Source organism: Butyricimonas muris (assembly GCF_046365375.1).
GTDB lineage: Bacteria > Bacteroidota > Bacteroidia > Bacteroidales > Marinifilaceae > Butyricimonas > Butyricimonas muris.
In genome coordinates this window covers 575,726-691,068 of the sequence record NZ_JBKEIT010000001.1, presented here as the reverse complement: position 1 = coordinate 691,068, position 115,343 = coordinate 575,726, and the positions used below count along the sequence as shown (strand labels likewise).

The window sequence follows — 115,343 nt, the reverse complement described above, 5'->3', positions numbered from 1 at the left end:
CAATCTTTCCTTTCCCGAAAAGTATTTTTACCGGATTGTAATAATTGAAATTTTCCATGCTTTAAATTCGTTTATATCTGTTCCATTATTTTAGTTTCATCTTTTATCCGCTTGTCGAGAGTTGCGATATAATCCATGATATACACGGACAATTTATTATCAACGTTAGCTTTCTGCAGCGTCTTTGCTGCAGCTTCCAACAAGGCCTTTGCCCCGGAAAAATTCCCGTCTTTCTCGTAAAGCCAAGCAAGATTGACCGCGGCTTGTGCCGCCACGTTCGGTTTCAACGCCAACGCCGCCTCCCATATCCGGCGTGCCTCCGGTATGTTCTCTTCTTGGAATAACTGATACCCCAAACTTAACAAACGATTGCCCGTGTATATCCGGCGTTTCTCCGGTGTCCACATCGGAGTCAGTCGCTCGGCATAACTCCATCCCTTGTCATAGAAAAAGTTACAAATCGTGGCGTAATCATCCTCACCCTCGTACACGCTATGCTTCACTTCCATTTTCTTGCTATTCATCGAATCCACCACTTGTCCGTTAGCATCATACAAACGAACGAGTATATTATCATCCAATAGCAAACGACCTGAAAAATCAAGATTAAATTTACAATATTCCACGGCAAGCACGTGCGTCAACCGGGAATTTTTCCCCAACGCCCGAATTTCTTCCGGGGTTACAGGCTCCGGTTCGAAACCATCAGGCACGTATAACGGCGTCAACCCTAACCCTCTTACCAGCAACACGGGACGCAACCCGTTACGCAAGCCGTCACGAAGCCCGTCATAGAAGCAATTCACCAGATTATCCCGCCTCAACCGCAAGGAAGTATATAATTGCTGTGCCGAGAGAGAATCCGACACGTGAACGATCTTCCGGTCTATAAACATTACCTGTGCATCACCACTCCCCAGATTAATTCCCCCCGGTTTCAACACATCAATATCCAATACTTTGTAACTGCCACACGACACGAGACAACCCAATAACAGACACGCCCCTATTGTTCGCCAAGCGGTCCTTAAACTATATCTTACACTATTTCCCATGAGGTTATTCCTTTAATTCAATATTCAAACTTGCAAAAACCAGACCATAATTCGTCATTGACATCCGAAGATGGTGGTATTACGATGTTTTAAAATTAGACATATTCCGGAAAATAACCAAGACTAGCGTGACAAAGTTTTATTTTTCACTGTATTTAACGAAAACACCCGAATTCTCAGGATAGAATAATCATGACAAATCATACCTTGAAAAGAGTATTATCCGTGTTTCACGGCGGCTAACTCCTGACTAGGTTCTGACTAAGTCCTGACTAACTCCTGTATAGACAGGACTTGGTCAGAATTTAGTCAATGCGTGATCAATAGGTAAGCGCCATGAAACACGGAGAAATAACAAATTCTCTAGTGTTATCACACGTTTTACAGTCCTATTTGAGTTATTCTTTTGAGAACATCATTTTCAAAGTACAATTTATCTGAACCGTAATTCCATATTTCCAATGTGTGTTCAACAGATTGATCTCTATACTCGTAAAGAGGTTTTCCCCATGCTTCTCGGCACATCTCTTTATCCATCCCTATTGCCACATTGCCATTAGCGATCAAAGTTCCACGTTCTTCGCCGTACTTGCTTATACAACGAGCCAAGTGTTGCTGACGTTTTTGTGTTTGTTCCATTTTAAATTTTTGGATTCTTTCTGCAATAGTTTTGTCTTTATTTTTCTCTAATTGTTTTTTGAAATCATATTCACTTCTCAAAATAAAAGCGTTTCCAAATGTCGCCCGTGGAAAATCATTCCCATAAAAACTATAATCGTTACTTTTGTTATTCCATACATTTAGCTTATCCCCGATGTTTTGCAAAAACTTGGATCGTGCGTTCCTCTCAGAATTTTGTTCTTCAATGACAGCCACAATATCATACGTGTATGATTGACCTCGAAGTCCGACTTTGCCTACCGATACTTCGGTACACGAGTAAGGATGTACATTTATATTCTTTTTGTAATTCTCAAAAGAAGTGGGTAATAGTTCTATTTCTTCTTTGGTGTATAAATCCCTGTCCTGCGGAAAATTACGCGGTAAGACTAAAAATTCTTTTTTTTCAAGCAATTGTTTCGTCTTTTCAAAATACCCGACAGAGATTCCCTGCCTGATATGCGTGACATACAAAGTATCTCCCGTACTACTCAATAATTCAAATAACTGGAAACCACCACCTCCCAATAGGTCTCTTAAATATTGAAAATACTTACGCACATCATTATTTGCAGGTGATAATTGCTTATAATATGAATTTTTGACTTTTTCCAAATGCGCTCTTAAAGTATCAAATATTTCATATTCAGTGTTAAATTTTCTCCCCTTGGATAATCTTTTATCCACGTTAGTAAGCGTGTAATAGCCCGGAAGTAATTTATGCACACCTTGACTATCCATTTTGAAAGCATATCTTAAGGTATCCGGGAAATAAATTCGTTGCCCGATATAAACAAAAAGATCATTTTCTTCGCCATTGAAATTAAGATTACCCTGCTTATCGACACGAGGCAGGTATCTGCAAAAATTGTAAGTACTATCAAAAGGCATTCCTATGTTCTCTTTTTGTAGCGTTTTTATGTTTGACTCGAAATCCTTTTCGAGCATTGTGATTTGCGCACTTAAATTACCGGCAACGATCGCAAATAATAGGACAAAAACGTGTTTCATGATTTTTCTATATTTAAATACGATAATATATTAATCATTTTCTAGGACGATACAATCTTATATGACTTCTTTTGTTTTTGTGGTCAAATAATACCGTTATTTTAGTATCAAATACTCTATCGGGGTCACTTTCTTTACTAATTTCCCAAATTTGATAATTTGCATTATCGTCATTAATTAATTCTACATAGTCGATAGTTGGCGCATTCAGTTTATCGAAATATTGCATTATTTTCTCTTCTGCCGCTCTATCATATACCGGTCTGTCTGTTATTTCGATCAATTTATAACGTCCAAAATCATTATTTTTATGCAATATGCTTGAATTGCATTTGCGATACAAGAAATATTCAAGTTTCGGGCGCAGGTTTTTATACCATTCTTGATATGTAGATATTACATTCTGCCATTCTTTAGCCTCTTTATATGTAATATTCGGACTATTACGAGCGTTATAGTAATTATAGTTTATAAGTTCATTCGCGACATATTTAACTTCTCTAATAAATTCGGGTTCCGCGTCAGGCAAGAAGGAACCATATAAATACTCGTCTAAAGATTTATCGTAAGTGTAATCTCTAAAAAATGCATTCAGACAATTTTCAACTTTCACCAGCTCCCGGCAGGCTTCTTCATCCATATACGGGTCATAATTATCCCTGTCAAGCAAGAAAGGTAAGATTACCTTTTTTTCTACGATATTATACACCCCGCAGACAAGCCAGATGCCCAAAATAATGAATAAAATTAATTTCCATTTCTTTCTTTTTCCAGTCTTCATAGTTTCGATTTATTACCTACCAATATTCCCCGAATGGTAAATTTATAAAAATGGAAAGCGTGGGAATTTTCAGTTTATTCGTTTTGAGGTATCGCCAAACACCTGACCCAAAATAAACAGCTACCCCACGCTAAACCATATATAGAGAAATTTCTATATGGCAAGCATGAACGTTTGTACTGTTTATCCTCTGGGTTTAAAATTGGCGATTTTCAAAACAAGGATAAAACTAAACGCTTCAAATATTTCACATTTTCGTTACCCGGGAGTTATCCCGAATAATTACACAAATGTAATTAATTTTCAGAATCCGTCAAACGCTCATCGGGGTAGCCGTGTAACAAAAGTAGTGATTTATTGCAAACACTCTGTCCTAGATGAATTTTCCGGTACTGTTTATAACATTTCTAAATGGAAGGATATAAAGAGAGCGTGAAACTGTTAACACTTTCGATACTGCAAGGTTCTGGTAAACCCATCATCATAAAAGCAAAACAGTCCACGCCCGAACGGGTGTGGAACGTGATTCGGCTTATTATTCATGATGATTAAAATTTACCAGATTTTACAGTATAGAATAATATCCTGTCCGTTCAACAATATTTTAGTTCAAAATGTCTGTTTCTTCCTTCTTGACGTTTTAGTTTGACTTATTAATTAGTGATACAATATTAGAAAAAATCCGGGATATACCCAAATCAATCACGTGTATATTTTTCGAGGAAAACTTATCACACTACAGCATTGTTGAAGACTGTGATTTAACACTTTGACCTGCCACAAGGAAAATCAGAAGATTTTTTCTCAGAAAAAAAATCACCATAGTTTGTTTATATCATTATTTTTATAGACATTTGCAATATGAAAGTTCTTTTTAAAACGAGTACTCAAAATTGGAAAAAGGACATTTTAAAACTATAACTCTGAGAGCGAATTTACAGCTCGACAAATTAGTTTCAAACTAGTTTGTATATTTCAAAAACTATAACTCTGGGAATGAATTTACTGCTCGACAAAATGGTATTAAGCTATTTTGTACATTTCTAAAACTACAACTCTGAGAGCAAAATTCAAACAATCCACTAATGGCGTACACTATTTTCGTGAGAATAGTTTGCACATTTTAAAAGAAAACAAATATCACGAGTTACGGAAGCGAGGGGGATTTATGGTTTAATGAATAAATTGTATAGTAAAAAACAGAAAGTGTATTGATTAAAGAGTAGAAAGCAAATATACAGTTTGCTACAATAAAAAACAGTATTCAATGATTTGATTCACAAACACATCAAATCACTAAATTATAATATAAAAATCAAAATAAATAAATTATGGCAAGGATAATACCAGACCTCGCAGGAGGTTTTATAGGTTCCGTAGGAGGAACAACATATTATTTTCTGAATAGTGATAATATCGCTAGAAAAAAAGGTATTCCGGGGAAAATTTCAAATTCTCCGGAAGCAGTTAACCAACGTAAAAAATTCGCGATGCTTAGTATGCTTTCATTAATCCTACAACCCGCTATTGAGTTGGGGTATCCTCAACGGAAGAGAGGATGGTCAGCGGCAAATGCGTTTCATTCATCTAACAAAACAATTTGCACGGTGGAGGATAAAAACGTGGTCGTGAATTACGAACAGTTATCGTGCGCCAAAGGACCTATGGTTATTCCCAACGTGACTGCTAGCTACCAAACCGCAAATAGCAAACTTGCCTTCGTGCAAACAGCCATGGAGGAAGAGGTGAATTGCAACGCAGATGACCTCGTGTATGGCGTGTTACTGGAGAAAGAAAAAGGCTTTTGCCGATTGGTGCAGCTTCGCGTTCGAGGTGAAGGAGGTTCCACTTCTGCAGCGTTACCGCAAGGGTGGAAGAAAGAAAACCTGATCGTGTACACGTTCGCGCTGAGTGCAAACAAAAAGAAAGCTTCCAAGTCACAGTTTTTAGAATTGGAGGAAGAAGCATGACGAATGTTGAAAAGGGAGTTCCGGAAACGGGACTCCCCTTCTCGTTCACGAATGCACTCCGGCAATCGGACGAGGATACGGTTATGGCTGACTACAAACGCCTGCTTCGCACGAATGGAACATTAGCAGTTCCGAATGTGACGCTTAGCTACAACAGCATGACAAACAAGCTTGTTTTCACGCAAACAGGAATGGAAGACGAGAAAAATGCTTACGCAGATGATTTAGTGTACGGCGTGTTGTTGGAAAAAGAATCAGGTGATAGGCAATTAATACAGCTTCGTAACCGGGAAGAATACGGTTCTGTGTTCATGACGCTACAATATGGGGTGAAGCGAGAAGACTTAGTCGTGTACACGTTCGCAACGAAGGCGGATAAAACGGAAGTTTCTCAAGCACAGTACTTGGAACCGGAGGAGGAAATATGAAGACAACTAACAAAATCAAGTATCTTATTATGAAAATATTCGATTTTTTTAACGGCAAAATCCGTGGCAGAAGAGGCAACATGATTTATTACACGTGGAATGGCGAAACGCACGTCAAACGATATGCCATTCCCGGGAAAAAAAGGAAATGGGAAGTGGAAGGGCACACGCCCAAGCAACGGGAGATAATCACCCGTTTCAAGGCAGTACAACTGTTTTACAAGGAATACATGAAACAGGTATCCCCTACTGTGTGGCGTACTGCCGCCAAGGCACAAGGGAAAATAGCCCCCAATTTGTTCAACTCGACCAATTTCCGTTGTTTTGACGGAACGGGCGAAATCACGGACTTCGAGGGATTCGTGTTCACCATGGGGAAACTGGCATTACCCCGTGATTTACAAATAAAGCGGGAAGGTAATCGTTTCCTCGTGACATGGGAAGAAGAAAGAGAGTGGAAAACCGCGGCGGCAACGGACAAAATGCAAGTTGGCGTCTTGTACGACAACTTGACACGCTCCCCCCGATTAGCCCCGGAAGTGAATGGCTGCCGGGGAGATTTGCAAGGGGAATTCACTCTTGACGAATCTATCGGCTGCACGGCACACGTGTATATCTTTTTTGCCGGGGAAAATCAACTTGATTTTTCCGGTAGTTGGTACACGCACGTGGAGTAATTCGGTGATTTTACCACACTCGTTTACATTATAAATAAAGTCGCTGAATATCAGCGATTTTATTCTAGTTAGCTATATTCTTGTAAATTTATCGACTTAAATTGAGCTGACTTTATCAAATTTTACTTGCATTTGAGCCGAAAAGATTATCAATACTGATAACAGAACTATAATTAAGCACAAAAGCAATGAATGATATGTTCGTTCTTGAAAACGTTCCCTGATAACAATCACAAGATAATTAGCTTACTAACAAATTGCTCAATCAGAAAGTTTGCAAACTTTTCCCTCTCCCCATCGCTTTCAGCACATTCTTTCGAACAGTTCGCATAGATGGTAATGTATCAACTTCCATTATCGTAAGTGCCATTTTTAATTCTCGCATCAATTCAGGAATTGAAAGACATAATTCATAAGCCAATTTCATACAAAGCGATCTTACCCCCGGTAATTCCTGACACGACATCATTTTTTCCAAACAGAAATCAAGAAAATCCACCCTTGGCGGATTTGTTAGTGGCATCTGATAGAGCAAACAAAGAATTACCCTCCGTTTTCCCCCATGTTTACAAGCTAATACTTCATCTATCAATTCATCCTGTTTCCCGTACAACCACTTTCTGTTTTCCGGTGAAAAATGAGTAAAAACCCACGCCGCGTGATAACCGATAACCCCATCATCACCGATAATTAAATCATACAATTTCTGCTTTTGACTGTCATCACTCTCGACAAGAAAAAGAATCTCACGAATATCATCCATTCCGACACGCCGAGATAGTTTAGTTTTGAAATCCATTTGAATACCCCTCATTCGGCCTCTTCTTCCAATGCCTCAATCAAAAAACTAACAGGACGAAAACCGTCATTGCACGATATCATGGCTGATTTCTCATTTTTCATCCACCCGTTATAAAAATTACCTCCGCCATGCGCTAAAGTCATTACAAAAGAAGACATGCTCTCCCAAGCACTATCGCACATACCTTCGGGCTTCTTCCAACCATTAGCTATGAAAATTTGTCCTTCTTTCATATCACAAGCATGTTCCATAGGATTCTCATACTTTGCCATCAAATCTTGATAGCAAGCTATTCTCATAACGGTAATTTTACACTTTTTCATAACTGTAATATTTATGGTGATCGTTAATAATACGGGGTTATTTCCCGACGCAGCATTATATATATATATATATATATATTGATTATCAATAGTTTACAATTTAAAAGATAGACACTTCAAAAATTTACTTATTTTTTCGTCAAAAATCAAAGATTTAACGTTTTTAACCTTAGTTTGTCTTCAAACGGAGGGGAAAAGAGAAAAATCGCCCTCTTTTCTCCCTCTGTTAGCATTTGAGTGATAAACAGTATTCACATCGTATTCGCTCTAACTCAGTTTTTAGATCATTTATTGATAAAACTGTTAGATAAACATTATCTAAATCTGTTATTTCATGTATTTGTGATAGTGAATATAATGGCTTTAAAAACTTTTTCACTTTCATTCGTTCTTTTCTTGCAGAATTAGTAGATTCTTTACACTTGGTTTCTCTCAGTAGTTGAGACGTTAAATCTTCGTCAGACCTATTGCCAAAATTGACAATAGCAATTATCTTAATATAATCTTTTGTGTCTTGAATACTTTTACTTGCCTTTATATGTCGAGATGATTCTAACCGTAATTTTCTAGCATCTTCAAGAATTGCATTGATTTGTGCAGCACCAAATTTTTTGTTGTGAATTAGAGAATTACATTTGACTTCTACTAATATTTTTACAGGAGAGTCAATTCTTATATCGAACCCATTCGTGTTTGGCTTTTGGTTATCAATAACATTAAATACCCGCTTTCTATCTTCATTTTTAAATGATAATATGTCTGATATCTTTGTCGCAATAGAACGAGTTGATATTAATGTCATGATGTTATTAATATCAGACAGTATTGATTTTAGTTCTATTAATTTATCTAGTGTAAGATTGTTCTCAATATCCTTGGTGTTAATAGACTTGATAAACTGTGTGTACTTATCTAATAAATTAATTGTTCTATTGTATGTTTTTGATGTTTCCATAATTTGTTTCTTTAGAGGACGAAAATATGAATAAAAGTTCATATATGAAATTTTGTCAGTCTTGTGAGTTGGAATTTCGGATTCTTTTGTAGCCAAAAGAGAAGGCTCAGGTATAGTTCGACTCGGGGTTAGCGAAGCCATCTCTTTCCCTCCCTCTGTTAGGTTTACTTTAATACTCGTACATATGAATATGGAGATAAAGTAAAGTTGCTTTTCATTTGAATAGCCAAACTAATCTTGAATATATGCTGTAAGGAGAAATTGTTTGCGCCCATATAACAAAATAACATATTGTTTGTTATACGGGTATATATGGTACTTACGAATAATATGATAGCTTTTGCATTTATCCAAAGCAAAATCACCTTGTTTTCCGCACTTTTCCAAATGCTTGTTGATTTTAGCCACCTCTTCTAATTTTGAGATTTTCCCTTTTAATACATCATTATGCTTTACAGCTTGACGATGATATTCTGTGGCTGGCAAAAGAAGACAAGTTGGGAAAAGCTTTGCAAGATTTGAGTTTAAAAACAAGGAAAAGAGACTCGAAAAAAGGATAAAACTCATGTTTCCTACACATAAGTCGAGGGCTCTATTAGGATAAAAAACACAGCTTAAAATTTTGTGTTATGCGATAAAAACATTATGTTTGTATTGCATAATAAATAAGATACATGAAATTCGTTGATAGAATAGATGAAGCTGCACGGCTACAAGATGCTCTTGCGCGAGAGAAGTCCTCATTAGTCGTAATGTATGGTCGCAGACGATTGGGTAAGTCAACGCTTATCAAAAGGGTGTTGTCGGACACGGATGTTTATTTCCTTGCCGACCGTTCTGAAGGCCAACTCCAGAGGATATTGCTTGCAAAAGTAATTGCACAAGTGTTTCCGGATTTTGATAAGTTGACATATCCGGATTGGGAATCTATATTTCGTGCGGTCAATTATCGAACAGACAGATGTTTTACTCTATGCTTGGATGAATTTCCGTATCTTGTGGAGCAATCTCCAGAATTGCCGTCTGTATTACAGAAACTTGTTGACGAGAAGCAGTTGAAGTATAACCTTGTGCTTTGTGGTTCGTCGCAAAATATGATGTATGGGCTGTTCCTTGATTCTACTGCACCCCTCTATGGCCGTGCTGATGAGATAATGCGACTTACACCGATACGTTTACCGTATATTCAGGAGGCTTTGAACCTTGATGCGATGAGTGCCATTGAAGAGTATGCCGTATGGGGTGGTGTACCGCGTTATTGGGAACTGAGGGAAAACAGAAACTCGCTTGATGATGCCTTGTGGCACAATATCCTTTCTGTAAATGGAACTCTTTATGAAGAGCCGATAAAACTGTTTCAGGATGACGTTAAAGATATTGTCAAGACTTCAACGATAATGTCTTATATCGGTACTGGTGCAAATCGGCTTTCCGAGATTGCAGCACGATGCAATGAGCCGGCAACTAATCTGTCGCGTCCATTGAAGAAGCTTGTCGATCTCGGATTCTTGAAAAAAGATGTTCCATTCGGTATTGATGAAAAGAATGCGAAAAAGAGCCTCTACAAGATAGCCGATCCGTTTATAGCATTTTACTATCAGTTTGTTGTTCCTAATCGTTCGTTTATTGAGCTTGGCCGTCATTTACCCATAGAACAGGCTTTGACTGCTCATTTCTCTGAGTATGTGAGTATGCAATGGGAAAAACTGTGTCGGGATGCTGTCACAGGAAATCTTGTTAATGGAGTAGTTTATGGCAAGGCAAAACGCTGGTGGGGTTCTGTTCTCAATGAGGATAAAAAGCCGGAACAGGTCGAGTTCGATGTAATGGCCGAATCGCTTGATAAAAAGTATCTGTTAGTTGGCGAATGCAAATGGACAACTCAGGAGAATGGCAAACAGTTAACAGCCGAACTTCTCCGTAAAGCTAATCTGTTACCATTTGCCAAGAATTACACCATCGTTCCAATGCTGTTCCTTAAGAACGCTCCGAAAGATGATGTTGGGGATGCAATGCTTCCTGAAAATGTTGTCGAGTTGATAAGATAAGTTATCTCTGATAAGAGTGTGATATATATGGACAAGAAAGAGTTATTGGATTTGATTGATCAAGATTTGGCTTTCATGAAAGCGTTTCTAGATGAGTATAGACAAGATGGTGTTAATTTTGGTGCAGAAGATCGTTTGATGAACCTATTTGTTGATATGAAACAAAGTGTTGTGGAAGATCAGATACCGGAATCTTTATTTGACCGCTTAGCAAATTTAATACGAACTTTAGAAGTGGAGAAGCTGAGAACGCATCAAAATAAACTTCAGAAATTACACAACTTTGAGAAATACCGTGATTTGGCAGAGAACGTATTCGTTAAGAGCTTTTTTGTGAGTAAAACATTTTATTTACTTAAAGCGATTGGTTTTACAAGTTCTAATGTGGTTCTTATAGGAGCGAATGGCAGTGGAAAGACTACATTTGCAAATTCAATAAGAGAACAATTAGAAAAAACAGATAATGGTATTGTTATTCCAGCTCAAAAATTACTAGTGTTTCCGACATACAATAGTATTCCGACATATAAATCAGCTTTTGCTGATTATGAGAGTCGTCAGAAAGTTTGTTTAGATGATAAGCAAACTTTTAAGGCAGAAAAAAATGATGATTATCCTTATTCTTTATCAAAGCAATATAGTGAAGAACTAAGAATACTTGTTTCTGCATTAATTTCTGAGAGATTAGAAAGAAGAAATAATTTTTGTTCAAATGCGCAAGAAGGAGATATTATACATCTTAATGATTTTAAAAGTAATATAGATGAGGTTATTGAAATTTGGAACCATCTTATAGAACATAGAACTTTATTATGTGATAATTTAGGTAATCTTCAGATAGAGTGTGGAGACGAAAAATATCCTGCATATAAAATGAGCGATGGAGAACGTGTTATTTTTTATGTTGTCGGACGTGTCATGCTTGCTAAAGAATCATCTTTGATTATCGTTGACGAGCCTGAGATGCATTTGCATAAAGCGATACTTAATAAACTGTGGGATATATTGGAGGAAAAGCGTAAAGATTGTATGTTTATATATTTAACCCATGATATAGATTTTGCTTCTACGAGAATAGCTAACAAACGTTGGTTAAAATCCTACAGCAGTAGTACTTCTGGTATTTTTGAAAATTGGGAAATTGAACCAATTTTTGATTCTGAAATACCAGAAGCATTGTTGATGAAAATATTGGGTAGTCGAAAAAAAGTACTATTTTGCGAGGGCAAACAAGGCAGTTTGGATAGGCAAATAATAGAATTGTTGTTTCCGAATTTTACGATAACTCCACTTGCTTCGTGTAAAGATGTAATTAATTATACAAAAGCTTATAATAAAATAAGTAACAAATATGCTGTGGCATACGGTATTATAGATCGAGATTTTAGGACAAAAGAACAGTTAGATAAACTTGCAGCAGAGAATATTTATTCATATGATGTTGCAGAAATAGAAAATCTCTTTCTGATAGAGGATTTTATTAAAGGTTTTGCCGAATATAAACATGAAACCTGCGATATAGATAGCATTAAAACACAAATCTTAGCTTTATTAACTCGAAATAAAGAACAGCAAATTTCTTCGTATCTAATCCAAAGAATTAACTATAACTTTAATGAGTCTCATGTGCGGAATGGAAAAGACAAAACTGAAGTCGAGGTGAATTTTAATGAGTTCGTAAAACAAATCAAAATAGAAGAATGGTATAATATACGATTGCAGGAATTAGATGATGTGATTAAGACCAGCAATTATGCAAAAGTTATTATGCTATACAATAACAAAGGTCTTCATTCTATTATTGAAAAGGTATTAGGTATTTCATCTTATAATTTGAAAGCATTGGAATACTTAAGAAATTCTCAAAATGCTCGTGATGTATTGCATAATGTTTTTCCAAAATTAGAATAGAGCATTAGTTGACAACCTGAAAGTTGTGCTATCTCAATTATTTATAGTACCTTTACCTACCAAATAAGGCAAAGGTATTTTTGATGCATACAATGGCTGAAGAAAAGATAGACAACGCTTTAGGAGAAGGAAAGGAAAGGAAAGGAAAGGAAACGATGGAAAACAAGAAATAGAAAATGCATTAGGTATCAGAATACTGCAAGTTGGAATAAATAAGTAATAATACCATAACAGGGCATATGAATATGTCAATACAGAGCGAAGCGGCATTGGAAGCTGGACTAATAACCACATTTAGGCAAATGGACTACGAGTATGTCCAGATTACCGAAGAAAATAATCTTTATACCTGATTTTGTCAACACATGTAAACCACTGTCAACACACATCAACTAATGCGTCACTGTGACATTCGGGTTAACCGTAAATCTCCGTCGCAGTAGAAATATGATAGAAAAATATGGATAAAATTCGTTACTTCCAAATACGGTTTGGGAAGTGTTAAAATAGAAAAGTCACTGATATACATCTACTTTATTCTAAATGGCAATAGTTGGTTACGAATGTTTCCAAGCCATCATTTTCCGATGCAGAAGTTCTTGAATATATTCCCCAGCACTTCATCCGTTGTAATTTGTCCGGTGATTTCGCCGAGGTAATGGAGGCATTCGCGGATGTCTTGGGAGATAAATTCACCGCTAAGGTGAGAGGCCAGACCGGAAATGACACGTTCGATAGCGGAGCGGGCTCGGGATAGGGCTTCGTAGTGGCGGGCGTTACTGACGATAACGTCGCCGGAGGAAAGGGCGTTGATGTTGACGGCGGCAACAAGCTGTTCCACTAGGTCGGGGATGTTGTACCCTGTCTTCGCGGAGATGGGCAGAATGGGTTCACCGGAAGAGAGGGCGGCAATTTCAGCCACGAGGGAATCCGAGGTTTGGAAACAGTCGATTTTGTTGAGAAGGATCAGCAGGCGGGCATCGGTAGCCAGACGTTCTTTGACACGGGTATAATACGGGTCAAAGTTCGAGATATCTTTGGTCGTATCGACAAGAAGTAGCACTACGCGGGCTTGTTCTATTTTGGAGAAAGTGCGCTCGATTCCCATGGATTCCACTTTATCGTCGGTATGGCGGATACCCGCAGTGTCGATAAAACGGAAGGCGATACCTTGCAGGTTGATCGTGTCCTCGATGACGTCACGGGTGGTTCCTTCGATATCGGAAACAATAGCCCGGTCTTCTCGAAGAAGGGCGTTCAGCAAGGTACTTTTCCCCACGTTAGTGTTCCCGACGATAGCGACCGGGATACCATTCTTGAGCACGTTACCCAAAGAAAAGGAATCACACAAGCGGAAAATCAAGGTATCGATACCTACCGCTATGGAACGTAGTTCAGAGCGGTCGGCAAACTCGACATCCTCTTCCGAAAAATCGAGTTCCAGTTCAAGCAAAGAAGTAACACGCAAAAGTTCCATACGCAATTTCATCAATTCGTCGGAAAAACCACCCCGCATCTGGTTTAGCGCCATTTTATGGGCGGCTGACGAGGACGAGGCAATCAGGTCTGCCACGGCTTCCGCTTGTGACAGATCCATTTTACCATTCAAGAATGCCCGTTGCGTAAATTCCCCGGGAGTGGCCAAACGGGCTCCGGAAGTAATCAGCAACTGCAACAGACGCTGTTGGATATAGACGGAACCATGACAGGATATCTCGATAGAATCTTCACCCGTGAAGGAGTGCGGGGCACGGAAAACAGTAACCAGAACTTCGTCGATCATCTCCTCTCCTTCCATGATTTTGCCGAAATGCACGGTATTCGGGCGTGCTGCCGCCAGTCGTTTCCCTGATGGCGAAACAAACAGCCGCTCACAGAGTTCAATACTACCTTTACCCGAAAGCCGGATCACAGCTAATGCTCCCATGCCGGGGGCGGTTGCTATTGCACATATCACGGATTGATCTATCATAAACGTACCTTTTCCGCGAAGGTAAACTTTTAATCCGGAACAAACAAAACCAATTTTTTCTCGTTACAAGAAAGGATTCCCTCGGCAAAAGAACTAATTAGCGTATGTTAGTGGTGTCGTTATCCAGTCCAAATGTTGCCACGGGTGAATCTTCTGCATGATATCGAAGCTCGATTGCAGGAATTGCCGCACGGCATCAAAGGGATCATCGTAGGCCAAAGCATCTTCCAGTGTCAAGAAAAATTCTTTCTTACCGGGTTTGAAGATTGCCATAGCAGGACGAATCAAATGATCGTTACCTCTCAAATCACTGATAAACGGGTAAGGCAAGCCGTAAAAAGCGGGACGGGGATAATTCGGATCACCCGGCCAGAAGCCGCACTCGAAATAACGTTCGTCGAAAGCATGATCGGAAATGGGTTTGTTCATACCAAAAGGAGCCGATTCGCCACTGTACACGATACCCGTGAGATCCATCGTACCGAAATAGTACGCCGGACCGTCCACTTTCCCCCGGAAACGGGACAGAAAGCCCCGTAATGCCTCGTGAGCGAAAAGGTGGTTCTGATGCCACAAATGTACCGCTTCCCTGTTGTAATGGTGGTGTTTCGTGTCCTTGTCGAAATCTACCGGATCGTAAAATTCCTGCGCTCTCACGTTGATCGTTGTCGGGGAACCGATCTCTTCCAGTGATTTCATAAACTGTTTATAAAATTCAGCCACGGAAAGCCCGTCGTGTAAATCAAAATGCACCGTTTTCCCATTCCCGTTGCGGAAAATAATCATGTGTTTCATGAAGTCAGCCTGTATCTCAAAAGGAGAATCGTCCCCGGGGATAATTCCCGTGGAAAGTCCTTCTATCGAGAGATATAAACGCACATGTGCCCATTCCGGACGTTGATGGCAGCGCACGAGTTTCACTTTACCCAACATTTGCAAGTACATGTGTACCGTGTCGGCTGTCTGTTGCCAATCCGTGTAATTCAAAAATTTCTTATCCATAATCTTCTATTTTATCTTAAAATCACAGGTCATAAATTGTATTATTTCCCTCCCTGTTCTTGTTCCTTTAACGGGGATACCTTAAAATGGTTTTACTTTTCTGCTGTTTGGTTACCTTCACGAGTACTATGCAAACAAAGTATAATTTTAAGCAAACCTAATTCACTTAATTTCCGTTATACACCAAAAACGATAAAAGATGGGTGTAATGAAAAACAAAAAACTCTTACTGATAATATGGATACTGTTTAGTGCGGTTTCACTTCCCGCGCAAGAAAAAGAAAGGGAACTCCCGAAATTCAAATTAGGCGGGGCTTTACGCTTTAACTACAATTTCTGTGACTGGAAAGCAGGACATCGTGACCGGGGCGGGGATTTCGGGTTTGACGTGTTATACCTCAAATTGACGGGTTCTTACCGCGATATTATTTTGAGTGCCGACTATCGCTTTTACAGCAAGGATTTCGGTGGTCCCATGCTGAAATACGGGTGGATCGGTTACCGGTTTAACGCGAATAACCAGATACAAGTCGGTCTGACAGGCGTACCTTTCGGGATACAACCCGTAGCCTCCCATAACTTCTTTTTGCAGATAGCCTATTATGTCGGTCTGGAAGATGATTCGGACATGGGTATCAAATATCTCCATACTGGCGAGCGTTGGGATCTCGCTTTTGCCTTTTTCAAGAATGCCGATGAATTGCTTTTCGGCTCGGACAACGAAACTTCGGACGACCGTTACGGTTATGACGTGGCAGGACGCAACAAGGAGATAAACCAGTTTAACGGGCAGGCATTCTATAAATTCGGGAAAAACTCCCGGCAACGACTGGGAGCTTCGGCAGAGTTCGGTCAACTCTACAACCTCGACAGACGGAAGAACGGCACGCACTACGCTCTCGCTTTGCATTACGAACTGCTATGGCAACAGGTAAGCCTGAAAGCGCAAGTAACGACCTACGCCATGCACCCTAAAAACGCCGTGGACGATGACGATGAGGTCGTATCCATGACCGCCTACGGGGCACCCTACCTCGTTGCCGCAAAAGCGAACATCTACATGTTGAGTGCCGGATACACTTTCCCCATAAACCGCAAGTTTCTAAAGAAAATACAAGTATACAACGACTTCGGGTGCCTGCAAAAACAAAACAACGATTTCAAGGACAGTTTCCAGAATGTCACCGGGGGAATGTTGGACTGTAATCCCGTCATCATATACGTTGATTACGCCATGGGCAAGAATCACGGGTGGCTGGGACCCGATTGGGACGGTTTCGGTGCCGGAGGTGAAAGTAACTCGTGGCACGCACGTTTTAACGTGAACGTGGGTTACTATTTTTAATAACAAAAACAAAACAGGATGATAAAAGAGATTTACACGTTATACGTCGAGCGCTGGCGTTTTTTCTTGAGCCTCACGGGAGAACACCTCCAGATATCACTGGTATCCATCGCGGTTGCCGCCATTATCGGGTTGGGGTTGGGTATATTGAGCAGCCTTTACCGGAAAAGCTCGTCCACGGTACTGGGACTCACGAATTTTATTTACACGATACCGTCGATAGCCCTGTTCGGGTTTCTGATCCCGTTCTCGGGCATCGGCAACACGACAGCCATTATCGCTCTCTCGATATACGCCCTCCTGCCCATGGTACATAACACTTACACGGGCATCACGGGTATTGACCGGGAGATCATCGAGGCGGCACGGGGCATGGGAAGTACCACGTTCCAGATACTTTACAAGATACAGGTACCGTTGGCATTCCCCGTGATTTTGTCGGGGATACGCAACATGGTCGTCATGACGATTGCCCTCACGGGTATTGCCGCTTTTATCGGGGCGGGCGGATTGGGCGTTGCCATCTACCGGGGTATCACCACGAACAATTCCGCCATGACCATTGCCGGAAGTTTGCTCATCGCCCTGCTTGCCTTGTTGGCGGACTGGGGCGTGGGACGCTATGAAAAATACATAAAAAGAAAACGTAAACTAATATGAAAAGATACATGAAATATTATTCACTTGCGGTGATTATCGGGCTCGTGTTACCGTGGGGATGCGGGCAGAAAAAAGATACCATTCATATCGCCACGAAGCCCATGACCGAGCAATTCATTCTCGGGGAAATGCTCTCGCTGCTGATCGAAGAAAATTCCGACCTTCACGTGAAGATTACCAAAGGCGTGGGTGGCGGCACGAGCAATATTCACCCGGCGATAGTCAAGGGAGATTTCGACCTTTACCCGGAATACACGGGTACGGGATGGCTCGTGATTCTGAAAAAAGACACCCTGCTGCCACCGGACGAGCTATACGCCGAGCTGCAAAAAGAATACTCGCGGGAGTACGGGTTGAAATGGGTGGCTCCCTACGGCTTCAACAACGCTTACAGTCTGGCTGTTAGCAATGACGCGGCGGAGAAATATCACTTGAAAACCTTCTCCGATCTGGCACGTTATCCCGATCGGTTTATTTTCGGCGCGGAGTACGACTTTTACGAGATCAACGACGGTTACACCGACCTCTGCGCTTATTATGACATAAAGTTCAAAAAGAATCTGGATATGGATATCGGGTTGAAATACGAGGCTATCAAGTCGGGCAACATCGATGTCATGAACATATTCACCACCGACGGTCAATTGAGTGGAGCCAACCTAACCGTACTGGATGATGACAAACATTTCTTCCCCTCCTATTATTGCGCCACGGTGGTACGGGAAGAAACCCTGAAAGAACATCCCGAACTGGAAGGTATTTTAGAAAAGATGAAAGGTATACTGACCGATTCTGAAATGGCGGGTATGAACCACGAGGTGGACGTGAAACATCGTTCCGAACGGGAAGTTGCCGCCGAATTTCTGCAAAAGAAAGGTCTGCTAAAACAAGATAACCATGGGAAATGATATAGCTATTCGTTTTGAACACGTCACGAAGTCATACGGGGAACGGGAGATTCTGAATGACTTTAACATGGAAATCCGACGAGGTGAATTTCTGACCATTATCGGGAGTTCCGGTTCGGGGAAAACCACGGTTCTGAAATTAATCAACGGGTTGATATCTCCCACTTTCGGGATTATTTACGTGGACGGAAAGGATATCTCGAAAGAAGACCAGACTCTATTACGCCGCAACATCGGTTACGTGATACAGGGCATCGGACTGTTTCCCCACATGACTGTCCGTAAGAATATTGCCTATGTCCCCGGCCTGTTAAATCACCGGGACAAGGAAAAAACACGCCGTGCCGTGGAACGATTGATTGATGTCGTGGGACTTGAACAGGAAATGCTCGACCGATACCCATCGGAACTCTCCGGCGGGCAACGCCAACGGGTGGGCATAGCCCGTGCCCTTGCCGCCAACCCGGACATATTGCTCATGGATGAACCGTTCGGTGCCGTCGATGAAATCACGCGCAAAATGCTTCAGAACGAGATACTTCGAATACACGAGCAACTGGGAGTTACTATCGTATTCATCACTCACGATATAAAAGAGGCGTTAAAACTCGGCACACGGGTTATGGTTATGAACAAGGGACACGTCGAACAATTCGACACGCCCGACAATATTCGAAACCACCCGGCAACGCCTTTCGTGCAAGAACTGGTACAAGGCTGACGATTATTCGTCAGTCTTATTTCCCGTATCACTATTTTTCCGGATATATATCCGTAGAGCCAGATACGCGTTCCAACCCAAGATAATAAACCCGACGAATAGCGCCATATAAATCACGGTAATAAATATTCCGATTAAACCTCCTAGCATCATATTCATATATTTTATTCAACATCAAATCATTATATCTTAACAAAGTTAAGAAATTTAATCCAATCCCACCTCCCGGTCATTATTATTTTTTCAAACAACAAGAAATAATTACATTTGCACGAAACCTAGGTGCTATGAAAAATTACAACCAATGTGAATGTGGACTTGTATATAACGAGTTTTCCATTATATTGATCCAGACCTTTACCTCTCCCGGGATCGAAATTCCCGATTCGGAGAAGCCTGAAGTCAAGTCTTTTATTAAAAAGGACAACGAGGGAAACTTTGACAATCAACTATTTACCAATACCTGCCCGCGCCACCCGTGGGACGAGGGTACACCCCACGATCGAATGCGCACGGGTCCCAAGATCGAACGCTATCGCTTGAAAGGTTTTGATATCTGTATCGATATCGGGGGATTGACACCCGCACGCTTGTGGGGACACGTGCACGTGCGGGCTACCGTCTTTTTCAACAAAACGGTAGAGATATCCTATCGCATTATCGTGACGAAAACGGGAAGAATCAACGGTTCCAAATTCTGTCAAACGGATGTTCCTTTCAACACCGATCAATTGATCGCCGTGGCAGGTATCGTGCAGCACGTGGAACACTGGGTGTACAACAAGAAATTGAAAGGACAGGAAATAGACGGTTCCTTGAAGATAGTCACCATCAGCGATCTACATCTGGACGAACGGTCAAACTTCCACCCGACAACCGTGAGGACAAAGGGAATTACCTTCGAGGAAGTGCAACGACGTTACCGCTATTTCTTTGACAGGCAACCGTGTAAAGACCACGACAAACCTAAGGAAGAGAAAGAATTCGAATACGGTGATCACAATTACATATTCCTCGACATCTGGGAATCCATTGGTCACTCCGGTCGTATCCGTTTCGACAAGATGCGAGAGGATCAGGTCATCGAACACATCGAACAATGTCACAAAGCGGAACTCGTGGGGTTGATGACGCTCTACCCGGAAGAATGGCCGTATCGCATGGACTCCAGTTTCGAGGACGTGTGCGGCAAGAATATCGCCATTGACACGGACGATCTCGTGCTCGCGAACGAAACCATGAGCCTCGTGATCGGCACGTACGGCAACCGGGGCAAAGAGGCTCCCACCGACTGGAAAAAGCATCTCGCCCGCCGGGACCGTTATCACGTCAGTTGGCCGGAATACCTCGTGTTGGTCGAAATCCTGCTGGCAAAGAAACACACGATCAATTACGTCCTCAACAAATACATCTTCAACTCCCGTCAAGCCATCAGAGAAAACAGTAGGACGGACTCCAAAGACGGACAACAGGGCTTCACCATTATCAACGACAAGATTCTGGACATGATCGAGCAAAACGCCCGCTTGAGTATCAGCCTGTCGGATATCATCCTGCAACTTGATTCGGTGCGTTACCTTCGCTACATGTCACACAAGCACATGTACCATGAAACCAGCCGTCGATTGCGTATCGAGGATGACGAACGCCAATTAAAGGAAATTACCGAGCGGGTAGACAAATCCCTCACGAACGCCAACAATATCGCCGACCTCAAAGAAGCGAACAGCACGAAGAACATCCTTCTCTTTATCTCCATCGCCTCGCTTTTCGGCGTGTTGCTGGAAGGGAACGGAGAAGCACCCGTGTTCTCGATGATATCCAAGGAGTTCGGCGTATTTACCGCCGTGCTTCTCGTGATAATCACGTCTATCGGAATCTATTTCAGTATGAAAGTATTGATTCGGGTAATTATCCATTATTTAAGAAAGAAACGTATAAGTAAGAAATCAAGAAACTAAACACATCGTATATGATAAAAACGTACTCCACAGATTACAGGACACGCCTTTGCGAATTTTTTTCCCGCATTATCGAGAATCACAAGGCTTATATCTCACATGGTGAGTTACAAATGGGTATTGCACTCGACAGTAACGAGTTGGCTCCGGATTACAAGGAAATGTGGCTAAAATACCTCGACCGCCAAGTCGCGGATCCCGCCAACACGTTATTACTCTACTTGGAAGATGAAGATATTATCGGTTTTGTCCTCTTCGGTATCACGGACGACGGCGCGTTTCCTTACGGTGTGATTTTCGACCTCAGTGTCGATCCCGCGTACAGGGGAAAACGTATCGGTCAACAACTCCTGCGAGAAGCGACGGAGAACTTTAAAGCGAAAGGCATACGGGATTGCTATCTCGAATCGGGAGTGAATAACCACTCCGCCCACCGCTTTTTCGAGCATCACGGGTTTAAACAAGTTTCCGATATCTTCCGGTTGAAGTTGTAAAATCAAACAAGCGGCTCCTTCCCGAAGTAGAAATCCCACAAGCTCTCCATGCGTTTCCCGATATGGTATGCCAGCAAGGGGGGGACAGCGTTCCCGATGATTTTATACGCCGAAGAGGGGGATAATTTGTATTTACCCCCTCCCCCGTCAGGCACGACGAACTCGTAATCAGGGGGAAAGGTCTGTATCAACGCGCACTCGCGGGGAGTCAATCGGCGCTCTTTCAAACCCGCCATCAACTCAGAGTCAATGATTCCGCCATGCTCTTTCGAGAGTCGGCGGTATTCTATATTTCCATGATGTTCGGAACGGATAGTTGGGGCGATACTCGTGAGATCGACCTCTATCTGTCCTTGACAATGCCTGCCCAAGAATTTTGCCTTGGAGTAGTACATTTGCGACGGATCCGCGCTCGCTTCCGGTTCTTCCAACCCGGCAAATACATTTGCGAGAGTCTGCGGGGGCATCAGCCCCTCTCCCGCGGCACGATAACCGTGACTCGGCAAAGGGTAAGGACAGTATTCTGCCGGAATCACTTCTCCCGACAAAATCTCCCGTGCCTCCGAAGTCAATGCCGATTTACGGATACCGATAAAAATCACGCGTTCGCGGGATTGCGGCACCCCGTAATCGGCGGCATGCAACACCCTCGGTTCCAACACCAAATATCCGTCACCATCCGCCCGCGCGAAATCGCGTTGAATAATCTCTTTAGCGTTCGCGAGGTTTACCAGTCCTTTCACGTTCTCGGCTATAAATATTTTGGGCTTCGTGATCTCGATCACTTCTTTCATCCACATGTACAACTTTCCCCGGGTTTCTTCCGAAGCGATCTCCCCGTTGATAACCTCTCCCCTGTGGTCTTTATGGGAATTGAATCCACCTCGTTTCCCCGCCAGACTGAAATCCTGACAAGGGAATCCTCCCGTGACGACATCCACCTTTTCGGGGAATACCTTTTCCCCCGCGCGGTGGCGTTTCACGAGGTCTACAACACTCTCTTGGCGGTACACTTCCGCGGAATAACCGTATTTGGCAAAATGACGTGTCCACGCCGTCCGGGCTTCCTTCAGTATATCATTGGCGAAAACAATCCGGAAACGGGTTGATTGTAACTTTACCCACCCGTTCCGTCCGTTCTTTTCTATAAAGTCGGGATTCATTTTTTGATTAATACAATCTCTGTGAACTGAAAATCCGCCTTCCAGTCCCAAATCCATTCCCCCGCATCCAGAAAACAGCGATAATACCCGAATCATTTTAGAAGTCATCAATTGTTATTTTATTCATTTTCCGTCCCTACAAAAATAACAATAATCATCGGGTTATCGACACTCTTGTGAAAAATTAAGTACCATGTCTACCGGATCGTGTACCGGTTGTTCCTTGTTTCCCGTCACAAACCGAGTATTCTCACGGTAGTGAAGGACTCGTACGCCAGATGATCAAAATAATGAATGATCTCTGCTATCCCTATCCAAGTGTATACGACGATGCTCGTGATTACAACTAGTAGAAGGGCTACGATTACCATTTGATTCCATTTAGCTTTCATTCCGTCTTCATTTTAAAGTTACTAACTCAAACCAAACTCTCTTCCCTCATCTCTATCATCGTTCACTGTAAATATATAACATTATTTTTCATTTTCCAAACGAATCGTTAGAAAAATCTTAAATTTAACACTTTGTTTGCCGCGGCTCTTCAAAGGTCGAGTTCTCTCCCGCGATGCATAAGGCGATCACGAAGATATTTGATGCTTTTGTTCTTTTGGACTTTCACCGTGTTTACGCTGATACCTAGTTTCTCGGCAATCTCTTTACCGGAAAAACCGCTTATACTCAACTTGATAATCTGTTTTCTCATTCGGGGTAAATCACCGATATGCATATAGAGCAGGCGTACTATTTCTTCCTGTACCGTATCCAGAAGGAAATCCGCGGCAAAATCCTCCTCTTCTTTTTCTTTGTCAATCTTATCCAGTATGGCGGCTCTTTTCTTCTTGTTGCGGATGTATAACAATGAATTGTGATACAGAGATTTGTACAGGTATCCCATTAGTTCTTTCGAGGAAGCGAATTGCACATTGGAATGCCAGAGATTCACCAACAGATCCTGCACGATATCTTTCGCACAATCCATATCCTTGACGATCGATTCGACGTAAACGCACATCGCAGCGTAGCAAGAATTGTAAAGTTGTTCCCAACATCTTTCGTCCTTGCCGTTTATCCCCGGTAAAATAGATTCAAGGTTTACCATCTTTATTCTTGTTAAACTTCTCAGTTTTTCATAAAGTGTAAACAATCAATTGAAGACATAATGACAGTACCGGGGAACTGTCCGGTTGCAAAGCGCCGTACTTATTCCCTGCAAAATCTACCGGATAAATGCCGACAGATATTTTGATTCAGACTCTAATTTTTCCCTTGTCCCGTACTACTCGTTTGTCACAATTTGTTTGTTTATTATAGTTAGCTTCACTCACAATGCCACATCTCACGCTCATCCGTACTATAAATACATGAAACGAGGTTTGGTATTACTCTAAAAGCTTAATTTTTTTATTTTATATAATTTACAATCATAAATCATTAATCACTAATCCCTCCTGTCCCGCCGCCGCGGAAAGTTTCCGACGGCGACGGAGAGGAACAAGGGAAAACTCATCACCTCATGGCTTGCTCCAGTTTATGGAGAAGAAATTTATAATGCTGCTGTGTATCCGCAGAACCGGAAGAGGCTTTTCCCTGCAACAGTTGGCGGGCACGTTTCATTAAATCGTAATAATAGGGAGCCATATCGGCTTGTTTGGGATCTATGTCAACGTAATAGCTGAATCCCTGTCGTTCGGCGAGCGGACGGGACAGATTAGCAAGATCCCCGTAATAGGCTATGCTTTTCGCTTTTACCGCTTCCGGCACATCAATCAGCATACGGAAACCTCCCCGGCTAGCGGATGTTTTCTCCACGTTTGCCCCGCCGATTACACGGGAAAGCAAGGCTAACTGCAACTTTTTCTCGGTTGCCGAGAGCGTGCGTCCCTGTATGGTCGGCGTGAATACGAAATCGTAAATATCATTCATGTACGCGTCCGGCGTGTAAGCCAGTTTCGCCGGGGCTTTATCGGCGTTGTAAGACACGGGAGCCAGACGTCCCAGAACGGCAGCGATGATTTTATCTTCCAATTCGCGGGAAACCATTCCCATGAGAGGCATCTCCTTCTGGAACGCGGGACTATCGAGCCATTGCACTTCTTTCACTTGGTTGAGCAGGAAACGAACGGCACGTTTCTGTTTCTCTCTCGGCACGAAAGCCTGATGAGGCAGTTTGTCCCCCTCGTAACGTTCGTTGAGATAAATGCCGCCGATGTTTGCCGCCACGTGATTCAGGTAACGCACGTACTGGCTGACAATCTCGTTGTACACCCGTTCGCGGAACGAGAAATCCGGATCGTCGTCACGTGTCCAATCATTCAAGTTAGCAAGCAGGTAGCGCAGGTTTTTCACCCCGTAGGTTGCCGATTTCACGGCATCGTCCCCCAAATCCTCTTCAAAGGACGAGGGATCATGATGAGCGTAGAATTGCTGTTTACCGTAACGATAAACCGGATCGCCGGAACGTTCGCTGATCCAGCTATCGAGTACAGGCACCTCGTCACGGGAAGTCACTGCGTCCGGTAGCGGGGTATACAACCAGCGAATAACGTAATAATCGTACAGTCCCAGTTCGGGCGGAGTCATCCGTACCCCGCGGGCAGCATCCCCCGGTTGCGCCACGTAATTAAAGCGGGCGTAATCCATGATCGAATGTGTGGTTCCATGCTTCCGCGTGAACGAGGGCGAGCGTAACGAATCGGTCGGAATAGCCGCCGACGCGGACATATTGTGCATCAAACCGAGGCAATGCCCTATCTCGTGGGCGATCACGTAACGGATACAGTCCCCGAGTGTTTTCTCGTCAAGATTCACACCCCGCACCGACGGGTCGGCGGGAGCCGTCTGTATGAAACGCCAATCCTGCACGAGGCGCACCATATTGTGGTACACGGAAACGTTCGCCTGCAATATCTCCCCGCTCCGGGGATCCGTCCACGACGGTCCCATGGCGTTCGCCACCGGAGAAGGGGAATAACGCACGCAGGAATAAGCGAGGTTCTCCGGGTCGAAAGCCGGATCATCGGCGGGAAAATCCCGTGCCACGATGGCGTTTTTAAAGCCTATTTTCTCGAAGGCAGCCTGCCATTCCTCGATACCCGCCTTCACGTGAGGTTTCCAGCTTTCCGGGAAAGCATCGTCCACGTAGAAAACGATAGGTTGTACCGGCTCCGTGAGGCGTCCTTGTCGGAATGCCGTCAAATCTTTGGGTTCCAGTCGCCAACGATGGGTATAGTAACGTACTTCCACGCCCCTCTCGTCCTCTTCGTACAGGTATTTTCCCCCGAAAAATACCCCGATACGCGGATCTGCCAACCGGGCACGCGCGGGAGTTTCCGGCAACAGCAGGAATGTTCTGGTCATCAAGGCGGTAAAAGGCATCTTGTATATCCAGTACCATTGCTGCGCCTGCACGCTCACGTCATAAGTCAGTGATGTCTGCACGCTGACGTTATTCTCGTACGCCGCGATCCGCCCGATTCGGGTAAACTCCCGTTTAAATTCTTTTTCAAGTTGTCCTTCCTCCCCGCCACCGTATTGCCATAAAATAGGCATCCACGGGGAAAAGGGATCAAGCGCCTCGTTCTCCCCGCCGGACAGGTAATCGGTCATGTCGATGACAATCGCCGTGCTGTCGGGTGACCACGCTTTGATCTCGAAGTTGTTCAACACGGCGGGATAGGCGTTTTTATCCACGTTTTTACGCATCCGCTCGTTGCCCGTGATGTGCAGTGCATTCGCTTCCAGCAGGTTGATTAACGAATCGGTACGGGTAAATACCACGTGCAACGGCTCGTGCGGCTTCTCTCCCACGCTGCCGAAGTAATGGCTGGTAGTTTCCGCTATCGTAGAACCGATCAGCATCTCCCTTCCCAGCAGGTCGAGCGGAATTTCAAAATAGACACGCCCGTCCGTCTTATGAAGCGTCATCAGCCCCTTCACGGTTTCGCGGGCTTTATCCTTGAACAGGTTGTCGTAAGCCGATTCCTTGGGAAGCGCGGGCATCTCGCTATTGACGTCGCGTTTGGTTTTCTTCCCCTTTCTGCCCTGCGCTTCCGCCAGAACCGGTAACAACAAAACAACCAACACTATGATTATCGAGGTTTGTTTCATAATATTCTCTTTTAGATTCATTTTTTACTCAACGCCTTCCCTATCCTGTACAGCAGATACTCGTAATGCTCGCGGGTATCGCCGGATGAAGAGGCGAGGTTCTGTTTCAACAAGTCCCGTACACGCAACAGCATACTGTAAAATTCAGGAGCCGCATTGTAGCCCTTTACCACGGCGTAATGCCCGTCAAAACCGCTGTATGGTGCAGTACCTGACAGGCGGGCTGCCGCCAGACGTTGTTCCTCGCGGTGCAGGGAACGGGTATCGGGCGACCATGACACGAGTTTCGTGTCAGCGATAAAAGGCATCCGGCGTTCGGGTTTCTCGAAAGCCGAAGCGGATTCCGCCACGGCAGAAGTAGCCATGATACCCGCCACGAAAGCCCTTTGCATAAAACGCTCGTCCTCGTCCAACGCCCGTTTCCCGATCGTACCGTCCCAGATATAAGTATAGAGGTCGTCCATCAATTCATCGGGCGTGTAGGCATCATCGGATTTCGCGGCACAAAGCCGTAAATCGCCCATCTTCCCGAGCAATCCGCCCAGTATCGTCAAGTACATCTCTTCACCGGGCAGGTTTCCCATGCCGATATTATAACGTTCCATGTAAGCCACGTCGTCCATCCAGTCGAAACTCTTCGCCAGTTCCAAGGCGTAGCGCACGATAGCACGCTGTTGTTCCCTCGGGACAACGGTATACGCGGGAATGTCCTCGTCGGCGTGTACCTCGTTGATATACACACCGCCCACGTGTGAAAGCATCCGGTTAAGTTCCGCGGATACCGCATCCGTGAGCACGTTACGGAAATTGACACGAGCGGTCATTTCCTTGTCGTCCTCCCACGTGAGGCTCCCGTAATTCTCCATGATATATTTTATATTGTCAAGGCGATAGCGAAACGCCTTCACCGGATCGTCGCCCAAGTCGAAAGCCTGCATTCGCGGATCGTTGACCGGACGGTGCATCCCCCACACGAAACGCCCGAAACGGAAATAAGGATTACTTCTCGATTCCGCCACCCAGCGGTCTAGTACGGCAGTTTCCTCCCGCGGTGTAACCGCCCCGAGAACGGGACGATACAACCACTTCACGAGGAAATAGTCATATCCCCCGATACCATGCTGCACCAGAGCCACCCCCCGCTCCATATCCCCCGGTCGGGCGATATAGTTTGCAGGCACGCGGTCCATAATCGAGGGACTCAAACCGTATTCACGGGTAAAAGAAGGCGAACGCAAGGAATCCACGGGATAAGCGGACGAGGCAAGCTGATTCTCGGCAAATCCCAGACATTTTCCCATCTCCCGCGCCACGTCGTTTCTGATCTGTTCCCCGTAAATCTCCACGGGCAAATACTGTTCCCGCACCCGCGGGTCTGCCGCCAGCGTGTAGGCCTTATATGAAAAGCCGGGATCATACCCCACGGGAATAAAAATGGAAGCCGACAATATCTCACCCGTGCGGGGATCCGAATACATCTGGCTTTTCACCTCGTACATCTTCACCGGGGAAAATAATATCGTGGAATGACTCACGTCGGCAAGGTCAAAACCGGGCTCATCCCGCGGGTAATCCTTCACCTGTATGGCGTCCCGGAACCCGATAGCCTCGAAAGCCTTGTTCCATTCCAGCACTCCCGCCGCCACATGCGGGCGGTACGCCTCGGGGATAAGGGTATCCATGTAGAACACGATCGGTTTCAACGGCCGCACGAGTTCACCCCGGTGATACGCCACGGGATCGGACGGCTCCAAACGCCAACGGTAAGCGAGGTGAATCGGTTTCACCTCTTCCATCGAGGCATTGAGCGCGGAAGCCCGAAGCACTTCCGTACCTACCCGGTAATCGGCAAGACGGGGCATCATCGGTTGTTCCGGCAACAGCATCAGAATCCGGTTCGCCAGCACGGAAACTTTCATATCCTTTGCCATAAGGAACATACCGAAGAAGATATGATCCACATCATACCCCAAGTCACACGTGGCAACCACGTTATTCGCGTACGCTTTCACGCCGTGCAGGGAAGTGCGTTCCTCCTGAAACTTATGGTTCCGCATCACGAACCCGTAGAAAGAGTTTCCGGCATAGTCGGCGAAAGGAGTCGTGTAAATGCTATGCGTCATGAAAAGCGAACTCATATCCACCAGCATCGCCGCACCGTCGGGAGTAAACGCTTCTATCTTGTAATTACCGTACACGCCCGGCATACCGGAGCGTGCGATTGCCGGGTCAACCGACGCATCACCCGACAGGTTCAACAGGTCGCCCAACACCACCAGACGGGCTTGCAGCACGGAGTCTGCGCGGGTGAAACGAACGGGCACACCTTGACCGGAGAACTCCCCCACGGCACTCTCGCCGCTGTCGCTGATTCCCTCTATCGTCGAGGTGAAAAGCATCTCTTTGCCGAGCAGGGCGAGAGGAAATTCCACGTACACTTTATCGTCTATCTTGTGCAAAGTCATCAGCCCGCGGGCGGTCTGCACCTTCTTCCCGTCAAACACCTTCTCGTAGGCAGTAAGCTCTTTTTTCCTCTTGTCTTTCTTTTTCCGTCCGGCGGCAAAGGAATCATTGACACCCGCGGCGAGAGAAAGAAAAAGCAGTATATAGATTATTCTTCTCATAGTATTCAATTTTTACACGTTCAATTATCGAGGATATTCCCGATCTGACGGGCCATAAGTTTATAATACCGTTGCATTTCGGCACTCCCCGTGTTCTGTTTGCTTTTGACAAGAGTGTACACCCGTTGCAACATCTTGAAACATGCCGGTTCCGAGGGATAGGGACGATACCAGAGATTGACTTCGCCAAACCCGGACACCTCTCCCGCCGCGTTTATCGGCAGATACTCTGCGTTCGAGAAAACCCCCAACACGTCATGCCCCAACACGCCGTAACGTTCGCGGCTTTTCGCCTTTATACTCTCCGGCACACGTACCAACACCCCCGAACGGAAACGGAAAGGCTCCGCTCCCATGTCCTTTCTGTTGACCCCGGTTTCCTCGATCAAGCTGTTCACGAACTCCTGCAAAAAGGAACGTTCACTCTTCGTCAGCACCTTATTCTGCATGGTCGGTGCCATGACAAAGGCGTATATATCATTCATGTACTCGTCACGGGTGAAAGGTTTACTATCCGTGGTCAGCTTCTCGTTGATTGCCACCACCGGACCCGCGCGAAGCAATCCCCGCATCATCTCCTCTTGTATCTCCGCTCCCACGTCACGCCCCAGCGGCAAACCGGGCACGTTATCCAACCATGCCACGTCCTTCATCTGTTCCAGCAAGAAGCGCAAAGCCTCTTTCTGCCTTTCGCGGGACACCACACTGTAAGCGGGCAATTCGTCCCCCTCATATATCTCGTTAAAATAGAATCCACCGATATTTCTCAGCACGTGGACGCAATACCTGAAGAACTGGAAACGAGCCTCGTTCAGCATATTGGTACGAAACTTATAGTCTTTATCCTCGTGCGCGACCCACGTGTTGAGATTCGCCAAGAGGTATTTCAAATTTTTCACGCCATAGGTGGCGGACTTCACCGGGTCGTCGCCCAAGTCTTCCTCTATGGAACTGGGGTCTAACACGTTCCAGAACTGTTGCTTGCCATAGCGATAAACGGGATCACCGGAACGTTCCGAAATAAAGCGGTCAAGCACGGGTATCTCGTCTTTCGCCGTGGGAATGTCGAGCAAAGGTTTGTACAACCACTCGATCACGTAATAATCGTAAAGCCCGAGATTAGGCGGCGTCATACGCACTCCCCTCTCGGCATCGCCCGGCTGCGCCACGTAATTGTTACGGGCGTAATCCATAATCGAGTGCGTGGTTCCGTACTTCCGGGTGAAGGACGGTGAACGCAGCGAATCGGTGGGTATTGCCGCCGATGCGGACATATTGTGCATCAAACCGAGGCAGTGTCCCACCTCGTGGGCAATCACGTAACGCATACAATCGCCGAAAGTTTCCTCGTCCAACTTCACCTTGCGCACCGACGGGTCGGCGGGAGCCGTGTGCAGGAAACGCCAGTCCAGTACCATCGCCACCAGATTGTGGTACACATAGACCGAAGCGTTGATAATCTCGCCCGTGCGGGGATCCGTCCACGACGGTCCCATGGCGTTCGCCACCACGGAAGGGGAATAGCGGATACAGGAGTATTTCAAGTTCTCCGGGTCGAAATCCGGATCATCGGACGGGAAATCCCGCACCTGCATCACGTTTTTAAAGCCAATCCTCTCGAAAGCCTCATTCCACGTGAGCACTCCCTGACGTATATAAGGCAACCACCTCGCGGGGAATGCGTCGTCCACGTAGAACACGATCGGTTTCACCGGTTCCACCAACTCGCCCCGACGGTAAGCCTCCTCGTCTTTCGGCTCAAGACGCCAGCGGTTGGCGTGATAGAACACGTCGATATTCTTTCTCGGGTGACCGATATCGTATTTTCCGTCAAAGAATACCCCGATGCGGGGATCGGCATAACGGGGACGAGCCGCATCCTCGGGCAAGAGGATAAAGTTGCGGGTTAGAACATTAGTTATCGGCTTGTTCTTGCAATAAGTTCCCATAAAGGTTTCCGCCGTCACCCGGTAAGCCAGTCGCGACTGCACGCTGACGTTATCTTCAAAGGCTTTTATTTCCAACACCTGCGACCCTTCCTGTATGAAATTCTTGTCAAGCCGTCCTTCCGTCATCGACACCACCGGCGACCACGGGAAGAACGGCGGAAGCATTTCATTGTCGCTCACGAGGAAATCCGTCATGTCAATCACCACTCCCGTGCTGTCCGGCGACCATGCCTGCACCTCGAAATTCTTGATTACCGCAGGCAAATTACCGCGCCGCATCCGTTCCCGGAGATTATCGTCGGTCGTGGTGTACACGGTCTGTATCTCGCCCAAACTCACCTTGTTGGAATCCTTCAGCGTGAACACCACCCGCAACGGGGTATGCGTGCGCTCACCCACCCCGCCCAGCAGATTATCGGTGGAAGCGGCGATCGTCGAACCCAGCAACATCTCCCGTCCCATCACCGCCGTCGGTATCTCGAAATATATCTTTCCTTCCATTTTGTGGAGAGTTATCAGCCCCCGTTTCGTTTCGCGAGCCTTATCCTTGAACAACTGTTCGTAACGGCTCTCCGTTTTCCCGTCCCCCTTCGAGTCCTTCTTTTTCTTTCTGGCGAACCCGGAAGCGGGAAGCAGGAACACGATGATAAACAGGTATACTATCTTGTTTCGTTTCATAATATTCTCGTTAAATGAACTCATTTCTTTTCCAACGACTTCTTGATTTTGTGGAGCAGATACTCGTAATGCAACTTCGTATCGCCCGTGCTCATCACCACCGCTTTATTCAGCAATCCCTGCACGCGAAGCACCATGCCGTAGAACTCGTGGGCATCGGGATTACCGGGGACTCTCACCCACCACGGCAGGTCGAAAGAGGCACTGTAAGATTGGGGATTTCTCGCTTCCGTGATTCCGCGATTAATAAAGTATAAGTTCGCGGGGCTGAAATCAGCAACACCGTCCCGCCGGGCGGACACCTGTAACGCGGAAGCCGATTCCCCCACGGTAGAAGATTGCAATATCATCGCCAGATAAGAAGTCTGGAATCCCATTTCCTCTTTCGTCAAGGAGCGGTTCTTCAGCGTACCTTCCCACACGAAACGGTAGATATCATCCAACAACTCGCTCGGTTTATAGGCATCGTCCGATTTGGCGGCGCACCATTTCAACCGATCGTAGCGGGAGAACAACACGTCCAGCACGGTTGCCCGCATCGCCTCTTTCATGGGCATACGTCCCGGACCCAGTTGCCGGAGCAAATCGAGGTCTTCCAACCAATCGAGGTCACGGGAGAAGTTCAACAGGTATTGCACCATTTCCCGTTGCTGTTTCTTCGGTAGAAACTCGTATTGCCTGATCCCCTCGTCGGCATTCGCCGCGTTCATCACGATACCTCCCACGTAAGTTGCCAACTGCGGCAACCGGTTCGCGCCCAACACGGAGCACAACCCCTCGTATATCCCTTGACGGACAGCCATATCGCGATCGTCTTCCCGGTACCACTCGAAGAAGTTCTTTAAAGAACCCTTCACGTTAGCCACGTGATACTCGAAGGCTTTCACCGGATCATCCCCCAAGTCGTAGACCGCCACCAGAGGATCGAAAGCCCCCCAGTCGTCGAACAAGTGATAACGGCAGGCAGGATTCGCGCGCGACTCCTTGATCCAGCTGTCGAGCGTCGCTTTCTCGTCCGCGGGCACGTTAGCCCCCGCTATCGGCTTGTACAGCCATTGGATGGTAAAGTCGTCGTACGGTCCTACCCCTTTCGCCGTCATCCGCACGCCGCGTTCGGCATCACCCGGTTGAGCGATATAATTGCAGGGTACAACGTCCATAATCGAAGGGCTCAACCCGTGTTCCCGCGTGAACGAAGGGGAACGCAGCGAATCCACCGGGTAAGCCGCAGAAGCGGAAGCGTTCAGGAACAAACCCAAGTTCCACCCCATGCAGTTCGCCATATTCGCGCGAATCAACTCCCCCATCTGTTCCTCGCTCAGCTTCGCCCGCCGCACGGAAGGATCGGCATTCATCGTCATCAACACGCGGTCATTGTACAACATATTCGTGAAGTTGTCCGGTATACAGATTGACATACTCAATATCTCGCCCGTGCGCGGATCCGTGAGTTGATTCGTCATTGCCGAGTACCATAACACGGGAGAATAAAGAATCACGGAATGATTCACGTCAAAAGGATTGAACCCTGCGTCATCCCGCGGGAAATCCCGTACCTGCACCACGTTCCTGAACCCTATTTTCTCGAAAGCAGTATTCCACTCCTCCAGTCCCTCTTTTATATATTTCGCCCACGCGGCGGGCATAAGCGTGTCCATGTAAATAACGATCGGTTTCACGGGTTCCACCGCCTCACCTCTCTCGTGGGCAGCCTTGTCCGTCGGTTCCAGTCGCCACCGCCGCGTGTAGAACACGCGTTCCAGTCCTCGTAGCGGGTCGCTAAAATCCGCCTGCATGAAAGGACGTACCCCCACGCGGTAATCCGCCAAGCGGGGCATCATCGGTTCCTCCGGCAGCAACATCAGAATCTTGTCGCTCGTCACCGTCACTTTCACGTCCTTTGCCATCGGGAATCCCATCATGAAATAATCCACGTTAAACCCTTGCTCGCAAGTAACCGTGACATTATTGTCAAAAGCGGCGACATCCTTCAGCGTCGTCCGCTCCTCGCGGATATCGTGCTTCCGGGAAACGAAACCGAACATGGCGTTCGGCGCGTAAGCGGCAAAAGGAGTCGTGTACGCCGAATAATTCGTGAACAACGACGTCATATCCACCACCACCGCCGTACTGTCCGGCGTCCATGCCTCTATCTTGTACGTCCCGAAGATACCCGGTCGCGAAGCCTTCTCCAAAGCCTTGTCTATCGCCCCGTCACCGCTACTGTTGAACGCCCGCAACGGCGGGTAGTCCACCTGCACCGTAATCCGGGCTTGCAACACCGAATCCCGTCGCGTGAAACGCAAGGCATTATCGCCGCCCACGAACTCGCCCACGGCACCCTCGCCGTTATCGGTAATACCCCGGATAACCGAAGCGTAGAGCATATCTTTATCCAGCAGGCGGAGCGGGAACTCCACGTATATTTTCTTGTCCGCCCGGTGTATCGTCATCAATCCTTTGGCGGTCTTCACCTTCTTACCCTTGAACAATTCGCTGTAAGGAGTCGAGGGTTCGACATTCTCCGGTTCCCCGCCTTTCCTATCCTTTTTCTTTTTACGTCCCGACGCATCGGCTTCCGCGGAAGCGGGCAGCAGCAACGAAAGAAGAAACAGTATATATATTATATTCTTCATAATTACTCGTTTTACATGTTATTGTCCTAGTGCCTGTTCCACCTTGTAAAGCAACAGCGCGTAGTGACGCCGGTTGGCATCCGAGCCTGTATCAGCCTTACTCTTCAACAGCGCGTGAGTCTTCTTCAACGTCGAGAGATAAAGCGGCTCCATGGGATAATTCATGATTGGCAATTCCACCCGCCAACCGAATCCCCGCACCTTGGCGGAAGGACATGTTTCCGCCTGCCGCAGCCAACGGGCACGGGTCATCTCCGTGTCGAACTCTCCCACCAAACCGTACGCGGCGCGACTCTTCTCCGCAATCTCGCGGGGCACCGCTATCCGGTAGGCATCACTGATTCCCACGTTCCCGCCGCCCCCGATCTTACCGCTCTCGACTCCCGAACCGGAAATCAGTTCCGACAGCAGAGCCATTTGCAACTTCTTCTCCGCGCCGGACAATTCTTTGCCCTCCCGCGTGGGAGCGAACACGAACCCGTGTATGTCCTCGAAATACTCCTCGGCGGTATAAGGACTCTCCTCCCCCGTGTATTTCGCACCGAACGCCACGAGAGCCGCCCGGTTGAAAATCGCTTTCAGGGCAATATCCTGCAACACCTGCGCGTACGTTCCCATGATCGGCATACGGGCTTGGAAATCCTTGTCGTCCACCCACTCCGCGTCCCGCGTCTGTTCCAGCATAAAACGCAGCGCCCGCCGCTGTTTCTCCTTCGGCACGATAGAGAAGTAAGGCAGACCGTCGCCGTCGTAACGCTCGTTCACGTGTATCCCGCCCACGTTCACCAACACGTGGTTCATGTAGCGGATATACTGGTACAGTAGCTCGTTATACATATTCCGGCGGAACGAGAAATCCTTGTCGTCCTCTCCCGTCCACTCGTGCAGGTTCGCCAACACGTATTTCAGATTCTTCACCCCGTAAGTGGCAGACTTCACGGCATCGTCCCCCAGATCCTCCTCGAACGACGAGGGATCTAGGTAACCGTAGAACTGTTGCTTACCATAGCGGTACACGGGGTCGCCAGAACGTTCGGAAATCCACTTGTCCAGCACGGGTACTTCCTCCCGCGAACTCTTCGCGTCCAACAGGGGCGTGTACGCCCACCGGATCAGGAAATAGTCATACACCCCCAGCGCGGGCGGGGTCACCCTCACGCCACGCTCCGCGTCACCGGGTTGAGCCACGTAATTATTACGGGCGTAGTCCATGATAGACATCGTCGTGCCATATGTACGGGTATATGAAGGAGAACGAAGCGAATCCGTCGGCACAGCCGCCGAAGCCGCCATATTATGCATGAATCCCAGCGTGTGCCCCACCTCGTGGGAAATCACGTAACGGATACAATCTCCCAGCATCTCCTCGTCCATCTCCACCTTCCGCGCGGCGGGATCGGCAGGCGACGTTTGCAGGAATCGCCAGTCACGCACCAGTTGTATCAGATTATGGTAGACCGAAATATTCGCCTGTATAATCTCCCCGCTCCGGGGATCCGTCCACGAGGGTCCCATGGCGTTCGCCACGGGCGAGGGAGAATAGCGCACGCAGGAATATTTCAGGTTATCGGGATCAAACTCCGGATCATCGGTCGGGAAGTCAACGGCAATAATCGCGTTCTTGAAACCAATGCGCTCGAAAGCCGCCTGCCATTCTTCCACGCCCTTGCGCACGTGCTTTTTCCAGCTCTCGGGGAACGCGTTATCCACGTGAAAAACGATCGGCTTCACGGGTTCCACCAGTTCCCCCCGCCGGTACGCCGCCTCATCCTTGGGTTCCAAGCGCCAGCGGTTGATATGGTAATTAATTCTCGTCTTCTCTCCCTCGTCATAAGCGTATCTGCCGCCGATAAATATCCCGATACGGGGATCGGCAAACCGGGGGCGCATAGGCTCTTCGGGCAGAAGCACGAAACTCCGCGTCATCACTACCGTGAACGGCAACTTGTATAAATAATAAAACCGGTTGTCCCGCACGGACATCTCGTAAGTCAGGGAAGACTGCACGCTGAAATTATCATCAAACGCCTTCGCCGTCCCGATACGGGATTGCTGGTTTTTAAACTGTTTCTCCATCTTCATATCCCGGCTCATCGACAGTATCGGCATCCACGGCGTAAACGGTCCCAGCTCCTCCTTGTCGCTCATCAGGAAACGGGTGACGTCGATCACCACCGCCGTGCTGTCCGGCGAGTAAGCACTAACCTCGAAGCTCTCGATAATTCCGGGCACCGTGCTCTCCTTGATTCGCTGCCGGTACCGCCCCGTGCTTGTCGAGTGAATCGCGTTCACCTGCCGCAAACTCACCTTTGCCGAATCGTCCTGCATGAAAACCACGTGCAGGGGTTCAAAAGGCTTCTCTCCCACACTCCCGAACAGGTTGCTCGTGATCTCCGTGATCGTCGATCCCAACAGCATCTCCCGACCGAACACCCCGAAAGGAATCTCGAAATATACCTTCTCGTCCACCCGGTGAATCGTGATAAGCCCTTTCATCGTTTCGACGGCCTTATCCTTGAAAAGCCGCTCGTAAGGGGTATCCTCCTTCGCTTTCTTGTCCTCCCTCTTCTTCCTCGCCATCCCGACACAAGGCAGCAACAGAACGATAACCAGTAAATAAATCGTTTTGTTTCTCATACTCTTTTAAATAATAAATATCAAAAAATACAGTGATTCCGTGATTCTCAAAACTCCCTCCCGGCTTCGCTGCCAAGTGAGTGCGGCTTCCGGGCTCATTTGGCAGCGAAGCTGACGGAGGAGTTTATCGATTCGGTGATTTAGTGATTAATGAAGCGTTGCCCACGCAACAGCAATCACTGTTAATCCACAATCGATCCTTGACCGCCGAATCGATATTTTATATCGGCAATCCGTCCGAAAACCGGTTCCGTCTTATACGCGTACTCGATCGTTCCACCGGCAAAAATGCTCGTGGTACCCGCCGCGAAGAAATACACTTCACCGGAATCCAACCCGACAACCAGATAACCGCCGGCATTGTTTCTCTGCGAGGCAAGCATAGACACGATTCCTCTTCCTTGGAAATCGTACAACAATTTCGCGTCCCCCCGTCCTCTCGCGTGCTGGTAAGCGTACAATTTATCGTGAGGCGCTCCCGCCACGGACGTCCCGTTGGAAGTAAAGAACAGGAACTCCCGCGAATCCGTCGTCAACTCGAACTTGTTCGTCCCGTCCAGCAAATCCTGATGCGGGAACGGCAATTCATATTGTGGAATCACCTTATACCCGTTCCACTCGTCATAATAGAAGAACTGCATGTAATACACCCCGTCCTCTCTATTCTTGAACACGCACCAGAACTTCCGATCCCCGTCCGTGTACCCGTCACAGAAATACATCTCCACGTTCCCCATGTTATTCAAGGGCGTCACCCCCTCCATCCTCTCCGGGAACACCGGCAGGATAGCCGCCGTGTTCGGGTCTGTCACCCACTCCCCGATCTCGTCGTCATAATACACGTTTCCGTCATTCACGGCCAAGAAACGGTGATTCTTGTTATCGTACACCAGTGTCGAGATACCGCTCCGCGTCTTGCACATCAGCGTCACCTCCAGTCCCTTCTCGTAATACGCTGGGAAATCGGGATACATACCCGAGTAAAATACCTCCTCGTCCGTCTTCCGCCTCACGAAAATATCCCCTGTCTTCGACATCAGAATATCCCCTTTATGGTGATACGCCGCCCCGACAAATACCTGTCCCGCGGGTAGCGCACCCCCCGTGAACTCCTCGCCCAAGAAAATCGTTTTCTTGTAAGAACTACCGTCCACGTACACCGGACCTATTCCCCCCTCCTGCAATATCAACACGTGGCTCGGCGAATCCCAATCCGCGAATACTTCCTGAAGGAAATAAGGCTTCCCGCCCAACCTCTGCCCGTCGTTCTCCAACGTGTAAAGATCCGCGTACACGTCAAGATAAGTGACATACTCTTGTGTCGCTTCATCCAATCTCCTGTCCAAATCCAACATCGCCAGCTCCGCCCCGTTATCCTTCTCGTCCAAAACCAACCACACGCCACTCGGGTAAGCCAGATTATCCATCACGTACTGCCGGGTAAGATCCACGCATTGCAACCCGTTCGTCGTGTCCGTGATTGTCAGCACGAACTGCAACCACCCGGCAGTATCCACCTCCCAGTTCAACACCTTCTCGTGTCCCAACGTCTTGTATTCCTTTTCCGAAGTCCTTAACTCCCAGCGGAACTTCAACGTCGTTATCTCCTCGTCCAAGCTGAATTTCAGTACCGGAGTAATCTCCGCCATATCACCTTTATAAAACCGGGGATCCGCGTTCGTCAAGTATTTCTCCACGGTGATCACGTTTATATCCCCGTAATCGTAATTCCCTTTATCGTCATAACACCCGTACATGAAGATAAAGCAAATCACGGCGTATATCCAATTTTTCGTTCTCATAACATTCCTTTTAAATTAACCTTTTACCGGTACCGACATCTCCGCTTCCCCGTCCATAATCGTGTTCCCGTTATCTTTCTCTCGCTGCAAATGATACTTGAGCTTCAACGAATAATATCTCAATTCACTGGCCGTCTTATTCGACAGATCGCTCACCCCCGTGGCGATAATCAACTGTTGATACTTCGCCTCGCTATAAGCACCCAAGTACTCGTTCACGATACGCTCCGTCCACCACACGGGACGCACCGCCAGCGAAGTAAACACCACGCGGTAAAGAGCGTTCGACAACGGTCCCACCCGGAAATTATCATTCTCCTTTACCCTCAACGCCAACCGCACCACTTGATTGTCAAGTGCCGCCGTTTTATGCAACGTCACTCTCACCGTGTCCCGGTTCCGGTTCGCTTTCCACACCCTTTTCGTTTCCACCGAATAATCCGCCCCGGAGGCAGTCGTCATACCCTCGTCGATCACCAACTCGTACTCAGTGTCCGTCGTGATAGGCCGTCCGGCGAAAGACATCTCGATCGGCACGTCCAATTCCGTCGCCCCGGGATAGAAGAAAAACGAGGTATTCACGCTGTCCTCCGCGTTCTTACCCGAGAAGTATATGTAACGGTCAGCCGTGTACGTGTCCAACGAGTCCGTGGAACAAGCCCCGAACATCACAAACAGAACAATTATAACAATACAATATTTCATAACTTAAAGTATTACGGTTTCACTATCCGGGATAGGCAAATAAACCTTCGTCCCGTAATCAATATTCCCCACGCCGTCATTCAGCGGCAAGCCCAGACGCTTGTACATGTAGAAACACTGTCCCTCGCCGATAAACTCCCTGCGAGCCTCGTTCAATAGCGCGTTCATATATTCGACACTATTCGTGATTGGGATCTCGCGATACTCCCCGCGTGCCTGTTGCACCATACGCAGTATCTCGATCGCCTTGTCCAAACCGCCCGGCGTTTCGCACAAGTATTCACCCATCATGTAACTCAACTCCGTGTGGCGGATGATCGGCAGAAGAAAAGCAGCTATCTGACTTCCCCCCGAATTCAACTTTCCCCGTATATTCTTGATCGACACCTCCGCGCCGCCCTCGATATCCGTGATCAGGTAAACGTAACGGAAATCGTTCGTCATCTCTTTATCCTGAAACAAACTGTTCACGTTGCGTATCGCCAGATTACGATCCAACGTCAGGTAAGGCTCGTACAAATCGGCACACTTCGAGTTGGCGAATCCCATCACCACGTCACTGTACATCTTCACGTCCCGGTTATAAATATCGCCCATCAAATCCCACTCGTCGGTAAACCGGTAAAGACTATTCCAAGCCGGACCGCCCCACTCGTCCGGTTCTTCACCCAGAATCTCCTTCGCCAGATCGTGCGCTTCCTTCTTCTGCCCGTTATACATGTAAGCGCGGGCTTGTATCGCCATCACCGCATGCATATTCATGCGTACCCGCCGGGCTTGAAAGAACTTGGGCAACCCGGAACCGCGGGCTTGGAAATTCCAGTTATCCCTGTCGCCATTCAACTCCATGGAGTCCGATACCGCCACCAACCGGCGCGCCTCGTCCAGATCGGCAAGGATACGTTCCATCGTTTCCTTCACCGTCAGCGGGGTATTCGTCACCGACTCGGAACTCGTCACGTAAGGAATCCACTTGCCGCTCTCGTTTGCCGCGGGAGCCGGGGCGAACAATCGCAACAGGTCGAGATGCATGAAAGCGCGTAATCCCAACGCTTCACCATGAATCAGCTTTCTCTCCCGGTCGCCCAACTCGAAGCGCGAGGAATCCTCCTTCACGACATGCTCTATCAGATTATTGGCATCCGCGATGGCGTGATACATATCATTCCATATCGTTTCTATCGTCGACTTCACCCCGGAAGTACCGTAAAGCAAATCATTCGCGTCCTGATACTTCTGCGGCATCTTCGACTTGCTGTAATACTGCCCTACCGCGTCCAGAAATCCCCACGACAACTCCTGCCCGTACAAATCCGCCTTCGACAACGTCATGTAAATACCGTTCAATTGCATCCGGTACCCGTTTCCCGTCGAGTACAGGATATCGCTGCTCAACTCCTCCTTCGGTTGCACGTCAAACCAATCCTCGCATGCCGAGAGCGTCACCGCGAGTAAACCCAATATATATATTATCCTTTTCATTTTTTCCTGTTTTAATAACATTAGAATTGCAGCTTCAACGAGAAATTAACGGTACGGGCAAACGGGTAAGACGTACCGCGTTCCGTCTTGATCGTCGAGAAACGCACCAGATCATTCGCCCCCACTTCAAGGCGCGCCAACCTCAGTCCCATCTTCTTCCTCGCCCGCGTGAACTCGTACCCTACGTTCACCGAATTCCACGTCAACGTGTTATTCCGTTGCATAAAACGCGAGGTCGGCTGAGTCGTCACGTTACGATCCTTGATATCCTTCAGCGTGGTAATATCCCCCGGTTGGTACCAGCGTTGCGTCACCGCGCGTTTGTCCACGTTGCGTGCCATATCGGCATTTTCAACCTCGTTCACGAGAGTCGAATTATACATATCACCCCCGAACTCGTACATGAAACTCGTGAACAGCGTGAAATTACGGTAGCGCAAATTCACCCCGAACGAACCTTGTGCTTTCGGCGTCTCGTCACCGATTTTCACCATCTCCGCGGCAGCCCAGTCGTAACTCACCGTCCCGTCGCGATAAATAAACAATTCCTTCCCGTTAGCGGGATCTATCCCGAGGGATTTCATCCCGTACTTGGCGGTCATGGACACCCCCTCCTCGTACTTCGTCAACACGCGGTCCAAATCATTATTCGCGTCATTATAATAATCGTTCACCCGCTCGTTGTACTCCTTCAACGCGTCCGACACCTTTTTCAACGTGTTCCTGTTGCCCGCCATATTACCGTAAACCGCCACGTACCAATCCTTATCCTGATACAACGTGCTTCTCAACTGGATAGAGAACCCCTCGTTCAACACCTCGCCCATGTTCGTCTTGTAAGTCTTGAACCCGGTCGACGCCTGCAACGTCACGTCCGTGATAGCCCCCTTCGTCACCTCGTAATAATAATTCCCCTCCACGTAAAGCAAACTGTTGAAAATATCAAATTCCAGACTGACATCCAACTTATCCGTGGTTTCCCACTTCAAATTCCGGTTCCCGCGCGTGTTCACCAGCGAGGCACCCGCCCCGGTCACGTACCACTCCTCGATATTAATCTCGTGCGTGGGTATCGCCTCGTAAGACTGGAAACCGGTCTTTCCCGTTCTCCCGTAAGACCCTCTCACCTTCAGCAACTGCACCCAACCCAAATCGGCGAAAATACTGTACTTGTGCAGGTTCACACCCACCCCGAACCCCCACATGGGAGCCCAACGCTTGTTAGACCCGAATTGCGACGACCCGTCATACCTGAACAGCACGTCCAGCAAATACGTGTTCTTGTACGAGTAGTTTCCCACTCCCAGTATCCCGAACAAACGCTTCCGGCTCTCCCTTTCGGTAGGTTTCTCCACGATCTCCTTGGCGAAATTCACGGACACGAAGTCGCCGCCCGTCGGGAACCCCCGGTACCGCGCGTTCGCGCTATTATCCCGCGAAGTCACCATATTGACACCACCCGTGAAATTCACGTCGTGATCCCCCATCGACTGGCTGTACGAGTACGTCAGTTTCGCCTCCCACGACGTCGCTTTCCGCGTAGATTTCCCCAACGTCCCGGCATACAGGTTATCCTCGTTCATCTCCGTCCCCTTCTGCGTCTCGGAATCGGGATGCACGTACACCTCCCGTTCTTCCGTCGTGTGAGTCACGCCAACCTCCCCCTTCGCGTACATGTGCGGGGTAATATACCAGTTCAAGTTAAAATTATCCGTTAAATCCGTCATGTGCGTCCGGTCATAACTCCCGAGATTAGCCTCGTACAAGGGATTTACCAGACTCTCGCGTCCCGTCCAGTACGGCAACTCCTTCAAGTACTTCCCGTCCTCGTCCTTGTAAGTGTCATAAGGCAATAGCTTCGTGTACTGGCTGAAATCCCCGTAAGGCGACTCCTTCGCCCTCGTTTCCCCGTAAGACACGTAATTACGCACTTCAATCTTACCGCCCGTGTACATGAACAGGAAACCGCCGCCGATACGGTCGCGGTACGATCCCTTCATCACCCCGTTGTCATTGTTGTATTGCAAGTCCAACGCGTAACGCATCACTTCCGTTCCCCCCTCGAACGAGAGGCTGTGCTTGTGATTGAATATCGAGCGTACCGGCTTCCCGATCCAGTACGTGTCCACCCCTCTCAGCACGTTCAACAACTTCCGGTTATACTCCTGATCCATATCGTGGCGCGTATCGTTATTCCCGACGGGAAGAAAAATCCCAGCCGGGATCTCCGCCGCCAACTTCCCGGCAGCGTGCATCAGGTTATAATCCGACAAATCGGGCATCGTCACGCTCCCCACGATCGTGTAATCGATCAACACCTCTCCCACCTTCGGGGCTACCGTCGTCACCACCACCACGCCGTTCGCCGCCCGCGAACCGTACAGAGCCGTGGCTGCCGCGTCTTTCAAGATATACATCGTCTCGATCCGGTTGGGGTCCATATCATAAATCTTGTTGATGGCAACCTCGAAACCGTCGAGTATAAAAATCGGCAGGTTAGGGTTATTCTCCAGCGCCGACTTGGACAACGTGTTCTTGTCCAGATCCTTGATACCTATACTGGACTGCCCCCGTATCTGTATCTCGGGCAGCGCATTCGGGTCAGACCCCCATTGATTGTTCGTCTTGACGCGGAAGGACGGGTCGTACACCTCCAGTGCCTTAATAACGTTCGTCTTCGACACTTGCAACAACTCCTCCCGCGTCACCACCACGGCGTTTCCCGTGAAGCTCGATTTCTTCACCGTCCCGAAACCCGTCACGATCACCTCCTCCATCTCGCGCGTGTCCGGCTGCATACGCACCACGATCTCCTTGTCAAACGTCGTCACCGCCACCTTGTTCGGTTGCATACCCATGAAAGTCACCACGAGATAGATCGTATCCATCCGCGGCAGATTCAACGTGAACGTACCCTCTTCCCCGGCACTCACCCCGAGCGTGGTTCCTTCCACCACCACCGAGGCACCCGGCAACGCGTCGCCCCGCTCGTCCAGCACCTTACCGCGTATCGTCACGGGAGTCACCGTCCGCTGCCGCTTCTGTATCACGATCATGTTCTGGTAGAAACTGAACGTGTACTCCGTCCCCTCCAGACAAGCCCGCAGCACGTCCGACAACGGCACCGACTTGAAACTGTGCGTCACCGCGGGAATCCGCTTCATCTCCTCGTTATTGTACAGGGGTTCGTACTTCGTGTGACGCTTGATGTAATCCAGCACCCCCGTGAAAGGAGTCTCTTTAAACTCCACGGTCAACCTCGGTTCGTCCGCCGATTGGGCGCGACAAACCCCGGTGTTAAAAGATTGAAGAAAGAGAACCAACATCAACACGATGCCCGTCTTCTTCTTCATCATCAATAGATTAGACTTCTTCTTTTTCATGTAGATTAGTTTTAGATTTCATAAAAGATGAAAACCCGCGCTCGCTCTCGTGTCCCATCACCTCGCTCGCGCGGGCTCCACCATCGTTTGTATGTCAGATTTGTAGAATAAGCATAGCATGCCCCCTTGGCCATTCATCGAATGCCATAACCTGTAACTTGCCGCCCCGCGGCAAATGCAACCTGTAACTTGTAACCCGCCGCTCACGGCGTATGTAACTTACCGCTCGCGGCAACAACGATCACCCCGTCACTCAACGTGAATCGCATATCCGTCGTCGTGCTCAGCCACTCGAGAAACATCTCCAACGGGACATCGTACATCATCATCCCCGTGAAACGCCGTTCCCTCATGGCGGGCGTCTCGTAAAGCACCCGCACGTCGTACCATCGACACAATTTCCTCATCACCGCGTCCAACCTCTCCGCGTCGAAATTAATCTTTTTATCCACCCACGCCACGACAGCCTCCGCGTCCACCTCGCTCACCCGCGTATCGTGATCGGGCGTGATGGACACTTGCTCTCCCGGCTTCAATATCACCGTCCTGTCGCCCGACGACGCCCTGACCTTCCCTTCAAGCAGCGTCACCAGCGACACCGGTTCCTCGTCGTAACTCATCACGTTGAACACCGTCCCCAGCACGTCCACCTGAAAATCCTTGCCCGAAACCACGAAAGACCTCCCGCCATCCCTAGCCACCTCGAACTTCGCCTCGCCCTCCACGTACACCTCCCGCGTCGAATCCGGGAACACGACCGGGTACTTCAGCATGGACATGGCATTCACCACCACGCGCGAACCGTCGGAAAGAATCACGGACTGCATCTCCCCCCGCGGCACGATCAACGTGTGGTAGACCACAGTGTCCGTCAAAAGCTCTTTTTTCAACCGCGTGTAGTCCAGCGTCGGCACACCCGCCGACCGCGAAACCCCGATCGAATCCAGACGCGAGATAGGGATAATCTCCGTCTTCTTCGACAAAGTGATTACTTGATTATCGGACAGCACCAGACGCACGCTGTTCCGGTCGGCGACTTGCCGCTCCACCACGCTCTCCGCCATGAACCCGGGTACCGCCTCTTCACCCGCCTCCCGCGACCACCACCATCCCGCAGCAACGCAAATAGCGGCGCAAGCCGCGCTAGCGATCACCCGCCGCCACCACGTGTTCGCGTGTCGCGACTTCTCCCTTCTCCTGACCTGTTTCAGGAAAATCGAGAAATCCGCCGCGGAATTATATTTCCCGTATTCCTTGAACCTCGCCATTATAAAACGGTCACTCTCCAGATTTCTTTTCAACCGCGCCCATCTCGGCTCCGCCAACAACGCCCCCAGCTCCTCCTCTTCCGCCCGATTCAGAGTCCCGTTCCAAGATTTAAGAAATAAATCCAATACTATATATATTCTATCTTTATCCATAACACCATAAGAATACCCGAACTATTCTTTGGTATTACTTTTTCATGAAAAAAATTTACCGGAAGCAGTTAAGCCGACGCGAAGGGAGAGATTTTTGATTTTAGATTTCAAATTTTAGATTGAAAAGTTTCCCGAAGCAAGGCGGTATTCCAGCTCTCCCTCTGTTTATAGAGGGAGTACGGCGAAGCCGGGAGGGAGTTTTTTGATTCCGTGATTCAATGATTGCCGATTCCGTGATTAACGAAGCGTTGCTAGTGCAGCTGGAATCATTCAATCTAAAATCACTCGATCACTTAATTAATAAACTCCTCCGTCGGCTACGCCGCCACCTCCTCTATAAACAGAGGAGGAGCTGAGTTACTCACCGTCTTCGGGAAACTTTTCAATCTAAAATTTAAAATCTAAAATCAATTAGTTCGCTTCCTTCGCCGCGCTCCTCCCGTCAGCCGTCACGGCGATGGCGAAGGAGAAACGGAAGCGGGGGTTCGATCCTTCCGCGACGGCGAGCGTGGCGGGTGTCTTAGCGTCGGCGGCGTGCATCGGCACGAGGTCGAGGCAGCGCGAGGAGGCGTCGAAGACGGCGGTGTACAGGTGCTCGACGGGGACGCCGGTGTCAATGCCCGCCGCGGCGAGGATCGACAGGTCGGTCACCTCCTCGCCATCGACCACGCGGATGGCGGGAGCCGGTTCCGGCGTGTCGTCAACGGCGAAGGCGAGCGACCCGGCGGCGGCGGTGACGGCGACGCGGGGAACGGCGAAATTACCCGCGGCGTTGAGGCACACGGGCGCGGACGCCCGCTTGTAGTCGTGCTCCACGACGAACGCGTAGAGGTACACGTGCATCGGGTCCCAGTCCTTGTCGATGGTCAGCTTCACCACCTTCTTGCGCTCGCGGGTACCCAGCGGCACGCACCGGTAGCGACCGGTGGAATCGTCCAGCAGGATAGCGTACACGCGGTCGCGGGGATGCGTGCATGGAGTGTGCCGCCGCTGCGCCCACTTGGTCAACTCGACGGTCACCTCCACGCGGGCGGGAACAGGGTTCCCCTTCCCGTCGGTCGTCGCGGCGATGTCCTCTTCCATCGCCTCGGCGGTCACCAGCGCGTCGTTCAGCGCGTTGCCCGCGGGGTAAAGGCACACGGACTTCGACGACTTCTTGTCGTAGGCACTCGTGGTGAAAGCGTAAATAAACAGGTTCGACTTGTCCCACCCCGCCGGTATGGCGAACGAGGTCGAGCCGCTTTCCGACCGCTCGCGCAACCCCACCAGCTCCGCTTCCTCGTTCGTGCCGTCCAGCACCAGCGCGTGCGCCATGTCTTTCGGGCCCCTCGACGCCCCGGAGGGGGACTCTTCACCCGCCTGCTCGAACACGATCTTCCCCGTGTCGGGCGTCACGGAGGCGGTCACGGCGATAGGTCTGGTGCTACCGGCGGAAACCACCATCTCCTTGAAATCGTACACCCGTACAAGGGCTCCCTGTTCGTCGCGCACCGCGTCGCAAAGCGTCTTCGCGTTCGCTTTCATGAAATAGTTGCCCACCTGCTCCCAGTTCTCGCGGTCGCGGAAGCCTAGCACGAGGGCGTCCTTCACCACGGGGATAATATGCCCCGCCCCGCCGAAACCGGCGATACGCGTGTCGCGGGCTTCCTTCACTTCCGGGTCGGAAAAAGTCTGCGTGGAGGGTGACTGACTGACGATTGTCTTCCCGTTCGGCATCTTGCGGAAAATTTTGTCTTGAATCTTGCCACTCAACGAGAGGGCAAGCACGGATCTTAAATCTGCCATTGTAGAAAATTTTTATTGTTTTATTCCTTCTCGATTCATCCCGGGGACATTCGTCCGGGGGAAGTTAGTGCCATCCTCGCGGCGGGATAACCCTGCCGTTGATTTTGTAATAATACAACATTATAAAATATATTCCAAGAGAAAAATGAAATATTTTTATAATAATTTCACATTGAATTGTAATTATTACCATGTATAATGTTAAATATAGCTTCACAATAAGAAGTAAAAAGGGCAAAAAATGGGAAAAACACGGGTAGACGTTCTCATCGTAGTTAATAAAAGTTAATAAACTACAAACTCTAAACAATTATAACACAACGCATTAACAAGGGAACACGAGGGGTGTTCCGGTATTGTGTACCGGTAGTGTTCCGGTGGTGTACCGGTAGTTAACGGTATATACCGGTACACTACCAGTTTATGACGATTTAAACACTCGTTAACAACACAAGGATTCCCCTGACGTTCCCGTGGAATAATCCAATCACTCTATTACGGGAAGGTGGTAAAGTATCGTTAATTCACGCTTAATGATACAATAACTTCATAAATAGTGATGTTATCTGACAATTTTACAACCACTCGATTACTAATATTGAAAATAATGTAATATAATTTTTTATTTCTCGTAAATTATTTTATCTTTACATTTTACAATCCGAAACTCGCCACGGGCGAACTAATATTAACAATCATGGAAGCACGATTCGCGGCATTTCTTGCCGGAAAAATATCAAAAATAACCATAGACGGCATCACGTTCTACTGGTGGTGCGGGAAAATATGCACGTGCAAGGCGAAGCGTCCCGAGTGTTCGGGAAAAAACTACAAGTGGACCCCGGGACGGGTGGAGAACACCGGCAATTTCCAAGGCAAACAACGGCACGCCCAACACGTGGTGCGGGACGTGTACGACGTGTTGCCCGTGTGGGAATGCGCGTGGCGCGACCGCGGCAACAAGGGAATGACGTACGATAACTACCGCCATCAGGCGACCGCGGAATGCGTGGGAGCGAACGGGGTGGTGAAAGACTTCCGGCACTTCAAGGCTAGCGAGGGGCGGTTGTCCCTGCCCGCCGGTATGACCGCGACGAGGGGAAAGGAAGTCGTGTGGTTGTGGTGGAACGACACCCGGGATAAACCCGCGGCATGCCCCGATGACGTCCTGCACGTGCTGTTCTTCCGCGAGTCAGTGCCGGACGCCCTGCAATTCGCCGAGGTTTCCGCCTCTACCCGTGCCGACGGGTGGGCAACGTTCGCTATCTCCCTCGAGGAGAACGACACGCTGCACCTCTACCCCTTCTTCGGCACCGCCGACAATGACGGCTTTTCGCCGAATGAATATTTTAATTTTAGATTTTAGATTTTAAATTTTAGATTGTATGATTGAAAAACTTCCCGAAGACGGTGAGTAACTCAACACCTCCTCTGTTTATAGAGGAGGTGGCGGCGTAGCCGACGGAGGAGTTCAATCTAAAATCTAAAATCTAAAATTTAAAATCTAAAATTAAAATTACTTCTTATCTTTGTCTTATGGAAAAAATAAACTTGAACAAAATATACAAGCGGAAAAAGAGCGACCGTGACATCTTTCAAGAGCTCATGCCTTTCAAGGTAAAGGAAATTCTGCTCATCGCCAACTACTACGACTCGTACACCATCGAGCGCGAGGGACAATTCTCCGACAAGATATTCGGCGAATACCTGCAACTGAACCTCTACACCGCCCCCCGTTTCACCTCCGTGGCGAACGAGGAAGCGGCACTGCGCGCGTTGGCGAACAAGCATTTCGAGCTCATCATCATCATGGCGGGAATCGACAAGACGACACCCGTCGCCACGAGCCGCTCCATCAAACGCCTGTATCCCGACATCCACCAGTTGATGCTCGTGAACAACAACGCCGACCTCGCCCACTTCCGGCGCGTGGAAGCGGAAACCCGGGAATCCATCGAACGCGTGTTCGTGTGGAACGGGTCGACGAAAGTATTTCTCGCCATGGCGAAATACCTTGAAGACAAAATCAACCTCGACGTCGACACCCGCCTCGCCGACACGCGGGTGATTCTCGTGGTCGAGGACTCCGTCAAATACTACTCGCGCTACCTGCCGCTGCTCTACACCGAGGTCATGACGCAAACGCAGGCGATCATCAACGAGGAACCCTCGAACGACGAGATGGGCGTGATACTCAAGATGCGGGTACGCCCGAAAGTGATACTCGTCAGCACGTTCGAGGAAGCCGTCGACATCATAGACCGGTACCGGGACAACATCATCGGCGTTATCTCCGACGTCCGTTACCCCCGCGGCGGCGTGGAGGACGAGAACGCGGGAATCGAACTGATCCGCCACGTGCGCGCGTTCGATACCCACGTTCCCTGCCTGCTGCAAAGCCACGAACGCGAAAACCTACGCCGGGCCCAAGAAACAAAAGCCAATTTCATAGTCAAAAACTCCCCGACCCTTTCGAGGGATATACGCAACTTCATCAAAGGGGAGCTTGGGTTCGGCGATTTTATTTTCCGCGACGCCAACGGTCTACCCATAGATCGGGCAGCGAGCGTCGAGGAATTCCGGCGCAAACTGATGACCGTGCCGGACGAGTCGCTGGAATACCACGCCAAGCGCAACGGCATCTCCACGTGGCTCATGGCGCGGGCGGAAATCAACCTCGCCAAAAAACTGCGCCGTTACAGTTTCAGCTATTTCAAAAACGCAGAGGAAACGCGCCGCTTCATCGCCAACGTCTTCGAGGCGTCGGAACTGAAAAAATTGCGGGGACGCATCATCAACTTCAACCCGTTGCTGGTAGACTCCAACCGCTACATCACCCGCCTCGGCAAAGGCTCGCTCGGCGGCAAGGGACGCGGGCTGGCGTTCCTCTCCAACTTCATCGAGAACGTGTACCTTAAAAAACTCATTCCCGACCTGCAAGTGATGATACCCAAAACGGCGGTGATCGGCGTCGATGAATTTGACAACTTTATCGAGGAGAACGACCTTTACGACGTCCTCTACGCCGACAAGCAATACGACCACATCATCGACGCCTTCCGGACGGCACGATTGCCGGAGAAACTGCGGGCAAAACTGCGGGAATACCTCCGCGTGATGACCAAACCGCTGGCGGTACGCTCCTCCGGGTTGTTCGAGGACTCGCTCAACCAACCCTTTGCCGGCGTGTACTCCACCTACCTCCTGCCCAACAATCACCCGGACTTCGAGCGACGGGCGCGGGACGCGGAAGACGCTATCAAGCTGGTGTACGCCTCCATCTTCTCGCCCGAGTCGCGGGCGTACTTCAACGCCATCGACTACATGATAGAGGAAGAGAAAATGGCGGTAATCCTGCAGGAAGTAGTCGGCAACGAGCATAACGGGCGCTATTACCCGGAAATCAGCGGCGTGGCACAGTCGTACAACTTCTATCCCTTCTCCTACATCAAGCCGGAAGACGGGTTCGCCGTTACCGCCGTCGGGTTGGGTGCCTACGTGGTGGGCGGCGAGAAAACCCACCGCTTCAGCCCCGCGTACCCGAAACTGCAACTCGCCTCCACGCGAGATAAAATAAAGGCATCGCAACGCTATTTCTACGCTATCGACCTCGAACGGCGGGAATACGACCTGTACCGCGACGGGGAAAACGCCGCCATAAAAGCGTATGACATACCGGAGGCGGAACGGGACGGGACTCTGGAATACACGGCGTCCGTCTACGACTTCATGAATGACCAAATCACGTACGACTTCTCCACGAGAGGTCCCCGTGTCATCGACTTCTCGAAGATACTGCAATACGACTATTTCCCGCTGGCACCCGCCCTGCAAATCCTGCTCGACATCTTCTCGCAGGCGATGGGTTCGCCCGTGGAAATCGAATTTTGCGTCAACTTCGAGGGCGGGAAACCCGTGTTCTACCTCTTGCAAATCAAACCGCTGATTAAAAACGAGTATAACATCGACATAGAAAACGACGCCATCGACGCCGAACACGTCCTGCTGCGTGCCGACAAGGGCATGGGCAACGGGAAGTTGCAATATATACGGGACGTGGTGTACGTCGACCCGGAGAAATTCGACCGCCTGCGGACGGAAGAGATCGCCGAGGAAATCAAACGCCATAACGCCGACATCGCCCGCGAAGGCGAGAAATACCTGCTTATCGGTCCCGGTCGCTGGGGCACGCGCGACCCGCTGACGGGCATCCCCGTGCAATGGTCGGATATCGCCAACGCCAAAGTCATCGTCGAACAGGGACTCCCCGACTTCCCGCTCGACGCGTCGCTCGGCTCCCACTTCTTCCACAACGTCACCTCGATGAACGTGGGCTACTTCGCCATCCCCTTCCAAGACGCGAACGCCTTCATCAACTTCGACGTGCTGGCACAACAGGAAGTGGTCGAGGAATTCAAATACTCCCGCCACGTCCGCTTCAAAGCCCCCCTCACCGTGTGGATGGACGGGAAGAAACAGACGTCGGTGGTGACGTATTAGTTTATAAAGTTTGTAAAGTTCATAAGGTTTATAAGGTTCATAAAGTAACGGGTGTCCTTCGGACGATATTATCGGCAGCTCAAGCTGCCGTGAACAAAGCGCCCCGCAGGGGTCCAAGAACTTTATAAACTTTATGAACTTTATAAACCTTATAAACTTATTCCTTATCTTTGCCCCCGTGCAAAACCAACTAAAACATATTAACATGACTATTAAAGAGTACATCGATGCCGGATTACAGCATCTACACGTCTATTCGGAAGGATTCTCAGACCTGCTTTACTTTCTCGCGCTGGTTATTATCATGGGTATCATCACGTGGATTGTCCATATACTTACCCGGCAATGGCTGGCGCGTATCGTGATGAAACTGACCAAACGGACATCGACCAACTGGGACGACCTGATGTTCGACCAACGATTCTTCAACCGCTTGGGACTGCTAATCTCCCCGATTGTTACCCTAGTCGTTTTCAGGGCGTACGACTGGACGGGAATCAATATATTGATGATTTGTATCAATATCTGGATTACCATCTCTTTCCTGCTCATTATATCGAGCGTACTGGACGGTATCAACCGCATATACGAGAGTTACCCCGTGGCGAAAAACAGACCGATTAAGGTATTTATCCAAGTCATCAAGATATTCTTCTACTGTGCCACCACGATTATTATCATCAGTATCCTGCTCGACAAGAATCCCGCGACACTGCTCGCCGGACTAGGTGCCTTGTCCGCCGTGCTGATGTTGGTATTCAAGGATGCCATCCTCGGGTTCGTGGCGGGAATACAATTGATTTCCAACCGCATGGTGAATATCGGCGACTGGATAGTGATGCCCGGCAGCAACGCCGACGGTGACGTGATAGAGATTAACCTCACCACCGTGAAAGTGCAGAACTGGGACAAAACCATCTCCACCATACCGACTTACAAACTGGTGTCCGAATCGTTCACCAACTGGCGGGGAATGCAGGAAGCCGGGGGACGACGCATCAAACGTTCGGTAAACATCGACATCTACTCCGTGCATTACCTCTCAGACGAAGATTTGGAAAACCTGAAACAATCGTCCCTGCTGAAAAACTATATCGAGAATAAACAACGAGAAATCAACGAATACAACGCCCGAGTGGTCAACCCGCTGGATAAACGCCGCCTGACAAACCTAGGCACCTTCCGCGAATACATGGAAGCGTGGCTTACCGCCAACCCCGATATCAACCTGAACATGACACACATGGTTCGCCAATTGCAACCCACGGCGACAGGTATCCCCTTGGAAATCTACTGCTTCACGGCAAGCACGCAATGGCTCGTCTACGAGAGAGCGCAAGCCGACGTGTTCGACCACCTGTTCGCCATCCTCCCGCTGTTCAAACTGAAAGTATTCCAATACCCGACAAACATGGAATGGATGGAAGGGAAAGGGGCGTAAAGTCCATAAGGTCCATAAGGTCTATAAGGTCCATAAAGTCCGTAAAGTCTATAAGGTCAGTAAAATCCATAAGGTAACGAGTGTCCTTCGGACAGAGTTAAAACGGCAGTTTGAGCTGCCGTTGATATAACGCCCCGCAGGGGTCTACTGACCTTATGGACCTTATAGACCTTACGGACCTTATGGACCTTATAGACTTTATAAACTCAATAGCAATCCCAATTATACAACACCCCGCTGAAATCCCGCTTCGCCAGATCATCCGGGCGGATAAAGAAGTTGCACACGCCATTGTCGCCCCACGCGATGCCGTTGTCACTGTCTGAATCCAGTTGGAAAAGCAGGACGGTATGCTCTTGGATACGCTCGTCATACTCTCTAGGGTCGAGCTGCGTGAAAGAAGGATAGCCGCCGACACGGTGTCCCCCCGCCTCCAGTTGGGCGTACACCTCGTCGAAAACGGACTCGTCCACCCGGTCTAAAGTAGGCACGGTAGCGTCCGGGTGAGTTTGATTGTAAACCTCCAGTAACAATTTCTCGAAACGGAAATCCCATGAAGTCATAGCCATAGACGCTTTCCGGAAGTTCAACTTTCTCTCTCCCGACAACGGGAAAGCATCCTCCATACCGGTCGTCGGCACCTCGGCGAGCAAACGGGAAGTATCCTCCGTCACCCGCTCGTGATAAATCACCCGAAAGCCCTTCTGGTCTGTCCGGTTCTCGAAGTTCAACCCGAGGGAATCCTCCCCGCTGATATAGAACTGCAATATTCCCTCCCGCGGGAACCCCTCCAACGCGGGCATCTCGGCAAAGTTCAACTGCCCGAGGAAACGCAACGGCTTCTTCTCCCGTTCGGCGGGTTCGGCAACCTCCGCTAGCGCCGTGTCCCCCGCGATAATCTCCGGGTTCTCCACCCGCGGTTGTCCGGTACCTCCCAGAAGAACATCCGAGGGAGCCGTTCGCGGCTGTGGGGCGACGCTTCCCTCCGCCTGTACCGTGTAATCCGTTTCGTCACACGGGTACACGAACCCCTCCGGCATATAAGGGATACCCCCTATCTTACTGTTCCACGGCATGGTCTGCTCGTCCGCGGGAACAAGCTCCGCGTAGTCCATTGTCGTCCTCTCGCGAATAATCTTCAACATCCTATCCGCCGAACTCTCTTTCTTCTCCCCGCCATTACCGCCACCACCGAATATTTTACCTAAAAATCCCATAGTATACTGTTATTTAGTTTGCAAATTGTCATTCGCGAGTTACAGGTCGCGCATGACAAATATAGTAAAAGTTTGCAAATTACCATTTGCAACGTCACGTGTTCACACGTGACAAAATAATGAAAATATCTTTCCTGTTACCGTGATTTATACTATCTTTGTCATAGTCCGACACAATGAAATAAACAAGCCATGAAAAAACTATATCCTATCGGTATTCAGAATTTCGAGAGTCTACGCAATGATGATTATCTTTATATTGATAAAACAGCATTGGTTTATGAACTAGTATCGTCCGGACGTTATTATTTCCTAAGCCGTCCTCGCCGTTTTGGTAAGAGTCTGTTGATTTCAACACTGGAAGCATATTTCCAAGGGAGAAAAGAGCTTTTCACTGGGCTTGCCATGGAAAAACTGGAAAAGGAATGGAAAAGATATCCTATCCTGCACTTGGATTTGAATGCGCAAAAGTACGACAAACCCGATAGTCTGGATAACATATTAAACGACAGGTTAGCCGAATGGGAAGAATTGTACGGGAGCAGACCAACGGAGGTCAGTCCCTCGCTGCGTTTTAAAGGTATTATTCGCAGGGCTCGTGAAAAAGAGGGACAGGATGTAGTTATCCTGATTGACGAATACGACAAACCTATGCTGCAAGCGATTGGCAACGAGGAATTGCAGAATGCGTACCGTAACACGATGAAAGCCTTTTACGGTGTACTTAAAAGCATGGACGGGTATATCAAGTTTGCCTTACTGACAGGAGTGACGAAATTCGGCAAAGTGAGCGTGTTCAGTGACTTGAATAACCTCGAAGATATATCTATGGACAGGAAATACGTGAGCTTGTGCGGAATCACGGACAACGAACTGCATACCGGTTTCGAGGAAGACTTGCACGAGTTGGCAGCCACGCAAGGCATGAGCTACGAGGAAACCTGCAAAGAGATGAAGGAACGTTACGACGGTTATCATTTCACGGCAAACTCGGAAGGTATCTATAACCCGTTCAGCCTGCTGAATACATTCAAAAAGATGCAATTCGGCAACTATTGGTTCGAAACGGGAACTCCCACGTATCTGGTGGAACTACTGAAACAGAATCGTTATAATCTGGAAAAGATAGAAAACGTGGAAACCAGTGCCGACGTGCTGAACAGTATTTACAACGACGGGAGTGCTATCCCGGTGATATACCAGAGCGGTTACTTAACCATCAAAGGATACGACAAGGTGTTCGGGCTCTACTCGTTAGGATTTCCCAACCGAGAGGTAGAAGAGGGGTTCATTCAATTCCTGCTTCCTTTCTACGCTAACACGAACGCGGTAGATTCACCTTTTGCCATCCGACAGTTTGTCGGCGAGATTTGCACGGGTAATTACGACGCGTTCTTCCGACGCTTGCAAAGTTTCTTTGCCGACACACCTTATGAATTGGCGAAAGATGTTGAATTACACTACCAAAACATACTTTTCATTGTCTTCAAATTGATAGGTTTCTATGTCAAAGCGGAATATCATACCGGTGAAGGACGTATCGAGCTGGTTTTGCAGACAGACAAATATATCTACGTGATGGAATTTAAACTGGAAGGATCGGCGGAAGAGGCATTAAAGCAAATCAATGAAAAGCACTACGCCCTACCCTTTGAGGCTGATTCCCGCGAGTTATTTAAAATAGGAATCAACTTCTCCAAAAAGACGAGAAATATTGAAAAGTGGTTGGTAGAATAGAAACCTATTCTACCGTATTTTCCGCTTGAGGTAGACCATGTCGACACATTGCCTGCCGTCCTCGATGATTGGTTCGGGGTAATTGTCCGTGAAGAAATTCTTTACCACGTGGTCGCACTCGAAACCGTATTGCTCGTAATACACCGTGCCGTAATCACTGGTACCTACCCATAAATAATCGAAACGGTCTTTGTAGTGTTCAGCCAGTGCGGCCAGTATGTACCTACCGAAATACTGCCTCTGGTAGTCGGGATCGACGGCGAGGTTCTTTATTTCGCCCGCGGCATCCACTACCGCCTCACCGATTACCCGTCCGTCCCGTTCGAGAATGAACATCTCGCCGTCGGGCAGGTAACGATCGACCATTTCCTCCGAGGGATCGGCAAGCAAGAACAAGGAAAGATAGGCTTTCTTGTCGCCCGTCACTTTTACCAATCGTTGGCGGGGATTCTTCAAGCGCATGTGCAAGAGCGGATAAGGAAAGCCGAACCCGTCGAGGGCGCTGCGGCTTTGCACCTCGAAACCCAGTTTCAGGTAAAAACCGAGGGCTTGCTCGTTCTGCTCGTTGACGGTAAGCGTTTCGGCGTGGTATTCGTCTACCGCCCTCTGTACCAGTTTTCGCCCGATACCCTTTCCCCGGTAATCGGGATGCACGAACAGCATATCTATATACGTGGAATCCAAACCGAGGAACGCCACCACCTCGTCCCCCTCGTGATGCAACAAAAGGGGTAGATTGTCGCAATTCTGCCGCACGTAAGGACGGTAGAAGACGATATCGCTTTCCTTCACGAAATGGTGGGTTGCCCGTACCGCAGCCTCCCATATCTCCGCGCAACGCTCGATGAGCTCTATACTTTTCTTACCTTTAATCATCATGTGTTTTTTGATAACCATATACTTATATCTTGTTTCGCTAAAGCGGTCGCCATTAAATCCGGGAATTTATCCGGCGTACAGGTAAAAGCGGGAACTCCCAATTCGGCTAGGAATTGGGCATTTTCTTTATCGTAGAAAGGCGCCCCGTCGTCGTTCAATGCCAGCAAAACGATGAGTTGTACCCCGCTCTGCACGAGGGAAATCATCTTCTCGCGCATCTCTTTCTCGTTCCCGCCCTCGTAAAGGTCGGTAACCAAGACCAGCACCGTGTCGGAGGGACGGGTAATAACCGTTTGACAGTACCCCAAAGCACGGTCGATATCCGTACCCCCGCCCAATTGTACACCGAACAACAAATCCACGGGGTCTTGCAAGTCATCGGTCAGATCGACCACGGACGTGTCAAAGACAACCATGCGGGTTTGCACCGCGGGAATGGAAGCCAACACGGAACCGAATATTCCCGAATAAACGACCGAGGCACCCATGGAGCCACTCTGGTCGAGGCAAAGCACGATGTCTTTCAGCGCCCGCCGTTTCCGCCCGTAGCCGATACGCACCTCCGGGATAATCGTCTTGTACTCCGGTTGGTAGTTGCGCAGGTTCTTTTCTATCGTGGTTTTCCAGTCGATTTCGTTATAGCGGGGATTGCGACGCCTGCTGGAACGATTCAGCGCACCCGTCACCGCTTGCTGCATCGGCGCGGAGAGTTTCTTCATCAACTCGTCGACGACCTTACGCACCACGTCACGGGCTATCGCCTTGTTCTTCTCGGGGATTACCCGACTCAGGGACATAAGCGTCGCCACCAGATGCACGTCCGGCACAATGGACTGGAGCATCTCTTTCTCGGTAAGTAAAGAGGTGAGGTTTAACCGCTTGATAGCGTCTTTCTGTATCACCTGTACTACCGATTGCGGGAAGAATTCCCGGATATCACCCAACCAACGACTCACTTTAGGGGCAGAACCACCCAAACCTCCCCGCCGATCACTGTCGTACAAGGCGTGCAAAGCATCGTCCACGCGGGACTCTTCGGGACTTAACGAGATTCCCGTGCCGTCCGCCGCATCACCCCCGAGTATCAACCGCCATCTTTTTAAAAGGGTTTCTTCCATAATATTTACTTTAATAATTGAAAATACAGGTTACTTTATTCCCATTAGCTGCCACACCACAGGAATTACCTTTCTAGCGTCTTCCGCGTTAAAAGCTTCGTCCTGCATGTTTACACGCTTCACGCCGGAAGTTCCTTTGGCCTTCTCCCCCAGTTTCCGGCGTTCCGGTACGCTATACTCGCTGAACGTCCTCCGCAATATGGGCAACAATTCCATGAAGGTTTCGTCACCAAGGGAAGCCAGCCAACCATTCACGAGATCCCACAATTGCTCGTCCAATAAAAGGATAGTTCCCGATGATTTCAGGAATCCCTCGAACCAGAAAGCCGTTTCGGAAGCGGCATTCCCGCGGGAAGTATAGTATTGCAAGGTCTGTGCCGTTTCCTCGTATCCCAACACGTTTTTATCACGCAATAAACGGGTGGTATAACCGGACAACAAGGGATGACTGCTACGCGCCTCCCGAACCTTTTGCACGAGTTCCATCCACATAGACGTTAATTCCGGTTGGTTTGCCGTGGCAACGGCATAATCCACGGCGACAAACTTATCCATAAGGTCGGACGCCGCATCCTCGTCTATATTGGCACACGCCAGTACTCCTCCCGCCAATACTCTGGCCATCATGGCGTAGAGCATATCGTTCACCTTACCGTAATCCAGATTCCGCACGCTACCATAACGCACCACCGTGACCATGCCGGGAATGGCTTTCATCATCTCGACGACATCCGTCACGGAAGCCGCCAGTACGTCCAGACGTCGCGTCATTTCCTCCACCAAATCGGGCAGGTCGGCGGGAATAACCCGTTGCAAGAGGTCTACCAATTCGGAAATGGAAGAGATATCTTTCGACAAGTGCACGTTATACGACACCACCGCTTCCGCCAGTGTATTCCCCCAAACGGCCTTCTCGATAATAGCCAATGTCTGTTCCGGTTCGTAATAAACAGACCAAGACTCTTTAAAAGTCCCTTTCCCGTCGGTCGCTATCGGTCGGGCTAAACGTATTCCCAACAAGTTCAAACGGTGGAAAACGATACTCCGCTCCAAATCGTTCGGCTTGCGCAAATCCAAGTTGTACTCCTTAATCTCCGTGCTTAAAGGTAAACGTAAACGCTTCAACAATTTCTCCACGTCCACGAGTAGAGGCACTTTAGGAACATCGTCGGGTACATTTCCCATGCGATTGCTGATTACCAAAGCCTCCCGGATGATTTGCAGGACGATAGGATCGCCAAAACCCATTACCGTGGTAACGGCATCGTTGTACTCCTCCAACGACGGACGGGATAAACCGCGTAAAGCCGCCATGACTTGCGCCAAACGTACCGTTTCAATCACGTGGGCAACGGAAATATCCATTCCCCTTGACCGAAACAAGGATGCCACTTTACTCATCCAGCGGGTTCCATCGTCATCGGGGTAATCCCACACGTGGTCGTACCAACCGGGAGAAACAATCCCCGCGCCGTAACCACTACGGTAAGACAAACGATCGTATGTCCACGGGATCCACGTGCATTCGACTTTTACCTTGGGCAAACCTTTCAGTATCTCGTTATCCTCTTTCTGCTTCGGCATATTCTCCAACCCGGGCACGTGCCACGCTCCACAGATGACAGCTACGCGCTTGTATCCCTCCTTCTGTACCGCCCGAATCATCTTCCGCATCCATGCCTCCCGCAACGACGTTTCCCGGTCTATTTTCGGGAAAGCCTCCCGCAAGACGGTCACTGCCTCTTTGACGGCAAGGAAGATTTCTTCATTGTTCCGACGGTTCTCGAAATTCACTTCCCACCACAATTCCGGATCATCGTACCCTGCCGCTTTTGCCAAAGCCGCGAAAGGATCGACATGTATCATTTCTTCGGCGGCAGACTCTTCCTTTATCTCTGTTTCCTCCGTCAAAGGCAACGTGTCCCCCGTGTTATCCGTTTCCTCTTGCTCTTCGCTCGTTTCTAGGGCTTCAGCTCGCTCTTCCCGCTCTTTCCATAACGCTAAATGATATATCAAAGGCAAGTCGAAAAACCGAAGGGGTATTTCCCTCTTCATGGCAAACCGCATCGTCTGCCACTCCGGGGAAAACTCGGCAAAAGGATAGAAAACCGCACGCCTCGGTTCGTCGGGCTGGTAAGCCAACAAAGCCACAGGTGGCTGCATCTGCTCGCGGAGCACCCCCGGAAGCAAAGCCTCCGCCTCGGGCGGTCCCTCCAGTAATATCATATCCGGTTCCAATTCTTCCAGATACGCCCTCACGTTTTTGGCAGAACCGGGACCATGATGCCGTATACCTAAAAAATGTATTCCATCAATCATTGTATAAACTAAAAGATAATTACAGCATTTCGCGAGAAGCACGGTAGATGTCTTTCCATCCGTCGCGTCCCTTCACTACTGTTTCCAAGTACTCCTGCCATATCACCTTGTCCTGAACCGGGTCTTTCACGACAGCACCGATAATACCGGACACGAGGTCGATAGCATTCAGGCGACCGTCACCGAAATAACCGGACATAGCCAACCCATTGTTCACCACGGATATAGCCTCGGCAGTACTTAACGTACCACTCGGTGTCTTCAATTTTGTTTTACCGTCCTCGGTAGCCCCGCCCCGCAATTCGCGGAAAATGGTTACCACCCGGCGAATCTCTTCCAAAGCCGGTTTCTCGGCAGGTATATCCATCACGCCGGAGAAGCTCTCTACCCGACGACGGACAATATCAATCTCCTCGTCAATCGTATCGGGCAAAGGAAGAATTACCGTGTTAAAACGACGCTTCAAGGCACTCGACAATTCATTCACTCCCTTGTCACGGTTGTTGGCAGTAGCGATCACGTTGAACCCCCGTATAGCTTGAATCTCTCTGTCCAGTTCAGGAATAGGCATAGCTTTTTCCGAGAGAATCGTGATTAACGTGTCCTGCACATCCGATCCCACGCGGGTCAATTCCTCGATACGAGCCAGTTTCCCGTCTTTCATCGCCCGCATCACGGGAGTTTGCACCAAAGCCCCTTCGCTGGGACCTTCCGCCAGTAACTTGGCATAATTCCAACCGTAGCGAATGGCTTCTTCTCCCGTCCCGGCGGTACCCTGCACTATCAGCGTCGAATCACCCGATACGGCTGCCGCCAAATGCTCGCTCACCCAACTCTTTGCCGTTCCGGGCAGACCGTACAACAGCAAAGCCCTGTCCGTAACCAGTGTTGCCACGGCAATCTCTATCAACCGCCGATTTCCAATATATTTAGGACTCACTTCAAACCCGTTTTTCAATGTACCTCCCATAAGATAGGTCACAACGGATTGCGGAGATAGTTGCCAGTTCTCCGGAACCTTATTTGTTTCATTCTTCTTTAACTCGTGTAGTTCTTCCTCGAACTGCTGTTCCGCGTGTCGTCTTAATAATAAACCCATATTTCAAGTTATAAAAAAGTTAATATCAAAAAACGTCAGCCCCGTGCGGCTGGAATTATTCAATCTAAAATCTAAAATTAATCAAGCTTTCTTCTATATCCTTCTTGATTTGCAGTAGTTGCTGCATACGAACGGTAAATTCCCAATGGCTGTTGCTATTCTCTTTCGTCGCGCCCAGTTCCCCGATATAGCCTAACAATGAAGCGGGTATACGCAGAGCCAGTTGCTCGCAAGTCGGACGGTCGTAATAGCAATATGTCATGGAATAGAGTATTCTCAATACCCCTCGGGAAAACTTCACTCCCCACTCCTCGTCCGTATCGTCCAACCATTGCGTCACGTAAAAGTTCTGCTGTACTTTTCCCTCCAGATTCAATTCTTCCCGTTGCCCGACAGGCAAAAGAGGTACTAATGATGTCAACTCCGGGGATTGCAATACCCGTTCTCCTTTCAACCAATAGTAAGCCCATTGTCGGTCATGGAAATTGAAAATAGCGTTCTCCAAACAAATATACTTGGAGAAAGGCGGGGACTTACGCAACCGCTGTGCCGCAGTTTCAGCGTCACATTCCAACAGTTCGCACCAAAACGAGAGAGGCACATTTTCAGCCATTTGCCTTAATATGTAATCACTGTCACTCTCGCCCTTGTTACTACTAAGTTCGCTGATACCCGCTTTTTTCAACTCCCCGGAATACGCAATCGGTTCAACAGCCCAGCCGAGCAAACGACGGTAACGCAAATGCTGCTTCAATGTCCGGGAATACAACTCCACTATATTAGAATCGGGTATTTGCCGCAACAAATCTAAGGCACAGTCCTTTACCGTGCTACTACGATCTCCGGCACGTACGCTTTCCAGAAATTCTTCATCCGATTTCGACAAACCGATTTCCAAACAAGCCAATAATTCCGCACGATGTTGTGCCGACTCGTTCTTCCATTCCGCCCGCAATAATTCAAGACCTTGGGCGGGATTGTCCTTCCTCACGCGGGACAAAATCAGCTTCCGGTCAGCATGAGTCGCCGTTTCCCAATCTTCATTTCCTTCCTCCTGCAAAGGCGGATAGTTCATCAACGGCAATAACCACCGTCCCCGGTTACCAATCAGGGAAGGCAAGAATTGTTTCTCGCGCTTTGCCGTCTGGCTACCGGGCAAGAATACCCTTCCCAATACTCCCGGCAAATACTCCGCCGGAATCAGATAACCGTGCTTTGCTGCCGTCTTGTACCATAACAGTAACATGTAGGAGTATTTCTCCCCCAATAACATTCCTAAAAGAGCCGCCGCTTTCTTCCCGGCGTATGGCATTGTTTCCGGCTCCGCTTCCATGACCGGAACCGGCTCCTTCAACTTCAAGGGTTCCAAACCGGAACGATAATAAGCAAACAAAACGGCAGCCGTCTTGTAAAAAACTTCTTCCCCGTCCGCGGCACTCTCTTTTACCTTCAACAAAGTATCGCTCAAATCTTCCGGCAATTCCCCCTCCGTCAACTCCCGGTTTGCCGTACCCAATAGGGCTGTATTTATTATATTATCCGTTATACTCATTATTCAACGTGTAATATTTATCATCTATCCATAACGATAACACTCTCCACCTACGCTCCCCCGCCATGAAGAAACCCGTAAATTCACGACCTCCCGTCACGGCAAGCCCTTTCAAGCGTCCGGCTTCTCCCACGCTCAAGGCGAGCAAACGGGCGTCGCTATCCTGCAACCAAAGTTGTCCCTCGTGTACCACGAAGCGCACCCCGCTCACGATCATCGGCACCTCGTAAGTAAAAGGGTTTACCGTCAGCACTTCCCGGAATCTCCGCGTCGCTTCCGTCAGGTTCATATACCCCGCGTTTCCGTCCGTAAGGCGGAATAACTCCCCGCTTCCCCGTTGTTCACGTACCAGCACCCGAGTAGGATTCACTCCCCGGTAAAAGGTGACATCGGCACGAACGACCGTACCGGGTAATAATGCCACTTCCGGCAACGAGCCCGCCATGATGAACTGTAAAAGCAGCGCATATCTTTTACTCTGTCGTCCGTACAACCAATTATACTCTACCGTCAGGCGGTCTTGTTCGAGCGACTCGGTACCCACGACATACCAATCATCCGTTACCGTTTCCCCCTTTGCCAGCACCTCCTCTTTAGCCTGCGGGTATCCCACGAGAGTACGAATCTCGTCCTTCCAATCATCGGGCAATTCGTCCAAATGCTTGTAACTCTCCGCCACAAGGTATGCCTTGCTTAATAGAGCGGTCAATTCATACTTCCAATCCTCCCCGAAATAATTGATTTCCTGCAACTGCCGCATCATCCCCGCCAATCCCGGAGCCTGTGAATCGACCATGCGCTTCGCTATCCCCTCGAACAGCGCCTGCGCACGTTCCGGCACGCTCAACAAACCGTTCCGCACCAAATCCTTTAGCCAACCCTGCAAATCCTCGACACCTCCCAGTACTTTCCGATGCCTCGCTTCCTGACGCTTTGCCTGTGCCGCCGCATCCACCGGTTTATCGCTCTTCTCTTTTTTCTCCGCCACCTTGTTCTCCCGCTTATTCAACCACTCCGCCACCCACGCGGGTTCCTCTCCGGTCGAAAACAAGTTTGGCTGTGAGGCATACAGAAACAGTAATCCCAAACTATGTTTACAAGGAAATTTATGACTTGGGCAAGAACATTTGAAAGCTATATTCTGCAAATCCACCTGTGTCTGGTAAGGATTCGCCCCGCTTCCCTGACAATGTCCCCACAACGCCCGTTCACTAGCCCCCCGCAACACCCACTTCGCCGCCGAAGCCAAACCCTTCCCGGCTTTCACGGATGCCGCATCAGGAGCTAACTTAATAATCTGCTCTTCTGATAATTGCATGTATCCACATTTTCAATATTCAATGTTGACAAATTTAACGTTAAATACGAAAAATGAAACAGCTTTCAAAAGATAATTCCGAAAATATCCGTATATTTTAATATTAGGTACTGCTTATTACCCGATTTATAATAAAACGTCCATCAACATTAATCTTGTTGATGGACGCAATTCTGCAATCTTAAAAATTACTCCACGCAAACCAGATCGAGCAAAGAATTCAATGCTTTCATTCCCGGTCTGTAAGCAAAAGCCATACGTATTTTAAAATTCTTATCAATCAATATGAAACGCGGAATACCGCTAATCTTGTACGCTTCCTGAAACTTTTTATTGCCGGAATGCAATTCCAGAACATTTTCCACTCGCGGATGTCCGTTTAAATAATTCATCCAAGGAGCGGCCTTCTTGTCAATAGATACTGAAATGAATTTAATATTCTTTTCTTTGTATTCCCGAGCCAACCCGTGAAACACGGGAGCCAAGGCTTTACAAGGATTACACCATGTTGCCCACACGTCTATAAAAATGGGCATTCCCTTGTAATCCGACAACTTACACGCGTTGCCGTCCATGTCTTTAAACTCAAAATCCATCGCTTCCACCCCTGTCAAAAGATCACGTTTGTCTTTAATATGTTCATTTACAATATCCAAAATAACAGAATCTTTTACTTTCCCCGGGAAATCCAAAAGCTCAGGACTATATAGACGAGTCACATCATTCAGTACCTGCATCAAAGCGTATTCTTCCTCGAATAGTGAATAACCGATTTGTCCGGCAAAACCGGGTTCGATATTATGAACAACATTCATTAACGCCTGACTCGTTTGCCAATATTGCAATACCTCCTGTTCTTTGTAAAGCTTACATATATGACGAGCCTTTTTCAAAAAGACTTTTGAAAAAGCAAGTTTGAAATCCCTGTTCCAAGATTCAAAATCTGCGGCGGATAATTCCCGTTGCATACTTTGAGCCGAGAACTGATAGTAATTCAACAAGGTGCTGATAACCATAAAATCAATCCGGCATTGACAGTCCTCCACGAACTTTTTCGAGAGAAAAATACTTTTTACAACTCGCTTTAACGAATCGGCATTGGAAAACACCCGTCGTTCATACTCCTTGTAAGTAGTTTGAGGTGTAAGCAACTTCGGGTACAGCATTTGATAACTCAAAAACCAAGATTGGTTTAGCCACGCATTTTCCGCGGCCAAATCACCCGAGAATTTCGTCTTCGTCCGCTCTCGGTCATTGTAATCAATGACGATGGTGCTACCCGGTTTCACGAACACATTCAATGCTCCCCAATCGTACAATCTGTAATATTCCCCTTCCGGATCGGTCACCCGCAATAAAAAAGTAATAGAATCTCCCGGAGCTACCCGTTCGGAACGAACCATATTATATCGGGTTTCTTTAATCAATTCTGCCGGATAACGTTGAAATACAGGATGCGACTTAAAAACGACCTTCGCATCCTGTGCAACAGAAATCAACGCACACAATACTCCGACAATTCCCAAAAGAATCGGTTTCATGCATTTCTCCATTACAAATCACTTTAATTCAAAGCCTATTGATTCCATCACGCCACGCATAATCAGGAATTTCTCCAACACCATCGGGTACTCGGCATACATTCCCTCGAACTCCGCCTTACTATACGAAACCACCGCCATGATATAGTCCTCGATATCCTCATCTTCCTTTACAATCCTGTAACGCCATTTCGTTATATCGGGATCGGTCACATACGGATAATTGTCCCGGGAATAATCCAAGAAACCGTACACTTCCCAACGGGCAGGTGCAAGACACGACTCTCCCGGATAATTAGGAGTACGCACATTCATCCCGTAATAACTTCTTTGTGTCGCTGGATCATAACTCACCTTTTTAAAGGTCTCAATCTCGGACGAAGGATTCTTTGCCAGATACTTAATAGCCAAATAGGTGATAATCTCATTCGCCCGCTCTATTTTCTCCGCTTGCGACATATTCGCGATGACAGGAATATCGGCTACAGCCAACGTCTCCATGGCTTGATGCACCGCTTTCATGCTCTTCGCCCCTCCCACGTATTGCTGTTCATATATCGAGTCCAACAAAAGAATCGACTGAATATAAAATATCTCGGGAACATTAGGCAACAGCACCTCATCCACGAACTTTATTCCCGCCAACTTGTCCGCTTCATCCCGTATCAACGAAATATGTTTGGCGTTAATACTAAATGCGTTAGTCGGGTTATTTAGATTATAATTCAAATCCAACACTTTATAATACACGATCGGGTTTCCATTGTGATCCAAACCCCGTTCCTGACTTCCGATCGTATCATTACAGAAGACCGGTATCCCCCAAGTGGAATACACCCCGTAAGCGGCATGTTGCACCGCATCATCAAGATTATCTTGCAGCACAAACCACTCCACGTCCGAGTACGAGGGTTGCAAATCATCCTCTTCACTACATCCCGTAGCAAAGAACACCATCACCAGAAGTAATATATGATATTTCATTGGAATTAAAATTAAAAGCGTTTAAACATTTCTCTTTGAGGACGAGCGGCATTATCCACCATGTTCCCCTTGTTGAATTCGATCACCGACCGCGGGATCGGAATCACGTAAGCGGGCTCCGAAGCGTACTCGTTCAACTGGTAACTGCCCAAATACTCGCGCATCCAAGTCGTATTATTATAAAAATACTGATCATGAATAATCGGTTTGGAATAAGGATACTTGGAATGAACAGCATAACGACGCAAATCAAACCAACGGTGTCCCTCGAAGCAAAGTTCCCGACGGCGTTCGTCACGGATTAATTCCATCAACTTCTCGCCCGTCCGCTTGTCCAAAGCGACGTGAGTACCTTGTTTCATACGTTTACTTCTCAACTCTTCAATTATATTCTGCGCCTCATCCTCACGGGAAAGCATAGCCAAAGCTTCCGCTTTATTCAACAAAACCTCGGACAAACGCAACAGACACTCAGAAGAAACCAGTCCATCCTGACTATCTACTAATTTCTTTACAAGATACACGGGATTTCCCCAAGCATCTTTGTAAATCCCCAACCAAGAATCAATACGCAAATCATTACCCGGTTCTTGACGGAACATTTCAACCAAAGCATCCGACACATCAAAATTACTCATGCTCGTCATATCACAATCTGCAAAACAATTCCCCCCTTGCGAAAAGATTGTTTCAGGCGAATCTTTAAACGTGATACTGGCACCGTTAATTGTTCCCCACTTGTCCGGTACCACCAACGCCAACCGCTCGTTGTAGTCCAACAAAGCGTATCCTCCCTGCAACACGGTATCGGCAGACGCGAGTGCTTTCTCGTAATCTTCCATGTACAAATGCACCCTGCTCAAAAAAGCATGCACGGCATAAAAGCCTGCCCGATAAATCGTTTTATGCTCTTTGCCTTTCAATAAACGGGCAGCCAACGTCAAATCCTCCGTGATGCGGGTATAGGTTTCTTCCAATGTATTCCGCTTGAAATAAATATCCTCCACGTATTCGGTAGTCTTAATCGGCACACCTAAATCTATCGCGGCAGAAGCCTTCACGTAAGGCTTGGCATAGATATTAGCAAGATAAAAATAGTACACCCCGCGCAAGAAATAACACTCGCCTTTAATCCGCTCTATGGCTTCCGGCCGATCATTTATCTCCTCCGTTTTAGACAGTATCACATTCACAGAACTGATGTGCTTATACAAGCGTTTCCAATCCGTATCGCTCACCTCCTCGCCTTCCCGCATATAAGGATATTCCGACCACGTGTAAAAATTTGCAAAATCAATAAACTGCGAAGCATCAGCATTCCCTCCCGGACCAAACTGCTTTATATCATCATCCATCACGTGAATCCAAGGGAAATAATAACCGTCATCACCCCCCAAGGAAACAATAACCTGCCTACTTGGCACCTTCATATACCCGTCCCCTATCAATATCTCGTCCAAATCCGCCGCCGTCTTCGCGTATGTCATATCCTGTGAATACTCTTCCAAGAAATCATTACACGAGCTTAAAAAGAAAAGAATCGGGATTAAATAACTTATATAACTTTTCATAGCCTCAATTAATTAAAACGTGATACCTAAATTAACGGAATACGAGGGGCGAATCGACAAATTCAATTTATCGGTTGTCCCCGATTGTGAAGGATCTTGCCCTTTCAGTTTCGAACTGCAAATGGTAAACAAATTACTTCCCGAAACCCCGACATATGCCGACTTCAACAACAACTTCTTGCAGAACTCCTCCGGCAAAGTATAATTAAACACAAAAGACTGCAACTTCAAATAATTCCCGCTCACAGTCCGGATATCGGAATTATCATACATCTGCCAGATATTATCGGCAAAGTTAATCGAGTTATTGTTCCCGGACTTCCACCACGGCTGCAAAGTCCTGCTATACTCGGCATTCGGTAATAATCCCGGGATACTCGTGTGCCGCTCGTCACCCGGACGTTGCCAGCGTTTCACGAACTCCCGACGCACGTTTCTTTCCGGCAGAGGAGCAACCGTCGTTCCGTTTTTATTCGTCCCGTACAACTGCATCAACCGAATTTTAGAACCGAACGAGTACGAGAAATTAAAACTCAATGACATCCGTTTATACGAGAAGGTATTCGACACACCACCCTGCAAAACCGGCACCCGCGTACCGGACACCTTCATCACCCGGCGAAACACATCCTCCCGTTCCATCTTCAAATATTCATCTTTAAGCTCTTCCTCCACGTCATAAAACATCGGGCGTCCGTCCTCGGGCGAAAGCCCTTGAAATTTATATGAAAAGAAGGTATTCAGAGGCTCCCCTTCAATCAACGCCGACCCATCCAGATAATTCGTGTAAAATATCTCATCCTGATCTTTCTCGAAGTTATCATTATTAACCGCTTTCGTCAACAAGGTATTCAACACTTGCCCTATTTGCGGATCAATATCCCAACGGAAACCACCGATTTCACCACCCGCTTTAAAAGGAGTAAAATTGAAACTCATCTCGAAACCCTTGTTTTCCACTGTCCCGGAATTAATCACGTAGGTTTCCACGCCATTGATATCCGCTACCGTCTTACTCAGGAAAGCATCTTTAGTCTTCTTGTAGAAATACGAGAACGTACCCCGGATACGATTATTGAACAAGGCAAAGTCCACGGAACCATTGAAGGCTCCCGTCTTCTCCCACCGCAAATCAGGATTCGGATAATGTTGTATATTCGACTCGTACTCCCCGAAATAATCGTTCATATTCCCTTTCTTGATAATGAGTTCCGGAGTCTGATTACTCAACATATTTCCTTGATACCCGAAAGAACCTCTCACGGATAACCCGTTAACCCAATTAACATCCCGTAATATATTTGCCTTCATATCCCAACTCGCGGAAACCGACCATACCGGCAATATCTTTTCGTTACTGCGATCCCCAAACTTGTTGGAAGCATCCGCACGGGTGTTAAAATTAAATGAATAAGCGTTATTCAACGTGTAGGTCAACGTCAAATAAGCAGACATCTCGTTCTGGATATTATCCGATATCACCCCTCTTGCATCCTCCTCTTCCATTTGCCATTTGGTAAAAGAAGGGTACACGTCGGGAGCCAATGTCGCGATCATCTTTCCCCGCTCGGGCAGATATCCCCGATGTACTTGATGTTTTCCGTCATATTTTGAAGACGCCAACTCGAAACCCACGGCGGCATTGATCAAATGTTTTTGCCCGCTATCCAAGAACCTTGTGAAATCAAATTGCAGACGGGTAGTATAATTATCGTTCCGGGTAACATCCTCACGATACTCTCCCCCCACGGGTAATAAACTAATCGATTTCTGATCCGGCGTCAACTCCACCCCGTAATTCACACCCCGAAGATTTGACGCGTAGAAAGAATTTTCACCGATAAACGTTTCCTGCATCGTGTTATTAATACTGTATGAAAATATGAATTGGGTTTTCAGCCAATCATTGAAACGATAATTCAAATTCATATTCAAGGTAATCCCGGAACTATTATACTCGTCCCGGTAATTTTCCATCTCATGCAAAGCATTAAATGCCAACTGACTATTAGAACTGGCATTAGAAGAACCTTTCACGTCATAAAAATAAAGACTCCCGTCTTCGTTAAATGCCGGAATAGCCCTCGAAGTATTATAAGCGTAATCCAGAATATTCACCTCACTATTCACGTATTCCCGCACCCCTTTATTAGCCAGCATCCCGAACGAGAACGAGAATTTATTGAAACTCCCGTTGATGTTCATACTCGTGGAATAACGATCATTCTTTTCACCTTTGATCACCCCTTTCTCGTTAGAATATCCCAAGGAAGCATAATAACGGATATTCGTGCTACCACCCGACAAACTCAACGTGTGGCTGTTAGAAAACACATCTTCCGTGATTAGATCGAACCAATCGGTATTCACGGTTTCCAATCTTGATACTTCATCCGTGAACTGTTGATAAGTATAGATTCCATTGTTATACTTATCAAGAGCCCCTTCATACCCGACCCAATTATTGATAGTCGGGTACGACAACCCCTTCTCGACAATCTCTCGGGAATACGCAATACGTTCTTTCGAGTTCATCAAATAAATATTCTTGTCCGAATAACGGGGTCTTGCCGTGAACTTGCCATTCAAACTGTACGTCACGGAAGGCGGTCCCGTCTTCCCTTTCTTCGTGGTAATATTAATTACCCCATTTGCCGCCTTTGCCCCGTATAATGCCGTGGCGGAAGCATCCTTCAAAATATCAATACGTTCAATATCTTCAGGGTTAATGCCGGAAATAGCGTTTCCAACCAAATTCACGAAATCCAGATTATTAATCAAAGTCGGACTCACGTTCACGGGATCACGTAACACGATACCATCCAACACCCACACGGGTTCTTGGTTGCCAAGTATCGTGGAAGTACCCCGGATACGTAATTTCGGTGCTGCCCCCACTTGTCCCGAATTCTGCATAAAGATCATCCCCGGCACGTGTGATTCAAGCAACTGATCTATAGTTTGTACCCCGGGAACCTTGATTTTGTCCATCTCAATAGACTGAATGGCACTCGTGTTTTTTCGGCGATCGATAGTCTGGTATCCGGTAACAACAACTTCGGACAGCTCGGACTGTTCTTCCTTCATCACCACGTTAATCGTATCCTGTCCGGTACATTTCACTTCCGCCGTTTCCATTCCGATAAAGGAAAAGATCAAAGCCATATTCTCCATCGCAGGTAATGTCAATGCATATCTACCGTTTACGTCAGTGGCAGTTCCGATCGTCAATCCTTTCACGACCACGGTCACACCGGGCAACGGAATCTTGTGTTGATCCGTAACCAGCCCCGTGATACGGACATTTTTCTGCCTTGTATCTTCCATTTTTTTATCCGTGATCACAATCTGTTCACCCACGACTTGAAACGTGTAGGCAGAATTTTCAAATACCCGTTTCAACACGTTTTCAACGGTTTCGTCCGTCACGGAAACTGTAACCTTCCCGATATTCTTCTCTTGTGTATCATTATAGAAGAATTTGTAAGAAGTCTGTTTTTTAATCTCGTTAAACAGCACGGAAAGTGACACCCCTTTCAATTTCAAAGTCACCTTTCGGGGTTGTCCGACATCAGCACCCCGAACCGGACTGCAACAAATACCACCCCATATCAACGTCAGTAAAACTACTCTTTTGAGAAATAATACTGACAACGACAAAAAATGTTGTTTTTTTTCCATAGATTTGTCATGTAAGTTTTAAATGATTATATAAAGCTTAATTTAAAAGGAGTATCCCAAGTGTTGGTCGCACGGCTCGGAACTCCTTTTTTATTTTTGTAAAATAATACTGTCTTCATTCATTCTGTATTGAATACCCAGATTCACGCATATCGTTTCAATAGCCGCCCGAACATCCTCCCTGTCAAATTCTCCGCTAAAAAGCTGGGAGAATGATTTTCCTGTCTCGTTAATAATAGTCACACCATACCAACGCTCCAGTTTCCAGACAACATCATCAAACCGCTCGTTATCTATCACGAGTACTCCATCTTTCCATCTTACCATATTAGCAGCATCCACCTTTTTTACTTCCACGTCCCCGCTCTTCGTGTTGAACACGATTTGCTCATCGGGCTTCATAACGACAGCATGTTTCCCCGCTTGAACCCTCACTTTTCCTTCCACCAAAGTAGCACTGGCCTCATTCCGATCCCCGTACAGGTTCACTTCAAAAGAAGTACCCAGTACTTCAGTCACCAACTCCCTCCCCGCAACAACAAATGGACAAGCTGTATCCCGTGTCACTTCAAAATAAACGTTTCCCCGTACCTCCACTTCCCGTCTCTCTTTACCGAAACGTATCGGGTAACGCAACGAACTCTCCGAGTTTATCCAAACCTTTGTCCCGTCCGACAATCGAAGAGAGAAACGCTCTCCCGCGGGGACAATAATTTCATTATATGCCAATTCAAAATCCCCAGCCCCCGCCAATGAATCATTCAGTTCATAAGCAATCTCCCGGTTGTTGATCTTACTTATCTTGATATCATCTTCCATTCCGTCGGACAAAGCCAAAGAATCGGAAAGAACATTTACTTTCCTGCCATCGGAAAGAGTCAACAATATTCCTTTACTATAAATAATTTCCTTCCCCTCGGGGACAATTTGTTTTTCCGGTTCATACAAACGCAGCAAAGCAAAAACACCAATCATCACCACGGCTACAGCCGAGAGCATTCTCCATACACGCTTCATGTTGTGTTTCGGACTTAAAGACCGATGCATAAACCGTCTATAATCTTCCAGTCCCACCTCAACCATTTCCCGGTCTGCATGTCTTCCAGAGGAAAGATTCCACACTTTTCTAAACTTCTCGAAATAAAGTCGATTCCGCTCATCCTTCATCCATTCTGAAAAATATACAATTTCCTCTTGTTCTGCCTGATGCGACAAAACACGAATCAGTAATTCATCTATATTGAAAGTTTCTGTTTCCATCTTTCCTGCCTTTTATACACTAAAGACAGACAAAACATGTTTTACCCCCAATGAGAAACCGAAAAAAATAAAATAATTTGCAGCAACCAATCCAATTCCTCACGCAACTTACTCAAAGCTATCGTCATATGCCGTTCTACCGTTTTCTCGGAAATATTCAATTTTTCAGCAATCTCCCTATTTTTCAACCCCTCTACCTTACTTAAAACAAATACCTCTCTACACTTTTCCGGCAACAAAGCTATTGCCTCGTCCAACGCTTTGGCTACATCAGCCTGCCACAATTCCATTTCAGCCTCCGGCGATTGAATAACATTAGAAAAATAAAGGTCTGCCAATTGTTCCCGCTCATACTTTTGAATATTCTTTTTATGAGCCAGAGTATTCAAACATGCGTGATAAACCGATTTAAAAAGATATGCTTTTACAGAAAGAGAAATATTCAGTACTTCACGCCCTTCCCATATTTTATAATACATTTGTTGGACAACATCCCGGGCGGTTTCCAAATCATTTAATAAACGGTCGGCATAATTCAACAAAGAATCATAGTATGTGGTATAGATATACTCGAAAGCTGATATCTTGCCACATTTCAATACTTCTAATAATTCTTTATCATCTGAATAATCCACGAGCATCAACATTAATAACCATGCAAATATAATGTTACTAATCTAATTTACACGTCTATTGTTCGACAAAGTTATCTATATTCTTTCAAAATAAAGAAGCGGAACCATGACAGGATTCCGCTTCTTACACACAATTAAAACAATCACACACTAAAATATCATTTTTTCTTTCGTGTCGGTTTCTGTGCCAGATTCTTCGGACGCATACTGTATTCTTTGGCTCCGACTTCCGGTTTATCCATAATAGATGCGGGAAAAACTTTTTCAGCCCCCGGGGTCTTACGAATCAGACGTTCCAGCAATGCCGCGTACTCTTGATGGATGTACGGATCCTGTCGGTTGTCGCTATTATAAGCGATATACTGCAAATAAGAGGCACACCTGCTCAACCACTCCACCGGGGTTTCCGGGTCCCAATAACTGCCGCGCACGGTAAACCGGAACTGTTCGATAAAATCCTGCTGGTTAATGGAGGTATCCGCCATAGCACGCCGAATCAACACATCAGCCTTATCATACTCTTTATTTCTTACCAAAGCATTGATTTGTACCAGATACTTGTTCAAATCTTTACCCTTAAATTCCGGCAACCGATTTAATTCCTCCAAAGAAGCATTCCGGGTTTCCATGTACAACTTGTTGTCTACTATATCCTTTCCCAACACGCTTACGAACTTGTCATACCCCTGTACAACTTCTTGAAAATAAGGATTATTCACCCCCGTGATATTGGCTTTAAATATCTTCCAAACGTCCGGTTCCGTCAACTTCGCCCCCTTCTTCATCAGCATATCAAATGCTTTCTGCACGTTCTCCCGTTCATAGATAGAAGCATTGTAATTGATATAATTCTTTAGAAATTCCCGGTCATCACGTCCTTTAGCAAATTCCTCAGTCAAATAACCGGAACGCAATTCCGGTACCAAAGCACTTTTTCCCGTGGCAAGAAACTGCTCGGCAGACTGACGGGATTTACTCCGGTGTACCACCTCCTCGCTTGCCGGATCAACAAACACGTAAGTCGGGTAAGAATTAACGCTATAGCGTTTGGCAAGTTCCACTCCCTCCCCGTTCTCGGCATCAATCTTCATGTTCACGAACTTCGTGTTATAAAAATCCCCGATAAAGGGGAGAGTGAACACACTCTCCGCCATATTTAAACAAGGACCACACCATTGAGTGTAGAAATCCACGAATATCAATTTGTTCTCCGCCTTAGCTTTCTCTATTCCCTCTTTCCATGTTCCATGATAAAACTGAATACCATAGTTCGGTTCCATTTGGGCGAAAATATTCACACTCCATAAAAGAAGTACTATATACACGATATGTTTCATAATCTTTACTTTTAATATCCGGGATTTTGTTCACAAATAGAATTTGCATTAATCTCTCCGGTAGGGATATTATAAATCTTTCTGGTTTCCAACTTTTGCATGAAAGCCTCCACGAAACTAGCTGTATTATTTTCCTCGTCTTTCTCTTGTTCATCTTCCAACTGCTCAGCCAAACTTTGATTCATTTCCAACAAACGATCAAAACGTTGCACGGCAAACCATTCATGCCAATTCTCGAAAGCCATTTCGATCCACCACTCTTTGAATATTTCATCCATTAACTCGTCACGAGTTGCCGGCTCTGTTAAATTCGTACTTCCCACACGCCCGCGTAATTCTTTGATCGGAGCCCAAGCATCAGCAATAGAACTATTACTACGAGCCAACGCCTCTGCCTTAATCAAGTACAATTCAGCTGTACGCAAGAATATTACCGGCACACCATCATTCGGACGATAAATCTTTTTTACCGTATTTACATTGTAGGTCACTCCGTTATAAGTAACATTTTTATTTTCAGTAACCAATGTTTTCCGAGGATCCCCTTCAATCAAATTCATATAACTTTCGGTCGGTCCCCACAACCCGGAAGCCCCGGAAGCCTTCTCCATAAGATAAGATACATCGGATGCCTCATCCGTGCTAAATGCCCGGCAGAAAATAACTTCTTTCGACGTTTCCGTATTCGTGAACACATTAGAATAACTTGGGTCTAAAGGATTCACCGACGTGATAGCTTCATCGGCAGCAACGGCCGCTTCACTATATTTCCCTTGGTAAAACAGCACAACCGCTTTCAGCGCTTTTGCCGCCTGTACGGATGCCCGAGTGGGAGTCGTGTATGCGGGAGCTTGAGCCAAAGCTATTTCCAAATGATTAAAAATTTCCTCGTAACTTTTAGCTACCGTGGTACGTGCCTTCACGGCATTGGCAACCGATGGTATTTCATCCCGAACAAGTACCCCGTAATTACTGCTTTCATCCCAATATTCGCCAAATTGACGCAATAACCTGAAATAAGCCAGAGCCACTAGAAAATGACACTCTCCGACAATCTCCTCTTTTCTTCCCTTTTCAAATTCACTATCATTAATCCCCTCCAATGATGTCAACAAATAATTGACATTCTTGATTATATTATAATCATCACTCCACTCTCCATCCCCGAAAGAACTATAAGACAAAGTATTCAAATATCTCTCGGAATAATAGATAGCATTCCCCGAGGTAACAAAATCTTGCCGTAACATAGCCCCGGACATAAAACTACCACTTAACGCGGCAAACAAATAATTCGTGCTAGTGGACGGCAAATAGGAATACGCGCCGTTTAAAGCTAATTCTGCCATTTTCGGCGAGGTTATCGCGTTCTCCAGATCCAACTCGTACATCGGATCTTGTTCCAACACGTCTACCAATTGACAATTGGTAAAACCTATTATAATCGAAAATACAATCAGTATTTTTTTCATACTCACAATTTTTAGAAATTAAGTTTAACACCAAAAGAGAATGTACGTGAAGACGGATAATTCCAATTCTCGTAGTTCGCACCATAATTCGAACTTGCCGAACCTATTGTACTGGGGTCTTGTCCCGGGTATTTCGTGATCACGAAAAGATTACTTGCCGTGAAATAAAGCTCTCCGGAATTCAAATACTTACCTCTCCATAACTTCGGAATATCGTAAGATAAACGAAGTTCTTGCAAACGAAGATTGGAAGTGCTAAACAACGATAAAGACGTATTGGGTGCAACAGCATCACCTATATACATGGCTGGCAATTTTGCATTCCGGTTCTCATCGCTCCAACGATTATGCAAATTGTAATCAACCAACCCGGTCAATTGATTCGGCAAATTCTGTAACGTCTTATTATACAACTTCTCTCCTCCTATTTGGAAACCGAAATGCATGTATAAACTCAATCGCTTGTAAGTCAGAGTCGAAGTTATACCCCCAATCAAATCTGCCTCCGGAGAACCTATAATCATACGATCTTTATTATCAATATAACCGTTTCCATCCACATCCCGAAGTAACAAATGCCCCGGACGTAAACCGGATCCATTATAGTAAGCCGTGCTACCTTTAGCCTCTGTAGCTTTCGCGTTCAACTTATCTATAGTAGCTTGATTCTGGATAATCCCATCATATTGATAACCGAAGAATGACCCCATCGCATGTCCTTCTGCCAATACTTGGTTTCCGGAACCTTGTACGGTTATACCCATTCCATTATCACTTCCTCCCTGCTCAACCAATTCTAATACCCTATTCCGATTATGAGAGGCATTCAAACCTAATTCCAAACTCCAATCTTTTTTCCCTCGCAATAAATTAGCACGAAGAGATATCTCGATACCCTGATTCCGCACGGAACCCACGTTTGTCGGTATCGGATCCACGGCCAAACTTGAAGGCGGAGTGTAAGTCCAAATCAAATCATCCGTATTCTTGCGATAATATGCGATACTACCGCTCACAAGAGAGCGCAAGATAGAGAAATCAATACCCAAATCATATTGCATCGTGGTTTCCCATTTAATATTATGATTTCCCAACTGGCTATGATATATAGAAGGATTATTCAAATAATCTCCGGTAGAATACAAATCTTTATTCGCGTAACTTCCCCGGTCAAAATTCTGGACGCCCGTTTTACCGACACTAAATTTAATTTTCAAATCATCCAAGAACTTCAGTCCCCTCATAAAACTCTCGTCACTGATACGCCACGCAATAGCTCCCGACGGGAAGAACCCGTAACGATTATTCGTTCCGAAGGAAGAAGAACCGTCATAACGTGCAGTAAACGTGAACAAATACTTATCCAGCAAACGATAATTGATACGGGCAAAAGAAGACTGTAATCCATACACGGTACCACCTCCGCTTTTACTTACAATCTCACTGGCATTCGTGATACCCGTCAAAATCTCATCCATCGGGTAATTTTTAGCTCTCACCCCGAAACTACGTGTTTTAGTACGTTCAAATGAAATACCGACCACGGCATCCAAAGCATGAGCATCATTAATACGCCCGTTCCAAGATAATGTGTTATCAAATACCGTGGTAAACGAACGACTCGTCGATTCCGAACCGGCACCTTTCTCATCCGCAGTCAAATAGGTCGGCGTGTAACTTTCCGAATAAGACATATTCTGGTTTATAGACAAGGAAGTCTTCAATTTCAAGCCCCTCCATATACTTAATTCCAAGAAAGAAGCGGATAAGATACTATAATTATCCTTATAACTTTTGGCATTATTCGATGCTACCGGGTTATAAGAAGTTCCTTCTTTATAATAAGACCCGTCCTCGTTATATATCGGAAAATCGGGACGGAATCCGACAGCCGTGTACAACGAAGTACCCGGGGAACTCACATCCGTGTATCCTAACGTGGTAGACGTTCCGAATTTCAAGAAATCGGTAATATCGTAATCCAGATTGATACGTCCCGTGTAACGGGTAAAATCATCGTGCTCGACCATCCCTTGATAATCCAATACCCCTAAAGAAATATAGTAATTTGAACGTTCTCCCCCGCCTCGAACGGATAAATTCAAATCATGGCGATGAGAAGGACGTTTCAATTCTTTGTACCAATCTGTGTTTCCATCTTTCAATACTGTACTTCCCTCGGCAAGTATACTCTTTGCAGTCGTGTTGGAAGCATCCACTTTTAACGTTTGTTCGGCAATATAGCGCACGAATTCACGAAATTCATCCCCGTTTAACGTGGAAAAATTATTGATCCTCGAATCTACACTAAAAGCATAACTCACATTCAAATCCGGCTTACCGCTTTTACCTCGTTTGGTTGTCACGATAACCACTCCGTTAGCCCCCCGTGAACCGTAAATAGCAGCGGCAGAAGCATCTTTCAACACATCCATCGATTGAATATCCTGCGGAGAAATAGCACTCATCACGTCGGAAGTTACGGGTATACCATCTACCACGTACAACGGTTCATTCTCCCCCGTCAAAGAAGCCTCTCCGCGTACCCTAACCCGAATTTTTTCATTCGGATTAGAAGATGCCAAGGAAACAACTACTCCGGCTGCCGCATTCTGCAACATCGTTTCAACATTCGTCGCATTTTTCTTACTCAATTGTTCCTCGTTCAAAGAAGCCACTTGTCCTGTCAAATCCTTAGAAGCCGTAACTCCATACCCGACAACAACCACTTCGTTCATGCCGACAGCCTCTTCTTCCATCACAATCTTTAAAGGCGCAGGATTAGACATCCCGTTCACTTTCACGATTTGCTTCTTCATACCCACGAAAGAGAACTCTAGTTCCACGTTCTGCGCTTGGGGAACCGTCAATTTAAACTTTCCGTCCATGTCGGTAGCGACTCCCAAGCTCGTTCCCTTTACAACTACTGTCGCCCCGATAACCGGAAGAGAATCCCTGCCGTCTACGACCACCCCCTCGATCGTGATCTCCTTCTTTTCCTGTTGAGCGGGTTCTGGAACGGCCTCGTGTATCACGATAATATCTCCCTCGAATTTGTAAGTCAAACCGGTATCAGCCAATATCCTGTTCAACACACTCTCCACCGTTTCCTGTCTGGCTTTCACCGTGAAATGCCCTAAATTCCGGGTCAACTCCACGTTATACACGAAAGACAAATTAGTCTGTTTTTGTATCTCTCCGCACACCGTCCGGATCGACACATCCTTCAAATTCAAATCCACCCTCTCCTGTTGTGCATTCGTGTTCGCGACGAGGGTAAACGAAAACACGCACATCAATAATACTGTCAATCTCATAATCAATCCAGTTTTTTGTCCTCCATCTCGTGAAAAAAAGGACATAATTGATTTTTTTTTCATAACTTTGAGCATTATAAATTTTACTTTATTGATAAGAGATGCTCCAACATCGACTTATCAGGGTTATTAAACACGTACCGGCAAGTGCTCCAACACCTGCCGGTGTTTTTTATTTAGAAATACTAATTGTTCTGTCCTGTACCGAGAACGTGACTCCAATCGCGCTCTCGATAGCTTTCAAAATATTATCTATCTTCTCGTACCGTTTCACGTGACCTGTAAAATGCAATTTCTTCAATTGCTCATTCGCGTAAATAACATCAACATCGTACCACAAGGAAAGCGTATTCATGATCTGCTCCATACTCAGGTTCTCGAACACGAAGAAACCGTTTTTCCACGCGATATAAGGCTCTATATCTACCGTCCTCACGTCAATAGATGCATCTGTCCGACGAAACTCGCCCAACTGCGAAGGCTTCATCCGGTATTCCTGCCCACCATTCTCCGCCTTCAACCCGATCGCACCCTCCACGAGAACCGTTCGCACGCGCTCCTTGTCATGCGTATTCACGTTAAACGAAGTACCGTATACCCGAATCCGGACTCCGTCCGCGATCACGTAGAAAGGACATTCCGAATCCTTCGCCACTTCAAAAAACGCCTCCCCCGACAAATACACCTCTCTCTTCTCCGAATCAAACGTTACAGGGAATTTCAATTGGGTCGCGGAATTCAACTGTACAATCGAACCGTCCGACAATGTAATTTTATACTCACCTCCCCGGGGAGTCCGAAGTGTGTTATATTGCAAATTCCCCATCCCTTTTCCCCTGCCGGAATACACGATACCGTTACCGGAATTTGTCACGTTCACTCCATCACCGACCGTAATATCACGTGCCGTATCATGTTGTAACGATACTGATTTCCCGTCAGCCAGAATCAACATGGCCTTTGCTTCTCCCGGTAATATATCTGCCACGGTCACAACCTCGGGAGTTTCCTGCCGATTCGTTCTCAACATAACAAAGATCACGCCTAGCGGAAGAAGTAATATAGCGGCATACTTCAGGCACAAGCGAAATATTCTTCTCTTTATACCTACCCGTTTCTCGAAACGCCCGTACGCGGCTTTATGATCCACCTTCTTATGCATTTTATACCTGTATACAATATCTTTTCCGGCACGAACTTTATCAAACATTCGCTTGTTTTCAGGTGCGGCATCCAACCACTCCTGTAACTCCCGCGTCTCCTCGTCCGTTATCACCCCGGACAAATAAAGATGCATCAGTTCAACCATTCTAAATTTACAATCATCCATTCCTTTTATTCTTTTCTACACTTAAAACAACAAGGCACTTAAAAAGAGGTACAAAAAAAATGATTTTTTTTACAGGAACGCCTTTAACAAATAACAAAAAACACCTTATTTGCCTAATTATCAAATCACAATATTAGCAAAAACCTTGGAAAATTAATACCGAAAAATTCAAATCATCCCCAAAGAAAGTAACAAAAAATACGCGGTCCCCAAACATTCCCGAATAAACTGCATCGCCCGCTTTTTCTGGGTTTTCACGGTCAATACGGATAATTTCAAAAGAAGCGCGATCTCCTCGTTCCCTTTACCCTCCAAGTGCAACAAAAATATATTCCTGCATTTCTCCGGCAACTCGTCTATCGTGTCGAACAACAAGCGGTACAACTCCTCTTCCATAATCTTCAAGTCCGCATCATCCTCGTCCACTTCCCCGCCCAAAGAAGCCAGATACTTTTCCTCCACGCTTTTATGCTTCAAGTGATTCAAGCTCCCGTTTCGCACCGAATTATAAAGAAAACTCCGAAAAGCATTATAGGTTGGATATCGCGTGTCTTTTTCCCACACGGAAACAAATACCTCCTGCACGATATCTTCCGCCACATCTTGTTGTCCCACGTAATTCATAGAAAACTCTACCAGTGTACTATAAAATACACGGAACAATTCCTTGAAAGCCTCCGCCTCCTTGGTATTTATCTGTTGCAAGAATCGTTCTCTTCTATTCTGCATGTATATAACATTTACGAGTTATAACCATACACCCGTTATGCCCATTCCTATAATGTCCTTCACAAAATTATACCTTTTTATTAACAATGCAAATAAAAAAGAACTACTTCCCGATTTTCAATCGCATAAATACTAAATCCCACGGATCGTATCGTTTTCTGTGTATCCTTCTTGAACGAAGATATAGATGCCGGTAATAATCTTTTACAGTTTTCTCTCGCCTAAAACCCAAACATTTAAAATAAGGAACTTGCTCCCCGCTCACTGCTATTCTTAACCAATGAAAACGTTTACAATAACGTTCTAATAAAAAAGTTATTACCCAAACATCAAAACATTTCTTTCGATACTCCTCCAATATAGCAAAATTCATTATCCGGCACTCTTGATTCACGACAACAACCCCTATAGGCACCCCATCAAGTTCAAGTCCAAACATCTCGCAATCCTGCAAATAATACCACCTCTTTTCCAACGAATAATTCCCGCACCTCAAAAACTCATCATATTGGTCCCTACTCGGGTCAATTTCCACCATCTTTAGCGCAGGATTCTCCATTCGCATATATAAAACCGGGCAAGGCTCGTCTTCTTCACCCGCTTCCATTCTCCTTTCAACCACAAACCCTCTTCTCTTATACATTTCCAACGCACGTGTATTTTGCTCAAGAACACACAATGTGTCCGCCCGAAATTCATTCAAAGCGATATCCAACAATTCTCTTCCATACCCCATGCTAAAATAATCCGGATGTACATACAACATATCAATATACCTACCAATTAAAGACACGAACCCAACGATATTCCCATTCTCCTTATCTATGCAAAAATAATGACAAGGACATGATAATGAATTTCTAACCATCGACAAATGACGTTCGATATCTTCTTCTGTATAAAAATCATGTGTCGCACGAACAGATGCCTCAAAAATCTCAAGCATTCGTTCAAACATTTCTTCTTCCGTCATTTCATTGAATTTTTTCATAACCTTCCGTATTAAATTACTACCAACGAGCCGCCTCTTGCCTAAAATGCATTATTACAAATTTACAAAATATTTACTAAATAGAAGAAGAAACAAACCTCTTTCCTAACAAAACATATTTTTCCAAATTTTATTCGCTATCTCTAAATAATTTATTAGCCTTACCTAAATAAAAAAAACTTATCACCCAAACCCAACCTTTATCGGGGGAACGGATGGAATTTCTTTTGAAGAATTTCACTCTTCCGACCCGTCCGAATTGTTCAATGTCTGAAATATATTTACCTTTGTCGTGTAAATTGACAAGAGAAGAAAATCATGAAGAAAGCGCTTGTTTTATTATCCGGGGGACTGGATTCGTCGACGGCCTTGTATGTCGCAAAAGAGCAGGGATTTGATGAATTGTATGCCATTACTTTCGAGTACGGGCAAAAACATGACAAGGAGATTGAAGCCTCCAAAGCCATGGCGAAAGCGGCAGGGGTAAAAGAACATAAATTCGTGCAATTGATGCTGAACCAGTGGGACGGTTGTTCCCTCACGGACGAGAAAATGGATATCGGCGACGGGAATATCAACCGTACAACCATTCCCGATACCTACGTCCCGGCACGTAACATGGTATTTCTTTCCGTGGCGGCATCTTACGCTGATGCCTTGGATATTGCCGATATCTTTATCGGCGTCAGTGAGGTGGACTACTCCGGGTACGTGGATTGTCGGGAAGAATTCATCCGTTCCATGGAACAGACCATCAATCTGGGAACTGTTCTCGGGGCAGAGAAAAAACAAAAAATCACCCTCCACGCGCCTTTCATGCACATGACCAAAGCCGACGAAGTTCGCTGGGGCACCCGTCTTGGAGTAGACTACGGTCTTACATGGACTTGCTACCGGGGCGGTGAAAAACCATGCGGCAAATGCGACAGTTGCCTCCTCCGTGCCAAAGCATTCGAGGAAGCAGGGATAAAAGACCCGCTTACAATTGAAAATTGAAAATGAAAAATTGAAAATAAGAGGAGGTGCCCGAAGGGCGGAGGAGTTCAATCTAAAATCTAAAATCATTACATGCTTATCAGAAAGTTATTCAAATTCGAGGGAGCGCACATTGTTCGGAACTGTTCATCACATCGGTGTCGGGAGAATATTCACGGGCATTCGTATATCGTGGAAGTATTTATCACGTCCGATAAGTTGGACAGAGGCTATATGGTAATGGACTTCGTGCTGCTCGACAAGGTAAAAGAACTCGTGGACAGTTTCGACCATACCTATTCACTGTGGCGGGAAGAATCCGAAGAACTGAAATCATTCGTGTACAAATACAACCGCCGGGTAGCGGAAATTCCCGTTTCGCCGTCAGCCGAAGGGTACGCTTTGCTTTTATTCTATTTGATAGACAAGATTCTCCAGAACACGGCACACGAGAATGGCGAGGGCAACGTGCAACTCTCTTCCGTTCGGGTACATGAAACGGCAACCGGATACGCCGAAGCATTCCGCGAGGACATGAAATTAGTCGATTTTGACATTCACGACATACGCTTCTCCGAGGCTATTCGGGAAGAGTGGAAAAATGATGCATGGTGGAAACAATTAGTAAAATGAATCTGCATCTTGCCAAAGACGGTATATTCCCCGTCACGAGAGATAAAGAAGGTGAATTATTGAAAGAATTGCCTGCTTCGGGATTACTTGTACCCGGAACCATTCAAGGCGAGGGGAAATTAAACGGCATACCCTCTCTTTTCGTACGCTTGGCAGGTTGCAATCTTCATTGCACGTGGCGCACGCCCGCAGGTGGCACGTGTGAATGTGACACGGCTTACGCGGCGTATCGTGTCGAGAACGGATTCACTTTAGCGATAGAAGAAGCCGTACGCGTCATTGGTCATAACCGGGGAAACATCGACCATATCGTCATCACGGGCGGCGAACCGTTCCTGCAAGCGGAAGCAGTCAGAGAGTTATGCCGTCAACTAAAGTCCATGACTCCATTCCATATTACCGTGGAAACGAACGCCACGATTTTTGACGAAGCCTGTGCCCGTGAACTCGATTTCTTTAGCATGTCGCCCAAATTATCCGGCTCTGTCCCTCCTCCCCCTCACGCCGAACGACATAACACGATACGCCTAAACCCGGAAGCGATACAATCTTTTATCACGCACGCCCGAAAACACGGGAAAGACTTCCAACTTAAATTCGTTTACTCCAACGAGTCCGACATCACGGAAATCAAACAATTGCTTGCCCGGCTAAAAGACTGGAAAAAAGAAGACATACTGCTTATGCCCATGGGTGCCACTCCCGAAGAACTAAAACTAACCATCCCAAAAACATTGGAACATTGCATCCGGAATGGCTGGCGCTACTGCGACCGATTACATATCTCTCTTTTCGGGAACAAACAAGGAGTTTGAAAATAACCATTTCCTATGGAGAACCCACTGTAATCCTACCCAAATAATACCGTAATCATACCCCTCCTTCGTTCTTCCTCCGTTTATCCTGTGGAGATCCTATTATCTCCATTATAGAATCACGGGACTTAAAACAGAACAGCACCGCCCCTATGTACTTATTACCCTAGGTCTTCGATAGGATTACATAGGGTTCTCTATAGGAACACGTCCTGTATCATAAATACCCAAATACAAGACACCCTTGAAAAAGACTATTTTAAATGCTTTTTCAAGGGTGTGATAGTAGACATTAATCATCCTATTGAATAGCCTTAGCGTATTCTTGATCATCCATCAAAGTTCCCAACTGATCTCTTTTTAATTCACATTTATAAACCCATACTTGATTAGGTGCCATTTGCGAAGGATTTTCAATATGCGGGTTTATACCTATCACTTTACCATCACAAGGTGCTCGAAGTTCGTGATTTCCAGCAATACCCTCTATTTCAGCCAATAAATCCCCTTTTACAAAAGTTTCATCCACCATTTTTACAGGAGAAATAAAAGTAACACTATTTCCCATTGCCTCTACAAGAAAATATGACATTCCTACTTGAATATGCCCACTTCCATTCTTTAACCAATGATGATCTTTCGTGTAACAATTTCCACCTTTGGAAAGTTGGTTATAATAAGGCTGATCCACTGCTTGCACCGGAAGCGAAGGAACATCTCTTCTATTGGTATCGATCTCGTTGCTTCCGGTAGAAACAAAAATAGTCAGAATCAATATCTGAACAAGCAATAACATTCTTTTCATGCACCTATTTTTTAATTAATATTAATATACCGCATTTACACGTGCGTAGCAAAGTTAAGAATTGTATTTAATATCCAATGTCTATCACTCGAATATTTTTTCTACACTCGTTTTTTATATATCACACGCAACGGTTTATCTGCTATGTTGGGATAAGTTTTAACCAAATTATAATCTTTAGCGTCATAAATGTAAAGACTCCCTTTTAAAGCATGGACTGAGTTTTCCTCGTACAAACCCACGTACAACAAATTTTCATCAGCACTCATCGACAAAGCAGTTATTTCCATTCCATCCGGCAGGGTAACAATAGGTTCGGTCGGCAATTCCTTTGTCACATTCCAACAATACACGGCATTATCATAAGTATAAAATATACAATTCAAAGCACTGCATCCCACGCAAATAGATTCCCGATCTATCTTAATCGCTTCGAGAGACGGATAGAACTTTACAGTACTTAAGGAACTGAATGTAGCATTTGTCAATGCCAAAAAAACCTGCGTCGGCATTGTTTTCATGGTATTCACCATGTACAAGTTAGAGCCGACAAAACAAACAGCATGAATATCAAAAGCAAGAAATCTCTCTCCGGATTCATTAAGCCCACCACTTCGAGGAGAATACAAAACAGACTTCTCGTAATTGACAAACACGGGCTTCTCTCCCATACAAAAAGCATCCGCTACCACGTCTTCAAAATAACGGGTTAGTATCAGTTCATCCACCACATAATCATACACGTAAGCACTCTCGTCATCCGAATATATATACATATTATTTTGTGCCGATATCCCTGCAAAACCGCGAAAAGAACAAGTCGGATAAGTTCCCCGGAAAGAAGTCATGCCATTCACATCAAAAGTACGAACATCCATATTATAAATCCGTGCCGTGTTATCGGAAGAAACCAACAATCTTTCATTCGCTTGTACCATGTCGGTTACATCCTCCATTTCTATTCCGGGATTGATGGTTTCCATGATATCCGTTCGGAAGAACGGTTCCACCCCGGCGTCGATTTCCTCTTTCGTGAGCGTTTTCATAAAAGATAACCGTCCTTTTCCCGCCTCATCACGACTTAAAACAGTTATTCCCTCCGAAAACTCCGTATCAATATGTAAAACGAAATATTTAAAGCGAATAGACTCCCCGTTCTCGACTTTCAAACTCAACCCGAATGTTCCCAATTCCCGAAAGGTATAACGAAGTTGCGGATCGTGCGAGATAACACGCAAAGAATCCCGAATCGGGTATTCCGCTATTTCATTCCCGTTCATTTTCAAATTACCATATCCCCACTCGTAAGACAAGGGCAACTCTTCGCCGGATTGTTCCACGTTCAAATGATCGAGAATAAACTCTTCACCAAAGTAAGCAACCAATGTATCATGTTCCGCGGTTATTGTGATTTCCGACAATTCCTTATCCCCAACGGAAGTATGATCATCCAGACAACCATATATCCCAAACTGTAACAAAAGCCAGATACCTATACAAATTCTCGTTTTCATAAACACTTTTCCTCCTTGTAAATTCATTACCTAACGAATAAAACGATCGGGATTAACCATGGTAAAACCGTCATACATGTTTTCCGGCTCACTGTAAAACTCGTAAGCAGGTTTAAACACGTACTTGATCCACACGATATTATTCGGTCGTTGAAAAAATCCAGCAGGTGCTTTCTCCAAGTATCTCCCGTATTCTTTCACGGTTTCGGCATAAAACACGGGTTTCAACTCTTCCAATTCCCAGTAATATTCCAGTATTTTTCGGTAAAGTTTATAATTATCATTGGCATACACACCGAAATATTCACTTATCCACCATCCCGGAGCAACCAAAACCCCATCCACCACAGACAACCGATAACATTCATTCTCCATCGGCACAAAATTCTCATCCTCCCGCAATCTCATATAAATCATCACGGGATGTTTCTGTATATCTTCCGTCCGTTTCAAACGTAGCGACAATATTCCCTCTACCTCTCCTTCGGGAAACGCAATCTTCCCCATATCATAATGCTTTCCCGCCTCCGCCGTGGTAGAGTCGGCAACAACTTCCACCTCACACTCGACCTCCTCCTCTACCGGCATCCCGATGAATTTCACCGGAATATCATAACGGTATTCCGATTCTTCCAATGCCGCAAAACTAAATTCTATCGTATCCGGAACGACACCTGAAGCATATCTATTAACATCCTTGTAAAAATAGATACTTCTTTTCTGTTCCGGATTATAGATTATGGTCTTATCACTACAAGCCCATCCACAAACCAGCATTGACAATATCAACCAGATTACACGTTTATCTTTCATCATCATTGACTTTTGAAATTATTCGTCACGGTATTCAAATTCATCGGCAGGTATCGGCAAGGTATATATTTTATCACTTCCCGCAATGACCGAATTTCTTTCATGTACGAAAATATCCTTGTTCTCCCGTTTCAAGCAATACCACCATATCCCCTCCCCGTAAAATTCCTTACGCCATTCGTCCATAATATCATCTATCGTTATATCTCGAACAAAATCACGGTCGGCAAACTTTACCAGTCCCCGGGCTGCCACCACGGAATCCAGATAAACCCTTGCTTCTTCGGCTTCCCCTTCCGCCAACAAAGCCTCCGCCATAATATAATACATCTCCGGAATCCGAATCATGCTGAATCCCAAATATCCGCCACCCGTGTATGGAGAAGCATCATTGTTTTCATCCATAATCTTGACACAAACTTCTTTAACACCTCCTTCAAATTCTTTTGTCACAAACCATTTTTTAAGACGCGGATCATCCTCTTCATAAATACTTGCCCAATTTGACGGAAGTTTTAGCACGTTACTTTTCATTTGTTTATCATACAGGTAAGCACTGATATTCGTCGTGTAAAGTCCCCAAATTGTTTCCGACAAAGAAACCCGTCTTGTCATAAAAGTTCCCAGCGTACTTTTAATGGCAAAAGTGAATTTACCGGATTGAATCACTTTATCGGCATATTTCTTCGCATTCTCCAAATCCCCCTTCATCCAATATACCCGTGCCAGCATGGCTTGAGCCGCATAATAATTAAAATGCAATTCTCTGGCTCCCGTAAAACCGGACTCACTTCCTTTCCGTACAGTAGGCATCAAAGATTTATCTTCAACTAAACAAACCTCAGCTTCTTTCAAATCAGCAATAATTTTATCATATACTTCTTCAACAGAAGAGAAAGGAGTAACTTTAAAAGTATATTTCGTTACATAAGGAATTGCTCCTTTCTTTGCATTTTCATCTGTTGAATTTAAATGCACTGCAAACAAGCGTAATATATCAAAATGAATTGCTGCCCTCAATCCCAAGGCTTCTCCATGATATAATTTGTAATACGGAAAATCCTTTTCACTCTTACGTTCCAAATTTTCTATAATATTATTCAAATAACTAATTACCGAATAACTCGTTTGCCAAACACTTTTTATTGTATAAAGAAGAGGTTTCTTTTCATAATTCAAACATGACATATCATAATAAGATAAATCTCCTGTCGTGAAATTTTGCGCCAAAATCTCCGGTATCAACACCGACATCTTCCCACCATACATATCCTCCTTTACCATTGACATATACACGCCATACAAAGCATCCTCCACTCCCTCCGGGGTACTAAACATATCATCGTTCACCACCTCCGAATCAGGATTTATATTCAGGAAGTTCTCACAACCGAAGAACGGGAACGACATACACAACAGTAACCATATTTTTCTCATACTTTCTTCATTTAAAAGGTTGTTCTCAACGTAAAATTAAACCCTCGCTGAAACGGGTATTCCGTTCCTCGTTCTTGTTTCACGGATGAAATCCGGGCAATGTCCGACATGCCGAATCCCACGTTCATCCTTCTGATACCGACTTTCTTCAACCACTCCGCTTGCCACTCGTAATTCAGCATCACACTCGTGATTGCCAACAAATTATCCCGTTCCACGAAGCGTTCGGAATATCGTTTAACAACCGTTTCGTTTTCGGGAATCCCCAGAAAACGCACTAGATCACCCGGTCTTTTCCATCTCTCCGTAAAAGCCCGTCTATCCACGTTACCCAAAGGATCAATATTCTCCACTTTATTCGCTAACGTCGTGTTATACAGGTCACCGCCAAAACGATAAGCTGCCGACACATTCACCGAAAATCCCTTATACCCGAAACCGGTAAACAAACTCCCTTCCAACGTGGGATTCGTGTTCCCCACCTCTACCCGCTCTTCCGAATCATAAGTAAACGTGTATTTTCCGTTCTTCTTGATATACACCTCCTGCCCGGAAGCAGGATCAATCCCTGCCGAACGCATGGCATATATCCCGAATTGCGAACCACCCTCCACGAACATGGGTTGCGGTTTCACCCCGTAATAAGCAGCCAGATTCTGAGCCCGGAGCGCATCCGAAATCCGTGTCAATTTATCTATCACGCGTGAACCGTTCACAGTCACGAGCCACGACATATCTCTCGTTTTCAATATCTCGGCAGAAATTGAGAACTCGTAACCGGAATTTCGCAATTTACCCATGTTCACGTGTACCTCGGATACTCCCACGGACGAGGGTAAAGAAAGAGGCATAAGTACATCCTTCGTCCTCTCGATATAGTAACTCGCCGCCACGTTTATTCTTTCATTCCATAAAGCAGTCGTCAATCCCCAATTATACTTGTTCGTGATCTGCCACTTCATATCGGGATTTCCCATTGTAATCGGCACGGCACCAAGCCCACCGTAATGAAGCAAATCATTCCCGTACAAGTAAGTCGTCATGGCTTGGTACGGGGAGAACGTCACGTTAGCCGTGGAACCCACGCTAAAGCGCAAACGTAACACGTTCAACCAATCGAAATCCATAAAATCCTCCTCGTGTATATTCCACCCGATACCCGCCGACCACACCGGCGCGAAACGATGATTGCTCCCGAACTTCGAGGAACCCGACGTTTTGTATGAACCGTTCACGAAATAACGTCCCAACAAATCGAAACTGCCGTTCACGAAGAATCCGACTTCCGCCGATTCCTGCTCACCACCTGTCGGCTTGGTGTTCACGTACTGCGCGGCAAACTTCAAATCGGTCATTTTATCTTTCAGAAAGCCCTCCGCTTTCAACTGCGAAGCGGACGATTTATATTTCCCGATATCTGTTCCTGCACTCAAAGAAACCACAGTCGTTCCCGCCTCGTTTAATACCAAACGATAGTTCAGCGCCATCTTGGCACTCCAATCCGTACTCTCGCCATGGGTTTCCGTGTAAGTTCCTTTCTTGTTGGCAAGCACCTCGGAATCGAAGCGGGAATCCTCCGGTGAAACATACACTTTATTCCGGCTATCCCGTTGACTCACGCTCAAATCACCAGAAACGAACAAAGACTTGAACACATCCCAACGCACAGATAAATAATTCGTTATATTCTTGCCCCGGTTCTTCGAGAAACTGGATAGCGAAGCGTTGTACAACGGGTTCTGTTGAACGTTTCCCTTCTCGCCGAGCGGGTAAAAATCGTAGTTCCGGATATATTTACCGGACTCGTCATACACCGGATTGTAAGGATTCATCAAAGTATATTGCGCGAAACTCCCGTAAGGACTATTCTTACTATCGGTCATCGTGTAAGCGAAACGATAGGTAATCAATAACTTCTTACGCAGGCGATATCCCAACGAGAAGTTGACACCGTAATTCTTTCGGGAATCACCTTTCATCACGCCATACATATCGGTAAAGCGACCGGCAACCTTGTACTCTATATTCCCGCCCCGTCCGGTAAGGGATGCCGAATGCCCGTGAGTAAAAGCTGTACGCAACGGTTTGGAAGCCCAATCCGTATCGACACCCCGACGCACGTTTTCAAGTTTATAAGCATAAGACGGGTAAAGGCTCCCGTCCGCCTTGTCATAAAGTCCTGCCAAACGCTCCAACTCGAGTTTCTGTTCCGCGTTGCAAAGACGCAAGGAATTTAAATCGGGAAAACTAAAGATAGGGGTAAAATTATAGCTGAGCCTCGGTCGATTTCCTTTCACCCGTGTACGCTCGATCAGAATCACCCCGTTAGCAGCTTTCTCGCCGTATAGCACGGCGGCAGAAGCATCTTTCAAAATATCCACCCGTTCCACGTCATAAATATCCAAATCATACAACTCTTCAATCGTTATCTTTACCCCGTCCAGAATAATCAAAGGCGTGTTCACTCCCGACTGATCATTCAACACTAACGAACTAGCACCCCGAATCAGTATCTCGGGAACGGCATTCGGGTTAGACCCTTGTTCATTATTCTCGATAACCCGCAATCCCGGAACCAACGTTGCCAGCGCTTGAATGATATTGTTCGGGGAAACCCGTAACAAGTCTTCACCTCTCAACGTGGTGATCTCTCCGGTAAAAGCATTCTTCGGCAAGGTGTAATACGCCGTAACAATCACATCGTCCAATTCTTTCGTATCTTTAGACAACACCACTTCAAGCACGCGGGTTTTCGGTACCCGCATCTCCAGAGTCTTCATCCCGACATACTTGAATTCGAGTATGACATCATCTTTATCCGGCACGTCCAGTTTAAACTTTCCATCCTTGTCCGTGACACATCCCCATGAGGTTCCTTTCACCACAACCGTGACTCCCGGTAACGACTCGCCCTCCTCTCCTTTCACCTCTCCGGTAACTACAACTTTCCCCGAACGTGTATCACCGAATCCCGGAAAACGGAACAGACACACGCAACAAATGATCAGAAGCATCGAACAAAAAATTCTAGACATTTTATTTAAACCCTATAATAAAGTTTCCTTTCGTTTACTATTTTATAAATTCTTGTATCTAATATACACTTCTACCATAACTAAAAACTTCCGATAAACCGCTAAGGTATATCCAATACCTTAAAAATCAACCCAAATACATCTAAATATATAGTAAAACAATATGCATCACCATGTGTCAACATTCAAAACACATGCAAATGTACCACAAAAATATACCATCATTTCCCGTAATTTACATTTTAACACGTGTATTTTACAACATAGCGAACAAAAGTAATAGAATAATTAAGAACCGTCAATTCCCCTGACAAATTATTTCATTGACTTACTGCATCAGGAAAAGACGGCAAAAGAAATTGCAATTTCACCAACAAAAAGAAGGCAAAAAATTATTTATTGAGGAAAACTAAGGGTAGGGAAACTTTTTTCGTAATTTGCTACCCGGACATAGCAAAAAGACTAGAAAAAACAGCGCAAACACCATTGATAGGGGCCCATATTCTTACGAAGTTGCTTTAAAGCTTCCCCCTTTTTATTTTTAATCGTCTGCTCGGAAAGATTCAATTCTTCGGATATCTCTTTCGTGGAATACCCTTCCAGACTCATGGCCATAATATCACGATAATCACCGGATAATCTGGCTATCTCCGCCCAAATAATCCGTTTCACTTCATTTTCAATAATCTCATTTTCAATATCACAAACAGAAGCTTGCTGTAATAATGCTTTGTTTTTTATATCCAAATGCCGCAACTCGTTCAAACAAGCGTTTCGGACACAAGTATACAAAAACCCGATAATCGCCTGAAAAGAAGTAAACTGCCCGCGTTTCTCCCAAGTTTTTATAAAACTCTCGTGCACGACATCCACACACATATCCTCTTCACGCAAGAAACGACTCGCGTAAACCCCCAACGTGGCAAAATATTGATCATACAATATCTCCAAGGCTTTCTCGTCACCTTTCACAAAACCATCATACAACGCTTTTTGTTTCATCAACATACAAATTTACTTATGTATTAATAAACGTTCGATTATTGATATCCAAATATAGTAAAAATCCAAATCTTTTTCAAATAACTAAAGAGATATTTAATAGTTTACAATCAATATTTTAACACTGTATATTGTTTTAGTCGTGTTAGTTTTTTTGCACTCTCTTTTAACGAAGGTTTAATGATTCGCTCACACGGCTTCTTTTCAACATGTACTCCTTGTCATTAGAAAATATTCCAACCCCTCCTCAACAAACAGAGAAAGAGCCGGAATACTTAAATCAGATTACAGGAATCTTAAATCTAAAATCATTAAATCCAAAATCTCCTACACTCTCTCTTTATAAATCACAGTCACGGGTTCATCCCCTATATTCTTGTGCATTTCCACCAAGCGACTATTTTCCGTGTCATAAATATAAAGACTGCCTTTCAAGGTTTCAGTACTATTTTTCTCGTACACACCGACATAAAGATAACCGTGGTCAGGATCCAAAGAAAGAGTCTTTATTTCCATTCCATCCGGCACCGTTATAACAGGTTGCGTGGGTAACTCCTCGTAAGGTTTATATCTATAAATCGCATTCTTATACGTGTAATATACACAAGTATGGGGTTTTACTCCTACCAATATGGAATTACGATCCATACATATCTCTCCCATAGCCGTGTATTCTTTCATATTGGCAGCCGTTGGTTTACCAAAACTACTTGAAGTTGTACGACCGATATATACCTTGGAAGGATCATCTTTCCGTGTGGCAAATATATACAAGTTCGTACCGATAAAGCAAGTCTGTATAATATCCAAATCCGCAAAATTACTTCCACTCGTTACAATATACTTTGATGTACTAGCTATGTAATACGTCGAATTCTCATAATTCACGAACACAGGTTTATTATAGGGAATCCCCGCATCAACATCCAAATCCGCAAAAGCATCCAACACGAGTAATTCATCCAGCATCGTTTCATAAACATAAGCCCTTCCGTCGGAAGAATACACGTGCATATTATCCTGACTCGAAATTCCAATAAATTGCTGAAGAGCGGCATTCGGGAATCTTGCGGCAAAGGAACTTGCCATCTCGATACCGAAAGTTCTGGAATCCATATTATATATTCTCGCATCACTACCGGAACTAATCATCAAGCGTCCGTCATGCTGTATCATGTCGGTCACGTTCTTTAATTCCATATCCGGGTTACAAACCTCCATAATATCATCTTGGAAATAAGGCTCCTTCCCCGCGCTAATCTCCTCTCTTGTCAAGGTTTTCATGAACGAAAGCCGACCTTTTCCCTCGCTATTCTTACTAAGCATCGTGATCCCCTCGGCATATTCCGTGTCAATCTGTAACACGAAATACTTAAATTCGGTTGTTTCACCGTTATCCACTTTCAACCTTAAACCGAACGTACCCAATTTCCGGAAAGCATAATTCAATTCCAACTCTGTCGACACAACATGAAGCGTGTCTTTGATCGGATAAGGCTTTAAAGCTCCACTCGACATATTCAACTCCCCGTATGCCCATTCGTAAGTCAACGGCAACTCCTCTCCCGACTGTTCCACCTTCACGTGATTTACCACTAACTCTTCCCCGAAATAAGTGGTAAGCGTGTCGTAAGCCGCCGAAATAGAAACCTTCGATACATTATTCCTCCCCAAAGTTGAGTCGTCATCATAACAGGAATACATTCCTGCCATGATACAGAATAACAGAACTATATAAGATTTTGTTTTCATAACATATTCTTTTTAATTTCTTTACTACCGAATAAACCTATCCGGATTTACCATAGCAAACCCCTCGTAAGTATTCGCCGGATCACTATAAAAATCATAAGCCGGTTTGAACACGTAATTGATCCAGATTATATTACCCGCCCTTTGGTAAAATCCGGCTGGAGCATCCTCCAAGTAAAGCCCGTATTCCTTCACCGCATCTGCATAGAAAACCGGTTTCAACTCCTCCAACTGCCAGAAATATTCCAGCATCTTCCGGTACAACCTGTCGTTATTCTGCGCGTAAACACCTAAATAATTGGCAGCCCACCACTGGGGAGCAGGCAATGCCCCGTCCACAACAGCCAATCGATAAAAATTCTTGGCTATCGGTTGGAAGTTTTCGTTTTCCTTAAACCGCAAGTAAATATACACAGGACTATCCATGATATCATCCGTACGTTCCAACACGAGCGACAATTCCCCATCCACTTCATTCTTGGGGATAACCAACTTGCCAAATTTAAAGTGCTTATCCAACACGGCCGTCGAAGAGTCCGCCACCATTTCCACCTCGTACTCCTGTTCCTCGTTCATCGGCATCCCGATCACCTTTACCGGAATCTTGTACTCGATTTCCGACTCGTTGTACAAGGCAAAACTGAAAAACACTGTATCATTAGCCGTCTTCTCGACTGCATGCAATCTATCCCACGTGAAATAAATCGACCTTTTCTGGTTTGCGTCATAATAAACAGCATCGTTACTGCAAGCCCATATTCCCGAGAAAAGGACTATTCCGATATATATCAAATATTTATTTTTCATAACGACTCACTTTAATAGTTATTCATTAGGGCGATAATCTTCTTCCTCTGTCGGTAACGGCAAAGCATAAATTTTATCGCTACCGGGAATCACGGCCGAAGAAGTCGCCAATCTTACCGAACTGTTCAATCGTTTCAAGCAGAACCACCATTGTCCTTCCCCGAACAACTCTTTTCTTCTTTCCGCCATGATATCATCCAACGTGATCTCAACAGCAGGTGTACGATTCTCGAACTTCACCATTCCGCGGGCGCTGAGCACCGTATCCAAATACCACGTTGCACCCGTTACATCCCCCTCGTCCAACAAAGCCTCTGCCATAATATAATACATTTCGGGGATTCTCACCATACTGGTTCCCAAGTAAGGCCCACCGCCATAACTCGTGGTTGTAGAAGTCGTATCGGATACCCGTCCCATCATTTTCACGCATATATCCCTACTAACCCCACTCTTCTCGTAAGTTTCGAACCAAGCCGAATAGCGGTAATCGCTCCCCGGCGCGGGACCCGCATCTTTATAAATATCCGCGAAACCGTCACACAACTCTCCCAATCCTTGCCGATTGATATGTTGCGTGTACCAGTCGGAATATATTTCAGCATTATACAATCCCCAAATCGTTTCGTCCAAAGAAATTGTTTTCTGCATGAAGCTACTCAAGTTCGTCTTATTGGCAAAACGGAATTTATTGGAACGAATCACCTTATCGGCATACGTTTTGGCTTTTGCCAAATCACCTTTCATCCAGTACACCCGAGCCAACATAGCCTGTGCCGCGTAAAGATTAAAATGCAATACCCGTGCCCCGGTAAAACCTTTCTCGCTCCCGACCCTATTGGCAGGCATATACGTTTCGTCATCCGCCAACAAAGTTTCCGCCTTCTCCAAATCGGCAATAATCTTCCCGTAAACATCCGCCACGGAAGAATAAGGCGTTACTTTGAAATCATATTCCGTTACATACGGGATAGCTTTCGCTTTCGCCGACTCGTTCGAGGAATTGATATGCACGGCAAAGAACCGCAACAAATCGAAATGAATAGCAGCCCTCAATCCCAAAGCCTCGCCCATGTATAAATCATAATAACGGAAATCCTTCTCGCTCTTTCCTTCCAGATTCTCGATAATATTATTCAAGTAGCTAATCGTCAAGTATCCCGTTTTCCAAATACTCTTGTACATTCCCCGAGTTTCACTCCGGTCATACTCCAAACGCCCCAGATAAGGCAGATACGAATAGGTGGAAACGAAATTCTGTCCCAATATCTCCGGTATCATATTCGACATCAACCGACCGTACATATCCTTGGTTACCATCGTCATGTACACACCGTAGAGAGCATCTTCAACCCCGTCTGCCGAGTTGAACATATCGCCATTAATCACTTCCGAATCCGGATTCACATCCAGAAAACTGTCACAACAGCAGAAGGAAAACGATATACACAGTAGAATTATTATCTTTTTCATACTCTTTTCTATTTACAGTTTGCTAAAAAGTCGGTCTAAACGTGATATTAAAACTCCTCTCGAAAGGATAGGAAGTTCCTCTTTCCAACTTCATGGAAGAGAAACGCGCGATATCGCTCATCCCGAAACCCACGTTCAAACGCTTGACACCGATCCGCTTCAACCATTCCGGTTTAAACTCGTAAGTAAGAGAAATACTCTTGATCTCGAATAAATTATCACGTTCCACGAAACGTGCCGAATAACGTTGAGCATCACTTTTGCTTTCCGGAATTCCCAAAAAACGTTTCAAATCACCCGGTTCCTTCCACCTGTCGGTAAAAGCCCGGCGATCCACATTCTCCCAAGGGTTAATATTTTCCACCTTATCGGCAAGCGTACTATTATAGGCATCTCCCCCGAACTTGTACCCCGTCGTGATATTCAACGTGAACCCCTTGTAAGTAAGGCTGGTAAATATACTTCCCTCGAGAATAGGATTCGTGTTGCCCACTTCTACCCGTTCATCCGTATCATAATCCAAAGTATATTCCCCGTTTTTGGTGATAAAAACTTCTTTTCCGGAAGCCGGATCAATACCTGCCGACCGCATGGCATAGATAGCGAATTGTGAACCTCCCTCTTCAAATCTCAGAGAAGGACGTGCCCCCAAAGACTGGGTTACCTCGTAAGCCTTCAATGCCGTGGACACGTTTGTCAATTTATCCATCGTGTGCGAACCGTTCACGGTAACCATCCAATACAAATCCTTTTGTCTTATGATTTGTCCCGATATTGAAAACTCGTATCCAGAATTTTCCAGCTTACCCATATTTACCTGCACCGAAGACACACCCACCGACCACGGTAAAGAGATCGGCATCAAAGCATCCTTCGTCTTGTTCTTGTAGTAACTGGCATCAATATTCACACGCTCGTTCAACAACGTCGCACTCAAACCCCAATTATATTTCGTCGTGAGCTGCCAATTCAAATTCGGGTTTCCCATCGTGATAGGCACGGCACCGATTCCCGCGTAATGTATCAAATCGGTCTTATACTCGTAAGTCGTCATCGCTTGATAGGGCGAGAAGGTCACGTTAGCCGTGGAACCCACGCTGAAACGTAAACGTAGCATATTCAACCAACTGACATTACTCATGAAATTCTCTTTATCCACGTTCCAACCGATACCCGCCGTCCATACCGGGGCAAAACGATGTTCGCTTCCGAACTTTGATGAGCCGGCAGACTTATAAGAACCGTTCAAAAAATAACGTCCCAACAACTCGAAACTACCATTCACGAAAAAACCTACCTCCGTGGATTTCTTATCACCTCCCGAGGGACGAGTACTGGCATACTGCGATGCAAATTTAATATCCGTCATCCCGTCTTTCAGAAATCCTTCCGCTTTCGTCGTGATTGATGAAGAATTGTTAATACCGATATCAGCACCCGCGTTCAAAGATAACACCGTGTTACCGTCTTTATTCAAGGGCAAACGATAATTCAACACGAACTTGCCCGCCCAACTGGTTCCCTCGTTATTCGTGAAAGAATAGGTTCCCCGCTTGTTCAAGGTAGCCCCCTCGAATGAAGAATCATCCGGCGACACGTACACTTTGCTCCACGACTCCGTCATCTTCACATTCATATCTCCCGTGATAAAGAAAGACTTGAAAATATCCCAACGCATACTCAAATAATTCGTGAACGACTTACTTCTCCCCTTGTTAAAACTGGATAGAGTTGCGTTATACAACGGATTGCCTTGATTCTTAGAATCTGAAGAACTACCGGACAACGGATCAAAATAATAAAGTTTGATATATTCCCCGTCCTCATCATATACCGGGTTATACGGGTTCAATTTCGTGTACGTGGAGAAATCCCCGTAAGGACTCGCTTTACTATCCGTCATCGAAAAAGCGAAACGATACGTGAAAGTCAACTTATCGCTCAAATGATAAGCGAAAGTGAAATTCAACCCGTATCTTCTACGGTTATCCCCTTTCATCACACCGTAAGAATCTCCGAAACTCCCGTTCGCCTTGTACTCGATCCCGTTGCCCCTACCGGACAGATTCACCGAATGATTGTGCGAGAAAGCCCAGCGCAAAGGTTTGGAAGGCCAATCCGTGTCTACCCCCCGCCGCACGTTATCCAATTTATAATAATAAGCCGGATCAAGACTACCATCCACGTTATCGTACAACCCGGCAAGGCGTTCCAATTCCAACTTCTGTGTTGCATTAGTCAATCGCAAGGAAGTTAAATCGGGATAACTGAAATTGGGTGTAAAATTATAACTGAACCGGGGCTTCGTTCCTTTTACCCGTGAACGCTCTACCAGAATCACACCGTTGGATGCCTTCTCCCCGTACAATACCGCGGCAGAAGCATCCTTCAACACGTCTATTCTCTCTATATCATGAATATCCAAGTCATACAACTCTTCTATCGAGATTTCCACCCCATCGAGCATTATCAAAGGGGTATTCACGTCCGCTTGATTCTCCGTCATGATAGAATTGGCACCCCGAATCAAGATCTCGGGGATAGCATTCGGGTTTGAGCCTTGCTCGTTATTCTCCATGATTCTCAACCCCGGAGTCAAGGCAGCCAAAGCCTGTATCACGTTGGTTGAAGACACTTTCAACAAATCCTCCCCCTTCACGGTCGTGATTTCACCGGTATACGCGTTCTTCGACTGCGTGTAATACCCCGTGACTACCACGTCTTCCAACACCTTCGTGTCCTCTTTCATCACCACGTTCAACTCTTGTGATTTCGTGATCGTGAAAGTCTGGCTCGACATACCGATAAAATTGAAAATCAACACCATTTCTTTCTGAACGGGGATTTCCAACTTGTACTTTCCATCCACATCGGTAGCCACCCCCAAAGTCGTACCTTTCAACAGTACCGTGGCTCCGGCGAGCGGGGTTCCTTCCTCGTCTTTTACCTCTCCCGTGATCGTGATCTTTTCCACGGTTTTGGTTTCCTGACGCTTTTTGATCACCACCACGTCATTGACAAATGAATAGGTGTATGGTGTATCTTTCAAACAATAATCAAGAACTTCCCGGATAGTGGCATTTTTAAATTCTCTTGTGATCAAAGGGATTCCCTTAATTTCCTCGTGGTTGTAAACAAAATCCAACGAGGTTTCCTTCTTCAACGTATTCAGCACCTGCAACATCGTGGCTTTCTCGAATTTCAGATTCAGAGGTGTCTTCTCGTCGTATTTCCGGGACAACGAATCACAGAAACCGGAAAAACTGAATAGAAGAATGCAACAAAGCGACAGGCAAACCTTAAACATTCGCCGCAGCTTGTCACCGGATTTCAAAGACAGATTCATTTTCATATTCAACATATTTAGGTTGTTAATTGGTCCATAAGGTCCGTAAAGTCCATAAGGTCGAAAGTTCATGGACCCCCGCGGGGCGCTTTGTTCACGGCAGCTTTGCTGCCGATTAATCTGGTCCGAAGGACACCCGTGACCTTATAGACCTTATGGACCTTACGGACCTTATAGACTCATTTCTCATTCAACGCTTTCAACGCCTCATCCAACGTGTAAAGCATCGCTTGGTAGTGTGCCTTCGTTTCGGTATCTGCCGAAGACAATTTACTGTTCAACAGATTCTTCACCCGAATAGCGTAAGCGTGGAAACGGGTTTTGGAATCATCGATAGTGCGGGTATTCACGCGGTATTGCCACCCGTAGCCGTACTTGAAAGAATTAAGAGCCATTTGTTTCGCCACGAAGCCGCGTCCCCGTTCGCGTTCTATCTCCCGCAATTCATCCCGGAACACGCTCACCAAACCGGATTCGTCCAGACCGTAAGTGACAATTTCATCCACGGAAGGCATATACGCCTCGTTCCCCACGGCAGGCACATCCTCATCAGTCAACACTTTCACCAATTTTGACTTCTTCGTGATCACGTCGGCAGACTGGTCTATCGACAAACGTTGCAAGATCTTCTCCCCTTCGGTCGGCTTCCGGTTCTTAATAGCACTTTCCCAAACTTGGGTGTACATATCGTCAAAATAATCTTTCATCGTGTAGGGATTCTTGGATACATGGGCGGAAAGCATCACGTTCTTGTAACATCCCAACAACTCGGTTCCAGTGTAATAGCGCACGATCGGGGGCAAGGCAACCCGCAACGAGAACTGGTCGGTCAACGTTTCGTTGTGCAGCCAATCACTATTCTTCAATTGATTCAACACCCACAAGAAAGATTTCCGTTGCACCTCTCTCGGCACGGATTGGTACGTCTTACCCGGTGTTCCCGCCTTCACTTCCGACAGGTAAATACCACCCACGTTATACATCACATTGCGCAAATAACGATAATACTGGTTCCCCAACTCGTTATACATCTGCTCCTTGTAAGCGCCGTCCGCATCATCCTGAATCCACTCGTTCAAGTGTAACAAAATATATTTCAGATTCCGTATCCCGTACTCCCCCGCCTTAATCGGGTCATTCCCCAAATCTTCCTCGATAGCACTCGGGTCATAACGCTCTATCACCTGCTGTTTCCCATAGCGGTACAACGGATCGCCCGCTTTCTCGTCTATCCAACTCTCCAACACGGCTGCCTCCTCTTTCGGGCTAAGTCCCGGTAGTGGCGTGTACAACCATTTAATCACGTACTCGTCATACACTCCTAGATCGGGCGGAGTCAATTTCACCCCTTTATCTCCCGGCTGCGCCACGTAATTAAAGCGGGCGTAGTCCATGATAGAGGGAGTCGTGCCATACTTTCGAGTGAAAGTTGCCGACCGCAACGAGTCCACGGGATAGGCGGCCGAAGCAGCCATATTATGCATCAAACCAAGCGTATGCCCAATCTCGTGAGCGATAATATACTCCAAAGATTCCGCCAACACGTTATCCGGTAGCTTCTTCCCTCTCACGGATTCATCCACTTGTGAAGTCTGCAAAAAACGCCATTGGTTCACGAGCTTCGCCACGTCATTGAAAATAATCACGGACGCGTTGATAATTTCCCCGGTTCTCGGGTCTGTCCACGAGGGTCCCATGGCATTGGATATTGCTGCCGGCACGTAACGGATGCAGGAATACTTCAAGTTATCAGGATCGAAATTCGGGTCGTCCTTCGGGAAATCCAACACTTGTACCGCGTTCTTGAACCCGATCTTCTCGAAAGCCTTATTCCAACGCAAAGTACCCCGACGCATCGGCTCCTTCCACGCTTCCGGGAAAGCATCGTCCAGATAATACACGATCGGTTTCACGGGTTCCACCAACTCGCCTCGTTTGTAGGCTTCCATATCCTTGGGTTCCAACTTCCAACGGGTAGCCAGAGTATAGGCCTGAATCTTATCCTGATCGGTCGAGATATGCTGTTTCGCATTCGTCAGGAACACCCCCACGCGGGAATCGCTGACACGGGGATGCATCTTCTCCTCCGGCAACAACAACAGCGTGCGCGTAGCCTTCACCGTCAACGGCTCGTTCCTTTTCAATAAAAGTATACCCAACATCTTCGCCGTCACGGAATAAGAAAGGTATGATTTCACCGTCACGTTATCGTCAAACGCTTTAATATCATCCAGAATAGACCCGGAACTATTAAACGCCGCCGTGATCTCCACCGTTCCCCCCGAATTGGCTATCGGCGCCAACTTCTCCACGTTCCCCGTGAACAGGGAGGTCATATCGACCAGAAAAGCAGAACTATCGTTCGTGTAGCAATAAATCTTGAACGAGTTGATAATCGGGTCCATGAAACTCCGCTCCATCACGGTTTTCATGTGTCCCTCGTTCTCGTTACAGGTGGCAGTCACGTTCACCTCTCTCATGAATATCGTGCTATCAGTCTTCGTGAACTTGATATGCATAGGCGGTTTCGGTTTGTACCCGATAGCGCACAGGTTATTGTCACTCGCCTCAGAAATCGTCGATGCCAACAACATTTCCCGGTTCAGGTACTTCGCGGGAATCTCGAAATAAAGTTTCCCGTCCACCTTATGCAAGGTAACAAAATTGCCCCGTGCCGTCACGCACAGCTTATTCTTCACCAGCTTGTCATACTTACTCTGCCGCTTCACGGGTTCTTTCTTCACCTCCGTGGTGGCTTTTTTCTTCTTTTTAGCGGAAGCAAAAGTTAGCTCCGGGCATGGCAATACAAATAGCATCACCATACTTAAGGTAATCCATCTTTTCATTTCAAAAATTTAAACCAAACTTATTTTTTCACTCTATACCTTTAGTGTACTTTCTCATGACTATCGTACACCGTAATCTTCTTATCATCACTTGTTTTAAATACCACGTCGGCAGCCTGCTCCATGATTTGCAATACGGCTGTTATATTCTCGTACCGGGGAATAAATCCCGAGAACTTGTATTCTTCGATTTCCGGGTTGTCAAACACGAAATCCACGTCATACCAGCGGGATATCTTTTTCAACAAATCCTTCAATCGTTCCTCGCTAAAACTAAACTGGTCTTTCGTCCACGAGATATACGAATAGACATTCACCTCCCGCGTGGTGATACCCGAACGTGTCACCGAAGCCATCACCCCGGGAATCAGCAACACCCTCGTGTCCCCCCGCTCCACGTTCACCCGTCCCTCGACCAGCGTGGTCATAGACACGTCGTCACTCGTGTAAGCCGAGATATTAAACGTCGTACCCAGTACTCTCACCTTGTAATCGGTACAATGCACGATAAAAGGTTTCTCCGCGTCTTTAGCCACTTGGAAAAATCCCTCCCCGTCAAGGAATACTTCCCGGGTATCGCCGTTAAACGCCTGCGGGAACCTTAACCGCGATTCGGAATTCAACATGACCTTCGTTCCGTCCGCCAATTGCAGGGAATAAGCCCCTCCCCGCGGAATCTCCAAAGTATTATACACGAGAGTATCCGAACCCGAAGTTTCGTGATACACCAACGCCTCCCCGTTATTGCTCACGAAAGGCAATCGCTCGATTAGCGTGTCCTTCATCACCGGTGTAATCTGTAACGTATCGCCCCCGGGCAAAATCAAAGAAGCCTTCTTGCTGAAAGAATACTCGCCGACTGGCAGGACTTTTGCCAACTGCCGGGGGTTCTCCTTCTCGGGAGCGAGCAAGATATAAGAAGCAATACCCAAAACGAGGAACGAAGCGGCAATCGCCACACGATACAAACGATGCACGGAACGTCTTTTCCGAATACCTTTCTCCACGGCAGCCCACTCCCTGCGGGTATCAAATTGCTTGTACAGCGCGTACTCCGCATGTTCCTTGTATTCACGTTCCAAGCGTCGGTACATCTCCTCGTTGGCCTTCGAACAAGATTTCCACGATATAAAAAGTACCTCTTCATCCGGGGTCAATTCCCCCCGAAGACTCCGTACAATCAAACGAATAATATCATCATTCTCTTTTCTCATCTCATCGCTATTTCCCTTATAACACTTCACGAGAAAAAAGGTACCGATGATTCTAAAACTTTTTTTCTTTCACTAAATAAAACTCGAAATATATCTTTAGTTTTATGTTCCCTATATTATTCTCTATCCCTACTTTACCTTAAAAATACTGGTTTAACATACCACAAAGGCAGCATAAACGACGGGTTACGTTCATGATACGTCCATGATACGTTCATGCTACGTTCATGAGGTAGCGAAAGGGTAGCGTAAGGGGTAACGAACCCTTTACCATACACAAGTTACAGGTAAACTTTACCGGCTTATCAATCCAAGAACAGACGGAGTGACATATCGAATCTTCCCTTCATCCAGTAATACCCGAATCCGCTCGACCACCACCTCCGGTGACACACCTATTCCACGGACTAATTCATTTACAGGAACATCCCGCCCCGCGAGCAATTGCAGTATCCGCTCGTCCGTCCCGACAGGTTCCTCCCTTACCGACGCTTTCTTCCGACTGATACACACGTCACATATACCGCAGGCTTCGCTTTCCTTCTGCCCGAAATATTCCATCAACAACAATTGCCGACACGTTTCCTTATCCTCGCAATAGCGCACCATAGCCTCGATTTTGCTCGCATACGCGTGTTTGCGCTCCTCGTAAGCCTCCCGACCGATAGACACGTATGACAGAGGCAAGCGGGGACGGTGGAAAATAACATAAGGTTTCGTGTCCCCCGGCACGTAACGGATAATCTTGCGTTTAGCCAGAGTAACGAAAGCATCATACAACTCTTTCCGCTTTATCCCCAGTTGATCCGCTAAAAAGCCCTCGTCAATATAAGCATCTTGAACAAAAATACCCGCGTAGTTTCTCATTAGAAGTACCAATAACTTCTCCATTAAAGGGTTACCCGTGTCAATATCGTACAAACGATCACGCACGACGATAAACATCACCCGGGAACGAGTATTCAAATCGGTCGTGTAAGTCAGATATCCCGCCACGTCCAATATTTCAATGGCAGACATCGCTTTCGCCAAGTTCAACTTGAAATTTGTCACGAATACATCCGGGTTAAATTCCGACACGAGCCCCTCGCCCTCGCCTTCACCCAATTGATAATAGTTAAACAAAGCCTCGTACACCCGTTTAATATACTCTTTCGACGGGAACGCATCCTCTATACGCCTTTTTAACGCACCCACGGCCGGGGGAGAAGACAACAACACGGCATACGCCCGCTTCCCGTCCCGTCCGGCTCGTCCCGCTTCTTGGAAATATGCCTCGGGACTGTCCGGAATATCGTAATGCACCACTACCCGCACATCCGGTTTGTCAATCCCCATCCCGAAAGCATTGGTAGCCACGATAACGGGTACTTCCCCGTTCTTCCATAATTCCTGACGCCGTGCCCGCTGTAAAGAAGACAAACCGGCATGATAGAAATCGGATTTTATTCCCGATTTATTCAAGAAAGCGGCCACGGACGAGGCTTTCTCCCGTGTACGCACGTACACGATAGCCCCTCCCCGCACCTTGGACAATATGTTATAAAGTTCGAGCGGTTTCGCCTCCGTTTCCCGAATCACGTACGAGATATTCTCTCTACGGAAACTCTTTGACAGGACACGGGGAGTCTCGAAACGAAGTTGTTGCTGGATATCTTTCACCACTGCCGGAGTTGCCGTGGCGGTTAAGGCGAGGATAACCACCCCGGGGAAGTATTCCCGCACATCCGCTATTCGCAAGTACGCGGGGCGAAAATCATATCCCCATTGCGATATGCAGTGAGCCTCGTCCACCGTGATCATGCACACGTTCATCATCCGTAATTTTTCACGGAAACGCTCGGAATACAAACGCTCGGGAGAAACATAAAGGAACTTCACCGTATCGTAAATACACTTATTAATAATAGATGCCACCCGTTCCGTCTTCATCCCGGTATAAATCGCCTCAGCCGAAATTCCTCTCCCTTTCAGATCTTCCACCTGATCTTTCATCAACGCGATCAAAGGAGTCACCACCAGACAGACGCCCTCCATCGCCAATCCCGACACCTGATAAGTAAGGGACTTACCCCCACCCGTCGGCATAAGGGCAAGTGTATCCCTCCCGCTCATCACGGAGCGGATAATATCCTCTTGCAGGGAACGAAACTCATCATATCCCCAGTACGTTTTCAATATATCCTTTATATCGCGGGTCATCATTCGAAATCTTCCACAAAAATACAAAATACACGAAAAAACTGCCACGAATCGATAGAATTAAATCGCTTTTTATTATTTTCGCCCGAATATAATTCAAGCGAGATGATGAAATTACAATATATACTGTTGATAACCCTTTTTCTGGGCGCATGTAAAGAAAATTTCCCCGAAGAGGAAAAGCTCGTTGCCAAAGCATTTGATAAATATTTATTCCTCTCGGAAGTAAATAGTATCATCCCCGCCGGCACCCCCTCGGCAGACAGCACGATCATGGCACAAAGTTACGTGAGAAACTGGATAACCAAGGAACTCCTGCTCCACAAGGCAATCCAGAATCTAAGCGATGAAGAAAAGAATATCCGCAAGCAAGTGGAAGATTACTCCTCGTCCATCCTCATCCATAAATACAAGGAGAAACTCGTGGCTCAAAAACTCGACCGGGGTATCAGCGATGCCGAGATAGCGCAATATTACGACAACAACAAGTTCAACTTCATACTCAACACTCCCGTCGTGCGGGCATTGTTTATCGTGTTGCCGAAATCGGCTATCAATATTGACAACGTACGGAAATGGTTCCGCTCGAAAGATGCCAAAGATCAAGCGGCACTGGAAGAGTATTGCATTACTTCGGCTAAAAAATACGATAACTTCAATGACCAATGGATACCCTTGCGCGATATATTGAACCTGTTGCCCATCACGGGCAGTGATTGGGAAGCCAAATATAAAAACAAAGAGTTGATAGAAACGGAAAATGATGAGAATTACTATTTCCTGAAAATATACGAAACTCGCCAAGAACACGAAACTGCTCCCCTCGGGTACGTGAAAAAAGAAATCGAAATACTATTATTGAACAAACGCAAAATAGCCTTCGAGGAAAACCTAGAGAAAGACATAAACGCGGAAGGAACACGTAAAGATTACGTCAAAATTTATTAACAGGATTTGAAAATTAAAAATAAAAAAGCGAAAACGAACGGATTATTCTTAGATTTGAAGAAAAAGTATTAGTTTAGAGCGTTTTTATTGAGTATAAATTTATTAAAGGATTATGAGATATTTATCACTGCTTATACTTTTATTTTTAGCTAGTTATGCTTCAGCACAAAAGAACGTGATTGACAAGATTATCGCTGTGGTCGGAGAAGAAATCGTGTTGAAATCAGACATCGAGAACGATTTTTTACATGAACAGACGCGAAGCGCAATCGCTAACCAAGCCGATGCCAAAGCTCAAATATTCGAGAACAGACTGGTTCAGAAGCTATTGATGGCGCAAGCCAAAATAGATAGTATTGCTGTTAGCGACACAGAGGTAGAAGCACAATTAAACTCTCAGTTGGAAGAATACGTGAGAAACATCGGTTCACGCGAGAAACTGGAAAGCTATTTCGGTAAATCATACGAGGAAATCAAAAACGAAATGCGTACCCCGATGCGGGAACAAATGATCACCAATCGGATGCAACAGAAAATAGTGGAAAACGTTCGGGTTACCCCTTCGGAAGTACGTTATTTCTACCGCAAATTCAACAAAGACAGTTTACCGGAAGTGGGTGACAGATACGAGATACAACAAATCGTGATTAAACCGAAAATTGCCGACACGGAAAAAGAACGTATCCGGAACCTGCTTAGACAATACCGCGATGACATCCTTGAAGGCAAACAATCATTCAATACGTTGGCAGTACTCTACTCGGAAGACCCGGGAACCGCTGCTAAAGGTGGAGAATTGGGTTATATGTCCAAGAACGAATTGACACCGGAATTTGCCGAAGCGGCATTCAGTTTGAAACCGGGAAAAATATCCAAAATCGTGGAATCGGAATACGGTTTTCACATTATCCAATACATCGACCGCCAAGGAGATAAAGTAAACGTTCGTCATATCTTGTTACGCCCCAGAATTGAAGAAAAAGACCGTGAAGCAGCCCTTCAACGTCTGGACAGTCTGGTGACTACCATCAAAAACGGGGAATGGACATTCGAAGAAGCCGCTTTCTGGGTATCAACCGATAAAAAAACCAGTAAAAATGGCGGACTCCTTTTCAACGCGTACGACGCGGATTCCAAATTACCGAAAGAGTTAATCAAAGGAGATATGGCACGTCAGGTAAACAGCTTGCAAGTAGGTGAAATCTCCGAACCCTTCCTTGACAGAACAGAAATAGGCGACGAGTACAAAATCATCAAAATAAAAGCGTATTACCCCGCTCACACGGCTAATCTTGAAGATGACTGGATGAGCTTCGAGAACGGGCTGAAAAGAAAAAAAGAACAGGAAGTTATCGAGAAATGGATCAAGGAAAGACAAGCGAATACCTATATCCATATCGACGATGAATACAAAAACATCAAATTCCACTACGACGGTTGGATTAAATAATTGATGATCTAAGATTGACTATTTTTCATGGCAAGAGCAGGTATTTGGGTTGGAATGTTATGCGTGTTATGGGGATTATTCCCCGTAAACGGTATGGCACAAGTAAAAAAGTCGAAAGTAAACATTCTGAATTCCGATAATTTCAGCATGGATACCCAGAATAGCCTGCGAAAATTTATCGGGAACGTACACATGAAGCACGATGATGTACTCATGTGGTGCGACAGTCTTTATCAAGTAGAACGACCGGATACCAATTACCTTGAAGCCTTCGGGCATGTGCGGGTCATAAAGAATGACAGTATCCACATGACAGGGGATTACATGTATTATGACTCGAACAAAAAAATGATACAAGTACGCCGGAACGTAACCCTCAAAGACCCGCAAATCACGCTAAAGACCAATTATCTGGATTATGACGGGATTTTCGACATCGGGTACTATTTCAACTGGGGTAACCTGAAAGATGAAGTAAACACGCTGGATAGCAAACAAGGCACCTACTTCACGCAATCCAAGCTCGCCTTTTTCAAGGATAGCGTGAAAGTGGTTTCCCCCGATTATGATATCTATTCCGATACATTGAAATACAACACCGAGACAAAACTGGTGTACATCCTCGGTCCCACCAATATTTACGGCAAAGGCGAAGACAACAACACTCTCTACTCCGAAGATGGATGGTACGACTCCAACTTAGGACATGCCGAGTTGTATAAAAATAACCGCCTCACCCACCTCACTTACACGGGATACGGCGACACCATGATAATTGACAGTATCAGCGGCATGGCAAACTTGTACCGGAACATCACTTTGATAGACTCGGTCAACGACGTGATCGTGAAAGGACATTACGCCCAGATGAACCGAGAAACCAACCAGTCATTCGTCACCGACAGTGCCCTACTTATCCTTTGCAGCAAACAGGATTCCCTGTTCCTGCACGGCGATACCCTGTATATGGAACAAGATTCCGCCAAAAATCAAATACTACGCGCGTTTCATAAGGTCAGATTCTTTAGCCAAGATATACAAGGCGTATGTGACTCTATGGTATACCTGACCGCAGATTCAACCGTAACCTTGTACAATGAACCCGTTACATGGGCATCCGGTTACCAGATGACTGCCGAAAAAATATCACTGCTCACGGGTAACGGGCAAATCAAACAATTCTATTTGAACAACAAAGCCTTCATGGTCGGACGACGATGGGATACCGAAATGTTCGACCAGATCAAAGGAAGAAATATGACCGGGTATTTCAAGGATAACGAGTTATACATGGTATACGTGGACGGGAGTGGCGAAACCATTTACTACCCGGATGACCAAGGTGCTATTATCGGTGTCAATCGTGCCACCAGTTCCAACATCCGTATCATGATAGAGAAACGACGGGTGACAGATATCATTTTCATAAACAAACCCGACGGTGACCTGACTCCCCTCTTCCTTGTCGACCCGAGAGAAGAACGTCTGAAAGATTTCCGCTGGTTGAAATACCTGCAACCCCTCGATAAATACGACATCTTCAACACCCCTCAACCACCTAAACAAGAAGAGGAAGAAGACGAAGCAAGCGATAATTCTTAGAATATTATCAACTTTCCATTATACATATTATATATATTTTCCTACTTTTGCATAAAACGACGTAAAATGCTATTGAAGGAGAATATTAAGACTTACACGCTAGGAACAATTGTTTTCATCTTATCGCTATTATTGTTGTCCTCTACATTCATCACGGGAGGGGAACTGGAAAACCGTATAGCGAAAATCTTTTGGTTCTACTCGATACTTCCTTGGGTTGCAATACCCTGTGTATTGTTGGCATTGATCCGTCCTTTCCGTTTCACGCTCACGGATCTACTTGTATTTCTCTATATAGCGTACAGCCTGCTGAACCTGCACTACTTCGGGCAAGGAATACACGCCCGGGCGGGAATCCTCGTGCTCGTTGGGGTTACCTATTTCCTTTTCAGGATACTCACCTCCTTCTCCTCCGGAAACTTCGTCAATGTCGCCCTTCTGGCTGTCGGATTTATCGAGGCGATGTGGGGCGTGGCACAGCTATACGGGCTCACTCCTTCATTTCACAACCAGTTCGACCTGACAGGTTCATTCTTTAACCCGGGGCCCTATTCCGGCTTTCTGGTCGCTATCTTTCCTCTGGCCTTACACTATGCCCTCACGACACACAAATGGCCTCATATCATTTCTATCGGCGTGGTAATCGCCCTCCTTCTCGTCCTGCCCGCTACCATGAGCCGGAGTGCATGGGTGGCAGCCATCGTCGGGTGTGCAATTGTAGTGGGATACCATTATCACCTGCGTCAGCAATGCATCGCATTCTATCGGGCGCATCCCGTTATTACCCCTATCGCCACGATTGTCATCTTTCTGGTCATTGGCATTTTAATGATCGGTACATACATGATGAAAAAAAGCTCCGCCGACGGACGTCTTTTAATTTGGAAAGTATCCACAACCATCATAACTTCACACCCGGTAACAGGAACCGGTTTCGGAAACTTCGCCGGACCTTACGGGAAAGCGCAGGAAGCCTATTTCACGCAAGACAACTACACGCCACAAGAAGAACTCGTTGCCGATGCCCCGGAATCCGCGTTCAACGAGTTTATTCAAATCACCGTGGAAAACGGTCTTATCGGGCTATTGCTTTTTCTCGGCATCATCGCCTCCGCCATCCGGAATGCCTATCGAGCCCAAATACACAAACAAGCGGGACACGTGGGAGCGTTAATCGCTTTTCTCATCTTCTCCTGTTTCTCCTACCCGTTCAACGTGTTGCCGTTAGCCATCCTGTTCTCGCTACTCACGGCACAATGTACGGCATCGCCTTCCGCCCCGTCCCCCCGATGGATAGTGGGAATATTCTACCTGTTTTTACTTGTTCCCGTGTGGTACTTCACCTCGGGAAAAACAGAACGCGGAGAAGCATTCAAACGCTGGAGAAGCGAACAAATCTATTTTAATATGCAGATATTCAAACGAACCGTGGACAATTACAGGGCGATATACCCCATTCTGAAAGATCATCCAGCCTTTCTGTTCGAGTACGGGCAATGCCTCTCCCGCACGGACAACCCAGACCAAAGTAACCGGGTACTTCGTGAAGCTGCCGTTCTTTCCTCCGACCCGATGATCTACAATATCATGGGAAAAAACTATCAGGCAATGCAACAATACGACTTGGCAGAAGCCACCTTCCTCACGGCATCCCGCATGGTTCCCAACCGAATCTACCCCCTCTACCTTCTCGCTAAAATGTACGCCGAAAGCGGACAAATCGATAAAGCCATCGTCACCGCCAACCTCGTCATCAACAAAAAACCGAAAGTATTCTCCTCCGCCGTCGAGGAAATGCAAAGAGATATGCGTTTACTTATCCGGAACTACTAAGAGGTAACAACCGTTATTATTGACTATTTCAACAGAGGGATCGGCTTTCAATATCTTTCGCAATTGTGATATATATGTTGATAATTCCCCTTTCTTGAGGTCATCGTCGAAATTCCATAATTCCTTGCATAATTCCGTACTCTTGATCTCTTCGTTTCTGCGCGTACAAAATATCAACATGATTTTCCCCTGCATTCCTTTTAATTTTGTCGCCTTACCGTCTATCGTCAAAATATTGGTAACCTTGTCATAAGTCATACGCGAAGACAGACGGAATACCCGTTGTTCACCTCTTTCCGCCCTTCTCATCGCGTCTTTCAAACGCTTGCCCAAACGATCAACCAAAACCTTGACAGACCAATCCTTGCTCACGTAATCATCCGCACCCCCGTCCGCTTCCATAACAGACAATCCCTCTTGGTCGTATCCGGTAAATACCACGATAGGCACCTGAGTATCATTCTCCCGAATCAACCGGATTACTTCCTCCCCGGTTTTTTCCGGCATTTCGATATCCAATAACAATATATCCCATTCATCCTTTTGGTAAGCCTCCCATGCCTCATCCCCATTCGTCACGGCATAAACGTCAAATCCTTGCTCCAATAATATTTCCGTGTACGTAATCCGCATCTCCTTCTCGTCCTCGGCATACAAAAGTTTTATCTTTCTTTCCATAGTTATCTAATTTTATAGTGAACGTGGAACCTTTTCCCAATTCGCTTTCCACGTGAACTTTCCCTTTATGCCTTTTCAC

The 115,343-nt window shown here is 46.4% G+C and carries 81 protein-coding genes and 1 pseudogene (2 of these 82 running past the window's edge); 24 read left to right on the top strand and 58 right to left on the bottom strand.

The window, feature by feature from the left end:
• The 4 genes from ACK8P8_RS02880 to ACK8P8_RS02865 all read right to left on the bottom strand — a co-directional run.
• On the bottom strand, nt 1–58 hold the 5' portion of the coding sequence (locus ACK8P8_RS02880) for an iron-containing alcohol dehydrogenase (protein WP_410025523.1). The gene continues 1,100 nt to the left of window position 1, outside the view; only the first 58 of its 1,158 coding nucleotides appear in the window; its start codon is at nt 56–58; its stop codon lies beyond the left edge, outside the window.
• Between the two features lie 13 nt (nt 59–71).
• A complete protein-coding gene (locus tag ACK8P8_RS02875) occupies nt 72–1,055 on the bottom strand; it encodes a DUF6340 family protein (RefSeq protein WP_227214763.1) in 984 nt (327 codons plus the stop codon).
• Between the two features lie 381 nt (nt 1,056–1,436).
• Nucleotides 1,437–2,726: a hypothetical protein gene (locus ACK8P8_RS02870; RefSeq protein ID WP_369860117.1), complete on the bottom strand. Its 1,290-nt coding sequence runs from the start codon at nt 2,724–2,726 to the stop codon at nt 1,437–1,439.
• Between the two features lie 34 nt (nt 2,727–2,760).
• On the bottom strand, nt 2,761–3,507 hold the full coding sequence (locus tag ACK8P8_RS02865; protein WP_369860116.1) for a hypothetical protein: 747 nt from the start codon (nt 3,505–3,507) through the stop codon (nt 2,761–2,763).
• Nucleotides 3,508–3,918: 411 nt separating this feature from the next.
• Here ACK8P8_RS02865 and ACK8P8_RS02860 point away from each other — a divergent pair, with 411 nt between their 5' ends.
• The 4 genes from ACK8P8_RS02860 (at nt 3,919) to ACK8P8_RS02845 (ending at nt 6,582) form a co-directional block, all read left to right on the top strand.
• The gene (locus ACK8P8_RS02860; RefSeq protein ID WP_369860115.1) at nt 3,919–4,059 is read left to right on the top strand and encodes a hypothetical protein; all 141 of its coding nucleotides are present in this window, start codon (nt 3,919–3,921) and stop codon (nt 4,057–4,059) included.
• A gap of 779 nt (nt 4,060–4,838) precedes the next feature.
• Nucleotides 4,839–5,477, top strand: a complete 639-nt coding sequence (locus ACK8P8_RS02855; RefSeq protein ID WP_369860114.1) for a hypothetical protein — start codon at nt 4,839–4,841, stop codon at nt 5,475–5,477.
• Complete coding sequence (locus ACK8P8_RS02850) at nt 5,474–5,905, top strand: hypothetical protein (RefSeq protein ID WP_369860113.1); 432 nt, start codon at nt 5,474–5,476, stop codon at nt 5,903–5,905. Before ACK8P8_RS02855 ends, ACK8P8_RS02850 begins: the two co-directional genes overlap by 4 nt.
• A 29-nt stretch (nt 5,906–5,934) precedes the next feature.
• Nucleotides 5,935–6,582, top strand: a complete 648-nt coding sequence (locus tag ACK8P8_RS02845; RefSeq protein ID WP_369860112.1) for a hypothetical protein — start codon at nt 5,935–5,937, stop codon at nt 6,580–6,582.
• Between the two features lie 265 nt (nt 6,583–6,847).
• On the opposite strand, the gene ACK8P8_RS02840 is transcribed toward ACK8P8_RS02845, so the two are convergent.
• From ACK8P8_RS02840 to ACK8P8_RS02830, 3 genes are all read right to left on the bottom strand, one after another.
• Nucleotides 6,848–7,381 (bottom strand): HEAT-like fold family protein, encoded by a 534-nt coding sequence (locus ACK8P8_RS02840; RefSeq protein ID WP_227214983.1) that lies wholly within the window; start codon nt 7,379–7,381, stop codon nt 6,848–6,850.
• 11 nt (nt 7,382–7,392) lie between these two features.
• Nucleotides 7,393–7,707: a TIGR04076 family protein gene (locus ACK8P8_RS02835; protein WP_099292564.1), complete on the bottom strand. Its 315-nt coding sequence runs from the start codon at nt 7,705–7,707 to the stop codon at nt 7,393–7,395.
• A gap of 226 nt (nt 7,708–7,933) precedes the next feature.
• On the bottom strand, nt 7,934–8,662 hold the full coding sequence (locus ACK8P8_RS02830; RefSeq protein ID WP_186975450.1) for a hypothetical protein: 729 nt from the start codon (nt 8,660–8,662) through the stop codon (nt 7,934–7,936).
• Between the two features lie 446 nt (nt 8,663–9,108).
• On the opposite strand from ACK8P8_RS02830, the pseudogene ACK8P8_RS02825 reads away from it, so the two are divergent.
• The 3 genes and pseudogenes from ACK8P8_RS02825 to ACK8P8_RS02815 form a co-directional block, all read left to right on the top strand.
• A pseudogene (locus ACK8P8_RS02825) lies at nt 9,109–9,222 on the top strand (transcriptional regulator); the annotation flags it as partial.
• A gap of 114 nt (nt 9,223–9,336) precedes the next feature.
• A complete protein-coding gene (locus ACK8P8_RS02820; protein WP_186975451.1) occupies nt 9,337–10,710 on the top strand; it encodes an ATP-binding protein in 1,374 nt (457 codons plus the stop codon).
• A gap of 27 nt (nt 10,711–10,737) precedes the next feature.
• A complete protein-coding gene (locus ACK8P8_RS02815; protein ID WP_303179869.1) occupies nt 10,738–12,621 on the top strand; it encodes a DUF4435 domain-containing protein in 1,884 nt (627 codons plus the stop codon).
• A gap of 577 nt (nt 12,622–13,198) precedes the next feature.
• On the opposite strand, the gene mnmE is transcribed toward ACK8P8_RS02815, so the two are convergent.
• Both mnmE and ACK8P8_RS02805 read right to left on the bottom strand, forming a co-directional pair.
• On the bottom strand, nt 13,199–14,593 hold the full coding sequence (mnmE, locus tag ACK8P8_RS02810) for a tRNA uridine-5-carboxymethylaminomethyl(34) synthesis GTPase MnmE (RefSeq protein WP_369860111.1): 1,395 nt from the start codon (nt 14,591–14,593) through the stop codon (nt 13,199–13,201).
• A 93-nt stretch (nt 14,594–14,686) separates the two neighbouring features.
• Nucleotides 14,687–15,595: a DUF5996 family protein gene (locus tag ACK8P8_RS02805; protein ID WP_186975552.1), complete on the bottom strand. Its 909-nt coding sequence runs from the start codon at nt 15,593–15,595 to the stop codon at nt 14,687–14,689.
• A 208-nt stretch (nt 15,596–15,803) separates the two neighbouring features.
• Between ACK8P8_RS02805 and ACK8P8_RS02800 the strand changes: the two genes are divergently transcribed.
• The 4 genes from ACK8P8_RS02800 to ACK8P8_RS02785 are packed head-to-tail and all read left to right on the top strand — an operon-like array spanning nt 15,804 to nt 19,229.
• Entirely contained in the window at nt 15,804–16,940 is a 1,137-nt protein-coding gene (locus tag ACK8P8_RS02800; RefSeq protein WP_369860110.1) for a putative porin, read from the top strand.
• A gap of 18 nt (nt 16,941–16,958) precedes the next feature.
• A complete protein-coding gene (locus ACK8P8_RS02795; protein ID WP_369860109.1) occupies nt 16,959–17,600 on the top strand; it encodes an ABC transporter permease in 642 nt (213 codons plus the stop codon).
• The gene (locus tag ACK8P8_RS02790; RefSeq protein WP_369860108.1) at nt 17,597–18,508 is read left to right on the top strand and encodes a glycine betaine ABC transporter substrate-binding protein; all 912 of its coding nucleotides are present in this window, start codon (nt 17,597–17,599) and stop codon (nt 18,506–18,508) included. Before ACK8P8_RS02795 ends, ACK8P8_RS02790 begins: the two co-directional genes overlap by 4 nt.
• Nucleotides 18,498–19,229, top strand: a complete 732-nt coding sequence (locus ACK8P8_RS02785; protein WP_099292584.1) for an ABC transporter ATP-binding protein — start codon at nt 18,498–18,500, stop codon at nt 19,227–19,229. The genes ACK8P8_RS02790 and ACK8P8_RS02785 overlap by 11 nt, the downstream gene beginning before the upstream one ends.
• Before the next feature lie 3 nt (nt 19,230–19,232).
• On the opposite strand, the gene ACK8P8_RS02780 is transcribed toward ACK8P8_RS02785, so the two are convergent.
• Entirely contained in the window at nt 19,233–19,382 is a 150-nt protein-coding gene (locus ACK8P8_RS02780; protein WP_176555077.1) for a hypothetical protein, read from the bottom strand.
• 134 nt (nt 19,383–19,516) lie between these two features.
• On the opposite strand from ACK8P8_RS02780, the gene ACK8P8_RS02775 reads away from it, so the two are divergent.
• Nucleotides 19,517–21,190: a hypothetical protein gene (locus ACK8P8_RS02775; RefSeq protein ID WP_369860107.1), complete on the top strand. Its 1,674-nt coding sequence runs from the start codon at nt 19,517–19,519 to the stop codon at nt 21,188–21,190.
• Nucleotides 21,191–21,201: 11 nt separating this feature from the next.
• Entirely contained in the window at nt 21,202–21,684 is a 483-nt protein-coding gene (locus tag ACK8P8_RS02770) for a GNAT family N-acetyltransferase (RefSeq protein WP_292270345.1), read from the top strand.
• A 2-nt stretch (nt 21,685–21,686) separates the two neighbouring features.
• Here ACK8P8_RS02770 and ACK8P8_RS02765 read toward each other — a convergent pair whose 3' ends face one another.
• The 14 genes from ACK8P8_RS02765 to ACK8P8_RS02700 all read right to left on the bottom strand — a co-directional run bounded on the left by ACK8P8_RS02765 (nt 21,687) and on the right by ACK8P8_RS02700 (nt 48,056).
• Nucleotides 21,687–22,955: a DNA cytosine methyltransferase gene (locus tag ACK8P8_RS02765; RefSeq protein WP_369860106.1), complete on the bottom strand. Its 1,269-nt coding sequence runs from the start codon at nt 22,953–22,955 to the stop codon at nt 21,687–21,689.
• A gap of 125 nt (nt 22,956–23,080) precedes the next feature.
• Nucleotides 23,081–23,239 carry a hypothetical protein gene (locus ACK8P8_RS02760; protein WP_176555078.1) on the bottom strand — a complete coding sequence of 53 codons (159 nt, stop codon included), beginning with the start codon at nt 23,237–23,239 and terminating at the stop codon, nt 23,081–23,083.
• 149 nt (nt 23,240–23,388) lie between these two features.
• Nucleotides 23,389–23,946: a sigma-70 family RNA polymerase sigma factor gene (locus tag ACK8P8_RS02755; protein WP_099292588.1), complete on the bottom strand. Its 558-nt coding sequence runs from the start codon at nt 23,944–23,946 to the stop codon at nt 23,389–23,391.
• A gap of 407 nt (nt 23,947–24,353) precedes the next feature.
• Entirely contained in the window at nt 24,354–26,954 is a 2,601-nt protein-coding gene (locus ACK8P8_RS02750; RefSeq protein WP_369860105.1) for a zinc-dependent metalloprotease, read from the bottom strand.
• Nucleotides 26,955–26,971: 17 nt separating this feature from the next.
• Complete coding sequence (locus tag ACK8P8_RS02745; RefSeq protein WP_369860103.1) at nt 26,972–29,578, bottom strand: zinc-dependent metalloprotease; 2,607 nt, start codon at nt 29,576–29,578, stop codon at nt 26,972–26,974.
• Nucleotides 29,579–29,598: 20 nt separating this feature from the next.
• Nucleotides 29,599–32,205, bottom strand: coding sequence for a zinc-dependent metalloprotease (locus ACK8P8_RS02740; protein WP_369860101.1), 2,607 nt, complete (start codon nt 32,203–32,205; stop codon nt 29,599–29,601).
• 20 nt (nt 32,206–32,225) lie between these two features.
• Nucleotides 32,226–34,841 (bottom strand): zinc-dependent metalloprotease, encoded by a 2,616-nt coding sequence (locus ACK8P8_RS02735; RefSeq protein WP_369860100.1) that lies wholly within the window; start codon nt 34,839–34,841, stop codon nt 32,226–32,228.
• Nucleotides 34,842–34,859: 18 nt separating this feature from the next.
• On the bottom strand, nt 34,860–37,478 hold the full coding sequence (locus ACK8P8_RS02730) for a zinc-dependent metalloprotease (protein WP_369860099.1): 2,619 nt from the start codon (nt 37,476–37,478) through the stop codon (nt 34,860–34,862).
• Between the two features lie 182 nt (nt 37,479–37,660).
• Nucleotides 37,661–39,280, bottom strand: coding sequence for a PKD-like family lipoprotein (locus tag ACK8P8_RS02725; RefSeq protein ID WP_369860098.1), 1,620 nt, complete (start codon nt 39,278–39,280; stop codon nt 37,661–37,663).
• 15 nt (nt 39,281–39,295) lie between these two features.
• Entirely contained in the window at nt 39,296–39,985 is a 690-nt protein-coding gene (locus ACK8P8_RS02720) for a DUF4843 domain-containing protein (RefSeq protein WP_369860097.1), read from the bottom strand.
• 3 nt (nt 39,986–39,988) lie between these two features.
• Nucleotides 39,989–41,467: a RagB/SusD family nutrient uptake outer membrane protein gene (locus ACK8P8_RS02715; protein WP_369860096.1), complete on the bottom strand. Its 1,479-nt coding sequence runs from the start codon at nt 41,465–41,467 to the stop codon at nt 39,989–39,991.
• A 20-nt stretch (nt 41,468–41,487) separates the two neighbouring features.
• Nucleotides 41,488–44,850: a SusC/RagA family TonB-linked outer membrane protein gene (locus tag ACK8P8_RS02710; protein ID WP_369860095.1), complete on the bottom strand. Its 3,363-nt coding sequence runs from the start codon at nt 44,848–44,850 to the stop codon at nt 41,488–41,490.
• A 203-nt stretch (nt 44,851–45,053) separates the two neighbouring features.
• Nucleotides 45,054–46,271, bottom strand: coding sequence for a FecR family protein (locus ACK8P8_RS02705; RefSeq protein WP_369860094.1), 1,218 nt, complete (start codon nt 46,269–46,271; stop codon nt 45,054–45,056).
• A 411-nt stretch (nt 46,272–46,682) separates the two neighbouring features.
• Nucleotides 46,683–48,056 carry a hypothetical protein gene (locus ACK8P8_RS02700; RefSeq protein ID WP_369860093.1) on the bottom strand — a complete coding sequence of 458 codons (1,374 nt, stop codon included), beginning with the start codon at nt 48,054–48,056 and terminating at the stop codon, nt 46,683–46,685.
• 697 nt (nt 48,057–48,753) lie between these two features.
• Here ACK8P8_RS02700 and ACK8P8_RS02695 point away from each other — a divergent pair.
• The 3 genes from ACK8P8_RS02695 (at nt 48,754) to ACK8P8_RS02685 (ending at nt 53,997) form a co-directional block, all read left to right on the top strand.
• Nucleotides 48,754–49,422 carry a hypothetical protein gene (locus tag ACK8P8_RS02695; protein ID WP_369860092.1) on the top strand — a complete coding sequence of 223 codons (669 nt, stop codon included), beginning with the start codon at nt 48,754–48,756 and terminating at the stop codon, nt 49,420–49,422.
• A 170-nt stretch (nt 49,423–49,592) separates the two neighbouring features.
• Nucleotides 49,593–52,556, top strand: coding sequence for a PEP/pyruvate-binding domain-containing protein (locus ACK8P8_RS02690; RefSeq protein WP_369860091.1), 2,964 nt, complete (start codon nt 49,593–49,595; stop codon nt 52,554–52,556).
• Between the two features lie 205 nt (nt 52,557–52,761).
• On the top strand, nt 52,762–53,997 hold the full coding sequence (locus ACK8P8_RS02685; RefSeq protein WP_303179882.1) for a mechanosensitive ion channel family protein: 1,236 nt from the start codon (nt 52,762–52,764) through the stop codon (nt 53,995–53,997).
• Nucleotides 53,998–54,203: 206 nt separating this feature from the next.
• Here the strand turns inward: ACK8P8_RS02685 and ACK8P8_RS02680 are convergent, their stop codons facing one another.
• Complete coding sequence (locus tag ACK8P8_RS02680; RefSeq protein WP_369860090.1) at nt 54,204–55,214, bottom strand: YwqG family protein; 1,011 nt, start codon at nt 55,212–55,214, stop codon at nt 54,204–54,206.
• A 192-nt stretch (nt 55,215–55,406) separates the two neighbouring features.
• Between ACK8P8_RS02680 and ACK8P8_RS02675 the strand changes: the two genes are divergently transcribed.
• Nucleotides 55,407–56,951: a PD-(D/E)XK nuclease domain-containing ATP-binding protein gene (locus ACK8P8_RS02675; protein ID WP_099292601.1), complete on the top strand. Its 1,545-nt coding sequence runs from the start codon at nt 55,407–55,409 to the stop codon at nt 56,949–56,951.
• Nucleotides 56,952–56,960: 9 nt separating this feature from the next.
• On the opposite strand, the gene ACK8P8_RS02670 is transcribed toward ACK8P8_RS02675, so the two are convergent.
• The 18 genes from ACK8P8_RS02670 to ACK8P8_RS02585 form a co-directional block, all read right to left on the bottom strand.
• Entirely contained in the window at nt 56,961–57,830 is an 870-nt protein-coding gene (locus tag ACK8P8_RS02670) for a GNAT family N-acetyltransferase (protein ID WP_369860089.1), read from the bottom strand.
• Nucleotides 57,827–58,948 carry a VWA domain-containing protein gene (locus tag ACK8P8_RS02665; protein WP_369860088.1) on the bottom strand — a complete coding sequence of 374 codons (1,122 nt, stop codon included), beginning with the start codon at nt 58,946–58,948 and terminating at the stop codon, nt 57,827–57,829. The genes ACK8P8_RS02670 and ACK8P8_RS02665 overlap by 4 nt, the downstream gene beginning before the upstream one ends.
• A 30-nt stretch (nt 58,949–58,978) precedes the next feature.
• A complete protein-coding gene (locus tag ACK8P8_RS02660; RefSeq protein ID WP_410025522.1) occupies nt 58,979–61,267 on the bottom strand; it encodes a DUF5682 family protein in 2,289 nt (762 codons plus the stop codon).
• 19 nt (nt 61,268–61,286) lie between these two features.
• Nucleotides 61,287–62,366: an ATP-binding protein gene (locus ACK8P8_RS02655; protein WP_099292604.1), complete on the bottom strand. Its 1,080-nt coding sequence runs from the start codon at nt 62,364–62,366 to the stop codon at nt 61,287–61,289.
• A 64-nt stretch (nt 62,367–62,430) separates the two neighbouring features.
• Nucleotides 62,431–63,918, bottom strand: a complete 1,488-nt coding sequence (locus tag ACK8P8_RS02650) for a DUF5691 domain-containing protein (RefSeq protein WP_410025521.1) — start codon at nt 63,916–63,918, stop codon at nt 62,431–62,433.
• Entirely contained in the window at nt 63,902–65,236 is a 1,335-nt protein-coding gene (locus ACK8P8_RS02645; protein WP_410025520.1) for an SWIM zinc finger family protein, read from the bottom strand. The genes ACK8P8_RS02650 and ACK8P8_RS02645 overlap by 17 nt, the downstream gene beginning before the upstream one ends.
• A gap of 188 nt (nt 65,237–65,424) precedes the next feature.
• Nucleotides 65,425–66,789 carry a TlpA family protein disulfide reductase gene (locus ACK8P8_RS02640; protein ID WP_186975578.1) on the bottom strand — a complete coding sequence of 455 codons (1,365 nt, stop codon included), beginning with the start codon at nt 66,787–66,789 and terminating at the stop codon, nt 65,425–65,427.
• 6 nt (nt 66,790–66,795) lie between these two features.
• The gene (locus ACK8P8_RS02635; RefSeq protein ID WP_186975579.1) at nt 66,796–67,761 is read right to left on the bottom strand and encodes a hypothetical protein; all 966 of its coding nucleotides are present in this window, start codon (nt 67,759–67,761) and stop codon (nt 66,796–66,798) included.
• Between the two features lie 11 nt (nt 67,762–67,772).
• Nucleotides 67,773–69,332, bottom strand: coding sequence for a RagB/SusD family nutrient uptake outer membrane protein (locus ACK8P8_RS02630; protein WP_186975580.1), 1,560 nt, complete (start codon nt 69,330–69,332; stop codon nt 67,773–67,775).
• Between the two features lie 12 nt (nt 69,333–69,344).
• Nucleotides 69,345–73,013, bottom strand: coding sequence for a SusC/RagA family TonB-linked outer membrane protein (locus ACK8P8_RS02625; RefSeq protein WP_186975581.1), 3,669 nt, complete (start codon nt 73,011–73,013; stop codon nt 69,345–69,347).
• 90 nt (nt 73,014–73,103) lie between these two features.
• Nucleotides 73,104–74,273 carry a FecR family protein gene (locus ACK8P8_RS02620; RefSeq protein ID WP_186975582.1) on the bottom strand — a complete coding sequence of 390 codons (1,170 nt, stop codon included), beginning with the start codon at nt 74,271–74,273 and terminating at the stop codon, nt 73,104–73,106.
• Nucleotides 74,274–74,314: 41 nt separating this feature from the next.
• Nucleotides 74,315–74,914 (bottom strand): RNA polymerase sigma-70 factor, encoded by a 600-nt coding sequence (locus tag ACK8P8_RS02615; protein WP_255302108.1) that lies wholly within the window; start codon nt 74,912–74,914, stop codon nt 74,315–74,317.
• 152 nt (nt 74,915–75,066) lie between these two features.
• Nucleotides 75,067–76,245: a thioredoxin family protein gene (locus ACK8P8_RS02610; RefSeq protein WP_222621159.1), complete on the bottom strand. Its 1,179-nt coding sequence runs from the start codon at nt 76,243–76,245 to the stop codon at nt 75,067–75,069.
• Nucleotides 76,246–76,256: 11 nt separating this feature from the next.
• Complete coding sequence (locus ACK8P8_RS02605; RefSeq protein ID WP_186975583.1) at nt 76,257–77,717, bottom strand: RagB/SusD family nutrient uptake outer membrane protein; 1,461 nt, start codon at nt 77,715–77,717, stop codon at nt 76,257–76,259.
• Between the two features lie 11 nt (nt 77,718–77,728).
• Complete coding sequence (locus tag ACK8P8_RS02600; RefSeq protein ID WP_186975584.1) at nt 77,729–81,034, bottom strand: TonB-dependent receptor; 3,306 nt, start codon at nt 81,032–81,034, stop codon at nt 77,729–77,731.
• 172 nt (nt 81,035–81,206) lie between these two features.
• The gene (locus tag ACK8P8_RS02595) at nt 81,207–82,364 is read right to left on the bottom strand and encodes a FecR domain-containing protein (protein WP_186975585.1); all 1,158 of its coding nucleotides are present in this window, start codon (nt 82,362–82,364) and stop codon (nt 81,207–81,209) included.
• A gap of 168 nt (nt 82,365–82,532) precedes the next feature.
• On the bottom strand, nt 82,533–83,093 hold the full coding sequence (locus tag ACK8P8_RS02590; protein WP_186975586.1) for an RNA polymerase sigma-70 factor: 561 nt from the start codon (nt 83,091–83,093) through the stop codon (nt 82,533–82,535).
• A 103-nt stretch (nt 83,094–83,196) separates the two neighbouring features.
• Nucleotides 83,197–84,084 (bottom strand): GNAT family N-acetyltransferase, encoded by an 888-nt coding sequence (locus ACK8P8_RS02585; RefSeq protein WP_186975587.1) that lies wholly within the window; start codon nt 84,082–84,084, stop codon nt 83,197–83,199.
• Between the two features lie 318 nt (nt 84,085–84,402).
• Here ACK8P8_RS02585 and queC point away from each other — a divergent pair, with 318 nt between their 5' ends.
• The 3 genes from queC (at nt 84,403) to ACK8P8_RS02570 (ending at nt 86,507) form a co-directional block, all read left to right on the top strand.
• Nucleotides 84,403–85,080 carry a 7-cyano-7-deazaguanine synthase QueC gene (gene queC / locus ACK8P8_RS02580; protein ID WP_186975588.1) on the top strand — a complete coding sequence of 226 codons (678 nt, stop codon included), beginning with the start codon at nt 84,403–84,405 and terminating at the stop codon, nt 85,078–85,080.
• A gap of 72 nt (nt 85,081–85,152) precedes the next feature.
• Nucleotides 85,153–85,692: a 6-pyruvoyl trahydropterin synthase family protein gene (locus tag ACK8P8_RS02575; RefSeq protein ID WP_186975589.1), complete on the top strand. Its 540-nt coding sequence runs from the start codon at nt 85,153–85,155 to the stop codon at nt 85,690–85,692.
• Nucleotides 85,668–86,507 (top strand): 7-carboxy-7-deazaguanine synthase QueE, encoded by an 840-nt coding sequence (locus tag ACK8P8_RS02570; RefSeq protein WP_410025519.1) that lies wholly within the window; start codon nt 85,668–85,670, stop codon nt 86,505–86,507. The genes ACK8P8_RS02575 and ACK8P8_RS02570 overlap by 25 nt, the downstream gene beginning before the upstream one ends.
• 301 nt (nt 86,508–86,808) lie before the next feature.
• Here the strand turns inward: ACK8P8_RS02570 and ACK8P8_RS02565 are convergent, their stop codons facing one another.
• The 13 genes from ACK8P8_RS02565 to ACK8P8_RS02505 all read right to left on the bottom strand — a co-directional run bounded on the left by ACK8P8_RS02565 (nt 86,809) and on the right by ACK8P8_RS02505 (nt 108,753).
• Nucleotides 86,809–87,312 carry a glycine cleavage system protein H gene (locus ACK8P8_RS02565; RefSeq protein ID WP_186975590.1) on the bottom strand — a complete coding sequence of 168 codons (504 nt, stop codon included), beginning with the start codon at nt 87,310–87,312 and terminating at the stop codon, nt 86,809–86,811.
• A 101-nt stretch (nt 87,313–87,413) separates the two neighbouring features.
• Nucleotides 87,414–88,826 (bottom strand): hypothetical protein, encoded by a 1,413-nt coding sequence (locus tag ACK8P8_RS02560; protein ID WP_186975591.1) that lies wholly within the window; start codon nt 88,824–88,826, stop codon nt 87,414–87,416.
• 30 nt (nt 88,827–88,856) lie between these two features.
• Nucleotides 88,857–89,645: a DUF4843 domain-containing protein gene (locus ACK8P8_RS02555; RefSeq protein WP_186975592.1), complete on the bottom strand. Its 789-nt coding sequence runs from the start codon at nt 89,643–89,645 to the stop codon at nt 88,857–88,859.
• A gap of 12 nt (nt 89,646–89,657) precedes the next feature.
• On the bottom strand, nt 89,658–91,076 hold the full coding sequence (locus ACK8P8_RS02550) for a RagB/SusD family nutrient uptake outer membrane protein (protein ID WP_186975593.1): 1,419 nt from the start codon (nt 91,074–91,076) through the stop codon (nt 89,658–89,660).
• 11 nt (nt 91,077–91,087) lie between these two features.
• Complete coding sequence (locus ACK8P8_RS02545) at nt 91,088–94,090, bottom strand: SusC/RagA family TonB-linked outer membrane protein (protein WP_255469469.1); 3,003 nt, start codon at nt 94,088–94,090, stop codon at nt 91,088–91,090.
• A 483-nt stretch (nt 94,091–94,573) separates the two neighbouring features.
• Nucleotides 94,574–95,113, bottom strand: coding sequence for a sigma-70 family RNA polymerase sigma factor (locus tag ACK8P8_RS02540; protein WP_186975595.1), 540 nt, complete (start codon nt 95,111–95,113; stop codon nt 94,574–94,576).
• Between the two features lie 327 nt (nt 95,114–95,440).
• Entirely contained in the window at nt 95,441–96,865 is a 1,425-nt protein-coding gene (locus ACK8P8_RS02535) for a hypothetical protein (protein ID WP_186975596.1), read from the bottom strand.
• A gap of 24 nt (nt 96,866–96,889) precedes the next feature.
• Entirely contained in the window at nt 96,890–97,672 is a 783-nt protein-coding gene (locus tag ACK8P8_RS02530; protein WP_099292623.1) for a DUF4843 domain-containing protein, read from the bottom strand.
• Nucleotides 97,673–97,690: 18 nt separating this feature from the next.
• Nucleotides 97,691–99,145 (bottom strand): RagB/SusD family nutrient uptake outer membrane protein, encoded by a 1,455-nt coding sequence (locus ACK8P8_RS02525; protein ID WP_099292624.1) that lies wholly within the window; start codon nt 99,143–99,145, stop codon nt 97,691–97,693.
• A 22-nt stretch (nt 99,146–99,167) separates the two neighbouring features.
• Entirely contained in the window at nt 99,168–102,497 is a 3,330-nt protein-coding gene (locus ACK8P8_RS02520) for a SusC/RagA family TonB-linked outer membrane protein (protein ID WP_255469470.1), read from the bottom strand.
• A gap of 173 nt (nt 102,498–102,670) precedes the next feature.
• Nucleotides 102,671–105,337, bottom strand: a complete 2,667-nt coding sequence (locus ACK8P8_RS02515) for a zinc-dependent metalloprotease (protein WP_255469471.1) — start codon at nt 105,335–105,337, stop codon at nt 102,671–102,673.
• A gap of 41 nt (nt 105,338–105,378) precedes the next feature.
• A complete protein-coding gene (locus ACK8P8_RS02510) occupies nt 105,379–106,551 on the bottom strand; it encodes a FecR family protein (RefSeq protein ID WP_410025518.1) in 1,173 nt (390 codons plus the stop codon).
• Nucleotides 106,552–106,845: 294 nt separating this feature from the next.
• On the bottom strand, nt 106,846–108,753 hold the full coding sequence (locus ACK8P8_RS02505) for a RecQ family ATP-dependent DNA helicase (RefSeq protein WP_186975821.1): 1,908 nt from the start codon (nt 108,751–108,753) through the stop codon (nt 106,846–106,848).
• A 105-nt stretch (nt 108,754–108,858) separates the two neighbouring features.
• On the opposite strand from ACK8P8_RS02505, the gene ACK8P8_RS02500 reads away from it, so the two are divergent.
• From ACK8P8_RS02500 to ACK8P8_RS02485, 4 genes are all read left to right on the top strand, one after another.
• Nucleotides 108,859–109,701, top strand: coding sequence for a peptidyl-prolyl cis-trans isomerase (locus ACK8P8_RS02500; RefSeq protein ID WP_255469472.1), 843 nt, complete (start codon nt 108,859–108,861; stop codon nt 109,699–109,701).
• 112 nt (nt 109,702–109,813) lie between these two features.
• Nucleotides 109,814–111,151, top strand: coding sequence for a peptidylprolyl isomerase (locus tag ACK8P8_RS02495; protein ID WP_186975598.1), 1,338 nt, complete (start codon nt 109,814–109,816; stop codon nt 111,149–111,151).
• A 27-nt stretch (nt 111,152–111,178) separates the two neighbouring features.
• Nucleotides 111,179–112,753 carry an OstA-like protein gene (locus ACK8P8_RS02490; RefSeq protein WP_186975599.1) on the top strand — a complete coding sequence of 525 codons (1,575 nt, stop codon included), beginning with the start codon at nt 111,179–111,181 and terminating at the stop codon, nt 112,751–112,753.
• 66 nt (nt 112,754–112,819) lie between these two features.
• On the top strand, nt 112,820–114,586 hold the full coding sequence (locus ACK8P8_RS02485) for an O-antigen ligase family protein (protein WP_186975600.1): 1,767 nt from the start codon (nt 112,820–112,822) through the stop codon (nt 114,584–114,586).
• On the opposite strand, the gene ACK8P8_RS02480 is transcribed toward ACK8P8_RS02485, so the two are convergent.
• Nucleotides 114,566–115,264: a response regulator transcription factor gene (locus tag ACK8P8_RS02480; protein WP_099292631.1), complete on the bottom strand. Its 699-nt coding sequence runs from the start codon at nt 115,262–115,264 to the stop codon at nt 114,566–114,568. The genes ACK8P8_RS02485 and ACK8P8_RS02480 overlap by 21 nt on opposite strands.
• A protein-coding gene (locus ACK8P8_RS02475; protein WP_186975601.1) for a sensor histidine kinase crosses the window boundary here: on the bottom strand, nt 115,176–115,343 show its end. 1,266 nt of this gene lie beyond the right edge of the window; only the last 168 of its 1,434 coding nucleotides appear in the window; the start codon falls outside the window, past its right edge; its stop codon occupies nt 115,176–115,178. Before ACK8P8_RS02475 ends, ACK8P8_RS02480 begins: the two co-directional genes overlap by 89 nt.

Coding starts and splice junctions, on each gene's coding strand:
- ACK8P8_RS02875 (WP_227214763.1), bottom strand. CDS start 1,055: ATGGGAAATAGTGTAAGATATAGTTTAAGGACCGCTTGGCGAACAATA.
- ACK8P8_RS02870 (WP_369860117.1), bottom strand. CDS start 2,726: ATGAAACACGTTTTTGTCCTATTATTTGCGATCGTTGCCGGTAATTTA.
- ACK8P8_RS02865 (WP_369860116.1), bottom strand. CDS start 3,507: ATGAAGACTGGAAAAAGAAAGAAATGGAAATTAATTTTATTCATTATT.
- ACK8P8_RS02860 (WP_369860115.1), top strand. CDS start 3,919: ATGGAAGGATATAAAGAGAGCGTGAAACTGTTAACACTTTCGATACTG.
- ACK8P8_RS02855 (WP_369860114.1), top strand. CDS start 4,839: ATGGCAAGGATAATACCAGACCTCGCAGGAGGTTTTATAGGTTCCGTA.
- ACK8P8_RS02850 (WP_369860113.1), top strand. CDS start 5,474: ATGACGAATGTTGAAAAGGGAGTTCCGGAAACGGGACTCCCCTTCTCG.
- ACK8P8_RS02845 (WP_369860112.1), top strand. CDS start 5,935: ATGAAAATATTCGATTTTTTTAACGGCAAAATCCGTGGCAGAAGAGGC.
- ACK8P8_RS02840 (WP_227214983.1), bottom strand. CDS start 7,381: ATGGATTTCAAAACTAAACTATCTCGGCGTGTCGGAATGGATGATATT.
- ACK8P8_RS02835 (WP_099292564.1), bottom strand. CDS start 7,707: ATGAAAAAGTGTAAAATTACCGTTATGAGAATAGCTTGCTATCAAGAT.
- ACK8P8_RS02830 (WP_186975450.1), bottom strand. CDS start 8,662: ATGGAAACATCAAAAACATACAATAGAACAATTAATTTATTAGATAAG.
- ACK8P8_RS02820 (WP_186975451.1), top strand. CDS start 9,337: ATGAAATTCGTTGATAGAATAGATGAAGCTGCACGGCTACAAGATGCT.
- ACK8P8_RS02815 (WP_303179869.1), top strand. CDS start 10,738: ATGGACAAGAAAGAGTTATTGGATTTGATTGATCAAGATTTGGCTTTC.
- mnmE (WP_369860111.1), bottom strand. CDS start 14,593: ATGATAGATCAATCCGTGATATGTGCAATAGCAACCGCCCCCGGCATG.
- ACK8P8_RS02805 (WP_186975552.1), bottom strand. CDS start 15,595: ATGGATAAGAAATTTTTGAATTACACGGATTGGCAACAGACAGCCGAC.
- ACK8P8_RS02800 (WP_369860110.1), top strand. CDS start 15,804: ATGAAAAACAAAAAACTCTTACTGATAATATGGATACTGTTTAGTGCG.
- ACK8P8_RS02795 (WP_369860109.1), top strand. CDS start 16,959: ATGATAAAAGAGATTTACACGTTATACGTCGAGCGCTGGCGTTTTTTC.
- ACK8P8_RS02790 (WP_369860108.1), top strand. CDS start 17,597: ATGAAAAGATACATGAAATATTATTCACTTGCGGTGATTATCGGGCTC.
- ACK8P8_RS02785 (WP_099292584.1), top strand. CDS start 18,498: ATGGGAAATGATATAGCTATTCGTTTTGAACACGTCACGAAGTCATAC.
- ACK8P8_RS02780 (WP_176555077.1), bottom strand. CDS start 19,382: ATGATGCTAGGAGGTTTAATCGGAATATTTATTACCGTGATTTATATG.
- ACK8P8_RS02775 (WP_369860107.1), top strand. CDS start 19,517: ATGAAAAATTACAACCAATGTGAATGTGGACTTGTATATAACGAGTTT.
- ACK8P8_RS02770 (WP_292270345.1), top strand. CDS start 21,202: ATGATAAAAACGTACTCCACAGATTACAGGACACGCCTTTGCGAATTT.
- ACK8P8_RS02765 (WP_369860106.1), bottom strand. CDS start 22,955: ATGACTTCTAAAATGATTCGGGTATTATCGCTGTTTTCTGGATGCGGG.
- ACK8P8_RS02760 (WP_176555078.1), bottom strand. CDS start 23,239: ATGAAAGCTAAATGGAATCAAATGGTAATCGTAGCCCTTCTACTAGTT.
- ACK8P8_RS02755 (WP_099292588.1), bottom strand. CDS start 23,946: ATGGTAAACCTTGAATCTATTTTACCGGGGATAAACGGCAAGGACGAA.
- ACK8P8_RS02750 (WP_369860105.1), bottom strand. CDS start 26,954: ATGAAACAAACCTCGATAATCATAGTGTTGGTTGTTTTGTTGTTACCG.
- ACK8P8_RS02745 (WP_369860103.1), bottom strand. CDS start 29,578: ATGAGAAGAATAATCTATATACTGCTTTTTCTTTCTCTCGCCGCGGGT.
- ACK8P8_RS02740 (WP_369860101.1), bottom strand. CDS start 32,205: ATGAAACGAAACAAGATAGTATACCTGTTTATCATCGTGTTCCTGCTT.
- ACK8P8_RS02735 (WP_369860100.1), bottom strand. CDS start 34,841: ATGAAGAATATAATATATATACTGTTTCTTCTTTCGTTGCTGCTGCCC.
- ACK8P8_RS02730 (WP_369860099.1), bottom strand. CDS start 37,478: ATGAGAAACAAAACGATTTATTTACTGGTTATCGTTCTGTTGCTGCCT.
- ACK8P8_RS02725 (WP_369860098.1), bottom strand. CDS start 39,280: ATGAGAACGAAAAATTGGATATACGCCGTGATTTGCTTTATCTTCATG.
- ACK8P8_RS02720 (WP_369860097.1), bottom strand. CDS start 39,985: ATGAAATATTGTATTGTTATAATTGTTCTGTTTGTGATGTTCGGGGCT.
- ACK8P8_RS02715 (WP_369860096.1), bottom strand. CDS start 41,467: ATGAAAAGGATAATATATATATTGGGTTTACTCGCGGTGACGCTCTCG.
- ACK8P8_RS02710 (WP_369860095.1), bottom strand. CDS start 44,850: ATGAAAAAGAAGAAGTCTAATCTATTGATGATGAAGAAGAAGACGGGC.
- ACK8P8_RS02705 (WP_369860094.1), bottom strand. CDS start 46,271: ATGGATAAAGATAGAATATATATAGTATTGGATTTATTTCTTAAATCT.
- ACK8P8_RS02700 (WP_369860093.1), bottom strand. CDS start 48,056: ATGGCAGATTTAAGATCCGTGCTTGCCCTCTCGTTGAGTGGCAAGATT.
- ACK8P8_RS02695 (WP_369860092.1), top strand. CDS start 48,754: ATGGAAGCACGATTCGCGGCATTTCTTGCCGGAAAAATATCAAAAATA.
- ACK8P8_RS02690 (WP_369860091.1), top strand. CDS start 49,593: ATGGAAAAAATAAACTTGAACAAAATATACAAGCGGAAAAAGAGCGAC.
- ACK8P8_RS02685 (WP_303179882.1), top strand. CDS start 52,762: ATGACTATTAAAGAGTACATCGATGCCGGATTACAGCATCTACACGTC.
- ACK8P8_RS02680 (WP_369860090.1), bottom strand. CDS start 55,214: ATGGGATTTTTAGGTAAAATATTCGGTGGTGGCGGTAATGGCGGGGAG.
- ACK8P8_RS02675 (WP_099292601.1), top strand. CDS start 55,407: ATGAAAAAACTATATCCTATCGGTATTCAGAATTTCGAGAGTCTACGC.
- ACK8P8_RS02670 (WP_369860089.1), bottom strand. CDS start 57,830: ATGATGATTAAAGGTAAGAAAAGTATAGAGCTCATCGAGCGTTGCGCG.
- ACK8P8_RS02665 (WP_369860088.1), bottom strand. CDS start 58,948: ATGGAAGAAACCCTTTTAAAAAGATGGCGGTTGATACTCGGGGGTGAT.
- ACK8P8_RS02660 (WP_410025522.1), bottom strand. CDS start 61,267: ATGATTGATGGAATACATTTTTTAGGTATACGGCATCATGGTCCCGGT.
- ACK8P8_RS02655 (WP_099292604.1), bottom strand. CDS start 62,366: ATGGGTTTATTATTAAGACGACACGCGGAACAGCAGTTCGAGGAAGAA.
- ACK8P8_RS02650 (WP_410025521.1), bottom strand. CDS start 63,918: ATGAGTATAACGGATAATATAATAAATACAGCCCTATTGGGTACGGCA.
- ACK8P8_RS02645 (WP_410025520.1), bottom strand. CDS start 65,236: ATGCAATTATCAGAAGAGCAGATTATTAAGTTAGCTCCTGATGCGGCA.
- ACK8P8_RS02640 (WP_186975578.1), bottom strand. CDS start 66,789: ATGGAGAAATGCATGAAACCGATTCTTTTGGGAATTGTCGGAGTATTG.
- ACK8P8_RS02635 (WP_186975579.1), bottom strand. CDS start 67,761: ATGAAATATCATATATTACTTCTGGTGATGGTGTTCTTTGCTACGGGA.
- ACK8P8_RS02630 (WP_186975580.1), bottom strand. CDS start 69,332: ATGAAAAGTTATATAAGTTATTTAATCCCGATTCTTTTCTTTTTAAGC.
- ACK8P8_RS02625 (WP_186975581.1), bottom strand. CDS start 73,013: ATGGAAAAAAAACAACATTTTTTGTCGTTGTCAGTATTATTTCTCAAA.
- ACK8P8_RS02620 (WP_186975582.1), bottom strand. CDS start 74,273: ATGGAAACAGAAACTTTCAATATAGATGAATTACTGATTCGTGTTTTG.
- ACK8P8_RS02615 (WP_255302108.1), bottom strand. CDS start 74,914: ATGCTCGTGGATTATTCAGATGATAAAGAATTATTAGAAGTATTGAAA.
- ACK8P8_RS02610 (WP_222621159.1), bottom strand. CDS start 76,245: ATGAAACATATCGTGTATATAGTACTTCTTTTATGGAGTGTGAATATT.
- ACK8P8_RS02605 (WP_186975583.1), bottom strand. CDS start 77,717: ATGAAAAAAATACTGATTGTATTTTCGATTATAATAGGTTTTACCAAT.
- ACK8P8_RS02600 (WP_186975584.1), bottom strand. CDS start 81,034: ATGAGATTGACAGTATTATTGATGTGCGTGTTTTCGTTTACCCTCGTC.
- ACK8P8_RS02595 (WP_186975585.1), bottom strand. CDS start 82,364: ATGGATGATTGTAAATTTAGAATGGTTGAACTGATGCATCTTTATTTG.
- ACK8P8_RS02590 (WP_186975586.1), bottom strand. CDS start 83,093: ATGCAGAATAGAAGAGAACGATTCTTGCAACAGATAAATACCAAGGAG.
- ACK8P8_RS02585 (WP_186975587.1), bottom strand. CDS start 84,084: ATGAAAAAATTCAATGAAATGACGGAAGAAGAAATGTTTGAACGAATG.
- queC (WP_186975588.1), top strand. CDS start 84,403: ATGAAGAAAGCGCTTGTTTTATTATCCGGGGGACTGGATTCGTCGACG.
- ACK8P8_RS02575 (WP_186975589.1), top strand. CDS start 85,153: ATGCTTATCAGAAAGTTATTCAAATTCGAGGGAGCGCACATTGTTCGG.
- ACK8P8_RS02570 (WP_410025519.1), top strand. CDS start 85,668: ATGGTGGAAACAATTAGTAAAATGAATCTGCATCTTGCCAAAGACGGT.
- ACK8P8_RS02565 (WP_186975590.1), bottom strand. CDS start 87,312: ATGAAAAGAATGTTATTGCTTGTTCAGATATTGATTCTGACTATTTTT.
- ACK8P8_RS02560 (WP_186975591.1), bottom strand. CDS start 88,826: ATGAAAACGAGAATTTGTATAGGTATCTGGCTTTTGTTACAGTTTGGG.
- ACK8P8_RS02555 (WP_186975592.1), bottom strand. CDS start 89,645: ATGATGATGAAAGATAAACGTGTAATCTGGTTGATATTGTCAATGCTG.
- ACK8P8_RS02550 (WP_186975593.1), bottom strand. CDS start 91,076: ATGAGAAAAATATGGTTACTGTTGTGTATGTCGTTCCCGTTCTTCGGT.
- ACK8P8_RS02545 (WP_255469469.1), bottom strand. CDS start 94,090: ATGCTTCTGATCATTTGTTGCGTGTGTCTGTTCCGTTTTCCGGGATTC.
- ACK8P8_RS02540 (WP_186975595.1), bottom strand. CDS start 95,113: ATGAAACAAAAAGCGTTGTATGATGGTTTTGTGAAAGGTGACGAGAAA.
- ACK8P8_RS02535 (WP_186975596.1), bottom strand. CDS start 96,865: ATGAAAACAAAATCTTATATAGTTCTGTTATTCTGTATCATGGCAGGA.
- ACK8P8_RS02530 (WP_099292623.1), bottom strand. CDS start 97,672: ATGAAAAATAAATATTTGATATATATCGGAATAGTCCTTTTCTCGGGA.
- ACK8P8_RS02525 (WP_099292624.1), bottom strand. CDS start 99,145: ATGAAAAAGATAATAATTCTACTGTGTATATCGTTTTCCTTCTGCTGT.
- ACK8P8_RS02520 (WP_255469470.1), bottom strand. CDS start 102,497: ATGAAAATGAATCTGTCTTTGAAATCCGGTGACAAGCTGCGGCGAATG.
- ACK8P8_RS02515 (WP_255469471.1), bottom strand. CDS start 105,337: ATGAAAAGATGGATTACCTTAAGTATGGTGATGCTATTTGTATTGCCA.
- ACK8P8_RS02510 (WP_410025518.1), bottom strand. CDS start 106,551: ATGAGAAAAGAGAATGATGATATTATTCGTTTGATTGTACGGAGTCTT.
- ACK8P8_RS02505 (WP_186975821.1), bottom strand. CDS start 108,753: ATGACCCGCGATATAAAGGATATATTGAAAACGTACTGGGGATATGAT.
- ACK8P8_RS02500 (WP_255469472.1), top strand. CDS start 108,859: ATGATGAAATTACAATATATACTGTTGATAACCCTTTTTCTGGGCGCA.
- ACK8P8_RS02495 (WP_186975598.1), top strand. CDS start 109,814: ATGAGATATTTATCACTGCTTATACTTTTATTTTTAGCTAGTTATGCT.
- ACK8P8_RS02490 (WP_186975599.1), top strand. CDS start 111,179: ATGGCAAGAGCAGGTATTTGGGTTGGAATGTTATGCGTGTTATGGGGA.
- ACK8P8_RS02485 (WP_186975600.1), top strand. CDS start 112,820: ATGCTATTGAAGGAGAATATTAAGACTTACACGCTAGGAACAATTGTT.
- ACK8P8_RS02480 (WP_099292631.1), bottom strand. CDS start 115,264: ATGGAAAGAAAGATAAAACTTTTGTATGCCGAGGACGAGAAGGAGATG.